Source organism: Curtobacterium sp. MCLR17_043, from assembly GCF_003224215.1.
Classification (GTDB): Bacteria; Actinomycetota; Actinomycetes; order Actinomycetales; family Microbacteriaceae; genus Curtobacterium; species Curtobacterium flaccumfaciens.
Genome location: NZ_QKLH01000006.1, coordinates 57209 through 167890 on the forward strand (window position 1 = coordinate 57209; position 110682 = coordinate 167890).

Here is a 110682-nt window from a genome sequence, read left to right on the forward strand (position 1 = left end):
CGTTCGTCGCAGCCCCCGCGCAGGCCGCCGAGCCCGCGCCGCCCAGCACCTCGTCGTCCGTCGGCGGCAGCGTCAACGTCAACCTCGACCCGGTCGCGATCGTCAACGCGATCAAGGACGCGGTCAACGACCAGAGCGACCGCGGCGGTGCCGTCCAGGCGGCGCTCGACGTCGGCTACTGGAACGCCGGCAACCCCGACCGCCTCACCGTCGCGGTGGTCAACAAGAACCAGGACATCACCGTCGAGGGCGACGTCGCGGACGCCCAGTCGATCGACATCAAGGGTGGCAACTACGTCATCTACTGGTTCAAGGGCCCCGGCAAGGTCACCAACAACGGTGACGGCGGCTGGCTGAACTGGGGTGTGTTCGGCAACATCGAGCGCATCGACAACGTCATCCACGTCAACGGCGGCTGACTCTAAGTCCACGACAGCGCCCCCTGGGACCTCGGTCTCAGGGGGCGTCGTCGTGCGGCCGCGCCGCTTCGATCGCCGGCGGCCGGTTGCGAGCGGCCAGCCGGAGGTCCCGCCGGGACCGGATCCAGCCCCGGACGAAGGCGACCGACACCAGCGCCGTCCGGTTCGGCGCGTTCCAGGACTTCATCAGCCGGCCGAGGTGCCAGGCAACGGCCTGTCGGCTGTAGGCGGTCTCCTTGGCGATGGCGTCGTTCGACAGACCACGGGCGGCGAGCGCCAGCATCCGTTCCTCGGTCTCGTCCAGGCCGGGCGCCGATGCCACCAGGTCGATGTCGTCGGTGCCGAGCGCTGTCGTCGCGTCCGCCGACGCCCCTCCGCGGTGCTGCGCCCAGGCCTCCGCCCAGCACGAGCCGAGTTCGTGCGCCACGAGTGATGCCCGGCTCATCGCGAGCATCGTCCGGCCGGCGTGGTCGATCGTCGTCGCGTGCTCGCGGGTGGCCGTGTGCATGACGAGGGCGAAGACACGGATCGCGGGCAGGGCGCCGCGGAGCACGACCGAGACGTCGACCTGCGGGTCGTCGGCGCTGGCGGCTGCGACCTCGCGGAGCCGCACCAGGCACTCCGGGTCGAGCGGCTCCCCACGCTCGACCGCGCGCAGTGCCGCGGGGAGCACGAGCGGGACGATCTGCTCGTACCGACGCCGGAGCCAGTCGTGCCCGTCGGGTCGGATGCCGTGCAACGGTGGCGCGAGCAGCAGCTCCGTGAACTCCGGGCACCGCTCGTCGAGCGCCAGCCCCAGCCGCTCCCCGGGGAGCAGCACTGCCGTCCGTCGTGCGTCGTCGCGCTCGGTCGTCATCGTGCGTCGAACGTATCCGGACAACAGGTGTCGTGTCCGCTGCGTTCACGTGGTGTTCGTTCTTACCCGGGCCACAGCGCCCTGCCTCGGCCCCCGTAGCCCCGCTGCCGAGCATGAGCGCCATGACGGAGACGAACCAGCCCCTCGACATCGACATCGTCGTCCCCTGCTACAACGAGCAGGACACGCTCGCCGCCCACGTGCGACGGCTCCACACCTTCTGCCGGACGTCGTTGCACCACTCGTGGCGCATCACGATCGCGGACAACGCCTCGACCGACGACACCGCCCGGATCGCCGACGACCTCGCCGCGATGCTCCCCGGCGTGCACGCGGTGCACCTGCCCGAGAAGGGCCGGGGCCGCGCGCTCAAGGAGGTCTGGGCAGCATCGCCGGCGGCCGTGCTCGTCTACGTGGACGAGGACCTGTCCACCGACCTCGCCGCGCTCGAACCCCTCGTGGCGCCCCTGCTGTCGGGGCACTCGGACCTGGCGATCGGCACCCGGCTCGCCGGTTCGTCGCGCGTGGTGCGCGGCAGCAAGCGGGAGTTCATCTCGCGCTCGTACAACCTGCTGCTCCGGACGACGATGGGGGTGTCGTTCTCGGACGCGCAGTGCGGGTTCAAGGCGGTCACGAAGGCCGCCGCCGACCACCTGCTGCCGTTGTGCGAGGACGATGCGTGGTTCTTCGACACCGAGCTGCTCGTGCTGGCCGAGCACGCGGGACTCCGCATCCACGAGGTCCCCGTGGACTGGGTCGACGACGTCAACTCCTCGGTGCACATCGCGTCGACCGCGACCGAGGACCTGAAGGGCATGTGGCGGGTGTCGAGGAACATCGCCACCGGGCGTGTGCCGATCAGCACGGTCTACGCGGCGATCGGTCGGCAGCCGTTCACCCCACCGAGCGTGGGGTTCCTGGGGCAGGTCCTGCGGTTCGGGGCGATCGGGGTGCTCTCGACCCTGGCGTTCGCTGTCCTGTACGCCCTGTTCCGGCCGGCGATCGGTGCCCAGACCGCGGACTTCCTCGCGCTGCTGGTCACGGCGATCGGCAACACCGCACTGAACCGGCGGTTCACGTTCGGGGTGCGGGGCCGCGCGGGAGCCGGTCGGCACCACGTGCAGGGTCTGGTCGTGTTCGGCATCGCCTGGGCCATCACGTCGGGGTCGCTCGTGGTGTTGCACGCGTCGGTGCCGGGAGCCTCGCACGGTGCGGAGATCGCGGTGCTGACGGCAGCCAACCTGGTTGCGACCGGCGTGCGGTTCGTGTTGTTCAAGGCGTGGGTGTTCCGTGGTCGCCGACGCCCGGAGCTCATCCGCCCCGGCACCACCCCGGCGGCCGACGCCAGCACGGCGGTCACCGAATCGATCGCGGCCCCCGAGCGCACCGGCGACCGCGCTGCCTGACACCGTGCCGGGTTACCCACCCGGTGCAGGGTTGCACGGCGCCCGCGGCACGCCGCACCGTGCGGCGTCGGCCATCCCGTGCGAGGTGGCACGCTCCGTGCGGCGCTACGAACTCGCACCGAGCGTGCAACCTCGCACCAGCCGAACAGACCCGCACGGTGCGACACCATCACACCCCACGCCACCCGTGTTGCACGGTCGGTATACCAAGCCGTAGCATCGCCCTACCGCACCACCACCCCACAGGGCCCGACTGCCACCATCGGTCTGCCCGCGGCGAGCGCTCCATCGATGCAGCCCGCGCCGTCCGCTGCCGGCAACGCCCCACTGGACCCGCACGTGAACCCCACCTCTTTCGGTCTCTACGACCCTGCCCGCGAATCGAGCGATTGCGGCGTCGGTTTCATCACCCGTCTCGACGGGACGCCGAGCCACGACGTCATCCGCAAGGGCGACGAAGCGCTGTGCTCCATCCCGCACCGCGGCGGCAAGTCCGCCGAGGGTGTCGGTGACGGCGCAGGCGTCAGCATCGACCTGTCGGTGGAGTTCTTCAGCGCCATCACCGGCGAGCAGCTGCGCGCCGGGCACTTCGGCGTCGCGAACTGCTTCGTGCCGAGCAGCGACGGAGCGGACGGCGCCGACGAGCGCGCCCGCGCCGAGCAGACCGTCACGGACGCCATCACTGCCGAGGGCTTCGAGCTGCTGCTGGTCCGTGACGTCCCGGTGGACCACTCCGTCGCGCGCCCCGAGGCCGAGCAGTACCAGCTGCCGATCGTGCAGTGGGTCTTCCGTGCTCCGTCCGACTGGGACCGCACCGAGGTCGACGCCGCCGCGAACCGCGCCCTGCTCGCCATCGAGGCGGTCTCCTACGCCCAGGCAGCCGCCGAGCGCGCCGAGCACGCCGCCCTGTACCCGCTGTCGCTCAGCGCCCGGACCCAGATCCTGAAGGGCCGGCTGAACTCCGGCGAGGTGATCGGGTACTTCACCGACCTGCGCGACCCCCGGCACTCGGTGCGGACGCTGTACTTCCACACCCGGTTCTCGACGAACACCGAGCCGCACCCGACGATGGCGCAGCCGTTCCGCCTGATGGCGCACAACGGTGAGCTGAACACCGACCGCAAGAACCGGCTGTCGGACGAGGCGCTCGCGCGGGCCCGCACCCGGAGCATCGTGCGTCCGCCCGGGCAGTCGGACTCGAGCCGACTCGACCAGACACTGCAGAGCCGCGTGTTCGACGACGGGCTCGAGATCGTCGAGGCCGTGGTCTCGCTCATGCCGCCGGCGTGGGAGAACGACCGTACCCTGACTCCGGACGTCCGGGACATGCTCGAGTACTTCTCGCTGTACGAGGAGAAGAACGACGGTCCCGCCGCCGTGATCTTCAGCGACGGCGACGTCGTCGGCGCCCGCCTGGACCGCCTGGGCCTGCGCCCGCTGCGCACCGTCGAGACGGCCGAGTACCTGATGGTGTCGTCCGAGGCCGGCCAGGTCGAGTTCGACGCCGACGAGGTCGTGCACCGCGGCCGCATCGAGGCCGGCGGCATGCTCGTCGTCGACCACCGCACCGGCACCCGCATGCGCACGGGCGAGGTGCTGCACATGCTCGCGGCCCGCCGTGACTACGGCACCCTGCTCGACGCCGCCCGCGTGAACCTGGACGACGTGCCCGCTCCGGACTACGAGCGCACGACGTCCACCCTGGGCTACGACGGTGACCTGTCGCTCGCGGGTCGGTACGTGGCGTACTCGCTGAACCAGGAGAGCTTCCGGTTCATGCTCGACCCGATGCTGCAGAACGGGTCGGAGCGCATCTCGGCGATGGGCTACGGCAACGCGATCAACGCCCTGAGCGACACCGAGGGCGGCATGGCGAAGTACTTCTCGCAGCGCTTCGCCCAGGTGACGAACCCGCCGCTCGACTCGATCCGCGAGGCCGACGGGATGTCGATGCGCGTGGCACTCGGCGCGAAGCCGGACGGCACGGGCACCACGGGGCGTCAGCTCGTCGTGCAGTCGCCGATCCTCGGGCACCTCGACATGGTGCGGCTGCGCGAGCAGGACATCGTGCCGCTCGAGCGTTTCGACATGCTCTACGTGCCGGTGCCCGCCGACGAGCAGGCCAACGCCGACGCGATGCGCGGCGCGCTGGACGCGCTGTGCGACGCGATCGAGGCGTTCGCGGCGCGCGGTGGCGGGATCGCGGTCGTGACCGACCGCGAGGTGTCGTCGACCCATGCGCCCCTCCCCGTGATCCTGGCCGTGGCCGCCGTCAACCAGCGGCTCATCGAGACCGGTCTGCGCCTGCGGGTGTCCGTCGTCGCGGAGAGCGGTCAGCTGCCATCGTCACACCACGTCGCGACCGCGCTGGGCTTCGGTGCCGCCGCTGTGTACAGCTTGAGCGCTCGGCTGCGTGCGGAGGAGAAGTACCCCGCCGCACCCGCACCCGCCGGTGAGCTGACCGCGACCGACCTGGCGCTCAAGCAGTTCCGCAAGGCCGCCGAGAAGGCCCTGGCGAAGACCATGGGCCGCGTCGGCCTGTGCACCGCAGAGAGCTACATCGGCGGCGAGTTCTTCGAGCCGAACTACCTCGACACCGGCGACGACGTGCTGGCGCGGATCTTCCCGCACATGCAGGCCCCGGTCGGCGGCGTCGGCTTCGCGCGCATCGCCCAGGCGGCGACGGACTGGCACGAGCGTGCCCGCTCGGTGGCGTCCGAGGGCCAGGTCCCGCTGCTCGGCCTGTTCAAGGAACGCTCCGACGGCGCCGGCCACTCGTTCGGCGTCGCGAGCGTCCGCGGGTTCGGCGGCATGACCGAGGAGCGTCCGGCCTTCGAACGCTCCGGCGACTCGGACGCGCTGCGCCTGCTCACGCTCGGCCAGCTCGACGACTCGTTCGGCATCACCGACGCCGCGTACCGGAACACCGGGTACGACCGGCTGAGCGACGCCGAGATCGACGCGCACCGCATCACGCCGGGCTACGTCACGTTCCTGCAGACGACCCACGACGAGCGATCCCGCCGCCCCGCTGCGCTCCGCGACGTGCTGGCGCTGCCCGCGGACGTCACCGGCATCGACACGGCCGAGGACTTCGCGCGCGAGCTCGGCCGCTTCTCGACGAGCGGCAACGCCAGCGTCACCGTGCGCGGGCTCTCCGGCTCGCGTCCGTCGGACGACCAGGACCTGCCGGGAGGCACGGAGCGGTTCCGCCTGGAGCTCACGTCGACGGGGACCACGGGTGCACTGCGCCACGCGGCCCTGGCGGACGGCCTCGCGCTGCTCCACCCCGGACAGATCGACGTCGACGCCGTCGACGACACGGGGGTGACGCTCCGCGCCACCGGTGCGGCCGTCGCCCTGCTCGCGCTGCTGCAGAGCGCCCCGGCGAGCGTCGAGCTCGACGAGGTGCAGCCGGCCCACGAGATCACCCGGACCCTGGCGTCCGGTGCGATGAGCCACGGCGCGCTCGTCGCCACCGCCCACGAGGCCGTCGCGCACGGCACGAACATGGTCGGCGGCATGTCGAACAGCGGTGAGGGCGGCGAGCACCACTCCCGCTACGGCACCATCCGCGGCTCCCGCATCAAGCAGTTCGCCTCGGGCCGGTTCGGCATCTGGGCCGGCTACCTCGCCGACCCCATGCTCGAGGAGCTCGAGATCAAGATCGGCCAGGGCGCGAAGCCCGGCGAGGGTGGCCAGCTGCCCGCACCCAAGGTCACGGTGGACATCGCCGCGGCCCGCGGTGGCACGCCCGGTGTCGAGCTGATCTCGCCGCCGCCGCACCACGACACGTACTCGATCGAGGACCTCGCGCAGCTCATCCACGACTGCAAGGCCGCCCGCGTCCGGGTGATCGTGAAGCTCGTCTCGTCCGAGGGCATCGGCACCATCGCGGTCGGCGTCGCGAAGGCCGGCGCCGACGTGATCAACGTCGCCGGCAACACCGGTGGCACCGGCGCCGCGGCCGTCACCAGCCTGAAGTACGCCGGCCGCTCCGCGGAGATCGGCGTCGCCGAGGTGCACCAGGCCCTGGTCGCGAACGGCCTGCGCCAGAAGGTCACGCTCCGCTGTTCGGGTGCGCACCAGACCGGCAGCGACGTCGTCACGAGCGCCCTGCTCGGCGGCGACAGCTTCGAGTTCGGCACGACCGCGCTCATGATGCTCGGCTGCGTGATGGCGAAGAACTGCAACGTGAAGTGCCCGGCGGGCCTGACCACGAACGCCGAAGCGTTCGAGGGCGACCCCCGCGCGCTCGCGCAGTACCTGCTCAACATCGCCCACGACGTGCGGCAGATCCTGGCCCGTCTCGGCCTGCGCTCCCTGCGCGAGGCCCGCGGCCGGACCGACCTGCTGCAGCTCCTGGACCACCCGGCGAGCGTCGGCCGGCTCGACGCCCGTGCCCTGCTCGCCCAGGTGCCCGAGAAGGTCGTCGCGGACCCGGAGTACCTGGAGAAGGACTTCCACACCGACGACGCCCTGCTCGAGCGCGTCCGCACCGCCCTGGTCGACCACGCGCAGGAGCACGTGCTCGTGCACGGCGTGCTGCTCGGCAACGCCGACAAGTCGGTCGGTGGCCAGCTCGGCATCGACCTCGAGCGTCTGCTCAACCACGAGCTCCGCGCCGAGGACGTGCAGGGCCTGCCCGCCGTGACGACGGACGACCGCGGACGCCGCCGGCTGGTGGACGGCGCGGTCACGATCCGCACGCAGGGCTCGGCCGGGCAGTCCTACGGCGTCTTCAACAACGACGGCGTCGTGCTCGAGCACACCGGCACCGCGAACGACGGCGTCGGCAAGAGCCAGAGCGGCGGACGGATCATCGTCCGCGCCCCCGGTGGCGGCAGCGCCGCACAGGGCGGCAACGTGCTGGTCGGCAACTTCGCGCTGTTCGGGGCCACCGGCGGGCGCACCTTCGTCGAGGGCGAGGCCGGCGACCGGTTCGCCGTCCGCAACTCCGGCGCGACCGCCGTGGTCGAGGGCCTCGGCGACTTCGGCTGCGAGTACATGACCGGCGGCGCCGTGTTCAACCTCGGCGCGTTCGGCAAGGGCCTCGGCAACGGCATGTCCGGCGGGTTCCTGTACCAGTACGACCCCTCCGGCCAGGTCGCCGAGCGTGCCAGCACGGACTCGCTCCTGGTGTTCCCGGTCACCGACACCGAGCGCGGTGCGTTCCACGAGGCCGCCGCCCGCCTGCTGCTCGAGTGGCACCTCGAGGCGACCGGTTCGGCACTGGCCGAGCGGCTGCTCGCCGAGTGGGACACCGCCCGCGCACACGTGTACGTCGGCATGCCCCGTGCCCTGCTGCTCACGCAGGACGCCGGCGAGATCCTCGCGGCGGCGACCCGGCCCGAGCTCCTCGACGAGCTCGCGACCTCGATCGCCACCGACAAGCTCCGCGCGTTCAAGCTCGACTACCGCGACCAGCGCACGGTGCTCGACGGCCGTGCCCCGGCGCTCGGCGACCAGGGCGAGGACATGTTCTCGCTGCTGTCGTCGTACACGGTGCTCGGGGTCGCCCAGGACGTCGCCCTCGAGCGCGTCCCGGGCGCGTTCGGGGCCGCCGACCCGCGGGTCGCCGAGGCCGTCAAGAACCTCGTGCTCACCGAGGACTTCTCCGTCAAGCAGCGCGTCGTGAAGTACCTGCGCGGCACGCTCGACCGGTTCGCCGACGACCAGCTCGCGACGCTCATCGCGATCAAGCGGCTCGACGACTACAAGCGCGCGCTCACGCAGCGGAACAACCGCAGCATGGACGCGCCGGGCACCACGGGGTGGATCATGCACCAGAACGCCAAGAACGACGGCCGCGTCCGCGAAGCCCGCTTCGACGAGCTGCTCGCCACCGCGGCGCTCGAGGACATCGCCCGCCGTGCACCGCAGGCGCCGACCGAGGCGGTGACCGCGTGAGCCTGCTCCCCCCGACCGGGTCGCTGATCCCCGTCGACGCACCGTTCTCGGCCGCCCAGGAGTCCTGGCTCGCCGGGTTCATCGCGGGCATCGCCGCCGCCGGCAAGAAGGTCGCGGCCAGCGCGCCCACGACGACGATCGACGTGCTCTTCGGCACCCAGACCGGCAACGCCGAGTTCCTGGCCGACGAGCTCGTCGCCGGCGCGAAGGCCCGCGGACTCGGCGGTCGTGCCAGTGCGCTCGACGCCGTCGCCCCAGAGCAGCTCGCCGAGATGTCGCACGTGCTCGTCGTCACCTCGACCTACGGCGAGGGCGAGATGCCCGACAACGCCGGGCTGTTCTGGGACGCGATCCAGGCGAGCACCGTGCCGCGGCTCGAGGGGCTGCAGTACGCCGTCCTGGGCCTCGGCGACACGAGCTACGACGAGTTCTGCCAGGCCGGCAAGCTCCTCGACACCCGGTTCGAGCAGCTCGGCGCGACCCGGATCCACGACCGCGTCGACTGCGACGTCGACTTCGAGGACCCGGCCGCGCTGTGGACCGCGGCGGTCCTCGACCGCCTCGCCGCCGAGGCCGGCGCGACGGCCGCACCCGGCGCGACCACGGGCGGTGGTGCCGGCGACGGTGCCGCCGCGACCGGCGGGGCGAGCGCGAGCCGTGCCTCCCGGCCGGGGTCGCAGTGGAACAAGCGCAACCCGTACCCGTCACGCCTGGTCGAGAACCGGCTGCTCTCCTCGCCGCGCAGCGCGAAGGAGATCAGGCACTACGAGTTCGACCTCGGTGACTCGGGCATCGAGTACGCGGCCGGCGACGCCCTGGCGGTCGTGCCCGTGAACGACGAGGTCTTCGTGGCGGACCTGCTCGAGCAGGTCGGCGCGAACGGCGGCGAGGCGTTCGACGGCCGGCCCATCACCGAGGTCCTGCGGACCGACCGTGAGATCCGGACGCCCTCGAAGGACCTCATCGCCGACCTGGTGCAGCGCGCGCCGTCGAGCGAACTCGCGGCCGTCGTGGCGCACGGCGACAAGCACGAGCTCGACCGCTGGTTGTGGGGACGCGACGTCCTCGACCTGCTCCGCGACGCCGGCCCGGCCGCTCCGGGACTCGACGAGCTGCTGCCGAACCTGCGGCCGCTGCAGGCGCGGCAGTACTCGATCTCGTCGAGCCCACTGGCGCACCCGGACCGCATCCACCTGACCATCGCGTCGGTGCGCTACGGCGACCCGCACCGGATGTACGCCGGTGTCGCGTCGACGTTCCTGGCCGACCGGGTCGACCCGGACGGCACCGTCGACGTCTACCTGCAGCCGAACGCGTCGTTCGGGGTACCGGCGGACGAGTCGGCGCCGATGATCATGATCGGACCGGGCACGGGTGTCGCGCCGTTCCGCGGGTTCCTGCACGAGCGCGCGGTGTCCGGGGCCACCGGGCGCAACTGGCTGTTCTTCGGCGACCAGCACCGGGACACCGACTTCGTGTACCGGGACGAGCTCACCGAGCTGCAGGAACAGGGCGTGCTCGACCGCCTCGACCTGGCGTTCTCGCGCGACCAGGCCGAGAAGGTCTACGTGCAGACGCGGATGCTCGAGCGGTCGGCGGAGCTGTTCGCCTGGCTCGAGGACGGCGGCCACGTGTACGTGTGCGGGGACGCCTCACGCATGGCGAAGGACGTCGAGGCCGCGCTGCTCCAGGTCATCCGGACCGGCCGCGCGCGCGGCGAGGACGACGCGCAGGCGTACCTGGCCGACATGCGCCGCGCGAAGCGGTACGTGCGCGACGTCTACTGAGCCGCGTGCAGATCTGATGAGTCCGCCCCGGCCACGGAACCCGAATCCGATGGCCGGGGCGGTCCCGGAGGAGCGCCGGTCGATGGGGGCGGACCGGCGGGCCCTGCAGCGTGACGCACGCATCACCGACGCGTGGCGTCGGTGACCCGAGCAGGGAGTCCCCTGATCCGGGACTCACGTCCCTCGCTCGTCTCGGTCACCGGTGGTTGGTCGGCACCGGACTCGCTGTGCGTCACGGGCTGTTCGGGTTCCCCTCCTGCCGCGGACACTGCCAGCACCGGCGCCCTAGCGGGCCGGCGCGGGGGGACGACAGCGAACCGCGGTACGGAAACCGTACGAGGTGTGGAGTTCGGGCGGAACCCGTTGACCCGGATCAGCCCGCTGTGCTACCGCGCCGGGATCAGCGCGCGGTGCTCCCGCTCGGTGTCCCCGAGGCGTCGTCCGCGTCGCCGGGTGCCACCGCCCGCGACCACGCAGAGTCGGCCGCCGTGCTGGTGTCCGCCGGCTCCGGCGTCAGCACGAGCCCGGACCCCGAGGTGGCCGAGGCGTAGAGGTCCTCGAGCCAGCTGCGGTTGATCGACGGCACCCGGCTGCCGGTGAACTTGAAGTGCAGGCTCACGTTGGGGTGCAGCCAGATCGTGCTGCGACCGTTGCCGTGGACGACGTCGTCCTTCCACGAGAACGCGAAGCGGTGGTCACGCCGGAGCATGTTGACGATGACGATCTGCAGGTGCGTGAGCGCGCGGTCGTCGATCCGCAGGTCGAGCGGTCGGCCGTCGTAGATGAGCTGCCCCATGGCTCCTTCTACTCCTGCGCTCCGGTGTGCGCGAGACCGGACGCCCAGTCCGTGATGGTGCCGTCGAACCAGACCGCGTCGACGTTGCGCTCCCAGGCGTGCTCGGCCGGCTCGCTGACCGCCAGGGTCACGGTGCCGGGGTGGGCATCAGCGAACTCCTGACTGGCCGAGAACGGCACCGTGGTGTCGCCGGTGGAGTGGATGAGCAGAGTCGGTGGCAGCGGCCGGGGTGCGCGCAACCAGGACAGCGCGCGCACGTCGACCGGCGACCGCAGCCCCACCGTCCGGCAGAGGACCGGCGTCGCCATCGCCCCGAGGGCAGCACGCACCACGAAACCCGGCAGTCCCGCGCGGCGGGCCTGGGACCGGACGGTGACGGCCCAGTCCAGTGCCGGGGCGACGAGCACGATCCCGGCCAGGCGGTCGCGGTGCGCCGAGCGGGCGAGGAGCTCGTGCGTGATCGTCGCGCCCATCGACCACCCCACGATGACGAGCCGTTCGGCGCCGTTCGCGACGGCGTGGTCGAGCGCCACTTCGACGTCCGCCCACTCGCGGGCTCCGAGGTGTGAGGCCCGGCCCTCCCACGGCGCCTCGCCGTCGCCGCGGAACGACGGGACGATCGAGGTCCAGCCGAGTTCGAGCGCCGCGGGGACGGTCCGGAGCGCGGTGACCCGGGTCGTCCGGATCCCGTGGACGTGGACAGCCCAGGTGCGAGCGGCCACGGGGTCGGGGCGCCCAGCGCCGCCGGGCCCCGGCCGCACCACCCACGCGGGCGCCGGCCCCACCGGCGTCGGCAGCGACACCTCGGACCAGTCGACCTCCATCGCCGCCGGGTCCGGGTGCACGTGCCCGCTCCACCGCACCCGCGACGACACGGCGCCGGTCGTCCGCACCACGGCCCGGCGCACGAACCCGGCGGCTTCGTCGACCTCGAGCACCGGCCCGACGGTGGTGTGCCCCGGGCCGTCGTGCCACAGCCCGTACTCCCCCGGCCGCACGGTGTCGTCGGTGATCGGCAGCCGGACGGAGTCCGCGTCGGACTCGAGCACGGGCGTCCACCGGTCGCCACCGGGCAGCACGATCCTGCCGACGACCTTCCGCAGGACGACCAGGACGACCAGCCCGATCAGACCCACCGCCGCCAGCACCACGAGCGCTCCGAGCACCCACCACACGATCGTCACGCCGTCATCCTCCGAGGCTCCGGGTCAGGGTCCGTTCCGCCGACCGCACCTGCGCGAGTTCGGCGTCGTCGAGGGTCCGGCCCTGCACCTCGGCGTCGCGGATCGCGATGACCAGGTCGTAGGTCCGGGCCTGCGGGTCCCCCGGCCGCTCGACCGCCCGCACCGCGTGCCGACGGGCGATGCGCCGCAGGCGCCGGTGGTGCCCGCGGTGTCGCAGGTCACGGCCCCACCGCCGGAACGTCAGCGAGGCCATCGCCACGACGATGAGCACGATGCCGAGGTAGAACGGCGGGTCGAAGGCCAGGCGCAGGCCGTCCCGCACCCCGGCCGGGAAGAGCCCGAAGTGGTCGGCGGTGAGCGAGGCGACCTCGTCGACGCTCGCCACGACGACCAGGGCGAGCCCGACGCGGAACACCACGAGCGCCACCGGGTTCTGCAGCACGCCGCGGCGCAGGGTCGTCGCGGCGATCAGCCCCACGCCCACCATGTACACCGTCCCGTAGAGCCACATCGGGGTCTGCTCGATCTCGCGCACGATGAAGTGGAAGTCGGTCCCGCCGCGCTCCTCGACCAGCAGGAACGGCACCGTGAACGCCACGACCACGACGAGCAGCGCCACCGGCCTGGCGAGCACCGGGCGCTCCGGCAGGTCGTCGGTGCTCGCGCGCAGCATCAGCCAGAACGCAACGGTCGCGCAGACGTTCTGCACCAGGTTGATGAGGTTCGAACCGCCCAGGGCTCCGTCGAGCACCGGCTGCGGCACGACGCTGCCGAGGGTCAGGAGCCCGAGCGCCCCGACGCCGGTGGCGCCCCAGGCCGCCCGACCACGGGGGTTCCGCAGCACGTACGGCGTGCGGGCGAGGAAGATCAGCGCCGCGAACCAGAAGGCCGCGGCGTGCAGGACGGCCATCAGCCGTAGGCCCGCTCGTCCGCGCCCGTGGCCCCGGCGAGCAGGACCGTCGCGAGCTCGTAGGCGAACCGTTCGGCGAAGTGCTCGTCGTCGTCGGAGATGCTCACGAGCCCGGAGTCGGCGTCCAGCGCGCGACGGCAGACGTGGCCCCCGGCGGCGAACTCGGCGACGGACGACGCGGTCGGTGTGCCGACGTCGCCGTGCACCAGGTGCCCGAGCTCGTGCAGCACGCAGTGCATGCGGTAGAGCGGCGGCGCGTCGGCCGGTACGAGCACCAGGTTCTCGTGCTCGAACTGCGACACGAGCGCGGTGAGCGGACCCCAGCTCGGGCCGTCGACGTCGACGACGCGCGTGGGCTTGCCGACCATCCGACCGACGCAGGTCACCACGTCGGACAGCTGTGGCGCACGGGGCAGGGTGGCGACGAGGGCACGGACGGCACCGGACGCACCCAGCTGCTCCGCCATCGCCCCTCCGATCTCCGCGGCAAGACTACCGGCAGGTCCCCCTTGTGGACGAGACCGGCCGGACGTAACCTACAACCAAATGGTTGTACGAATCGAACTGTCCGACGCCGAGGTCGACCGGGTGTTCCACGCACTGGCCGACGCGACCCGTCGCGACATCGTCCGGCGCACGCTCGTCGGGTCGTCGTCCGTGAGCGAGCTCGCGGACGCCTACTCGATGTCGTTCGCCGCCGTCCAGAAGCACATCGCCGTCCTCGAAGGAGCCGGACTCGTGAGCAAGGAGGCCCGCGGCCGCACCCGCATCGTGCGCGCCGAGCCGGAGCAGCTCGACCGGGTCCGTGCCCTCCTCGACGCCTACGGCCGCCTCTGGCACACCCGGATGGACCGCCTCGGCGACGTGCTCGACGGCGACGCGTCCGGACACCCAGCACCAGACGACACCCGACGACACCAGGAGCGATGATGCCCACCACGTCCGTCCACACCGATCCCGACACCCTCTCGATGACCCTCGTCGCCGAGTTCCCCGTCCCCGTCGAACGTCTCTGGGCCGCCTTCGCCGACCCGCGCCAGCTCGAGCGGTTCTGGGGACCGCCCGGGTTCCCCGCGACCTTCACGACGTTCGACCTGCGCCCCGGCGGCCGGGCCGACTACCGGATGACGTCTCCGCAGGGCGAGCGGTTCCACGCCGTGTGGCAGGTCACCGAGGTCGACGAGCACCGTCGCATCGTCTTCCGCGACCTGTTCACCGACCCGGAGGGCACGGTCGACGAGTCGCTCCCCACCAGCGAGACCGTGCTGTCGTTCGGGCCGGCGGACGACGGCTCGCGGGTCACCGTGGTGTCCTCGTTCGCCTCCGCCGCCGACCTCGACGCGATGCTCCAGATGGGCATGCTCGAGGGCTACCAGCAGGCGTTCGGCCAGCTCGACCGGGTGCTCGCCGACCTGCGCGAGTGGGCCCTCGGTGCGGGCACCGAGACCGAGGTCCTCGACGACACCCACGTCCGGATCACCCGGGCGTTCGCGGCGCCGCGGCACCTGCTCTGGCGCGCGCACACCGAGCCCGACCTGGTGCGCCGGTGGCTGCTCGGCCCCGACGGGTGGGAGATGACGGTGTACGAGAACGACCTGACCCCGGGCGGCGCGTTCCGGCAGGCCTGGGCGCCGACGGGTGACACCGAGGGCGAACCCTTCGGGTTCGAGGGCGAGAACCTCGTCGTCGAACCCGAACGCCGGATGGTGTCGACCGAGCGCATGACCGGGGCGCCCTTCCCACCGAACACGAACGACCTGCAGTTCGACGAGGACGACGGCGTCACGCTCATGACGCTGCTCATCACCTACCCGGACCGGGAACAGCGGGACATGATCCTCGCGACCGGCATGACGGAGGGCATGGAGGCCAGCTACCAGCGGCTGGAACGCGAGGTCCTGTCCGCAGCGTGACCAGCAGACGGACGGGAGGCCCGTGGCGACGCCGCCACGGGCCTCCCGTCCGTCCCGAGCAAGCGACAGATCCCGGCGCACGATCCGGGTCCGGTCCCCGAGAGCGACAGATCCCCGCGGATGTTCCGCGGGGATCTGTCGCTTTCGCGAGGGGCTGGTGGGCGCAGGCCGGCTACTCCGGCTGCGCCGACGCTTCGTAGTGCCGCGCGCCGCCGCGCACGCCGGCGAACCGGAACGGCGCGGTCGTGACGCGCGGACGCTCGACGTCCTCGCTGGTGGCGGCACCCGCGGCGTGCAGCGCGCGGTACGCGTCGACCGTCAGCGGGACCCGTGCCTCGAGCAGCGACCGCACACGACCCGCACGACGGTGCTCGCGGTAGTCGGGCCGGACGGTACCGGTGATGAGCTCACCGACGCTGCCCGAGCCGTAGCTGAACAGGCCGAGCCGCTCCCCCGCCAGGTCGTCGTCCAGGTCGAGCAGCGCTGCGAGCCCGATCCAGAGCGACGCCGTGTAGGTGTTGCCGGTCTGCCGGTTGTAGGTGAACCCGATCGCCAGGTCGGCCTCGTCGAACGGTGCGCCGACGTGCTGCGTGAGCTTGCGGTGCGCCTTGATCGCCATCTTGGTGAAGGGCTGGTGGTGCACGAACCGGGCGATGTCGTCGTACGCGGGGCCGCCCTGTTCCGCCAGGTCGTCCCAGGCACCGACGAACGCGTTGACGTACGCGCTCACCGAGAGCCGACCGTCGACCAGTGCGGTGGAGCGGTCGTTCGGGCGCCAGAAGTCGTCGACGTCCGCCGTGTAGACGCCCGCCGCCGGCTCGATCTCGATCAGGTCGGGGTCGGCGGACACCAGGATCGCGGCGGCACCGGCACCCTGCGTCGGCTCGGCAGGGGTGTCGACGTCGTACCGGGCGACGTCGGCGGCGATGACGAGCACCCGCTCGTGCGGGGCGCGCGCGACGATGCCGAGGGCGAGCTGCACCGCGGCCATCCCGCCGTAGCAGGCCTGCTTCAGCTCGACCACGCGGACGGCCTTCGGCAGCCCGAGCAGGCCGTGCACGTACACGCCGGCGGCCTTCGACTGGTCGACGCCGGACTCGGTGGCGAACAGCACCGTGCGGATGCCCTCGACGCCGTGCCGGTCGATGAGCTCCTTCGCGGCGGCGGCGCCCATCGTGACGATGTCCTCGTCGGGCGCGGGCACGCTGAAGGCGTCCTGCCCGATGCCGACGTGGTACTTCGCCGGGTCGACGCCGAGCCGCTCGGCCAGGTCGTCGAGCTCGAGCACGTGGTGCCCGGTCGCGATCGCGATGTCGTGGATACCGACGCCGGTCATGCGGCACCCCCTGCGGGCTTCGTGCCGCGGCGTTCCATGGCGACGTGGGCGGCCATCAGCTCCCCCGGGTTGGTCTGTGCGGCGAGGAGCGAGAGCTCCCCGCACAGGACGGTCGCGGCGCACAGGGCGGCGAGGCGGCGGGCGTTCCCGCCCGGCTCGCGGTCCTCGCGGCAACCGAGGCGCACCAGAGCGTCCTCGACGACGGGCAGGTCCCCGCCCTTGCCGTTGCCGACCGTGCCGACGATCAGGTGCGGCAGCGAGGTCGCGAAGTACAGGTCGCCGTCGCGGTCCTCGGCGCTCGTGATGCCCTGCGAGCCCTCGACGATGTTGGCGGCGTCCTGCCCGGTGGCCAGGTAGAAGCCGAGCAGCATGTTCGCGTAGTGCGCGTTCGCCGAGCGGATGGCCCCGGCGATCGTCGACCCGATCAGGTTCTTCGCGATGTTCAGCTCGACGATGCGCGCGGTGCTCGACCGCAGGCGCTTCTCGACGACCTCGCCGGGGATCACGATCTCGGCGATGGTGTTGCGGCCGCGGCCACGGATGCCGTTCACCGCGGTGGCCTTCTTGTCGGTGCAGAAGTTGCCCGAGACCGAGACGTACCGCAGGCCCGGCTGCCAGTCCAGGATCGCCGGCAGCAGCTTGTCCGCCGCCTGCGTGACCATGTTGTGGCCGGAGGCGTCGCCGGTGGTGAACGCGAAGCGCAGGAACAGCAGGTCCCCGACGATCTCCGGGTGCACCTCGATGAGCTTGGCGAACCGGCTCTGTCCGGACACGATCGCGGCGAGCTCGTCCTGGCGCGCGAGGATCTGCCCCGCGGCGACGTGGGCTGCTGCGGCGCTGTCGGCACGGACCACGACGGAGCGGGTCATGCGCTCGTCGACGACGGTCGCGACGATGCCGTCCTCGACCATGCGCGAGATGCGTGCGCCGCGGCCGACGGACGGCCAGAGCGGCGACTCGTAGGTGGCGAGGGGGACCTCGTGCTCCCCCTGCACGGCGTTGCCGCTGACGCGGATCGGGCCGACCCACTTGGTGGGGATCGGTGTGAGCAGGTCACTCATCGAGGGCTCCTTCTGGTGCTCGCACCGCGACGCTGAGGTGTCTGATGTCGTGCGCCTCCCAGGCGCGGTGGATGCCGGCGGGGTCGGTGTCCGCCGGGACGAGCGCGATGCCGCAGTCGCCGCCGCCGGCACCGGACGGCTTCGCCGCCCCGCCCGCCGCCTCGACGACGTCGCACAGGGTCGCGAGACGCTCGGTCTCGATCTTCGACCCGACCGAGTCGCCGAGACGCTGCAGCAGCCCACGGGCGCGTCGGAGGGCACCGAGCGTGCGCTCGGCGTCGCCGGTCTGGAGGCCCGTGGTCAGGTCGTCGACGGCGCTGCGGCTCTCGTCGAGGAACGCCTGGTACCCGCCGTTGCGGTGTCGACGCACCACGTCGACGAGCTTCGTGGTGGACGCGGGCGAGCCGGTCCAGCCGACGAGCAGCTGCAGGTTCTCGGGAGCGGGCAGCCGCTGGACGTCGAAGCCGTCCCACGCGTCGGCGTCCGTCAGGATCGCGGACACGGCGTGGTCGCCGAGCATCGCGGCGAGGCGCTCGCGGTCCGGTGCGCTGTAGCGCAGCCAGCCGCCGAACGTGCTCGCGGCGAGGTCGCCACCGGAGGCCCGGGGGTTCACCCGGATGGTGGCGAGCAGGGCGACCTGGAAGCGCTGGCGCTGCGTCAGGCCGATGCCGTAGAAGCGGTCGAGGGCACCGACGGTGGCGACGGTGACCGCGGCCGAGGACCCGAGTCCGAACTTCCGGCCGCTGGCGTCGTCGAGCTGGCTCTCGATGCGCAGGTCGTGGAACCGCGGGGCGACGCCGTGCTCGGCGCGGAGCTTCTCGACCAGGTCGATCGTGGCCATCACGTAGTCGTAGGGGTGGTGCTCACGGTCGAGCGCCAGGCCGTCCTCGGCACGGGTCCACGTGAGCGGCAGGTGCCCGTACTCCTCGGAGTGCACGCTGCCCGCGCCGTGGCCCTCGCGCACCTTCGCCGTGATGGCGCGGTCGAGGGCGATCAGGACGGACGGCTGGCCCGGTTCGACGACGGCGTACTCGCCGGCGACGAACAGCTTGCCGTGTGCACGGAACTCGATCACTGCGCGGACTCCTTCTGGTCGGGATTGCTCCCGGTCTCTTCGGAGCGGAGCACCCGCGCGGCAGGTCCGGTGCCGGACTCGATGACGTCCCCCAGGGACGCGAGCGCCCCGGCGACGGCCGACCGGTCCTGCGGCTTCGTGAGCACGACGACGTTCGGGCCCGCGTCGGCCGTGGCGTAGGCCTCGGTCCCGCCGGCACGCAACTCGGCGACGGCGTCGAACACGGCGACGCTGCGGGCGTTGAGGTAGCGGATCGGCGGGAACGCGCCCTCGATCGTCGCGTGCATGCGGAGCGCGTTGCTCTCGGTGATCTCGCCGATGCGGGTGAAGTCGCCGGCGGCACAGGCCGTGAGCATGTCGCCGACGGTCTCGGTCGTCGAGGTCACCCAGGCCGGGTAGAAGGGCGACGTCGCGATGGTGCGCCGCATGGCCTCGCGCGACCCGATCGGCTTCGGGCCGGCGTCGATCGTGACCACGACCATGGCCATCGGCGGGGCCGGGATCGGCTCGGCGAAGGAGCCCTGGTCATCACCGGCGTGCCAGACGGCGACACCGCCGGGGATCGAGCGCGTGGCCGAACCGGAACCGCGACGGGCCAGACGGGACAGGTCGCGCGGCGACAGGTCGAGGCCGTAGGCCGCGGCGGCCGCGGTCGCCAGGGCGGCGAAGCCGGACGCGCTCGAGGCCAGCCCGGCGCCGGTCGGGACGGTGTTCTCGGACACCACCGACGCCCGCTCGGACGACCCCGCGAGCTCGCGCACCAGGTCGAGGAACTGCTGCACGCGCACCAGCGCACCGTCGTCGACGACGTGACCGTTCAGCGTGAACCGGTCACGCGCCTCCCGTCCGCCGTCCACCGTGACGGTGGTCGTCGTCGGGAAGACGTCGAGCCCCATCGAGACGCTGCCCGTGGCGGGCAGCGCGAGCTGCGCGTCCGCCTTCCCCCAGTACTTGACGAGGGCGATGTTGGGGTGCGCGACGGCGGTGGCTGTCAGCAAGCGCGGGCTCCGATCGTGGTGGTCCAGGTGGCTGCGGCCCCTGCGCCGCGGAGTGCGGCCGCGATGCGGTCCGCGTGGTCGTCGTCCGCGGCGAGCGCGAGGACGCACCCGCCCCGCCCGCCGCCGGTGAGCTTCGCGCCGAGGGCGTCCGCAGCACGTGCGGCGTCGACGAGCCGGTCCAGGTCGTCACTCGACACGTCGAGTGTGCTGAGCAGGTCGTGCGCGGCGTCCATGGTGGCACCCAGAGCCTGGGCATCGCCGTCCTCGAGTGTCCCCCGTGCCCGACGGGCGAGCGCACCGATCCGGTCGATCACGGTGCCGACACCGACTGGGTCCTGGTCGTGGCGGGCGCGGACGGCCGAGACGGCCTCGCGGGTGTGCCCGGGGACGCCGGTGTCCGCGACGACGAAGGTGAACCGGGCGCCGAGCGTGACGGGTTCGATCTGGCCGCCCTCGAACCAGACCGGCGCGGACGCGACGACGCCCCGGGCGTCGAGGCCGGACGGTCGGCCGTGGGCGACGCGTTCGCACTCCTGGATGAGCTCGTGGTGGGTCTCGACGTCGAGGGTCTCGCCCAGGGCGTCGGCGACGGCGGCGGTCACGGCGGCGGCGACCGCGGCGCTCGAGCCCATGCCGCGGGCGGTCGGGACCTCGCTGTCGACCCGGACGTGGAAGTGGCGGTCGGTGACCCCGAAGTGGCGCAGGGTCGCGGTGACGGCGGTGACGGTCGGCATCACGGCCGCGGGTGCGAGGTCGAGGGGGCCGGTGTGCACGGTCGACTGCAGGCTGTGACCGGGCTGCTCGGCGTCGGCGGCGACCGGGGTGACCGTCGCCACGACCCGTGCGTCGAGCACCGGCAGGACGAGAGCGGGTGCGCCGTAGACCACGGCGTGCTCACCGATCAGGATCGTCTTGCCGTGGGACGACGCCGATCCGTTGCCGGGGGTCGTGGTGTTGTCGAGGTCGCTGCTGCTCATCTTGGGTCACGTCAGCCTAACCGTCCGGGTCGTCGGCGTGTTCGTCGTGCGCTGCGGGCGGACCTGGGACGCCGTTCCGGGAGCGCGGCGCACCATCGGGGTCCGCCCACGACGAGGAGCCTCGATGCCGCACGCCTTCCGACCGGACCGGCCGCGCCCGGTCCGACTCGACGTGCTCGCCCGAGCGCTCGGTGTCGACGGTCCCGGTGCCGGCGCGGTCCCGGTGGCCGGCCTGGCGCTCGCCACCGACGAGCTCCGGCCGGGGATGCTGTTCGCCGCGCTCCCCGGCCGCGTCGCACACGGCGCGCAGTACGCCGAGGTGGCGCGCGACGCCGGTGCCGCCGCGGTGCTGACGGACCCCGACGGGCAGGCCGCGGCGCGACGGAGCGGGCTGCCGGTCGTCGTGGTGCCGGAGGTCCGTGCACGCCTGGGCGCCGTCGCACGGCTCCTCGCCGGCACGGAGTCGCTGCCGTTCCCGCTGTTCGGGGTGACCGGCACGAACGGCAAGACCTCGACGGTGCACCTGCTCGACGCCCTGATGCGTCGGCTCGGGTGGCGGTCGGCGATCAGCAGCACGGTGGAGCGCCGTGTCGACGACGAGTCGCTGCCGAGTGCGCTGACGACACCGGAGGCCCCGGAACTGCACGCGTTCCTGGCACGCGCCGCCGAACGCGGGGTCGACGGCGCCGCCCTCGAGGTGAGTGCGCAGGGCCTCTCCCGCCACCGCACCGACGGCGTCGTGTTCGACGTGGCGGGGTTCACCAACCTGTCGCACGACCACCTCGACGACTACGCGGACATGGACGAGTACCTGGCGGCCAAGGCCCTGCTGTTCACGCCGGCTCGGTCGCGCGCCGGCGCGGTGTCGCTCGATTCCCCTGCCGGTCGCCGGATCGTCGAGCGGGCGACGGTCCCGGTCACGACGATCTCGACCGAACCCGCGGCCGGGGCCGACTGGACCGTCCTGGTGCGGGAGCAGCGGCCCGACGGAACCCGGTCGACCCTGACCGCACCGGACGGCACGACGTTCGACCTGGACCTCCCGCTGCTCGGCGTGCACATGGCGGCGAACGCGGGGCTGGCGGTGGCGATGCTCGCGACCGCCGGGGTGCCCGTCGCAGCACTGCTCGACGCGACCGAGGGCCGTCTCGACGTCGTCGTCCCCGGGCGGATGGCGGACGCATCGGCGGCGACCGGCCCTCGCGTCTTCGTGGACTTCGCGCACACCCCGGACGCGTTCGCGAAGAGCCTGCAGGCGGTGCGGGCGTTCGCACCGGGCCGGGTCGGGATCGTCCTCGGCGCGGACGGCGACCGGGACCCGAGCAAGCGGTCGGCGATGGGCGCGGTGGCGGCCGAGGCGGCCGATGTCGTCATCGTGGCCGACCACCACCCGCGGTTCGAGGACCCGGCCCCGATCCGGGCGGCGATCCTCGACGGTGCGCGGGCGAGCGGGCACGAGGCGCTGGTCGTCGAGGAGCCGGACCCGGCGCGGGCGATCCGCCGGGCGATCGCCGAGGTCGGTGACGACGGGGTCGTGTACTGGGCCGGCCCGGGCCTGACCGACTACCGGGACGTCCGCGGGGTGCACGTGCCCTACTCGTCGTTCCGGGATGCCCAGGCCGCACTCGCCGAGGCGGGGCACCTGCCCGGCGCCCGCTGTGAGCTCGCCTGCGAACCGTCGATGTAGGTTGCACACAACTTGGTTGCGTGACAGTGTGGACGCATGCCCGTGACCGACGAGATGGTGTGCTTCTCCCTCTACGCGGCGTCCCGCGCCACCACGCAGGCGTACCGCACGATGCTCGAACCCTGGGGTCTGACGTACCCGCAGTACCTGGTGCTCGTCACCCTGTGGGTCGAGGGCGACCAGACCGTCTCCAGCCTCGGGGAACACCTGCAGCTCGACTCCGGCACCCTCTCGCCACTGCTCCGCCGCATGGAGCAGAGCGACCTGGTCCGCCGCGAGCGCCGCAGCACCGACGAGCGCGTCGTCACGGTGACCGTCGGTGACCGAGGCCGCGAACTGCGGTCCGAGCTGAGCGGCATCCCCGCGCGCATCGCCGCCGGGATGGGCCTGGCCGACGAACGTGCCGCCGCCGAGCTCATCGCGACGCTGCACCGGCTGACCGAGACGATGCACGCGGCGGCCGACCCCGAGCACGACCCCGCTGGCGCTGACGCCAGCGCCGTTTCGCGCTGAGCGACACCGCACGCCCACGTGCGCGCGTGAACTGTCGCTGAGCGCGAGAGCACGCCACACACCCCCGAACTTCACGATCCGCCCCACAAGGAAGGAACCCCATGGAAACCCTCTACACCGCCGAGGCCCTGGCCACCGGCGAAGGCCGCAACGGCCACGTCGCCACGAGCGACGGCACGGTCGAGTTCGACCTCGCCATCCCGAAGGAGATGGGTGGCTCCGGCAACGGCGCCAACCCCGAACAGCTCTTCGCCGCCGGCTACGCCGCCTGCTTCCACTCCGCACTGCAGGGCGTCGCCCGCAGCCAGAAGGTGAAGATCACCGACTCGTCCGTCGGCGGTCGCGTGTCGATCGGCCCGAACGGCAACGGTGGCTACCAGCTCGCCGTCATGCTCGAGGTCGTCATCCCCGGCCTGAAGCACGACCAGGCCCAGGCCCTCGCCGACGCGGCCCACCAGGTCTGCCCGTACTCGAACGCGACCCGCGGCAACATCGACGTCACCATCGTCGTCTCGGAGGACTGACCCATGAGCACCACCACCCCCTCCACCATGCGCGCCGTCGTCCACGAGACCTTCGCCGAGCCCGCCGACGTCCTCGAGGTGCAGGAGCGCCCCGTCCCGACGCCCGGCGCCGGCGAGGTCCTCGTCCGCACGGTCCTCTCCCCCATCCACAACCACGACCTGTGGACCGTCCGCGGCACCTACGGCTTCAAGCCGGAGCTGCCCGCCGCCTCGGGCACCGAGGCACTCGGCGTCGTCGAGGCACTCGGCGAGGGCGTCACGAACCTGCAGGTCGGCCAGCGCGTCGCCGGCGGTGCCTTCGGCGTCTGGGCCGAGTACTACACCGCCAGCGCCGCCGGGCTCGTCCCGGTGCCGGACGCGATGACCGACGAGGCCGCCGCCCAGCTCGTCTCGATGCCGTTCAGCGCCATCAGCCTGCTGCACTCGCTCGACCTGCACGAGGGCGACTGGATCATCCAGAACGCCGCCAACGGTGCGGTCGGACGCATGGTCGCCCAGCTCGGCGCCGCCCGTGGCATCAACGTGATCGGACTCGTCCGTCGCGCCGCCGGTGTCGACGAGCTCCGCGAGCAGGGCATCGAGCGCATCGTCGCCACCGACGCCGACGACTGGCAGGACCAGGTCGCCGCGATCACCGGTGGCGCCCCGATCATCGCGGGTGTCGAGTCGGTCGGTGGCAAGGCCGCCGGCGACATCGCCTCCGTGCTGGGCGAGAACGCCACCCTCGTCGTCTTCGGCGCGATGGCGTCGCCGACGCTCGAGATCCCGTCGGGCAAGGTCATCTTCGGCCAGCTCACCGTGAAGGGCTTCTGGGGCTCCGTCGTCAGCAAGACGATGCCGGCCGAGACGAAGGGGCAGCTCTTCGGTGAGCTCATCACCCGCGTGCTCGACGGCTCGCTGACGCTCCCCGTCGCCGAGACCTTCGCCTTCGAGCAGGTCCGCGACGCCGTGCGCGCCAGCGACACCGCCGGCCGCGTCGGCAAGGTGCTCCTGCGCCCGTAGCGCGACCACAGAACGGACGGGAGGCCCGGTGCCAGCTGGCACCGGGCCTCCCGTCCGTCCGCTGGTCCGTCACATGGCCTCCTTGATGCCCCGACGCACCAGCCACGCGTTCACGGGGTAGGAGCAGACGAAGCCGGCCACCATCGCCAGCTGCATCGCCACCCAGAACTCCGGCGAGAAGACGCTCGCGCGCCCGCCGACGAGTGCCGGGAACACGACCAGCTGCCACACCGCCATCAGGCCGTACATGCCCACCTGCCACGCGATGATCGACAGTGTGTCGGCCTTGAGCGCGGCGACGAGCCCGGCCCGGACGCCGAGGCCCCGCATCGGCGCGATGGCGAAGTACTGGAACGCGATGCCGAGCACGAACGCGATGACGAAGTCGACGATCCACCCGGCGACCATCCGGTCCTGGTAGAGCGACCCCAGGCCGACGACCACCCCGAGCGCCGGGAACGCCGCGAGCCCGAACTCGCCGATCAGGTCACCGAGGGCGCAGCCGGCCCCGCAGTGGCTCGTGTCGATCGCGGTGCCCGCCCACCGTCCGTGGCCGGGCGCCGAGGCCCGCCCCCGACGCAGGTAGAAGACGAGCCACACGACACTGCCGAACAGCATCGTGAGCGGCCACACGAAGGCCATGACGCGCATGTGCGGCGGCCGACGCACCACGTCGACCGCCACGAACACGGCGCAGCCCACGGCGACCACGAGCAGCGCGGAGCACACCACGTCCAGAGCGGCCGGGAAGTCCTGCAGCACCAGTTCCGTCACGCCTCCATGCAACCAACCGGGCGACGACGGTGGATCCAGTGAGCAGAAGACGTCGGGTGCCCTGGGGCGACCCGACGTCTTCTGCTCACTCGGTGCAGCGTGGTGCGGACTAGCGGCGCGACGCCTTCTCCGGGACGGTGAAGATGTTGCCGGTGGTGACGCCCTCTTCGACCTCTTCGAGGGTGCGACCGCGGCTCTCCGGCACGAACTTCCAGATGAAGAGCAGCGCCAGCAGCCCGACGACCCCGAACCCGAAGAAGGTCCCGGTGATGCCGGTCGCGGCGACGATCGTCGGGAAGTACAGCCCGAGGAACGCGTTCGCGATCCAGAGGCAGAACACCGAGATGCCCATGCCGAGCGCACGGATCTGCGTCGGGAAGATCTCGGACAGCACGACCCACACCGCGATGTTGAGGAAGGTCTGCATCGAGCCGACGAACGCGACGACCAGGAACAGGATGACCCACGGGCGGGCCGGGTTGCCCTCGGGCAGCGCCACCGACGCGATGCCGATGAGGAAGTGGCAGATCGTCGTCAGCGTGAACCCGAGGATCAGCGTCGTGCGGCGGTTGATCTTCTCCATGTTGTACAGCGCGATGACGCCACCGACCACGGCGATCACGCCGGGGGCGATGTTCGCGATGAGGGCTGCCGACGCCTGGAACCCGGACTCGATGAGCACGGTCTGGCCGTAGTACATGATCGAGTTGATGCCGGTGAGCTGCTGCGCGACGCCGAGCCCGGCACCGATGAGCACGATGCGGATGAGCCACTTGTTCCCGCGCAGCGTGTGCCAGCCGCTGACGCGCTCGACCTTCGCTTCGAGGTCGTTGCTTCGCTTGATGTCGTCGAGCTCGGCACGGGCCCGATCGGTGGTCCGGACCTGCTCGAGGACGGACAGGGCCTCGTCGTAGCGGTCCTTCGACGCGAGCCACCGCGGTGACTCCGGCACCCGGAGCATCCCGACGAACAGCGCGATCGCGGGGAGCGCACAGACGGCCAGCATGACGCGCCAGACGCCGTTGCCCTCACCCCAGATGTTGCCGATGAAGGCGTTGACCACGAAGGCGGCGAGCTGACCGATCACGATCATGAGCTCGTTTCGGCCGGACAGCGACCCGCGGATCTCGTACGGCGCGAGTTCGGCGAGGAACACCGGAACCACCGTGGATGCGCCACCCACCGCGAGGCCGAGGAGCACACGACCGACGACGATGACCTCGAACGTCGGCGCGAACACGCAGATCAGCGTGCCGACGAAGAACGTGACGGCGAGCAGGATGATGGTCTTGCGGCGACCCCAGCCGTCGGCGATGCGGCCGCCGAGCATGGCGCCGATCGCGGCACCGAAGAGCAGCGAGCTGGTGACGACACCCTCGGTGAAGTTCGTGAGGCCGAGCTCCGCCTTCATCGGGTTCAGGGCACCGTTGATGACACCGGTGTCGTACCCGAAGAGCAACCCGCCGAACGTGGCGACGAGGGCCAGCACACCGAGTCGTCGGCGGTGCGGCCCGGTCCCCAACGGGGGCAGTGCGACAGTCGGGGCTGTCGGTTTGATGTCGACCATTCGGTGACTCCTTCGTCGGTGATCGCGCGTCAGTGCGTGGACCGATCGTAACCCGAATCCATGTCCTGTCAATTGAACATTCTGTCGTCAGGTCGTTTGGATCGGTCCACAGAAGGCCTGATGAGGACGGGAGCGGTCCAATCCGCGGATCGGGCTCAGCGCTCGTCGTCGACGGGGCCGTCGCCCAGGACGTCCCCCAACGAAGCCATGTCGGCACCGTGGTCGGTGTAGCGGCGCACGGTCCGTCGGGCGGCGGCACTCGCGGCGCCGGACAGGGCGGGGTTGCGTCGGGCGGCGTCGGCGACGCGTCCGGCGTGCCCCGCGGTGGACAACAGCACGTTGGCCAGGGCTCGGGCGTCGCCGCGCTCGGGGACCCCGGTCACGGTCCAGGCCGTGCGGACCTGGGCGTCGGGGGTGACGCCACGGCGGGTGCCCATCCGGTGCCAGTCCGACAGCACGCCCTCGGTGCGCGAGGCGGCGCGGTCTGCCTCTCCCGCGCGACGGCGTGCGGCGTCACGGGCGTCGGACTCGGTGTCCGAGCCCTCGACCGTGTCGTACCGGTCTGTGAGCCCATCGGCCCGGCGCCTGACGCTGTCGGCACGTTCACGCGCTGCGACGTCGTCACCACCGGCCGCTGCGATGCGGGCGGCGTGCGCGGCGGCAGCCGCGGCGAGGATCTCCGAACGCTCCATGCCCTCGACCGTAGCCGCTCCGACCGACACCATCTCGCCCCCTCGGCGGCTGGACTGCGTCCCGGGACACAGTCCGCCGGCGACGACGACCGTGTGTTCGCCATCGCGTTACCCTCGACCTGAGGGGGCATCATGAAACGGACCGGCGGAATCGCCATCGTGCTGGCGGCCGGCGTGGTGCTGTCCGGCTGCTCGCTGCTGCGGGGACCGGACGGTGCTCTGCCCGCTCCCGCCTCCCCACCCGCGTCGAGCCCGACCGCGAGCGAGACCCCGACCGCGACCCCGGACGGCGAGTCGGCATCGGACCTGATCGAGGCCTCGGCGAACCCGCGCACACCGACCCCGGTGCCGACGGAGGCCGCCGCACCCGCACCGACGCTGACACCGATCCCCGCCGGGACCGTCCTGGCGCAGGGGGACGTGGCCTCGCCGAAGGGCAGCGTGCACTTCCACTTCCGGGTGGTCGCGGATGGCGACGACACCTTCACCGCGCAGTACTCCGGGATCACCTCGACGCTGCCGGTGCCGATCGGCGTCGCGTTGTTCGACCTGCCCCGTGCGGTGGGCGACGGGCTGACCTACCCCGGTGTCGGTGACCGGACCCTCGGCGGCCCGACCAGCACGGGGGCCGCGGTCGACGTCCCGTTGGACGGATCCGGGGTCGACCCGTCACACCTCGGCACCCTCGTGACCTACTCCGCTGCGGCCGCCGGGCAGGACGTCCCCGTCGAGATCTCCGCCGGCAAGGTCCTCGCGGTGTCCACCGTGCGGTGGTCCGTCCCCGCGCGGCAGACGAACGTGCACCCGAAGGACGCCGGACGGCGGGCGAACGCGATCGGGACCGTCACCGCGACCACGGCCGCCGGCGCGCCGAGGTCCTACGGCGTCGCCCCGGACGACCTGATCGGGGACGTCGCGGCGCGGTTCGGCATCACCGTCCGCGACCTGGTCTGGCTCAACGAGGGCGTCCAGGTGTTCGGCGAGGACCAGCACCTGTACGAGGGCACGTCCCTCAACCTCGACCCGCTCGCCCGCTGAGCGGGCGGCCCGGCGCCGAGCCCCGCGGCGTCGCAGCGGGCCCTCGCGAAAGCGACACTTCTCCGCGGAAGATCGGCGCGCATCTGTCGCTTTCGCAGGCCTGACGGCGGCCCGTCGGGCGCAACTGTCGCTTTGGCAGTGCCCGACACGACGGACGGGAGGCCCGTGGCGGATCCGCCACGGGCCTCCCGTCCGTCAGGTGAGGGCGTGCGTTACTTCCGCAGCTCCAGGTACTTCGCGATGAGCGCCTTGGTCGACGGGTCCTGCGCGTCGAGCGCGGCCTGGTCGCCCTCCACGGCCGGCGTGACCTGCAGCGCCAGCTGCTTGCCGAGCTCCACACCCCACTGGTCGAACGAGTCGATGCCCCAGATCGTGCCCTCGGTGAACACGATGTGCTCGTACAGGGCGATGAGCTGGCCGAGGACGCTCGGGGTGAGCTCCGGCGCGATGATCGACGTGGTCGGCTTGTTGCCGGGGAACGTGCGCGCCGCGACGATGCCTTCGTCGGTGGTGCCCTCGGCGCGGACCTCGTCGGCGCTCTTGCCGAACGCGAGCGCCTTGGTCTGCGCGAAGAAGTTCGCCAGGAACAGCGTGTGCACGTCGGTGCCGGGCGCGACGCCCTTGCCGTCGCCGGTCTCGTCCTTGAGCGGACGGGCCGGGTTGGCGACCGTGATGAAGTCGGCCGGGATCAGGCGGGTGCCCTGGTGGATGAGCTGGTAGAACGCGTGCTGGCCGTTCGTGCCGGGCTCACCCCAGAAGACCTCGCCGGTCTCGGTGGTGACGGGCGAGCCGTCCCAGCGGACGCGCTTGCCGTTCGACTCCATCGTGAGCTGCTGCAGGTACGCGGCGAAGCGGTGCAGGTACTGCGTGTACGGCAGGACCGCGTGGCTCTGCGCGCCGAGGAAGTTCGTGTACCAGACGTTGAGCAGGCCCATCAGGACGGGGACGTTCTGCTCGAGCGGCGTGGTGCGGACGTGCTCGTCGATCGCGTGGAAGCCGGCGAGGAACTGCTCCCAGTTCTCCTTGCCGATCGCGATGACGACGCTCGTGCCGATGGCCGAGTCGACCGAGTAGCGGCCGCCCACCCAGTCCCAGAAGCCGAAGGCGTTCTCGGGGTCGATGCCGAAGGCCTCGACCTTGTCGAGCGCGGTGGAGACGGCGACGAAGTGCTTGGCGACGGCGTTCTTCTTCTCGTCGTCGGCGGCGTCGGTCAGGCCGAGCTTCTCCCACAGCCACTGGCGGGCGAGGCGCGCGTTCGTCAGGGTCTCGAGCGTGCCGAAGGTCTTCGACGCGACGATGAAGAGCGTGGTCTCGGGGTCCAGGTCCGCGGTCTTCTCGTAGATGTCCGCCGGGTCGATGTTCGACACGAAGCGGGCCTCGAGGCCGGGCTGGACGGAGGGCTTGAGTGCCTCGTAGACCATGACCGGGCCGAGGTCGGAGCCACCGATGCCGATGTTGACGACGGTCTCGATGCGCTTGCCGGTGACACCGGTCCAGGCGCCGCTGCGGACCTGCTCGGCGAAGCCGTAGACCTTGTCGAGCGTGGCGTGCACGTCGGCGTCGACGTCCTGGCCGTCGACGGTCAGGGGCGCCGCCGGCACGAGGCCCTCGGTCGCCTTCGGGCGGCGGAGCGCGGTGTGCAGCACGGCGCGGTCCTCGGTGACGTTGATGTGCTCACCGGCGAGCATGGCCTGGAAGCGTTCGGCGACGCCGGTGTCCTTCGCGACCTGCAGCAGCGCGGCGAGGATCTCGTCGGTCACCAGGCCCTTGGAGAGGTCGACGGTCAGGTCGGCCGCCTGGAAGGTGTACTGCTCGGCACGACCGGGGTCGCTGTCGAACCACCCTCGCAGGTCCGGGGTGAAGCCGGCAGCGATGCTGTCGAGCTTCTTCCAGCCTTCGGTCGATGTGGGGTCGACGGGAGCGGATTCGGTCACGGGGTCCTCCTGGATCACCTTCTGGACGTACAGCCCGCGGGTCACGCAGCGCTGCGTCGCGGACCGTCTTCGAGCGTAGTGCGCTCCGGCAGGTGGTGCGCACAGTCGGCCGGGAGGCGCGGCCCGCGTTCGCTGCGCGCGTCACGCCTCCCGGCCGGACGCGTTCACGGCTGCGGTCGGCCTGCCGGGTTCAGGGCTGCGGTCGGCTTGGCGGGTTCACGGGTGTGGTCGGGTTCACGGCTGCGCCGCGAAGCGACGCAGCCGCAGGCTGTTCGTCACGACGAAGACCGACGAGAACGCCATCGCCGCACCCGCGAGCACCGGGTTCAGCAGCCCCGCCATCGCGAGCGGGATCGCCGCGACGTTGTACGCGAACGCCCAGAACAGGTTGCCCTTGATGACGCCGAGCGTCGCGCGCGACAGCCGGATGGCGTCGGCCACCACGGTGAGCCGGCCGCTCACCACCGTGATGTCGCTCGCCGCGATGGCTGCATCGGTGCCGGCCCCCATGGCGATTCCGAGGTCGGCTGCGGCCAGCGCGGCGGCGTCGTTCACGCCGTCGCCGACCATCGCGACGCTCCGCCCCTCGGCCTGCAGCCGGCGGACGGTCTCGAGCTTCGACGCGGGGGTCGCGCGGGCGTGCACCTCGTCGATGCCGACGCTCGCGGCGACCGCACGTGCGGCACCGTCGTTGTCGCCGGTGAGCAGCACCGGGTGCAGGCCGAGCGCCCGGAAGCGGGCGATCGCGTCGGCGGCCTCGGGCTTCACGGTGTCGCCGACGACGACCACGCCGAGGGCCGTGCCGTTCCGGGCGACGACGACCGCGGTGCCCCCGTCGGCCTCGGCGCGGTCGACGGCGTCGGCGAGCACCGGGGGCAGTGTGATCGACCACGAGTCGGCGAGCCAGCGGCTCGTGCCGACCAGCACGACGTCGCCGTGCACGACGGCCTGCACGCCGGCGCCGGCGGTCGCGGTGAACTGCTCGGCCGCGGGCAGGTCGGCGCCCCCGGCACAGGCCGCAGTGGTCACGGCGCGGGCGACGGGGTGTTCGGAGCCGTCCTCGACCGCTGCGGCGAGGCGCAGGACGACGTCCTCGGTCTCGTCGACGGCGGTGACCGACCGCAGCGTCATCGCCCCTGTGGTGACGGTGCCGGTCTTGTCGAGCACGACGGTGTCGACACCGCGGGTGCGCTCGAGCACCTGCGGACCGCCGATCAGGATGCCGAGCTGCGAGCCTCGGCCGGTGCCGACGAGCAGCGCGGTGGGCGTGGCGAGCCCGAGCGCGCACGGGCAGGCGATGATCAGGGTGGCGACGGCCGCGGTGAAGGCCGCGGTGACCGAGCCGCCGAACACGAGCCAGCCGACGAAGGCCAGCACGGCGAGCGCGATGACGATCGGCACGAAGACCCCGGACACGCGGTCGGCCAGGCGCTGCACCTCGGCCTTGCCGGTCTGGGCGTCCTCGACCAGGCGACCCATGCGGGCGAGCTCGGTGTCGGCGCCGACGCGCGTGATCGAGACGACGAGCCGGCCACCGACGTTGACCGTGGCGCCGGTGACCCGGTCGCCCGGGCCGACCTCGACCGGCACGGACTCACCGGTGAGCATGCTGAGGTCGACAGCCGAGGAGCCGTCCTGCACCAGGCCGTCGCTCGGGATCCGCTCGCCGGGTCGCACCACGACGACGTCGCCCACGACCAGGGACGAGGCCGGCAGGCGGTGTTCGGCACCGTCGCGCAGGACGGTGGCGTCCTTCGCACCGAGTTCGAGCAGCGCCCGGAGTGCGGCACCGGACTGCGTCTTCGCGCGGGCCTCCATGTACCGGCCGGCGAGGATGAACACGGTCACGGCCGTCGCGACCTCGAGGTACAGGTCGGTGGCCTCGGGGTCCGTGGCGAACCACGAGAACGTCATGTGCATGCCGGTCGTGCCGGCGTCGCCGAAGAACAGGGCGTACAGCGACCACCCGAAGGCGGCGAGGATGCCGACGCTCACCAGGGTGTCCATGGTGGCGGCACCGTGCCGGGCGTTGACCCACGCGGCGCGGTGGAACGGGAGCGCACCCCAGACCGCGACGGGCGCGGCGAGCGTCAGCGCGAGCCACTGCCAGTTCGGGAACTGCAGGGCCGGCACCATCGAGAGCACCACGACGGGCACCGCGAGCACGGCGGACACGACCAGGCGTCGGCGCAGCGGGCCGGTCGGGTCGGCATCGGCCGCGGGTCCGGCGTCAGCGGCGGCGGGCGGTGCCGGCACCGTGGCGCCGTAGCCGGCCGACTCCACCGCGGCGATCAGCGCCTGAGGGTCGGCGCTGCCGTCCGCGGCGACCTGCACCTGTGCCTTCTCGGTGGCGTAGTTGACGGTGGCGGTGACCCCGGGCAGCTTGCCGAGTTTCCGCTCGATGCGGTTCGCGCACGAGGCGCAGGTCATCCCGGTGATGTCGAGTTCGACGGTGCGGTCGGTCACGAGCGCACGACCTCGTACCCCGCTTCGGCGACGGCGGTGCGGAGGGCGTCCGGGTCGACGGGTGCCGTCGAGCTGACGGTGACCTCGGACGATCCGCCGGGGACGAGTCGGACGTCGACGCCCGACACCCCGTCGACCTCGGTGAGTTCCTCGGTGACGCTCATCACGCAGTGGTCGCAGGTCATGCCCTCGACGAGCAGCGTTTCGGTGGTCATGGTGTCTCCTTCTCGGTGGTGGGTCGTCAGGGTCAGGAGCGGACGAGCCGGGCGATCGCCTGGCTGGCCTCGCGCACCTTCTCGTCGGCGGCGTCCCCGCCCTCGGCGACGGCCTCGGCGACGCAGTGCGCCAGGTGGTCCTCGAGCAGCGACAGCGCGACGCGTTCGAGCGCCCGGTTCGCTGCCGAGATCTGGGTGAGGACGTCGATGCAGTACGTCTCGTCCTCGACCATCCGCGCGATCCCGCGCACCTGCCCCTCGGCGCGACGGAGTCGCTTGAGCAGGTCGTCCTTGTCGCCGATGTACCCGACGTGTTCGTGCATGTCCGCCTCCACCGTTCTCAATACGATACCCCCCTAGGGTATTCCTTTCCTTGTCCGGTGCAACTGATGGCATGATCGGCGCATGGACCCCTCGACGACGAACGGATTCCGCCGGCTGCGGTTCTCCGACGGCGAGGGTTCCGACTACTCCGAGATCTTCACGGCCGAGTACGGCGGCTCGGACTTCGCCTCCGAGACCTTCGCCACCGACGACACCCGGTACGAGTACACGGTCGTGGGCGACGACGACCTGTCGCTGCGCACCATGCGGGCCGAGGGCGGCCGACGCGGTGGGGTCATCGGCGTGCGGGACGACCACGTGGTGTTCTGGCTCACCAAGGGCCGGCTCGAGATGCACTTCGCCGACCGCACCCGCGTCGTCGAGCCGGGCAGCCCGTACATCGCGTCGGCGTCCGAGGCCTACCGGTTCGAGTCCGACGGCACCGTCTACAACGGCGTGCACGTGTCCGACCGGTTCCTGCGGAGCGTCGGCCGCGACCTCGGCTACCGCCTGCCCGACGGCCCACTGTTGTTCGACCAGCAGGACGAGGTCGTCGCCAGACGCGAACCGCTGCGGCACCTGATCCGTGAACTCGGGCCTGCCCTGGTCGACGAGCGCGTGCTCGGGCCGATGCGGACCGCCCTGAACCGCCGGCTGGCCGTCGTCATCCTCGACACGTTCCCCATCCGCAACCGGGGTGACGACGTGCCCGTGGCGAACCGGCTCCGCGACGCGATCCGCTTCATCGAGCTGCACGCCGCAGAACGCCCCTCCGTCCCCACCATCGCCGCCGCCTGCGGACTGAGCCAGCGCGGGCTGCAGGACGTCTTCGCCCGGACACTCGACACCACCCCGCACCGCTTCCTGCGCGACCACCGCCTGGACCGTGTGCGCGAGGAGCTGCTCCGCGCGGACCGGGGTGGCCCGGTCGCCCCGGCGGACTGTCCGCTCGTGTCCTCCGGCATCGCCGCGATCGCCCGCCGCTGGGGCTTCACCAACCCGGGCCGGTTCGCCGAGACCTACCGCGACCGGTTCGGTGAGGACCCGGCCGTGACGAAGCGCGCGTCGCTGGCTGCGCAGCCGGAGGCCGGCAAGGCGTCGTGGCGTGTCCGTCGTGCGGTGTCGTACATCGAACAGCACCTCGACGACCCGCTCACGCTCGACGACATCGCGGCCGCTGCAGGGGTGCTCCCCCGACGGCTGCAGCAGCTCTTCCGCGAGGAGCGCGGCGATTCCCCCATGGCCTGTGTCCGTGCCATGCGGGCCGCTGCCGAGCGCAACGGCGCGGCCGGAAACGGCTGAACGGCCGGACGGAACACCCCGGGGGGTACACCCACATCCCCGTTTTTCCGGGGATCCCTGGACATCACCCGAATCCGAGAAGTCGTGTGTGACGAATCTCTTCCACAGCCCGTCTCATCCGTGAACAGCAACCGCTGGGAACGCCCGGCGGGTCAACGGAAGGAACGAACATGGCTGACACCATCACCCCCACCCCGGCCACCACGGCGACCCGTGCCACCTCGCACGCCGGCACCAGCGGCGTCACCGGCAAGACCGTCATCGACGACACCGTGGTGTCGAAGGTCGCCGGCATCGCCGCCCGCGAGGTCAACGGCGTGCACTCCCTCGGCAACGGCGCAGCCCGTGCCATCGGCGCCCTCCGCGACGCCATCGGCCAGCGCGACTTCGGTCAGGGCGTCAAGGTCGAGGTCGGCGAGAAGCAGGTCGCCGCGGACATCGTGATCGTCGCCGAGTACCCGGTGTCGCTCCAGCAGGTCGCCGACGGCGTCCGTGCCGGTGTCGCCCGTGCCCTCGAGCAGATCGTCGGTATGGAGGTCGCCGAGGTCAACGTGACCGTCCAGGACGTCTACATCCCGGGCGACGACGACGACAACGAGGACGAGAAGAAGGAAGCCCGAGTCGCATGAGCAACACGCTGATCGGCGCCCTCATCGGCGCAGTCCTCGCCGTCGTGGCCCTGCAGTTCGGGTTCTGGGGCTTCGTGCTCGTCATCGTCTTCGGTGCGATCGGGGCCCTCGTGGCCGCACTCGCCACCGGGCGCATCGACCGCGGCGCCCTCACCGACGTGCTGACCGGACGCCGGAGCTCCCGGTGAACGCCGGCCCGGACGTCCCGGGCCGCGTCGAGATCACCGCACGCGCGCTCACCTCGCTGGCGCGGGCCGTCGCAGCCGAAGGGCTCGGCGCCCCCGCCAAGCGGGTGCGCGTCGGCCTCGGCGACGCGTCGGGAGCACTGTCGCTCGACATCACCGGGCCGATCGCCGCGAGCGACGACATCGTCTCCGGGTCGATCCGGATCGCGGACCAGGTCAAGGGCCGCGTGAGCGACCTGACCGGGCGTCGCGTCGGCCGTGCCCACATCGAACTCACCGGGATCGTGCGTGAGCACGAGTCCCGTGCCCGCTAGGAGGCCATCATGAGCAACGGTTCCGTCGAACGACGCATCCGTCGTCGGAGCGTGCACCGCTCCCGCTCCACAGCAGTGGCGGTGGCACTCGTGGTGCTCGCCCTGGTGGCCGCCTGGATCGGCACCGAGGCGGTGCTCAGCGCCATCGGACGCCCGCCGCTGGTCGCCGACCCCCAGACCGTGGTCGACACGGCGCTCCGCCCGGACGCCGCGTTCGTCACCGTCGTCGAGGTCATCGCGGGTGTGCTCGTCGTCCTCGGCGTCGTGCTGGTCGTCCTGGCGCTCAAGCCCGGCCGCCAGCACCGATCGGTCGTCGAGCACGAGCGTGGTGCGGTCGTCATCGACGCCCGAATCGTCGCCTCCACCGCGGCGAACGCCGCCGGCATGGCGGCCGGTGTCCCCGAGGGGAACGCCTCCGCCACCGCCCGTGGCCGTTCCACCGAGGTCCGCATCGTCCCCGTCACCGGTGTCCCGGTCGACGAGGCGAGCGTCCGCGCCGCCGTCGTGGAGCGCCTGAGCGGTCTCGACGAGCGCTTCGGCCGACGCGTCCGCGTCCGGGTCGAGGAGAAGGGAACCCTCGCATGACCAAGAGCAACCGGACCCTCAACCGGATCATCCTGTTCGTCCTCGGCCTCGTCGCCGTGGTCGTCGGGATCGCGATGGGCGCGGGTGTGCTGCCCGCCGTCCAGGACGCCGTCAAGCCGTACGTCGACCTCCCCCGCAGCCTCGACGTCCCCGCGTCCGCACTGTGGATCGTCGCCGGGGCCGCGGCCCTCGTGATCGTCCTGTCGCTCGTGTGGGTGTTCACCCGCGGTGGTGGCGGCACGTCCGTCGCCGTCCGGGAGCACTCGGGCGACGACGCGGTCACCGTCAACGTCGCACTCGTCCGGGACGTCCTCGAACACGAACTCGCGGGTGTCCGCGACGTGGTCGGCTCCCGGGTCGACACCTACCTCGTCCGCCGGCAGCGCGCCGCCCGGATCCGTGTCGCGGTCCGCCGCGGCGGGGACGCCGTCAGCGTGCTCGACGCCGTCGACCGAGCCGTCGCGGTCCTCGACCGCACCCTCGGCCGTCCGGTCCCGGTGCTCGTGCACCTGACCGGCGGTACCCGCTCCGCGCTCGCGAAGTCGACCCGCGTCCACTGACACCCGTCAGCCGGACGCACCCCGGGCCTCCCGGCCCACCACCACACCACCGGGCGCACGCCCACCCACGAAAGGACCCGTCATGGGACTCGACGACAAGATCAAGAACGCCGCTCAGGACCTCGCCGGCAAGGCGAAGGAAGCCGTCGGCAACCTGACCAACGACGACTCGAAGGTCGCCGAAGGCAAGAAGGACCAGGCCGCTGCGAGCGCGAAGCAGACCGGCGAGGACGTCAAGGACGTCTTCAAGAAGTAGGTCGCACGACCGCATCGGGGCACCCGTCGAACGGGTGCCCCGATGCGTCCCCGCGCAGATCCCGAACGAGGAGGAACCATGCAGCACGACCCCCATGCGAACACGCAGGTCACCGAGGTGGCCCTGCCCGCAGCACTGACGGAGCCGCTGCCCGACGACGCGAGCACCGCGACGATCGTCGCGCGCACCGCGGCGGAGACCGCGCTCGGCGTGCCCGGCGTGCACCACCTCGGCGGGATCGCCGCCCGTGCCGCCGACCAGCTGCGGAAGCAGCTCGGCCGTTCGGCGGGCACCACCGGCGTGCAGGTCGACGAACAGGACGGCGTGCTCACCGTGCAGGTCGCCGTCGTCGTCAGCTACCCGCACCCGGTGCTGGACGTCGCCGCCGAGGTCCGCCAGCAGGTCACCGCAGCGACGCGGCAGCTGTCCGACCTCCGCACCTCGGTCGACGTGCGCGTCCTCGACGTGCACGGTCCGTTCGACGACGAGCAGTCCCCGCTCGGCCGCGCCGCCGAGCAGGCGACCGATGCCGTCAAGCAGGCGGCGGAGTCGACGGGCGAGGCCGTCAAGCAGGCTGCCGAGACCACCGCGGACGCCACCAAGCGCGCCGCGACGGCCACGGCGGACGTGACGAAGCAGGCCGCCGACGCCACGGCCGACGCGGCGAAGCAGGCAGCGTCCGCCACCGCGGACGCCGCCAAGCGAGCAGCCGATGCCACGGCCGACGTCACCAAGCAGGCAGCCGATGCCACCGCCGACACGACGAAGCGTGCCGTCGACGCCGCCGCCGAGACGGGCGAGCGCGTGCGTGACTCCGCCTCGGAGTCCCTGGCCCGGGCATCGGAGCAGGCCGCCGATGCGGCATCGTCGGCGAAGGACGCCGCCGAGCAGGCCCGCGACGTCGTCGTCGACGCGGCCGGGACGACCCGCGACCGGGCCGCCGACGCTGCCGATGCGGCGGCCGACGCTGCCGACGACGCAGCCGTCGCCGCCGATGCGGCAGCGGACGCCGCCGCGGCTCCCCGTCACCGGGACCAGCCGTGACCACCGCCTGGTCCGGAGGGCGCCGGTCCCGCGACCGGCGTCCCCGACCCCGCGGTGTCTGGATCGCCGGCGGCATCGGGGTCTTCCTGGTGCTCGCCATCGCGGTCGGCGGTTTCCTGCCCCTGGTCGGGTTCCTCGGCGGGGTCACCGCCACCACCGCCGGCCTCGTGCCGTTCCCGTTCCTCCGCGTCACCCTGATCGCCCTGCTCGGTGCGGTCGTGGTGCTCGCCCTGCTCCTGCTCGCCCTGACCCGCCGGCACACCGCCACCGCGACGACCGCCGTGGTGCTCGCCGTCCTGGTGAGCCTGGCCGTCACCCTGGTCCCCGTCGTCCTGGTCGCCGTCGGCTCCGCCGACCGCGCCGGCGACGTCTGGCCGATCGTCACCGAGCTCTGGAACCGCTTCACCGGCTGACGTCGGGCACACGGCCACGGCCTGGAGGCCCACCCCACCCGATCCGTTCGGCCCAAGCGGGTGGTCCTCGGGCCCACTGCCCGTCCGCTAGCCTCGCGACGTGAAGCGTCTCTCCCCCGGCCAGCGCTGGGTCATCGGTCTCGGCGCGTTCGCGCTCGTCTGTCTCGTCGTCGGCGTCATCGGGCTGGTCGTCGGTCTGACGAACCGGTACGGGTGCCTCTCCGACACCGACCTCTGGCCGCAGACCCGGTGCTCCGGCGACGACTCCGGGATCTTCTGGGGCAGCACTCTCGCCATCATCGGCCTGCTGCACCTCGGGGTCACCGGCCTGGCCGGTGCACTCGTCTGGACCTCGACCCCGTCGATCGCGCCGCGTCCCGTCAAGCGTCCGACCCCGCGCGCCGGTGAGACGCACCGGGTCTTCTCGTACGGCACGCTCCAGCAGCCCCTCGTGCAGGAGTCGCTGTTCGGCGACCACGTCCCGACCACGCCGGACTCCCTGCCCGGCTGGCGGCTCGAGTGGGTGACGATCACCGACCCGGAGGTCATCCGGACGAGCGGCTCCGACCGGCACCCGATCCTGCGCCGCGGCGCAAAGGACGACATCGTCGAGGGTGTTGCCCTGACGCTCGGGTACGAGTGGCAGCTCCGCGCGGTCGACGGCTACGAGGTCGCCGACTACCAGCGCATCCGGGTCACGCTGGCCTCGGGCTGGACGGCCTGGGTCTACGTGGCGGCCGACGAGGCCTGAGCCGCGGCGCGCAGCCGTTCGAGCCCCTCGTCGATCGACACCGACGGGGTCCACCGCAGGTCGCGCCGGGTCCGCCGCTGGTCGAACCAGTGCGCCGTCGAGAGCTGTTCGGCCAGGAACCGGGTCATCGGCGGCTCGTCCTCGCCCGGTCGGACCCGCCAGACGGCCTCGACCACGGAGCCCGCGGCCCGCGCCACCGCGGCCGGCACGTGCCACTGCGGCGGTCGGACACCCGACGCCGTGCAGATGCCGGCGAGCAGGTCGGCGACCGGGCGGGGCTCGCCGTTCGTGACGACGTAGGCGTTGCCGTGGACGCCGTCGTCCTCGACGTGTTCGAGCGCCGCGACCATGGCCGTCGCGGCGTTGTCGACGTAGAGCGTGTCGATGAGCGCGGCACCGGAGTCGAGCAGCGGGAGCCGTCCGGCCCGAGCACGCTCGACGATCCGTCCGACGAGCTGCGTGTCGCCCGGACCCCACACCAGGTGCGGCCGGACCGCCACGACGGCGAAGTCCGGGGCGTCGGCGTCGAGTGCCAGGAGCTCCGCCGCGGCCTTGGTGCGGGCGTAGTCGCCACGGGCACGGGACGGTTCGGCCGGACCGGCATCGGCCCCGACGAGCGACGACCCGGTGTGCGCGACCGACGGTGACGACACGAAGACGAAGCGCCCGACCCCGGCGGTACGGGCGGCCTGCAGCAGTGAGCGCGTGCCCTCGATGTTGATCCGGGCGAAGTCGGCGGGGTCCCCGGCGAGCGACACCTTGGCGGCCAGGTGCACGACGGCCTCGATCCCGTCGACCGCGCGGGCGATCGCGGCGTCGTCGGTCATCGTGCCGGCGACGTCCTGCACGCCCGACACCCCGGAGGGACGGCGCTGGAAGGTCCGGACCTCGTGCCCGGCGTCCCGCACGGCTGCGGCGGTGGCCTGCCCGAGGAATCCGCTGGCCCCGGTGACCAGGACCTTCACGGGCGGACCATCCGTCCGCCGGACAGCACCGAGGCGGCCCAACGGGACAGCCGGGTGCGGTCGACCTTGGAGTTGTGCCGGATGTCGGTCGGCAGCACGGGCACGACGAGCACCGCGGCGAGGGGCACCCCGGCGGCGGCACGGACCGCCGCGGCGAGCTGCGGCGACGCCAGACCCGGCCGTCGCACGGCGGGGTCGGTCTCGACGACGGCCACCACCTGCTGCGTGCCGACCGGACCGATGCCCGCGACGCCGGCGCGTCCGACACCGTCGACGCCCTCGATCCGCTGCTCCGGCCCGACCGGCGTGACGACCCGGTCCGGGGTGGTGAGCACGTGCTGCAGCCGGCCCTCGACCCAGATCCGTCCCGCGGCGTCCAGGTGTCCGACGTCCCCGGTGCGGTGCCCGCGCGGGTCGTCGACGCCGAGGCGCGAGACCCGGTCGGTGCGCCAGAGCCGGTCGTAGTGGTCGCGCACGTGGGGTGCCGCGACGACGATCTCCCCGGTGACCCCGGGCTCGTCCGTCAGGGCTCCGGTCGAGTGACCGGAACCGTCGAGCGGTGCGATGCGGACGCGGACGTTCGCTGCCGGTACCCCGACGCAGATCCCCTCGTCGTCGGACCGGCCGGCGGCACGGACCCCGTCGAGGTCGACGTCCGTCATGAGCAGTCCCTCGGTCATGCCGTAGGGGGTGTGGGCGCTGGCGTTCGGCATCAGCCCGGTCGCCGCGGTCAGCAGCGCAGCCGAGACGGGAGCCCCGGCCGACAGGAACAGCCGCACGCCCCGCAGAGCCGCACGATCGGCATCGGTGAGCTCCGACGCGGTCGCGACGACGTTCGTCAGCGCCGCCGGCGACAGGAACACCACGGTGGCGTCGGCCGCGGCGACCGACGCCGCGACCGCCTTCGCCGTCAGGGTGCGTGGCGCGGTGACGTCCATGTCGGGCGCGACCGACCGTGCACCGAGAGCTGGACCGAGCAGCGCGAACGGCGCGAACCCGGCGACGAGCCCGGTACCGACCCCGACGTCGTACTGGGTGGCCAGGGCGTCCCGGACGGCGCTGAGCTGCCCGTGCGTGTACACGACGCCCTTCGCCGGCCCGGTCGATCCCGAGGTGAAGAGCACGGCAGCAGGTGCGTCCGGCGACGGAGCCACCGGCAGCGCGGTGCCGTGGGCGAGACGGCGGGCACCGCGTCGGGCGACGTCGACGAGCGTGTGCTCCACCCGCAGCGCCTTGCGTGCGGGCGCGGGCAGCGAGAGCGTCGCGATGCGTCGCCCCGGCCAGCCGAGGGCACGCGCGGCACCGAGCCCGGGCAGCGCGCCGATGATCCAGTCCGGTCGGGCTCCACGGACGGCCCGGGTCAGGCCGCCGAGTCCGAGTCCGGCGTCCGCGACGACGACGACCGCCCCGATCCGCACGCAGGCGTACAGGACGGCGGTCAGGTCGGCACCGGGGGTCACCAGGAGCGAGACACGGTCGCCGCTGCGGACGCCCAGGTCGTCGAGTCCCGCGGCGATCTCGTCGACCCGTCGGGCGAGCAGTCGCCACGTGATCGTGCGGGGGCCACCGGCGGCGGCCATCTCGACCAGCGCGGGTTCGTCACTGTCACGCAGTTCGTCGAGCCGTGACCAGAGCGGCGGGGTCGCCGGTGCGGGCTGGCCCGGGTCCACGACGTCGGACTGGAGGCCCGTGGGGGCCTGCGCAGGACGGCCACCGTCCGGCAGGCGGTCACCGAGCCAGTCGAACACCGCGCCCGCCACATCGGCGTCATCGGGCAGCAGGTGCCCGGCGCCCTCGAACCGGTGGACGTCCGCGTGCGGCACGCGCTCGGTCAGGTCGTCCAGGTAGCGCTCGAGGAACACCGGGTCGCGCGGACCCCAGAGCAGGAGCACCGGCACGTCGAGCGCGGCGACCCCGGCAGCGATGCGGTCGAGTTCGGGGGTGCTCCGGTGCCGGGCGTCGACGGGGATGTCCGCGACGAAGCCGCCGATGCCACCGCGACGGGCGGCACCGCGGTAGGGCGCCCGGTAGCCGTCGGCTGTGGCACGGTCGAGCTTCGGGTGCGCGATGGCCAGGGTGGTCTCGAGGAACGCCGGGGTCACGACCGTCGCGCGGCCGAGCATCCCCGGGCCGAGGGCGAGCCGCAGCGGTGCCGGGATCGGGGCGTCGTCGGGCTGGTGCACGGCGGTGTTGCACGTCATCGCGGCGGCCAGGACGTCCGGGTGGTCGACCGCCCAACCGAGCGACACCACCCCGCCCCAGTCGTGGCCGAGGGTGACGACCGGTCCGGTCAGCCCGAGTTCGTCGGTCAGGGCACCGAGGTCCGCGACGCGCTGCGCCAGTCCCCGCTCGACGCCGGTGCGCTCCGAGAAGCCCATGTCGAGCTGGTCGACGGCGACCACACGCCAGGCCGGGCCGCCGGCCTGCGCGAACTCGAGCGAGGTGCGGAGCACCGACCGCCACAGGTACGACCAGGTCGGGTTACCGTGCACGCAGAGGATCGTGCCGACCGGTTCCACGCCGAGCGCGGCCAGGGACCCGGCCGTGTCGAGGAGGTGCCAGGTGCGCGCGGCGCGATCTGTGCCTCTCCCCACCGGCACGGCCGGCCCGCCGCTGGCGCGTCGCTCCGGAACCGGCGGCGTGGGCCCAGTCCGCTCTCCGGACCACGCGGGGACCGTGACCAGACGCGACCAGGCCGGGTCGAGGCCGGGCAGGGAGGGCGGCTGCGTCGCCGGAGCCGTGCTCGCGGCGACGCGGGGCAGCCGGGACCTCACCAGTGGAGTTCCATCATCGCCGTGTTGATGCCGGAACCGACGCCACCCAGGAACACGCGGTCACCGCGACGGATGCCGCCGGAAGCGACCTCGTCGGCCAGGGTGATCGGGATCGACGCGGGGCCGACGTTGCCGAAGCGCTGGTAGGTGGTGGGGACCTTGTCGCGCGGGATGCCGATCGCCTCGACGAAGGCGTTGGTGTGCACGTCGGAGACCTGGTGCAGCACGTAGCGGTCCATGTCGGCCCAGTCGAAGTGGGCGCGGGCCTCGGTCCAGGCGGCGACGACGAGCTCCATGCCGCCCTTGAGCAGCATCTTCGCGTCCGTGAACATGCCGTCGACGCTGCCGACGCACAGGTCGTACCACTGGGTCGCCGCGCGGGTGACGCCGCCGACGATCCGGTGTCCTTCGGGGTGCAGGTCCGCCGGGCCGAGCACGGCCGCCGCGGCACCGGACCCGAGGGTCAGGCTGGCGAACTCGCTCATGAAGTCCTTTCGGTTCCGGCCGCCCTGGTTCAGGCGGTCGATGGTGTTGAGCTGCACCTGGTCGGCGTCCTCGCCGTCGACGACGAGCGCGTACTTGATCTGCCCGGAGTCGATCATGCCCGCGGCGACGCTCATGGCGTTGACGAACCCCAGGCAGGCGTTCGCGATGTCGAAGTTGATGGCGGACGACGGCAGCCCGAGGCCGTGGTGCAGGCGGACTGCCACCGACGGCTCGAGGTGCGGACGCGTCACCGAGGTGTTGATGAGCAGCCCGATCTCGTCCGGACGGACCCCGGCTTCGGCCATGGCACGGCGGCCCGCGTCGATCGCGGCGTCCTGGAAGGTCTGGCCCTCGCCCCAGTTGCGACGCTCGATGACCCCGGCGACGCGCTCGAGCAGCCCCATCGGCAGACGGAGTCGACGGAGGACCCCACGGAGCTTGGCCTCGATGTCGGCCGAGGTCGTCACACGTTCCGCCGTGGTGGTCGCCACGGAGAGCAGTGAGACGTTCCGGTGCTTCGCCGTGGCGTTGCCGGGCTGCTCCGGTTCACTGCTCGATGCCTGGTCGACCGGCCGTTCCGTCATGATCGTCACCGACACATACTTCCGCATCTGGCCTGTGTGCGCGATCCGGATGCGCTGGACGGCTCCGGATCAGACGTCCTTCGGCAGCTTCCGCACCTTCGCACGCCGCTTCCGACGCTCCGGGATCATCGACCGCATCTCCTCGAGCTTGCCGAAGCAGAGCAGTCGGTCGCCCGGCTCGAGGGCGACGCCACTGCGCGGGTTCGGGATGACGTTCGAGCCGCGGTGCAGCGTGAGGACCGTGATGTCGCGGTCCCAGAGCCCGGACTCCTTGATCGTCTTGCCGACCAGGTCGGCGTTGGTGTGCACGAGGAGCTCGGCGACGCCGTAGCCGGTCGAGACGGACAGCCGCTGGCGGACGTCGATCTCGGGGAACGCGACCTGGTTCGCGATGAAGTCGACGATCGCACCGGCGATGTCGAGGCCGGTGGCTCGCTCGACGCCCTCGAGGCCCGGCGAGGAGTTGACCTCCATCACGAGCGGCCCGTCGTTGCCCTCGAGCATGTCGACGCCGGCGACCTTGAGGCCCATGATCTGCGCCGAGCGCACGGCCACCGCCTCGTACTCGGGCGAGAGCGTGACCTTCTCGACGGTGCCGCCGCGGTGCACGTTGGAACGGAACTCGTCACCCGACGCGGTCCGGCGCATCGCCGCCACGACCCGGTCACCGACGACGAGGGCCCGGATGTCACGACCGCGGCTCTCGGCGATGAACCGCTGGATCAGGACGTTCTGCTTGGTGGAGTGCAGGGTCTCGACGATCGACTCGGCCACCTTCGCCTCGGGTGCCAGGATCACGCCGATGCCCTGCGTGCCCTCGAGGAGCTTGATGACGACGGGCGCGCCGCCGACCCGTTCGATCGCGCCGCGCACGTCGTTGCGGCCGGCCACGAAGGTCGTCGCCGGCATGCCGATGTCGTGCCGCGACAGGATCTGGTTCGCCCGGAGCTTGTCGCGCGAGTTCGTGATGCCGTTCGCCGTGTTCGGCGTGTACACGTCCATCTGCTCGAACTGGCGCACGACGGCGGTGCCGTAGTAGGTGATCGAGTTGCCGATGCGCGGCAGCACCGCGTCGTAGTCGCTCAGCAGCTTGCCGCGGTAGAGCAGGTCCGGATCGTCGCCGGACAGGTCGATCGCGAAGCGCAGGGTGTTGAGCACCTTGACCTCGTGACCGCGGTCGAGTGCCGCTGCGCGGAGGCGCTGGGTCGAGTACGCCTGGGGCGCGCGCGACAGGATGGAGAGTTTCATCGAGGGGTTCTCCGCTGGGTCGGATCGACGGCGACGCTCCATCAAAGCATGCGGACGTGGCCACGGAGCATGCGACAGGATGGGCACATGGCCCGAGCTCCGAAGTCCTCCGACAGCGGGCTCGTCGTCGCCGGGTGGCGGGAGTGGGCGGGACTGCCGGACCTCGGCGTGCCGTGGATCAAGGTGAAGCTGGACACCGGCGCCCGGAGCTCCGCGTTGCACGCCTTCGACCTCGAGGAGCTGCCTGGCGAGCGGGTCCGCTTCTCGCTGCACCCCTGGCAGGACACCGATGCCGACGCCTCCACCATCGAGTGCGACGTGCACGACCGGCGCATCGTCCGCAGCTCGACCGGGCACACCCAGGAGCGCATCGTCGTCCGCACGCGGATCGCGTTGGCCGGGCAGGTCGTCGAGTCCGAGGTCACCCTGAGCAACCGGGACCAGATGGGGTTCCGGATGCTCGTCGGTCGCGAGGCACTCCGGCAGGGCTTCCTCGTCGATCCTGCACGGTCCTTCATGGCCGGGCGCGCTCCGAAGGAGATCCGGCGCCGCAACCGCGGTCGCGCCTGAGCGCTCCTGGTCACCTGGCACGGGCCGTTGCGGTGACCGGTCGACGGCCTGGAGGCGCGGTGCGGGGCCGCCACCGGCCTCCCGTCCGCCTGGACGCGCGTCCCGGGCGCTGGTCGGCTCAGCGACCCAGGTGGCGGCCGAGGAAGGCGAGTTGCTGGGGCGCCAGGCGGCGCCAGTACCCGTGCGTGTGGGCGCCGGGTGCGAAGCCTCCGGCCGGAGGCGTGGCGAAGCCGTCGACGTAGGTGTGCACCGCCGGCGCGAACCCGTCACCGTTGCCGCAGTCGACGCGGACGGCGACACCGTCCAGGGCGCGCTGACGCCCGAGGACGGTGTTCGCGCGGAAGTCGGCCGCGTCGTCGAAGGCGCCGCGAGCGGTGTCGGCGGCCGACTTCCAGAGCGCGGGGCTGATGGCCGAGACCGCCCGGACGCGCGAGGCACCGAGGACCCCTGCGAGCCGGAGGGCGCCGAAGCCACCCATCGAGTAGCCGGTCAGGGCGAGGCGGTCCGTGTCGAAGCCGCGGCGGGCGATCAGGGGCAGGAACTCGTCGACGACCATCCCGGCGGGGTCGTCCCCGTCGGCTCGTGGGTGCCAGTAGCGGTTGCCGCCGTCGATCGAGGCGATCGCGAACGGGGCTCCGCCCTCGGCGACGTGCGCTGCGAGGAACCGGTCGTAGCCCAGGCTCCGCCCGAAGAACGAGGTGTGGTCGTCGCCGTAGCCGTGCAGGGCGACCGCCACCGGCAAGGGGGTGTCGGACGCCGGGGCCGCGATCGTCCACCCGACGGTGCGGCCCTTCCGCGCCGCGGACACGAAGGTGCCGGAGGTCGTGGGGACGGGCTCGACGTCGGGGACCGTGCCGTCGGTGCCGTCCAGACCGAGGACCCGGTACAGGGTCGAGCGCCCGGGCAGCAGGCCGAGGTTGATCCCCTCGGCCACGGCTCCCGCGGCGACGACGCCCGTGCCACCGATCAGCAGGGAACGGCGGGTGATCGTGGCAGCGCGCGATCGGGTCATGTGGTGGGCGCCGTTCCGTCTGGGGTGTGTTCCCGGATGAGGGACGCGGCGACGGACCGTGCCGTCGTCGTGTCGAGCGCGGGGTCGCGCAACCGCATCGCAAGGGAACCGGAGACGATGAGGAGCAGCTGGTCGGCGAGCGCCTCGGCACGGGGACCGACCACCGGCACCGCCTGTGTCACGAGCCGCCGGCGCAACGTGGTGGTCTCGAGGTCCAGGACCTGTCGGACCTCGGCGGGGGCGTCGGCGTACTCGGCGGCGGTGCCGAGGAAGGCGCACCAACGGGAGCCCGTGGGCGTCGAGCGGTAGTCGTCGAGGGCGTCGAACACCGCCAGGAGTCGGCCCAGGTCGTCCCGTTTTGCGGCGACCGCACGGTCCCAGGTGGCGATCCAGTCCTCGTGGCGACGGGTGAGGGCCGCAGCGACGAGCGACTCCTTGCTCGCGTAGCCGCGGTACAGCGTGGCCGTCGAGACCCCGGCCCGTTCGAGGACGGCGTCGATCGGGGTGGCGGCGATGCCCTGTGAGAAGAAGAGCTCCTCGGCGGCGTCGAGCAGCCGTTGCTCGGTCCCTGGGCGCATCACCATGAGAGCACCCTAGGCTCTGAAAAGTGAAACGATCGTTTTCGTTACGACATCGTCTGCTCCTGGTGAGCGGACTCGGCCTCATCGCCGCCACCTACGGCCTGGTGCGCCTGGCGTACGGGCTGTTCCTGCCCGACGTGCAGCGGGACCTGGGGCTCCGGGCAGATGCCGCCGGGTGGGTCTCGTCGGGTGCCTCTGCGCTCTACTGCGTCGGTGCGGTGGCCGGTTTCCTGCTCGCCGCACGGATGCCCCGGGTCCTCGTCGCGGTCGCGACCCTGGTGGCCGGGGTCGGTGCGATCGCCATGGCGACGGCCGGCGGCTCGCTGGCGTTCGGCGTCAGCGCCGTGCTCGCGTCGGCAGGTGCCGGACTCGCGTCGCCCGCCCTCGTGCGGATCGTCGCCGAGCAGGTGCCGTCGGCGCTGCTCGGTCGAGCGCAGGCGATCGTGAACGCCGGCACCGGCCCCGGGCTCGTGGGCGCCGGGGCGCTCGCCCTCGTGCTGCTGCCCGACTGGCGGACGACCTGGGCAGTGTCCGGGGTGTTCGCCCTGGCCGTCGGTGCCCTGCTGCTCGTGGTGTCCCGCGGCGGGACTGCTGCGTCCCGGTCACCGCTGCCCGGCACCCCGTGGTTCGCGGCGCACCGAGGGGTGCTCGTGCTGGCGCTGCTGTTCGGGGCGGGGTCCGCCGTCGTCTGGACCTACGGACGTTCGGCGCTGGTGGAGGCCGGTGCGTCGGTCGTCGTCTCGGTGTCGGCCTGGATCGCGCTCGGGATCGGCGGAGCGGCCGTCGTGGTCACCGTGCGTTGGACGAACGGACTGCGCGCCCGGACGCTCTGGGCGGTCACGGCGGGGTCGGTCGCCGTCGCCGTCGTGGTGCTGGGGGCAGCGCCGCAGTCGACGGTGGCGGCGCTGCTGGCGTGTGCCGTGTTCGGCTGGGGCTACACGGCGGCGACCGGGGCGCTGATTGCGTGGACGACCGAGATCGATGCCGAGCGGTCGTCGGCGGGCACGTCGATGCTGTTCGTCGCACTCGTGCTCGGGCAGGCAGTCGGCGCTGCGGGTGCCGGAGCGCTCGTCGGTGCGATCGGGTTCGTCGCGACGTTCGTGGTCGGGGCGGTCGTGACCGCGGCGAGCGCCGTCCCCGCGGTGGTCCGCCGGCCGGGTGGGGTCCGTGCCGTCAGAGCAGCGGGCGGAGCTCGATCTTCCGGTTGCACGCCTGCGACGCCTGGTGCGCCACCCGGGCAGCCGTCTCGGCGTCCGGGAGGTCCATGACCCAGAACCCGGCGACGTACTCGTCGGTGCTCGTCGCGGGCCCGGTCGTGGCGGGCCCGGTCGTGGCGGGCCCGGTCGTCGTGTCGGCCGTCGTGTCGGTCGCGCCCTCGCGGGCGTCGACCACGGTGGCGTCAGCGGGTGCGGAGACCCCGGCGGCGAACACGATCGCGTCGCCCATCCGTTCGTTGAAGGCGTCGACCGCGGCGGCTTCGGCGTCGGTCGCGGAGTACGTGTTGCCGACGGCGGCAGCCTGGCCGTCGTCGATGACGTTGACGAGGAACTGCATGGCGTCTCCCCTGCTCGTTGGCGGGAGGCTACTCCTGGTCGAGCGCACCCAGTAGCGTTTCCTGCATGGGGACGACGGCGGAGTGGTCGCGACTGCCGGTGGGGCGGCACGAGTACCGGCAGGACACGGTGCTCGCAGTTGTGCTGGCCGGTGGGCTCGCGGTCACGACGTTCCTGTACGGGTCGGCCGGTACGTACGGTGACGACCAGGCCGCCTGGTGGGTCTCCGCGCTGATGATCGTCGCGAACGCGGCCCCGATCGCGTTCCGCCGACGGTTCCCGATGTCGGTGGCACTGGTGTCGGCTGTGGCGTTCGCCGCGACGCAGCTGCTCCAGGTGCCCGAGGTCTTCCTCGTCAACTTCACGCTCTTCATCGCGCTCTACACGGTGGGCGCCTGGTGCTCCGACCGGGTGCGAGCCGAAGCAGTGCGCTGGGTCGTCATCGGCGGTATGTTCGCGTGGCTGTTCGTCGCGATCTCGTTCGGGTGGGCGTCGCCGAACGCTCTGCCGAACGACACGGACTCCCCCGTGGCGCCCTACGTCGCGATCTCGCTGCTCAACATCGTCATCAACGTGATCTACTTCGGCGCCGCCTGGTACGCCGGCAACCGGGCCTGGACCTCCGCGGTCGCACGACACGAGCTCGCGGAACGCACCGCTGAACTCGCCGCCGAACGGGAGCGGTCCGCGGCGCAGGCCGTCACGATCGAGCGGGTGCGGATCGCCCGCGAGCTGCACGACGTGGTCGCCCACCACGTCTCGCTGATGGGCGTGCAGGCGGGTGCTGCACGGCGCGTGATCGACCGCGACCCCGCGCAGGCCACCGCCTCGCTCGGGGTCGTCGAGGAGAGCGCCCGCACCGCGGTGGAGGAACTCCGGCGGATGCTCGGCACCCTGCGCTCCGACGACGACGCGGACGGCCTCGGGACACCGCACGGCGACGGCCCGAGCACCGAGGGCATCACGCGGATCGCCGAACTGGCCGAGTCCGCCCGGGTGGCGGGCCACCCCGCCGAGTACGTCGTCGTGGGTGACGAGCGACCGGTGCCGCCGACGGTGGCCGCGGTGGCGTACCGGATCGTGCAGGAAGCGGTGACGAACATCCTCAAGCACGCCGGCCCGACCGCCCGCGCCGACGTCCGGCTGCGGTACCTGGACGACGGCGTCGAGGTGGAGGTCACGGACGACGGGCTCGGTGCCCGTGCTGCCCGGAGCACCTCCGGCAGCGGGCTCGGACACGTCGGGATGCGGGAACGCGTCGCCGCCGTGGACGGACGGATCGAGATCGGGCCACGAGCCCGGGGAGGCTACCTGGTGCGGGCATGGCTGCCGACGACCTGACCATCGTGCTGGCCGACGACCAGGAACTCGTCCGCGCCGGGTTCCGCGTGATCCTGGAGTCCGAGCCCGGGTTCCGGGTCGTGGGCGAAGCCGCGGACGGCGCCGGGGCGGTCGAGGCCGTGCAGCAGCTCCGTCCGGACGTGGTCTGCCTCGACGTGCAGATGCCGGGCGTCGACGGGCTCGAGGCCGCGCGACGGATCGCGGCGCTGCCGGACCCGCCGGCGGTGCTCATCCTCACGACGTTCGACAGCGACGACGCGCTGTTCCAGGCGCTCGAGGCGGGAGCGAGCGGGTTCCTGTTGAAGAACGCCTCCCCCGAGCGGCTGATCGACGCGGTCCGGACCGTCGCCGCCGGGGACGCTCTGCTCGCGCCGGACGTCACGCGGCGGGTGATCAGCCGGGCGACGGCGTCGGCTGCGGTGCAGCCCTCGGCGACCAGCACCGCGACGACTGCGACGGGCGACGACGCACTCGCCGCCGCCGGGCTGACCGAGCGGGAGACCGAGGTGCTGCGGCTCCTCGCCCGGGGCCTGAGCAACGCGGAGATCGCCGGCGAGCTCTACGTCGGGGACGCCACCGTGAAGACCCACGTGTCGAACGTGCTCCAGAAACTCGCACTGCGCGACCGCATCCAGGCCGTCGTCTGGGCGTTCGAGCACGGCGTCGCCGGCTGACCGAGCCGGGCCGAACCCGCACGAACCGAACAAGCCCGCACGGTGCCGAGTTCGCAGACATGGCCGCACCGTGCGCCTTCGTTCAACCCGTGCAGCGTTGACCGCACCGTGCCGCGCCACCACAACGCACCGTGCAACCAAACCCGCACCAGCCCAACAAGCCCGCACCGTGCCCACCACCGCACCCCACGCCCGCACCGTGCGCCTTCGTTCAACCCGTGCAGCGTTGACGGCACCGTGCGCCGCCAGAACGACGCACCGAGCAACCAAACCCGCACGAGCCGAACAAGCCCGTACCGTGCCGACCCGCACCAAGCGCGCACCGTGCCGACCCGGCGCCCCCGGCCCACCGGACCGACGCGCGGTCCTCCCCCACGCGGTGGAGCCGACCACCCACCCAAGTCCCGCCTGGCGGCGGAGGCGGGGCGTGCCTCCCGGCCAATAGCGTCGGACGCAGCGACGACCAGCGTCGCGACGAAGGGGAACGACATGCTCACCATCGAAGGGGTGACCAAGCACTTCGGCGACCGCCGGGTGCTCGACGACGTGGGGTTCACGGTCGGCAGCGGCCGCCTCACCGGCTTCGTCGGCGGCAACGGTGCCGGCAAGACCACCACCATGCGCATCATGCTCGGCGTGCTCCAGGCCGACGCCGGCTCGGTCTCGATCGACGGCACCGCGGTCCGCCCCGCCGACCGCCGCCGCTTCGGCTACATGCCCGAGGAACGCGGCCTGTACCCGAAGATGCCGGTGGCCGAGCAGATCACCTACCTGGCCCGGCTGCACGGCGTCGACAAGCGCGCCGCGACGACCCGCACCGGCAAGCTGCTGGAACGCCTCGAACTCACCGCACACGCCGGCGACCCCGTCGAGAAGCTCTCGCTCGGCAACCAGCAGCGCGTGCAGATCGCGGCGGCGCTGGCACACGACCCCGAGGTGCTCGTGCTCGACGAGCCGTTCTCGGGCCTCGACCCGATGGCCGTCGACACGGTGCTCGGCGTCCTGCGCGAGGCCGCGGCCCGGGGCGTCCCGGTGTTGTTCTCGAGCCACCAGCTCGACGTGGTCGAGCGGCTCTGCGACGACGTCGTCGTCATCGCCGGTGGCACGATCCGCGCCGCCGGTCCGCAGGAGGAACTCCGCAAGCAGGCCGGTCCGGCCGCCTGGGAGCTGCTGGTCGACGGGGACGTCGCCTGGCTCCGCGACGAGCCTGGTGTGGCCGTCCGGGAGTTCGACGGCGGGTACGCGGTCTTCGAGGCCGACGCCGCCACCGCCCAGCGCGTCCTGCAGCGTGCCGTCCAGCACGGCACCGTCGGGTCGTTTTCGCCGCGGGTGCCGCGGCTCAGCGAGGTCTTCCGGGAGGTCGTCCGATGAACAACTCCTTCGTGCAGGCCGTGCGGCTCGTCTCCGCACGTGAGATCCAGGCACGCATCCGCAGCAAGGCCTTCGTGGTCTCGGCGCTCATCCTGATCGGCATGGTCGTCGCGTCGATCGTCGTCGGCGGGATCGTGAGCAAGGCCACCGCCGACGACACCACCCCGGTCGCGGTCGTCGACGGCGTCTCGCTGCCGACCACCAGTGGGCTCGACGTCACGGAGTCGGCATCGGTCGACGACGCCGAACGGCTCATGACCAAGGGCGACGTCGACGCGGCGATCGTGCCGTCGGACGACCCGCTCGGCTACAAGGTCGTCGGACTCGACGAGGCCCCGTCCGAGGTCGTCTCGGCGTTGAGCGTCACCCCGCGCATCGAGTTGCTCGACCCGGACGCGTTGCCGGGTGGCCTGGTCTACCTCATCGCCATCGCGTTCGGCGTCGTGTACTTCGCGTCGGCGGTGACGTTCGGCCAGTCGATCGCGCAGAGCGTCGTCGAGGAGAAGTCGACGCGGGTGGTCGAGATCCTGATGTCCGCGATCCCGGCCAGGGCGCTGCTCGCCGGCAAGGTCCTCGGCAACAGCATCATGGCCTTCGCCCAGATCGTCGCGGTGGCCGTCGCCGCCATCGTCACGTTGGCGGTGACCGGCCAGGACAACATGTTCGCGATGCTCGGCCCGAGCATCCTGTGGTTCATCGGCTTCTTCGCGATCGGGTTCGTGCTCCTGGCGTCGCTGTTCGCCGCGGCGGCCGTGCTGGTGTCCCGCCAGGAGGACGTCGGCAGCGTTACCACGCCGGTGATGATGCTCGTGATGATCCCGTACTTCCTGATCATCGTCGCGTACGACAACCCGACGATCCTCGGCATCATGTCGTACGTGCCGTTCAGCGCCCCGATCGGCATGCCCATGCGGATCTTCCTGGGGACCGCCGAGTGGTGGGAGCCGATCCTGTCGCTCGTCATCGTCGCCGCCTCGGTGGTCGCGGTCGTGGTCATCGGTGCCCGCGTCTACGAGAACGCGCTGCTCCGCACCGGCAGTCGCGTGAAGCTGTCGGAGGCGCTGCGCGGCTGACGCCGGTAGGTACGGCAGGTACGGCAGGTACGGCCAGGAGGCCCGCCCAGCGTGAGCAGATCAGCTCACGTCGGGCGGGCCTCCCGTCGTCAGTCCGTGCGCACCGAGAAGACGTCGCCCGGCTGGCAGCCGAGCACCTCGCACAGTCGGGTGAGGGTGGAGAACCGGATCGCGCGAGCCCGGTTGTTCTTGAGCACCGAGAGGTTGACGACGGTCACGCCGACGCGGTCGGCGAGCTCGGTCAGGGTCATCCCCCGCTCGGCCAGCAGGTCGTCGAGGTGGCAGACGACCGCGTGGCCGTCCTCCTGTTCCGGGGGCATCAGACCAGCCCGGCCTGGTCCCGCACCATCCGCTGCGAGGCAGTGAGCGCGAACCGGAAGCAGACGACGACGAGCAGGCCGAGGTACACGGGCAGGAACTGGTGGTCGACCACCGGCGTGGGCAGGTACCCGTCCCATCCGAGCCCGGACACGACCCAGTTCCACCCCATCCGGCGGACGAACGACGGCAGGAACCCGGCGGCCAGCACCGCGCCGCCGAGCCAGTCGAGGATCCGGGTGGTCGAGCGGTCGAAGAGCCCGCCGCGCGAGATCTTCCAGGCCACCGCCGCCACCAGGGCGATGAGGGCGCTGACGAGCAGGACCTCCAGCGCGTCGCCGACGCGGATGTACCCGATCGCACTACCCGGCACGTCGGCGATCGGCGCCCGGAGCACGAGCTGGTCGGACGTCACCGTCGCACCGCCCGGAGGCTGCGGGACGGCACTGGTCTCGCGGATCCGGACCGGCACCGCCACCGTGCCCGAGGCGATCGAGTGGACGAGCAGGTCGACGTACCGCCACACGACGATCGCGATGCCGATCGCACACGAGACGACGTAGGCCAGGTAGGAGTTCCGCCCGCGGGGCGGTTCGTAGACGGGCGTGGTCATGACTGCTTCCCCTGTCGATCATCGATACCATCGAATTTCGATGCAACGATAAACGATAGGTCCGGTGCCGGCAACCCCTACAGCAGCCCGAAGGCCGCCTGCATGCCCAGGCTCGTCCCCGCCACCAGGACCCAGAGCGCGATGCCGAGCAGCATCGGCCGGAACCCGGCACGGCGGAGCGCGGCGAAGTCCGTCGAGCAGCCGATCGCGGCGAGCGCCACCGTGATGAGGAACGAGGCGGCCGTCGCGAACCCCGGCGCCACGGACGCGGGCAGGACCCCGACCGTCCGGAGCAGCACCACCACGAGGAACCCGATCAGGAACCACGGCACCAGCCGGAACACACGGAACCCGCGACCCGGCCCCGAGGCGGGGGTGAGCTGCTCGCGGGAGGCGCGGCGGGCCTCCAGTCCGGCCAGCCCGATGACGATCGGGATGATCATCAGGGTGCGCACCAGCTTCACGACGACCGCGGTGTCGGTCGCTTGGCGGCCGTAGACCGTCGCCGTGGCGACGACGGACGACGTGTCGTTCACGGCGGTGCCCGCGAAGACGCCGAAGGCGTGCTGGCTGAGGCCCAGGGCGTGCCCGAGCAGCGGGAAGGCGAAGACGGCCGCGATGTTGCAGAGGAAGATCGTCGACATCGCGTAGGCGACGTCCGCACTGACCGCGCCGATGACGGGCGTGACGGCCGCGATCGCGGACGCACCGCAGATGCCGGTCCCGACGCCGATCAGCGTGCGGAGTGCGCCCGAGACCCGGAGCAGCCGGCCGATCCCCCACGCGGCCACCAGGCAGACGACGAGCGTCGCGAGCATCACCGGCAGGGTCTCACCGCCGATGCGCAGGACCTCGCCGATGGACAGCTGCGCGCCGAGCAGGACCACGGCGAACTGCAGGACCCGGCTGGACGAAAACTTCACGCCGGGAGCCAGCGCGGCGAGTGTGCCACCGGTGCGGCGCCGGACGAGCCACCCCACGACGGCACCGATCAGGACGGCGGGGACGGGGCCGCCGACGACCGGGACAACCCGGCCGACGAGGGTGGCGACGATGCCGATCGCCACGGCGAGGGCGACACCGGGTACGGCGGCACGGACGGACTGCATGGGAACAGCATGTCGCGCCCGCGGACGATCGGTGGCCGCGACGGGCAGGATGGCACGGTGGAGTACTCGGGGGAACGGTGGGTGCAACGGCTGCGCGACGGGGAGATGCCGAAGCGGTGGCCGTTCTTGCTCGGCTTGGCGATCGTGACCGTGGCCGGTGGCACCGGGGTCGTGTTCTCGATCACGCACCTCGACGCCCTCCTGCACTCGGAGGCACGCCGTCCGTTCGCCGTGCCGCTGTTCTCCGTGATCCTGCTCGTGCTCGGCCCCGTCGCAGCCGTCCTCTCGCGGATGCGCGGCCGGAGTGACCGACGGATCCTCGCGAGCATCCGTCGGCACGGTACGACGCCGCGCTTCCACCTGCCGGTCGTGCGGAGGGGCGAGTACACCCTCGACGACTTCCCCGAGCCGAGACCCGAGATGTGGACGGTCGACGCCGCTGGGCTGCACGCGTGGTCGCCGGAGCGGGAGACTCCGGTGTTCGACCTGGCGTGGAGTGCAGTCCACTCGCTCGAACTCGCCTCGGCAGAGGTCCGCGGGCAGCGGGTGGACACCGGCATCTGGATCATCACCGAGGACGTCGGGCGCTTCACCGTGCAGCCGCGGCCAGCGATCGGACGGCCCTTCGGTGCCAGCGCGACGAAGATCCACATCGTGATGCAGGTGCTCCGGTCGCTGCGCCGGGAACTCGGGTCCCAGCCGGACGCCGGGCATCCTGGTCGGACACGGACCGAGCGATGACCCCGGCGGACGAGCCGTGGGTGCAGCGGCTGCGCGACGGGGAGATGCCGAAGCGGGGGCCGGTGCTGCTCGCGGCGGTCGTCACCACGGCAGTGGGGGTCGCCGCGCTCGTCGCCGAGTTCGCGTTCCCGGACTTCCTGCGGGGCATCGACAGTGCCCGGACGCAGGGGTCGTTCGTGCTGTGGCCGATCGTGGTCGCGGGGTTCGGGGTGCTGCTGGCCGTGTCGACGCTGTCCGCCGGGCGAGGCGACCGCCGGACGCTCGCGCGAATCGGAGCGGGGCGGGCACCCCGGTTCCACCTGCCCGTGCTGACGTCCGGCCTGCGCACCTCCGACGACTTCCCGAAGCCCCGCCCCGAGGTCTGGACCGTCGACGAGTTCGGTCTGCACGCGTGGGCACCGTCACGGGACGCGCCGGTGTTCGACCTGCCGTGGGCGCGCATCCGACGGTTCTCCGTCGCGACGAGGGAGTCCCGCGGCCAGGATGCCGACTACGGTGTCTGGATCACCACGACCGACGGTGACGACGTGGTCGTGCAGCCGCGGTCTGCCCTCGGACGTGGGTTCGAAGCCAGACCGGACAAGCTCGACACCCTCGTACGTGTCCTCCGCACCCTGCAGCGGGAGCTCGGCCCGGACTCGGTGCCAACCGACCGTCACTGAGCGGGCGGGGTGTCCCCCGTCATCTCGACGCGGCCGGTCTCGTCGTTCCAGGTGAAGGTGGCCGTGGTGCGGCCGGAGGGCGCTGCGTTCGGCTCGCCAGCCTGGGCGAACCGGTAGGTCACCGCGACGGCCGAGTCGCTCTGTCGTTCGACGGTCGGCTCGAAGGCGTACTGCTGGGCAGTGGCCGTGCCGAGGTACCGGCCTTCGTGGAACAGCAGGATCGCGTACGGGGATCCTGCCGTGCCGAACTCGGGCGCGACCACGGACCAGGACAGCGGCGCGCAGGCGTCGTAGCCGGAGTAGTCGGCGTTCGCGGCGTCCCACTTCGCATCCTCGAGGCCGGCGGGCAGCGGCAGGGCCGCGATGCCATCGGCCGCAGCCGCGGCACCGCTCGACGGGCCACACGTCGGGGTGGGCGTCGGCGTCGGCGTCGGGGTCGACGCGCTCGCGGCGTCGGAGGGCGGGGCAGTGACGGTCTCGGTCACGGCGGGCGTCGCTGCACCGCCGTCCGCTCCGTCCGCGCTGGAACACCCCGTCAGCAGCACGGCCAGGGTCGCAGTGGTCAGGATCAGGGCGGCTCTCGTCAGGCGCATGCCTCCACGCTGCCTGCCCCGCCGAGCGGTCGCCCGCATCGTTACCGGGCCGTGTCCCTCCCCGGCGCTCCGAAAGTACGCCTGTTCAAGCGCCGCGAGCCCGGCTCCCGCCCGCGTCCTGCGACACTGCTCCCATGCGGGGGATGCACCAGGACACGATCGAGGTCGCGGACGACCGGATCGACGGACCACACGGCCCGGTCCCCGTCCGGCGGTACCGACCGCTGGACCGGAGCGCCGGCACGGGCCCTCCGACCCTGGTCTGGGTGCACGGCGGCGGGTTCTTCCGGGGCGACCTCGACCTGCCGGAGTCCGACGCCGTCGCACGGGAGCTCGCCGAGCGCGGGCTGCCGGTCGTGACCGTCGACTACCGCCTCGGACCGCTGCCCGGACTGCCGTGGCTCGGCCGGGGTGGACCACGTGGGCGACGACGGGCACCCCACGCGCGGGACGAGATCGTCGCCGTCCTCCACCACCTGCACCACGAGGCACCGTCCGGGCTGCTGCTCGGCGGGGCGAGCGCCGGTGCGTGCTTGGCGGCATCCGCGGTCGCGACCGCCCCGCCGCTGGTCGGCCTCGTGCTGACCTACGGGTTCTTCCACGCCCGGCTCCCCCGTGACCGGGCGCTGCAGCGACTCGTCCGAGGGCACCGGCGGCTCACGCACGCGCCGCTGCTGCTCGACCTGAGCAACCGGGCCTACGCGGGCGGCCGCCCCACTGCGGTCTACCCGGAGTCCGACGACCTCGGCGGGTTCCCCCGCACCCTGTTGATCGACGCCGAGCGGGACGTGATGCGCGCCTCGAGCGAGCCCTTCGCGGACGAGCTCGAGGCCGCGGGCATCGAGGTCGAACGACACGTCCTGCCGGACAGCCGTCACGCGTTCCTCAACCGACCCGGCACGCGGGACTTCGACGACACGATCGATCGCATCGAGGACTGGGCCGACCGGACCCCCATCCGCTGAACGCTCATCCGGCTGCGAACGGCGGACATCCGGGGACGGCACGCCCGCGGCGGACGTACTCTGGAAACGGAAGCAACGGCGGTTCCGAATCCCCTTCGCCACGCTCCCTGCCGTGGCGTCTCACCACCGTGACGAAGAGTTCCATCGTGACCGAACACCTCATCGAGTACGTCGCCCGCGACCGCACGGGCATCACCGCCGTCGTGACACCGACCGGTGTCATCGACGTGGACACCGTGATCCAGCACATCCGCGCCGGCCACGCGGGCTACTACGTGGCTGCCGACTCGTGGAAGCGCACGCCGGTCCGGAGCATGTCCTTCATCGGCGGGACCTACCTGTTCGCGAACTGGGACGGGTCCAAGCGGAACATGCTGCACGACCTGGCGTTCCGTTCGCCGACGCGCTCGATCGAGACGCCCCACGAGCCGGAGTCGCGGTTCTCGCGGTTCCTCGACGCACTGTTCGGCAGGCGCACCCCGCAGCTCTGACTCACGGGCATCTGCCCGTGCGGACGTAGCTGGGCAGGCGGCCGATCCCGCTGCGAAACGGCTACGACCATGCCGGCACGGACACGCTGAGCCGCCTGCAATCACAGCCCCCTCGTTGCACGACGGACGCGACTCTACGGCGTCAACGCCCGTCGGATCGGGTTGCTCACGTTGCCCGCCGCGTCGACGGCCCAAGCGAGCACGGTGTAGCGCTGCCCGGTACGCAGCGCCGGAAGTGTGGCTGAACCAGCCGCCGCTGTACCGATGGCCGAGCCGGACAGGACGGTCGCACCGGTGCCGTCACCCTCGACGAGTCGCACGACAGTGGACACAGCGTCGGACGACTTTGACCGCCCCCAGCTGACGGTGCGTTTCCTCCGCTCCGGTGATCGTCACGCCAGCGGGGCCACGCGGGGCAGTGACGTCAGCACGGTGGCGGAAGAGCAGTTCTCCTCGGATCGGGTCCGGGTACGGGTCCCCTGGGCAGTCAACGGTGAAGACGACTCGCGCTCGGTCGACCATCCCTCGGTCCTTGAACTTCAGGCCGGAGATCGTCTCCGTCCCCGTCGTCCCGAAGCAGTCCCGGTACGCGCGCGAGATGTTCAGGCTCGGGACGTCCGTTTCGTTGCCACCGACCGCGAACGTCCCGTCCCGCAGAGCCTGCCCCCTCGGCATGGCGAGCTCGAGTCGGTTCACGCTGGCACCGTTGACGTAGGTCGCTGTGGCGCCGAACGCCACCGAGGAGTCCCCGTTTCGCTGCCCCCAAAGCGAGAAGGGCCCGTCAGCATCGGTCCTCGTCTTGCCGAGCGCGACCCAGTTGCGTCCCTTGACCGTCAGTCGCGTGATGCCGAGGGGAGCGTCCCCAGACAGGTCTGCCGTGGCCGTCGAAGAACCCGTGGGCACCGTCAGCGCCGCCGTCCGGGGACCACCGTGCTTCGGCGAGAACCCGATCCGGACAGAGCAGGTCGATCCCGCAGGCAGGACGGTCGCGCTGCATGCGTCATCAGCCAGCGCCCAGTCCCCGGCCTGCGGTCCGCCGAGGGCAACGCGCCCGAGCGTCACGGGTGCGGAACTGGCGTTGTGCACTGCCTCGGTGACCCAGACCCGCGTCCCGTTGACCGGAGTCTGCGGCCAGTGCAGGTGTGTGCCGGCGAACCGGACGTCCGCTTCGTCCTGCCCGAAGCGGATCTGCCCGAACGTCGCGTCGGAAGGCAGGTCTCCGCGCAGGCGGAACACCGCATCGAACCGGGCCATCGTGCCGGCATCGTTGAACGCGATGTCGCGGACCTCGAGCTCGCCGGTCTTCCCGAGCGGAAACGTGCCGACAGCGAGGTCCTCACCGTCATTCCGTTCGATGTCGAAGTCCTCCAGGTTGAGCGAGGTGCCGTCTTGGTGCGGGAACGTCACACCGACGGTCGTCTTCGTCGCGGAGCGCAGGGTGATGTCGCCGTCACCCCAGCGTTGCGGCACGATCCGCTCTGGCGGCGTCGTGTTCGCGAGTACCCCGATCACGACAGGCTGCGGATCAGCGGCGGCGGATTGAGCGACCATGACCGATCCGAAGACGGCGAGGATGACGCCTGCGGCGATATGTGTGGTGTGTGCCGTCCGTGGCATGGCGCTCCTTGCAGCGAATGAGGGAATGCCACTCCGATCCTGCCGTACGGAGCGACCGCTGTCCGCGCGTCCGTGTCCCGCAGTGGGACGCTGCGTGGCCGGGTGCGGTGTGCCTGCGACCGGCCACGTCGGTCAGCGGACCGACTTGATGGGCAGGATCACCAGGGCGCCGAGGATGACGGCGACGCCGGCACCCCAGAGCATGAGCGTGTAGTTCTGGCCGCCACCGATGCCGAGGAGGAACAGACCGACGGCGGGGGCGAGTGACTGCGGCAGGGCGTTCGCGATGTTGATGACGCCGAGGTCCTTGCCGGGGCGCTCCGGGTCGGGCAGCACGTCGACGACCAGGGCGGTGTCGATGGCGGCGTAGATGCCGAAGGCGAAACCGAGGACGATCTCGGCGAAGTAGAACCCGCCGACACTGTCGACGTGGGCCAGGATCACCAGGCCGACGGCGGTCATGGCCGTCGAACCCCAGACGAAGACCTTGCGACGCTGGATCCGGTCGGACACCCAGCCGGAGACGGCCGCACTGACGAGCAGGGCGATCGTGTACAGCAGCACGCCGAACGCGACGGCCCCGACCGCTTCGCCCTGCGGGAGCCCGATGCGGTCCTGCATGTAGAGGAGTCGGTACGTCGTGAACATGAACGTGCCGAAGGTGATGAGGAAACGGCCCCACCAGGCGAGCCCGAAGTCGCGGTGCTTGATCGGGTTCGTCCAGAACGAGTTGATCAGGTTGATCCAGCTGAAGGGCTTGACCGGCGTCGTCGGCAGGTCGTCGCGGGCGACGAACGAGTAGACGAGGACCGCGATGATCGCCAGGACGCCCGGTGCGATGAACAGGACCGGCAGGTTGCCGACCAGGTACACGGCCAGGTAGAGCCCGGCCAGGATCGCGATGTTCTGCGCCAGGGCGATGACGCTCGACGCCTTGCCGCGCTGGAACTCCGGCACGTTGTCGGCGAAGCTCGCCGTCAGCGTGGACAGGACGGCGTTGGCGGAGACCTGCGCCAGCACCCAGGCCAGGGTGAGCTGGAGCACGTCGGGCGAGAACGCGAGCCAGGCGAGGGAACCGACGAAGACGACGACACCGCCGACCATCCAGGGGCGTCGACGGCCCCACCGCGTGCGGGTGCGGTCGGAGAGCGCGCCGAACAGGGGGTTGGCGAACAGGGCGCCGAGCGCGCCGAACGGCAGGACCGAGCCGACGACGGTCTCGGGGCTCGTCGGGTTCAGCTCCGTCGCCTTGATCGACATGCTCACGAAGACGGGGGTGAGCAGGGCGACGAACAGGCCGAACTGGGCGAAGCTGAGGCCCCAGAGGTACCCCCGACCCACCCGGACGGTGCTGACGGACTGCGTGATGCCCTCGACCGAGAACGCCCGGGACGCAGCGGCGTCCGTGGCGGTGGCTCCGGCGGCTGCGGTGACCGCTGGGGACGCGGTCCCGGCGATGCCCCGCGTGGGTTCTTCCTTCGACGTCGGTGTCGACATGACTCCTCCTTGAGTCACAGGGGGCTTCGGTGCCCACTGAATCCCTAGTGCTGCTAGGTGATCGGGACTGTAGCACCGGAAACCTCCTGCCGGAAGGTTTTGTCGCGCATGTTTCGTCGGGTGCCGACGGAGGGGTGCGGACGCAGAACGACACCGCCGCTGTCGAGGACAACGACGGTGTCGTTCTGCATCGACCCGCAGGCCGGACGGAGCGCCTACTGCTCGCCGTCCTCTTCCGGGTTGAAGTGCGAGTCGTCACCCGCGTGACCGGCGGCGAGGCCGTCGGGGTTGTTGGGGATGGTGTTGTCGTCGCCGAGGCCGCCCGGCTTCTCGGTGCCCTCCGGGTCGTTCGCCGGGGTGCCGTGGGTGTTGTCGCTGTCGGTCATGATCTGCTCCAGTGGAGTGGTCGATCCGGAGGCGCTGCCCCCGGTGTTGCTGAGGACTCGGACAGTACGTGCCGCCCCTCGGAACGAGCCGTCCGGCACAGGTGACACGGACCGGCGCACTCGCTAGATTGTTCAACAACCCGCGAGGACAGGGAGCACCCGTGACGACGATCGACCTGAACAGCGACCTGGGCGAGGGCTTCGGCGCCTGGGCCATGGGGGACGATGCCGCGATGCTCGACGTCGTCTCGAGCGCCAACGTCGCCTGCGGGTTCCACGCCGGCGACCCGACGATCATGCTCACCACCGCCCGCGCCGCCGCCGAACGTGGTGTGGCGGTCGGCGCCCACGTGGCCTACCGCGACCTGATCGGGTTCGGCCGCCGACCCGTGCACGTCACGCCCGACGAGCTGTACGCCGACGTCGTGCACCAGCTCGGAGCGATGGCCGCCACGGCCCACGTCGCCGGCGCGGCCGTCACCTACGTCAAGCCCCACGGCGCCCTGTACAACACCGCCTGCGCCGACCCGGTGCAGGCCGAGGCGGTCGTCCGTGCCGTGGCCGACGCCGACCCGTCCCTCGCGGTGCTCGCGCTGCCCGGGTCGGAGCTGCTGCTGGCGGCCGAGCGGCACGGGCTCCGCACGGTGAGCGAGTCGTTCGCCGACCGCGCCTACGAACCCGACGGCTCGCTGGTGTCACGGAAACAGCCGGGGTCGGTGCTGCACGACCCGGACGAGGTCGCAGCCCGGGTGCTCCGCATGGTCACCGACGGCGTCGCGACCGCCGTCGACGGGTCCGAGATCGCCGTGCGTGCCGACTCGGTCTGCGTGCACGGAGACTCCCCCGACGCGGTCGCGATGGCCCGATCCGTCCGAGCGCTGCTGACCGAGCACGGCGTGACGATCGCGCCCTTCGCACCGTCCCCGCCGCTCGCGCCGTGACGGGTCCCGAGGTCCGCTCCGTTGGCGGCACCGCACTCCTCGCCACGTTCGAGTCGCTCGCCGACGTCGTCGCCTTCCGCGCCGGGCTCGCACACGCCACCCTGCCGGGGCTGACCGAGGTCGTCTCCGGCGCCCGGACTCTGCTGCTCCGGTTCGACCCGACGACGACGGACGCCGGGCGGCTCCGCTCCGAGCTCGCCCAGGTCACCCCGGTCAGCGCCACACTCGAAGCGCACGACGCCGACCCGCTCGTCATCCCCGTCACCTACGACGGCGAGGACCTCGACACCGTCACCGAGCTGACCGGCATGCGGCGGGACGAGCTCGTGGCGTGGCACACCGGGCAGCTCTGGACGAGCGCGTTCTGCGGCTTCGCACCCGGCTTCAGCTACCTCACCGGCAGTGCTCGACCGCTCGACCTGCCCCGCCGCAGCACCGCCCGGACGGCCGTCCCGAGCGGGGCCGTCGCGGTGGCCGGCGAGTTCAGCGCCGTCTACCCGAGGACCTCCCCCGGCGGCTGGCAGCTCATCGGCCGCACCGAGGTGCCGATGTGGTCCCTCGACCGCACGCCTCCGGCACTCGCCCCCGCCGGCACGCTCGTCCGGTTCGTCGTGGCGGGTGCGGCATGACCGCGCTGACCGTCGTGCAGGTCGGCTACGGCGCGACCACGCAGGACCTCGGGCGCCCGGGGTTCAGCGACATGGGTCTCGGCGCGGCCGGAGCCGCCGACCGCGGCTCCGCGGCGCTCGCCAACCGGCTGGTCGGCAACCGTCCCGACGCGGCCGTCCTGGAGGTCCTGCTCGGCTCCGTCACGCTGCGCGCCGACGCGTACGTGGTCGCGGCCACCACCGGCGCGGCCTGCCCCGTCGAGGTCGAGCGGGCGGACGGGTCGGTCCGGGGTGCGGCCTCGCACGAGGTGCTGCTCCTGGCCCCGGGCGACACGCTCCGGATCGGCACCGCGACCGTGGGCCTGCGTGCCTACGTCGCGGTCCTCGGGGGCTTCGCGGTCGACCCGGTGCTCGGCAGTCGCTCGTGGGACTCCCTCGCGCGCCTCGGACCGCCGCCGCTGTCGGCCGGTGACGTCCTGCCCGTCGGTGACGCGCGGGTGTCGTGGCCGATCGTCGACGCGGTGCCGCAGCCCGAGCCGCGGTGGCCCGACGAGCCGGTCGTGCTCGACGTGGTGCCCGGACCGCGCGACGACTGGTTCACCCCGGAGTGGCGCACGACCCTGACCGGCCAGGACTTCTCCGTCAGTGCGGACAGCGACCGCGTGGGGGTCCGCACCACGGCCGAGACGCCGCTCGCCCGCTCCGTGGCACGCGAACTGCCGAGCGAGGGCGTCGAGACCGGGTCACTGCAGGTGCCGCCCGAGGGCTTCCCCGTGCTGTTCCTCGCCGACCACCCGGTGACCGGCGGCTACCCGGTCGTCGCCGTCCTGACACCGTCGTCGATCGACCTCGCTGCGCAGCTCCGTCCGGGCGATCCGCTCCGGTTCCGCATCGTCGGCTGACCGCCCCGGAACAAGCGCAGGGGGTCAGGGGTTGGCTTGGACACCGCTGACGAAAGGTTCCCCATGTCGATGACCGTCCTGCTCGAGGTCCAGTTCCAGAGCGACGCCCCCGAAGACGCACTCCAGGGTGCGATCCGCGAGACGCTCGAACAGACCGCGTCGTTCCACGGCCTGGAGTCGCTCGAGGTCCTGGTCGACGACGAGGACCCGGCACGCATGGTCGTCGTCGAGTCGTGGACGACCCCCGAGGACCACGACACCTACGTGGCCTGGCGCGCGACACCCGAGGGCGCTCCGGCGATGGCACCGTTCCTCGCCGCGACTCCGGTCACCCGCACCTTCGCGCGGACCCTCCCGCTCGACTGAGCGGGCGCCGACACCGAAGCTGACGCCGACGCCGACGCCGGTGCCGCGGTACGACGACGGCGCGATCGCTCAGATCGTGTCGTCGTCGGTGTCGAGCGGCACCGGTCGGTCGTCGTCGGGGAGCAGTTCGTCGTCCGCGTCGTCGACCACCGGCAGGTCGTCGGGGTCGAGCACGGTCGGCTGCGGTTCGTAGTCGGTCTCCTGCGCCTCGCGGAAGTCGTCGAGGTTCTCGTCGTCCTTCGGATCGCTCATGGCCCCGAAGCTACTCCGGATCCTCGACGTGTCCGCAGACGATCAGCGCTCCCGACGAACGATCAGCGGGCGGCGTGCTCCCGGGCCTCCATGGCGTCCCAGGCGAAGCTCGCCAGCCAGTGGGTGGAGTAGTACTCCTCGCCGACGCTCGCCGCGAGCCCCGAGGCCAGCAGCCGGTCGGCCGCGTCGTCGAGCAGGTCGGCGACGCCGGTGCCGGAGGCGTCCGGACCGCCGGCGCGGAGTGCGTCCGCGATGCGCCGGGCCGACCCCGCCCGCGACAGGTCGAGCCCGAACAGGTGCACCTGCTGCGGGTCGTTCTCGTCACGGACCACCGTCGACCGCAGGATCGCGTCACCCGGCTGCACCGCGGCGAAGAAGCCGTGGGCCCACGTCGCGAACTCCGCGGCGGGCAGCACCGCACGCATCAGGTCGGCTTCGGCGAAGCCCGCGGACAGGAAGTCGTGCCCGCTCCGCTCCCAGGCGAACGGCCACCCGGCGTCCGCGCCGAACCAGTCCCGTGCAGCCCCCTCGACCGCTGCCGCCAGGGCCGGACGGTCGAGCGACCGGGCGGCCTCGAGCACGAGCAGCAGTCCGAACGCCGAGTTCGAGTGCACGCCGTGCCGGACCGGGTGCGCGGCGCCGTCGATCCACCGGACGACCAGGTCTTCGAGGACGTCGACGACGGGTGCGAACCCCGGTGCCAGTGCCCGGACGGCGGGCGCCTCGGATGCCGACACCTCGGCGGCGAGCCGCGCGAGCCACGCCCAGCCGTAGGGGCGCTCGTAGTGCGGCGTCTCGCGCAGGTAAGCGGCCTCGGTCGCCAGGTGATCCGTCGTGAGGTGCGCCTGCAGGATCGCGGTGAGCCGGGCCTCCAGGTCGGTGGGCAGGCCGTGCGCGACCAGGCGCGCCGCGAGCCAGTGCATGTGCACCGACGAGTGCCAGTCGTACGACGTGGCGAAGGCGGGGTGGAGCTCGACGGGCAGGGCCCGGTCGTCCGGCCCGGACGTCGCGTGGTGCGCGGCGTACGGGTACTCGCGGGTCGTGTTGTCCGCGGCGACGGCCGCGAAGCGGTCGGCCCACGCGGCCCGGGTCAGGTCGATCGGGGCGGCATCAGAATGCGACAAGGTACATGACTCCCATGTTGACGACGAGCAGGATGGCGGCGGTGGGGATCTGCGCCTTGATCGGGCCGTACTTGTCCCGCATCTCGAGCAACGCGGCCGGCACGAGGTTGAAGTTCGCGGCCATCGGGGTGACGAGCGTGCCGCAGAAGCCGGCGAGCATGCCGATCGCGAAGATCGCGGCGGGGTTGCCGTCGAAGCCCTGCACCAGGACGGGCCAGCCGATCGCGGCCGTCATGATCGGGAAGGCGGCGAAGGCGTTGCCCATGATGATGGTGAACAGGGCCATGCCCAGGCAGTAGATGACCACGGCGGCGAGCAGCGAGCCGTCGGGCAGGACCGACTTGATGATCGTGCCGACGGCGTCACCGACCCCCGCCTGCGTGAAGACGATGCCGAGCGTCGAGAGCATCTGCGGCAGCAGCGCCGCCCAGCCGATCGCCTGCAGCAGGCGACCGCCCTCGCGGATCGGGGTGGCGATCTTCGGCGGGCGCAGGACGAACACCGCCACGACCACGGCGAGCACCGAACCGATGCCCAGGCCGGTCAGGGTCGCGCTGCCCTCGGCGAGGAGCGGTTCGCCGCCGAACGAGACGAGCGGGCCGAGCGTCGCGACCAGCACGGCGACCACCGGCACCACGAGGGCCGGGATGAAGAGCCGGTTGCCGTACTTCGTCGCGAACGCGGCGCGCTCGTCCGGGCTGGTGGTGGCGAGCACACTCGTGCTGCCGCTGCCGGCGTCCGTGATCTCCTGCGTCACGCCGGTGGGCTCGGCGGGGCCGGTCTCGGCACCCGTGCCGGCGCCGGGGATGCTCGCGACCCGGGTGCGGCTCGTCGTGCCGGTGAAGCCGAGCCCGGCGAGCGCGACCATCACGAGGACGGCGATCCCGAGTGTCCAGGCCGGCACGGTGCCGGCGGCGACGAAGGTGCCGTAGAAGAACGACAGGCCGAGGATGCCCCAGAACGCCGCGTTGCCCAGGCGCTTCGCGTGCGCGGTGTCGGTGACGATCAGGACGGCGACGGCGATGAAGAACGCGCCGATGAGCCAGTAGAGCCATTCGCTGGTGATCACGCTGCTGCCCCCAGGGTCGGGGCGTCGGCACGGGCGTCCGCCGCCATCTTGTCGAGTCGGCGGTCGAACAGCAGCAGGCGTCCGCCGTGCACGATGAGTGCCGCGATGCCCGTGGGGATCGCCCACAGGGCCAGGTCGATCGGTTCGAGCGACAGCCCGTAGGTCGAGTCGACGAACGTCGTGATGAGCAGGATCGAGCCGACGGCGACGAAGACGTCCTCGCCGAAGAACACGCCGACGGTGTCCGATGACGCCGAGTAGCCCTTGATCTTCTCGCGCATGCGGTCGTCGATCCGCCCGTACTTCTTGGTCGCCGCACCCTCGGCCATCGGGTAGACCAGCGGGCGCACGGTCTGCGCCGGGCCACCGATGCTGGTCAGGCCGACCGCCGCGGTGACCTGCCGGATCACCAGGTAGCCGGCGAGCAGACGACCCGTCGTGAGCTTGTCGAGCTTCGCGATGAGGCGCTTCGCCTGGTCCTGCAGGCCGTAGCGCTCGATCAGACCGATGACGGGCAGGACGAGCGCGAAGGTCGTGACGGACCGGCTCGAGGCGAACCCGTTGCCGAACGCGTCGAGGATGCCGACGGGACCGATCCCGCCGATGGCCGCGGTCACGATGCCCGCGACCGTGACGACGAGGAGCGCATTGATGCGCAATGCGAAGCCGACGATGACGACGGCGACGCCGATGAGGACGAACATGCGGGACAGTCTGGACCGCATTGTTCAACAATCGCAAGAGCCGGTTCTGCTCTGTAACACGCCCTTCACAAACGCCACCCGTGCCAGGATCGGTGCCATGACCCGAACCGTCGGCGGCGCTGACTCCACGGCCACGCGGTTGCGCACCATGATCGCGTCGGGTGGGTTCTCCCCCGGGGCGCAGCTGTCCGAGGAGCGGTTGAGCGACCAGCTCGGGGTCTCGCGGAACACCCTGCGCGAGGCCTTCCGGCTGCTCGCCCGCGACCGCCTGGTCGAGCACGTGTTCAACCGCGGGGTGTTCGTCCGCCGGCTCTCCGCCGCCGACGTCACCGATCTCTACGCGGCTCGGCGGGTGCTCGAAGAGGCAGCCGTCCGTGCCTGCACCCCCGACGCACCGGCACTCGCCGAGGCCGCCGCAGCGGTCGCCGACGCCCGGGCAGCAGCGTCCGCGGGCGACTGGGGTGCGGTCGGCACGGCCGACATCCGGTTCCACGCCGAGCTCGTGCGCGCGGTGCCGAGCGAGCGGATCCACGCCCTGATGGACGGCCTGCTCGCCGAGATGCGGCTCGCCTTCCTGACCACCGCCGACCCGGCCTCGTTCCACGCCGACTTCGTCGAACGCAACGACGCGATCGTGTCCGCGTTGCGCGGTGGCGACCAGGACGCCGCCTCGGCGCTGCTCGCCGACTACCTCGACGACGCGGAGCGGACGCTGCGGGTCGCCGCCGGCGCAGCCGGCTGAGGGACGGCCAGGAGGCCCGGTGCGGCTCCGTCCCGCACGTTCCGTCCGGCGGCGCTAGCGCTGGTACCGGCCGAGTCCGAGCTTCTTGTCACGCAGCGAGACCGCGAGCGTGACGCTGCCGAGAACGATCCAGACGGCGGCCAGGACCGCGCGCCAGACGGCGGGATCGAGGATCGCGAGGACCGCCCAGACGACCCCGAGCGCGAGCCACGCCACACCGACCGAGATGCTCGGCCGTCCGAAGGCGGCACGGTACACCCGGTTCTCGTTGCTCATGCGCCGAGCGTACGCCCGGCTCGTCGGCGGGCAACCCTCGAGGACCAATGGATCAGGACTTCCCGCCGAGCAGGGCTGTGACCGCGTCGACCACGACCTGGCGACGCCGCGGCGGCGTCACGGCCTGCACCAGCGGCTCGTACTCCGGAGCGGTCGCGCTCCAGAACGCAGCGGTGTGCAGGACGAGCCCGAGGAGCACCGCCGGACGGAACGCCCGCGGCAGGACCCCGGCGCGCTGCGCGTGCTCGACCTCGGCCACCGCGTCTGCGTAGCTGGTCGCGACGGACTCGAGCGGGACGTCGGCGCGCTCGAGCCGGTGCCAGGTCGCGAGCCGCTGGGCCCAGGGGCGACGGGCGTAGGAGTCGTGCACCCGGCCGGCCCAGGCGGCGAGGTCGGCGGTGTCGAGTGGAGCCTGGGCGAACGTCTCGGTCACGGTGTCCGCGACGAGGGCGTCGAACAGCCCCTCCTTGCTGCCGAAGTAGTGGAAGACCTGCGCCTTGTTGCTCGACGCCGCGGCACCGATCCGTTCGACCCTGCCGGCGGCCAGTCCGACCGCGGCGAACTCGTCCCGCGCGGCGAGCAGGAGCCGGGCGCGCATCGCGTCAGCGGCTGGGGGCGTGAATCGGGCCATGGCGACCACCGTACCGATCACGCGGCCCGCAGAGCTGGAGTGCACCGCAGCAGCTTCAGGCCCGCTGTCTCCGCACAGCGCTCAAGAGGACCAGCGCGAGCGTCAACAGGACGCCGCCGACCACGGCCCCCTGGACGAGGTCAGCGAAGCCGCGCTGCGGATCGCCACCCCTGACGAGGATCGCGACGACCAACGCCGCCGTCACCGCGAGCACGATCGACCGGGCTCGCAGGCTTCCGTCGGAGCGACTCACGGCGGCGTGGATCGCCACGAACGGGACCGGGAAGAGCGCGCCGAAGGCAGCCGAGCCGTCGAAGAAGAGGAGTCCGACGAGCAGCCCTGCCCCGAGGCCGGTCGACAGCACCACCCAGTCCGACGCGGAGATCCTGGCCCGCACGGTGCCTCCGCGATGACGCCGACCGAGCAAGATCGACAGGGCGCAGACGGCGCCACCGACGAGCAGGAACACCCCCGGATCCCACGACGCCTCGTTCGGAGCGCTCAGCATCGAGGCCCCGAGCGCCATGCTGGCGAACAGGATCACCCGGACCCCACTCCGCCTCACGCGCCCAACCTCCCGCCGCTGATGTTCCACATTCCGACGGTACCCCCAAGCGCCCGTGCGGGCCCGCAGGGGCGTGGACGAGTTCGACGCATCGTATGACGTTGCACATTTCACCGGACAGCGGCAGATTGGTGCCTGACCGTCGAAGGGCGCCGATCGGGAGGGAAACCCAATGACGTCGTTCACCGTCTCCACGAGCAAGATCGCAATTGTTGGCCTGTTGGCAACCGGGTTGTGCGCGCCGACGTTCGCCGCTCCGCCAGCTCACGCTGCCACGGGAGCACCTGCGGCTTCGGTCACCTCGATCGTCGAGGACCTCGATCTCCAGGCCGCCGACGTCGAACGCGGGCTTGCGCTGATCGAGAGCGTTCCGGAAGCCGTCCTCCTCCAGGGCCAGACCGCGTACGAGGAATGGACAGCTGGCAACCCGCTGGTCCAGCGAGCGACTCGTGCGAGCATCCTCGAGTGCACGGGAGCGATCGCGCTCGTGATCGCCTCAACGGCATTCCCCGTCGCGAAGATCTTGAAGATCAAACGTTTGATCAACTCGCTCGGCGGCGTCACGAAGGCAGTCCGGATCATGTGGGGCGCGTCCTTCAGCTGGGAGAAGATCCGGGCCCTCGGCGGGGCTGCGGCTGCGCTGGGGGCTGAGCTCCTCGGCATCGCGGCAGTGAAGCGAGGGTGCTTCCGATGAGGCGTCGGGCGCCGGCCTTCATCGTCCTCTTCGGGATCGTGTCGACGGTCGGCGCCTGGCTCTCGCTCGATCTGCTCTACGCGTGTTTGGCCGCGCTCGCGACGATCACGTACGCCGCCTTCGCTCCGAGCATCGTCGGGAGTACCCCGATCCCCCCGGGGTGCGCACCAGACCCGGCAAAGGTGCGGAGTTGGCGTGAGACGCATCCGGACTCGACGGTGAGCGAAGCGATCGATGCCGTCACCAAGCGTGAGCGCATCGACTCGGAGGCCCGTGGAGACAACAGCTCCGGGCGACCCGCCCGGCACCGCTGACTCCGACCACGCTGACCGCCCACGCAGGACCGGCGACGGTTCCATGCGCGCACCAGTCGGATCCCCGCGCGAGCACCACGACGACGCACGATTCCACCGCAGATGGGCAACTTTGCGTCCCCCGAACTTCCCTAGGCTCGAGACGATCCGGTAACGCGCACCACTCGTCCGCAGATCCGCGGCCGACCCCGATGACGGGAGGTTCGACATGTCCCAGTTCGCCCAGAAGATCTCGCAGGACGCCATCGTCGGAGAGCCCGAGGTCGTCGAGGACCACCTGTCCGTGCGCGAGATCGCCGCCCACCCCGCCTGGCTCCGGCTCAAGCGTTCAGTCATCGCCCTGCAGGCCCTGCAGACGCGGGACGGCTCCGTCCCCGAACCGTCCGACCACGCCGCTGCCGCCGGTCACGTCGCGGTGATCGTGCCGGCCATCGCCGAGCTGGCGCCCCACTTCCCGCACGATGCCGCGTTCCTGCAGGTGCTGCAGCACGACTTCGCTCGCTGGCAGCAGCAGGGCTTCGGGGTCCCCGACTTCCTCGACTCCCTCACCGCGTTCCAGCCGCAGCAGCACCGCGTAGACGGACTCGGCCACCTCGTCGTGTTCCCGATGGTCACCCAGAACGGCAGCACCTCGCGGTTCGTCGAGGCCGTCCTGGTCGAGGTCATCTGGCCGGAGTTCATCGCCGAGCTCGAGGCCGGCGACCACGGCAACGCGTTGTTCGTCGCGCTGCGCTTCGTCGACTTCACCCCGGGGTACGACACGAACTCGGCGGTGCTGTTCCCCGAGACCGTCGCGATGCGCTCGATCCCCGCCTTCACGTGGGGCGCGATCTTCCAGGACCGCGAGGCCGCCCGCTACCGCCGGGTCGTCCGTGCCGCCGCCGACGTCACCAAGCTCGAGCTGCCGGCCGAGGCCGCTGCGATGCTCGACGACCAGCAGCTGACCGAGCGGGTCTTCGTGATGTGGGACATCATCCACGACCGCTCGCACATGCGCGGGGACCTGCCCTTCGACCCGTTCATGATCAAGCAGCGGATGCCGTTCTTCCTCTACTCGCTCGAGGAGCTCCGCTGCGACCTGACCGCGTTCCGCGAGTCCGTGCGTCTGGATCGCGAGCTGTCCGCCGGACCGGACACGGGCCTCCAGGACGCGCAGCGCGCCATCCGCGACCACGCGCGCCTGGTGCAGTACGCGGTCGTCTTCGACCGCATCTTCCGCTTCGCGATCACCGGCAGCCGCGTCCGCAACTACGACGGACTGGGCGGCCAGCTGCTGTTCGCCTGGATGCACCAGCACGGCGTCCTGCACTGGACGGACACGCAGCTGACGATCGACTGGCCCGAGGTGCCGGACGTGATCATCGCCCTGAGCGACGAGATCAACGAGCTCTACCGGCGCTCGATCGACCGGCCGAAGTCGGCGCACTGGCTCGCCGCGTACGAGATGCTGACCCGCACGCTCACGCCGCACCCGGCGTCGAAGTGGGCGCGTGGCCTGCCCGACGAGACGCTCGCCGGACCGCCGCGCGGCTACACCGATGCGGTGCTCGACGACGAGTTCCCGCTGTCGATGTTCTACGAGGCGCTCGACAAGAAGATGGCGACCGTCATCGCGTCCACGGCCGGCATCACCGGCACCACGGACGCCGAGCTCGTCGGCGAGGCCGCCGCGTGACCGACGGCTCGGTGGCCGGTCGCCTGGTGCTGATCACCGGTGCGACCAGTGCCAGCGGCGCAGCCGTCGCGCGCGCACTCACCGCCGCCGGTGCGGCCGTCGTCGCGGTCGGCACCAGACCCGACGCCCTGGAGGCCCTGCGCGCGTCCGTCCCGGGCGTCACGACGCGGACGTGCGACCTGTCGGACCTCGGTGCGGTCACCGCGTTGGCCGACGACGTCCACGCGGACGCCGGCCGCGTCGACGGACTGGTCCACCTGGTCGGCGGGTGGCGCGGCGGTGGCAGCATCGTCGGCCAGTCCGACGCGGACTGGGACTTCTTCGACCGCGCCTTCCGGACCCTGCGGAACACGACCCGGGTCTTCCACGACGACCTGGTGGCGTCCCCTGCCGGACGGTTCGCGTTCGTGTCGTCCACCGCGGTCGACTCCCCCACCGCCGGCGCCGCGAACTACGCGTCGGCGAAGGCCGCGTCCGACGCCTGGGTCCGGGCCGTGGCGCAGGGGTTCCGGAAGGTGGCGCCGGAGACCGCCGCGGCCACCGTGTTCGTCGTCGGCGCGTTGTCCGGCCTCGAAGCGCAGCTCGGCGCCGAGGTCGTCCGGCTCTGGGACACCCCATCGGCCGACGTCAACGGTGCCCGCATCCCGCTCACGGCGCCTGATCCCTCGAACCTAGGATGAACGAGTGACCCTCCGACTGCACGACCTGGACCTGCGGGGCTTCGCCTCGGACAACTACGCCGGCGTCCACCCCGAGATCCTCGCCGCCATCGCCGCGGCCAACGAAGGCCACCAGATCGCCTACGGCGAGGACGTCTACACGGCACGTCTCAACGAGGTGATCCGCGAGCACTTCGGGTCGCAGGCCGAGGCGTTCCCGGTGTTCAACGGCACCGGCGCGAACGTCGTCGGGCTGCAGTCGATGCTGCCGCGGTGGGGAGCGGTCGTGTGCACCGCGACCGCGCACATCCACACCGACGAAGCCGGTGCGCCCGAGCGCGTCGCCGGCATCAAGCTCCTGCCGGTCGAGGCACCCGACGGCAAGCTGACGCCCGAGCTCATCGACCGCGAGGCCTGGGGCTGGGGCGACGAGCACCGTGCCCAGCCGCTCGTCGTGTCAATCACCCAGACCACCGAGCTCGGCACCGCCTACACGGTGGACGAGGTCCGGACGATCGCCGACCACGTCCACTCGCTCGGCATGAAGCTGCACATGGACGGCGCCCGCATCTCCAACGCCGCCGCGTCCCTCGGGGTGCCCCTGCGCGACTTCACCACCGACGCCGGTGTCGACGTGCTGAGCTTCGGCGGGACGAAGAACGGCATGCTCTACGGCGAGGCGATCGTCGTGCTGAACCCCTCGGCGTCCGAGGGGTTGCACTACCTGCGCAAGATGAACATGCAGCTCTCGTCGAAGATGCGGTTCGTCTCCGCGCAGCTCATCGCCCTGCTCAGCGACGACCTGTACCTGCGCTCCGCCGGGCACGCCAACGCCATGGCCGCCCGACTGCGCGGTGCTTTGGAGGCCGGTATCGCCGACGGCAGCATCCGGGGCGTCGGCTTCAGCCAGCAGACCCAGGCGAACGGCGTCTTCGCGACCCTGCCCGCCGGGGTGGCCGACCGGCTGCGGAAGCACTTCCGGTTCTACGACTGGGACGCCAGCCGCAACGAGGTGCGGTGGATGTGCGCGTACGACACCTCGGAGCAGGACATCGACGACTTCGTCGCGGCGCTGACGCGGGAGCTCGACGCCGCCTGAGCCGGCACCGTCCGGTCCGGCGCGCACCGGTCGGGCGCGCGCCGAGTCGGCACCGGCGGTCGGTTCACCCGAACGGGATGACCCGCACCACGATCGCCACCACGAGCATCGCCATCGCGACCACGGCCGCCCGCCACAGCACCTTCCGGTGGTGGTCGCCGAGGTTCACGTTGGCCAGCGACACCAGCAGCAGGATCGCGGGGACGAGCGGGCTCTGCATGTGCACCGGCTGCCCGACGACCGAGGCCCGCGCCATCTCGGCCGGGGTGATCCCGTACGCCGCGGCACTCTCGGACAGCACCGGCAGGATGCCGAAGTAGAACGCGTCGTTGCTCATGAAGAACGTCAGCGGCATGCTCAGCACACCGGTGATGCCCGCCAGGTACGGGCCCATCGAGTCGGGGATCACCGCGACGAGCCAGTCGGCCATCGCCGCGACCATCCCGGTGCCGTCGAGCACCCCGATCAGCACCCCGGCGGCGAACACCATCGACACGACACCGACGATGCTGGGGGCGTGCGCGACGATCTGCGCGGTCTGCTGCTTGAGCTGCGGGAAGTTCACGAGCAGGGCGATCGCCGTGCCGATCATGAACACGAAGTGCAGCGGCAGCAGGCCCAGCACGAGCGCCACCATCACCGCGACGGTCAGCGCCAGGTTGAACCAGATCCGCTTCGGCCGCAGGGTCGGACGGTTCGGGTCGAGCATCGTCTCGGCCATGGTGCCGGTCCCCGTGCTCTCGTCCCCCGACCCGACGCCGTCCACGCCCTCGCCGTCCGCACGCCGACCGTCGGCCTTCCCGCCGCGCAGTCCGAGCGCGACCGTGGGGCTCGTGAACATCCCGCCGCCGGTCCCACCCACCGCCGCGAGCACCCGTGAACCGGCCCGGGCGTTCGCCCGTTCCGGCACCCGCGCACCCCGCGAGGCCTCGGTGAACTCGATCAGCCCGAGGCGCTTCCGCTCCCGCAGGCCCATCGTCCACGCGAACGTGAAGCACAGCAGCAGCCCGACCACGAGCGACGGCACGAGGGGCACGAAGATGTCCGTCGGGTCGATCTTCAGCGCGGCGGCGGCACGGGCGGTGGGCCCGCCCCACGGCACGATGTTGAGCGTGCCGTTCGTCAGACCCGCCACACACGTCATCACGACCGGGCTCATGCCGAGCTTCAGGTAGATCGGCAGCATCGCCGCCGTGACCACGATGAACGTCGTCGAGCCGTCCCCGTCGAGCGAGACCGCACCGGCCAGCAGAGCAGTGCCGAGCACGATCTTCGCCGGGTCGTTGCCGGTCACCCGCAGGATGAACCGGACGAGCGGGTCGAACAGGCCGACGTCGATCATCAGCCCGAAGTACATGATCGCGAACATCAGGAGCGCGGCCGTCGGTGCCAGCGTGCCGATCGCCTCGGTCACCATGTCGCCGAGTCCCAGACCCGCCCCCGCGAACAGTCCGAACACGGTCGGCACGATGACCAGCGCGAGCATGGGCGACATGCGCTTGGTCATGATCAGGACCATGAAGGTCAGGACCATCGCGTACCCGAGGATGACGAGCATCAGGACTCCTTCGTCCGTGTCTGGCAGTCCGGGCACGCTACGACCCGGCCTGGAGGCGCGGCGCGCTTCTGCACATTGGCGCACCATCGCGCGTTGACCGCCTTCTGCGCATTGTGCGCAGGCAGGTCGGCTCGCGCTCCGTACGCTGGGGTCGTGACCGACGACCGTTCACGGCGCCCCAGGCTCCGCTTCGCCACCGAGGTGCTCGTGCTGCAGCTCGCCGTGGTCATCGCCGTCGTCGCCCTGACCAGCGCCGTGTTCGTCCGGATCGAGGTCACCCGGCTCGAGCGCGCTGCCGAGGGGACCGCACTCGCGATCGCACAGAGCGTCGCCGCGCAGTCCGACGTCCGGGCCGCGGTCGCCCGGCTCAGCGTCGACGGCACCGACCTCGACCCCGCGGCCCTCGCCGACGGGCCCGTCCAGCGGGCGGCACTCGCAGCCCAGCGCAGGACCGGGGCACTCTTCGTCGTGGTCACCGACGACCGGGGCATCCGGCTGGCCCACCCCGACAGCGACCGGATCGGCGAGATGGTGAGCACCTCCCCCGACGCCGCACTCGCCGGCCGCGAGACCGTGTCCTGGGCACGCGGCACGCTCGGTGAGTCAGCGCGGGCGAAGGTACCCGTCTCCGCGCCCGCAGCCGGCGGGGCGGAGACGAGCCGGGCCTCCCGGCAGTCCGCCGTCGGCGAGGTGAGCGTCGGGTTCAACCGGGCACGCGTCTACGACACCCTGGTCGAGGACAGCATGCCGGTGATCGGTGCCGGGCTGGCGGCGGTCCTGCTCGCGGTGATCGCCTCGGTGCTGATCCGGCGGCGACTGGTGCGGCTGACGCTCGGGCTGCAGCCGGAGGAGCTCGTGACGCTCGTGCAGAACCAGCAGGCCGTGCTCGGCGGTGTCGGTGAGGGCGTCATCGCGATCGGGCCGTCGGGGGTCGTCACCGTCTGCAACCCCGAAGCCGTGCGACTGCTCGGACTGGCCGACCCGGTGGGTCGTCCGGTGGCATCGCTCGACCTGCCCGCGCCGCTCGGGTCGATGCTGGACGTGACCACCGCGGCTCCGGCGAGCGCCACGATCGTCGCCGGGCACCGGGTGCTGCTCGTCGACGTCCGCACGGTGTTCCGCGACGGACGCGACCTGGGCCGGGTCGCCGTCCTGCGCGACCGCACCGACGTCGAGGCCCTGACCCGACGGCTCGACGCCGTCGGGGCGATGAGCACGGCGCTCCGCGCGCAGCGCCACGAGTTCGCGAACCGGCTGCACGCGATCTCGGGGCTGCTCGACATCGGCGAGACCGCCCGGGCGCGCGCGTACCTGGCGGACGTGCAGGAGCGGGGGCCGCTGCGCTACCCGGTGCAGCACGCCGACCGGTTGACCGAGCCGTACCTGCAGGCGTTCCTCGGGGCGAAGGGGGTCGAGGCCGCCGAGCGTGGGGTGCTGCTGCGGATCGGGGCGGAGACGCTCGTGCAGGGGGCGATCACCGACCCGGGCGACGTGACCACCGTGCTCGGCAACCTGGTCGACAACGCGGTGTCGGCGGCCCTGGACGGGGACGAGCAGTCGAGGGACGGCGGATCCCCGTGGGTGGAGGTCGAGGTGCTCGACGACGGCACGACGCTGCACCTGTCGGTGATGGACTCCGGGCCGGGGGTGCCAGCCGATGCCGCGGACTCGCTGTTCGTGCGCGGTCCGGCGCCTGTTCCTGCGTCGGAGGACGTCTCGCAGGTGCACGGGCTCGGGATCGGGCTGCCGTTGTCGCGGGAGATCGCCCGGCGACACGGTGGTGACGTGTGGCTCGCCTCCCTCGGCTGTGACGACCACGGCGCGGTGTTCTGCGCCCGACTGGAAGGAGTGGTGTCGTGAGTTCCGTCTTCACCGTGCTGGTGGTCGACGACGACTTCCACGTCGCCGACCTGCACCGACGGCAGGTCGACGAGGTGCCGGGGTTCCGGGCGCTCGAACCCGTCGGGACCCTCGCGGCCACCCGCTCCGCGCTGTCGGGCGGGACCGTGGACCTGGTGCTCGTCGACGTGTACCTGCCCGACGGCAGCGGGCTCGAGCTGCTGCGGTCGATCGACACCGATGCCTTCGTGCTGAGTGCCGCCTCGGACTCCGGCACCGTTCGCCGGGCGATGCGGAGCGGGGCACTCGCCTACCTGATCAAGCCCTTCGCAGCCGGGGTGCTGGCCGAGCGGCTGCATGCGTACGCGCGGTCGCGGAACGTGCTCGACGAGCGGTCGACCCTCGATCAAGAAGCCGTCGAGCGGGCGTTCCGGATCCTGCACGCCGGGGACAGCGGTGGGGCGTCGCCGTCCCGGGCGGCCACGGCGGCGCTGGTGCTCGAGCAGCTCGTCGCCGGGGAGGAACGATCCGCCGCCGAGGTGGCCGCGGCGATCGGGGTCTCGCGGGCGACGGCGCAGCGGTACCTGGCGCAGCTCACGGCGGACGGGACGGTGGCGATGCAGTTGCGGTACGGGGCTGCGGGGCGGCCGGAGCACCGGTACGTGCGGCGGTGACGGGCCCTGCTGCCCTTGCGTATTTCACCGGATACCGGCAGGTTTGGTCTGACGCGCTCCGATCCCAGCCACACACGCGAGCGCCGTGACCGAACCAGAAGGAGATCACGTGATCGCGATCGAGATGGCAGCCGCCGTCCTGACCATCGTCTTCGTCGTCCTGCCGGCGCGGGGCACCATCGGCAGGAACGGGCTCGTCGGCATCCGTACCCGGGCGACCATGCGCAGCGACGAGAGCTGGATCATCGGCCACCGAGCAGCGATCGTCCCGACGAGCATCGCCGGCGGCGCGACGGTTGCAGTGAGCCTGGTCTACATCGCGCTCGGACGCGCCGACGACATCCCCGCGTTCGTCGCGTGCGCCGCGATCCTCGTCGGCGGAGCCTTCTGGGGTGTGGTGGCCGCAGGACGCGCGACCAGGTGACGGCGGACGCGGGGGCCCGGGCGTGGTTCAGCGCTGACGCCGTCGAGCTGCTCGAGATGGTCGGCCCGTACCTCCAGGTCGTCGCGGTGCCGCACACCCACGCTGACGCCTCGCCCTTCCGGCCGCCTCAGGAGGGGCGCGCGCCCTAGCCCTGTCCCTGGTCCGTGAGGCGCCATCCGGACGCCGTCTTCGTGAAGCAGAAGCTCCACGTGCGCGTCCCGTTCATCGACTCCGATTCCTCCGACGCTCGACTCGTCACCGTTGTGTCGACGCAGGACTCCGTCGTGTGGCCAGGGTTGAACGGCACCGATTCCGCCTTGTCCGCGACGGCGTACTTCCGCAGCGTCGGGTTCCGGCACCACGCCCACGTGCTGTCGAGCGTCAACGCCTTCGTCACGTCACACCGCTGCGCCTTCGCCGCAGCCAGGTACACCTTCGTCACCTCGACGGCGGTTGCGGACGACGGCGGCAGGCGGGGCGAACTGCACCCGGTCACCAGCGCGAGCCCCGACGCCAACACAGCGGTCACGAGGAGCGAACGCTGCACGAGCAGGAGCCGTCCGTGCGGTCTGCTCGTACGCACCAAGTCCACCCCTCACGGTGCCGCGGACGGTCCGCTGGTCTCGCCCAGCAAAGCGCACCACCGCGATCAGAGCCATGAGCACCCCCACAGCCAGGTCCGCCACTGACGGACTGGAGGCGCGGGGCGGGGCCGCACCGGGCCTCCAGTCCGTCAGGTGGTCACGCGACGATCTGCACCTGCGTGGGCACGTCGGTGACGGCGAACGGGGCGGACGTGCCACGCACGTCGACGCGGTAGTCGCCGCGGAAGCCGCGGACCTGAACCCGACCGCGGTCGTCGGTGCGCAGCACCGTCGGGCCGAGCCACCACTCCTCCTTGACCAGGCGGCGGAGCGCGTCGTAGGACGGCTTCGGGGTGCCGTCGGCGCGGACGAGTCCGATCGGGGCGCCGAGCCAGGCGCCGGCGTCGGTGATGCCCCAGTAGGTGATCGCCTCGACGGAAGGGTGCCCCACGAGGCTCCGGTAGTGCCGCTCGACGTCGTGGGCCTGGCGCGCCTCGCCCTCGGGCGTCGACGGCCACGAAGCGACCTGGTGGTCGTTGAGGTCGACGATGTGCGCAGGCATGAGGTCACCGGAGACGAGCGAGGTCTCGGTCAGGTGCAGCGGCAGGCCGTAGTGGGCGAACCGGTCGACCATCGCGAGCATCGTGTCCTCGCCCCAGTAGCCCTGATGCATGTGGGTCTGCAGTCCGATGGCGTCGATCTGCACACCGGCCTCGAGCACGCCCTCGATCAGGCACTCGTACGCGCTCGACAGGTCGAAGTCGTTGAGCAGCAGGGTGGCGTGTGGATTGGCGGCGCGGGCCTCCTCGAAAGCCATCCGGATCATCGGGATGCGACCCTTGGCCCGAGCGAGCGGGGTGATCGCGTTGTCGCCGTTGTCGAACACCGGCATGATGACGACCTCGTTGATGGCGTCCCAGGTGTCGATCGTGCCCGCGAAAGCGGAAACCTCGCGGCGGATGCGCTCCCGCTGCAGCTGGTCGACCTCGTCCAGCGGGAGCCCCAGCAGCCAATCGGGCTGCACGGTGTGCCAGACGAGCGGGTGACCCTTGAGGGCGATGCCCCGGTCGCGGAACCACTGCGCCGTCGTCAGGAGTCTGGCGGTGTCCGGGGCTCCGCGCTCGGGCTCGAAGCGGCCCCAGTAGAACGGGAGCGTCGCGGTGTTGAAGACGTCGGTGTAGAGGTCGGCGAGGTGCTCGGTGCCTGCCGCGTCGTGCGCTTCGCCGTTGGCCAGTTCGATGAAGTCGAAGCCGATGTTGCCGAAGGCGAAGGCATGGCAGGTCTGCTCGACGGTGACGTCGGCATCGTGGATGGGATTGCCCGCGGCATCGACGACCGTCAGGGTCGTCTCGCCGAAGCGGTGCTCTGGTGCGTGCGTCATCGCGCGTCCTTCGACATCGTCGTCCGGGATTTGTTGTGCGCGCAAACATAGCAGCGGGGGGCTTCGAGGGCACGTAAAGAGGATCCCGACTACCGAAGCATGCGCCGGACCGCCCCTCGCATCGTGCTGCGGGTCCCTGCGATGAAACTGCCGTCGATCCCCCGGCAGGCGCCCTGCCGCAACACCCCTGATCAGCTGGTCGAGCCGCTCCCCGTCATCTCTCCGTAATCGCCGTCGGCACATTGCGACTCAGCGTCGATGCTGTAGCCACCCACTGTGGAAGCGAGGAAGTCGATCGTCTCGATCGGACCACCGCGGCCCCGGACCCCGAGATCAGGATCGTCGCCGCCGCTCCGATACCGCTCGGTCGTGATTCCAAGGCTCTTCCACAACGCCTCGACTTTCCGGAGATCGTCCCTCGGGTCGGCCGCGCCCTCGCGCTGCTTCACGTACACCCAAGTGACTCCACCACTGTCGTCCGCACGCCCCGAACCGTCAGATCCGGGGCACAGGCCGACTCGCGGGCCACTGATGATCTTCCAGGGGCCGCCGTCCACGGCACGAGCCGTTTCATCGACGAGATCCACCGCGGTGCGCTTGGCTGCATCGGGCTTCACGGTGTGGTTAGTCGAGGGACTTTCCATCGGTTCTCCTCCTGCGCATGCTGTCAGCAGAGACATCGTCACGATCGCGGCCACCGCCGCAGCCGACCACCGCGCCGCGGGTCGTCTCCGCGCCGCGCTCCTTGCACGGTGATCGTCGGGCAGTCCGCCGAGTTCCCGGTGCCGGGCAGCGGGCCCGTGAGCATGGAGCAGGCCGCGGTGCTCATGATGCAGCGGGTCCTCGCGGCGGAGTCGCCGGACGAGCGTGTCCACGCGCTCGTGCTCGGGCCGGTGCGGACCCGGTTCGTCGACGGCGAGCCGGATTGGGTCGCGGCGTCCGAGGTCGGTGCCGCAGCCGTCGCACTGTCCCTGGCGACGGGGATCGGCAGCCACTCCGTCTCGCTCGCCTCGTCGGCGGAGGCCCGAGCGGCGACGGAGGCGTTCCGGGCCGCGGCCTGACCACTGTCCGAGTGCCGCTGTTGCACAGAAGGAGCAGGCGGACCGTCCGACCCGACGGCCCGCCTGCTCCGGTCTCGCTATGCGACGACGACCACCCGGACGTCCCACGGCCCGAGCTCGAGCACGACATCCGCGTCGAGTGCCGTGCCCTCGAACAGGTCCTCCGCGGCGACCGGCACCGCGTACGTGCTCGGTTCCCACGACCAGTTGTGGATCACGTGCACCGTCTCGCCACGACCGTTGACAGAGCTCGCGACTGATTGTGTGTCGGCCTGCGGCTGCCAGCTCGGCGACCCGCTGCCCTGCGCGACCGCCCACTCCGTGATCGCCGCGGCGAGCGCCGGATCCGGGACGGTCCCGACGTAGGTGACCCGACCGGCTCCGTGCGACCGGGTGGTCACCGCCGCGAACCGACCGTGGTGCGGGTGGTCGTACCCGACGAGCACATCGGCGTCGTCGACGAGCAGGCCGTCCGCCCACCGGGTGGCCGTCGCCCCGGCCGGCACGGTGAACCCGTGCTCAGCGGCAGCGGCTCCGGCCGACACCGGGATGCGTCGGCCGAGGTTGCTGAACTCGTCGTAGTGCACGCCCGCGGGCACGTCGAGGAACGCGGGCTTCCGTTCGAGCCGCGCACGGGCCTCTTCGTCCTCGTACCCGGTGCGGATGCCGACGACGAGGTGTCCACCCGCCTCGGCGTAGGCGGCGAGCCACTGCAGCTGGGCGTCGCTCGCGATGGTGAACGCGGCAGCGACGAGCACCGGACGCTCCGCGGCGAAGGACGCCGGCTCACCGTCGAAGACCTGCGACGGGTGCACGGTGTTCGCCTGCAGTCCGGCATCGAAGACGCCTCGGGCGTAGGCGTCGTAGATCGTCTGCCACGAGCGCCGGTCGGGCTCCATGCCGTCGCCGAGCGCCGGGTGCTCGTTCAGCGCCCACTTCGACTCGTTCGAGAACAGCAGGGCGACGTCGGCGTGCGGGCGGAGGCCGGCGACCCGGTCCCCGGCGTGGGCGAACTCGGCGCCGATGCGGGCGATCTCCTCGTAGGTGCGACCGGGCTGCTGCGAGTGCGGCAGGACGCCGCCCCAGTACGTCTCGACGCCGTAGTGCAGCGTGTGCCAGTGCCAGTACTCGATCATCGACGCGCCTCGAGACACGAGGGCCCATGCGGCCTGGCGCCACTGCCCTTCGTAGGCCGGTTCGTTCATCCACGAGAACCCGATGGCTTGCGCGTTGGTCTCGGTGACCAGGAACGGTGCCTGCTTCGACCCGTACATGCGGTCGCCCGAGGCGAAGATCGACCAGGCACCGGACGAGGTCCAGAACTGTGCGGGCTCCTCGGCGCTCGGCAGTTCGAGGGCGTCCTGCATCCGGTAGTACGGGTTGCCGGCGGTGACGTCGAGCGTCCGGGTGAGCACCTCGTCCTCGACGGTCGGCCGCTCGTAGGCGATGCACGTGGTCACGAACTGGTCCGGACGCGAGTACTCCCGCACGACCGATGCCTGCCAGGCGATGAAGTCCGTCGTGATCGAGGCCTGGAACCGGCGCCAGGCAAGGTCGTACTGCGGCTGCGCGTTGCCGTCCGGCGTCCACAGGTCCGCCCAGGTGGACAGCCGGTGGGACCAGTAGGTCAGGCCCCACTCCTCGTTCAGCCGCTCGACGCTGCCGTAGGTGTGGCGCAGGTGGTCGACGAAACGTTGGAACACCTCGGGGTTCGCGATGAGCTCGTTGCCCGGCTCGTTGTCGACCTGGTAGCCGATCACGGCGGGGTGCTCGGCGTAGCGGGCGACGATCTTCCGGATGACCCGCTCGGCGTGGAACAGGAACGCCGGGTGGGCGTAGTCGATCTCCTGCCGGGCACCCCATCCCATCGCCTCGCCGTCGGTGCGGCGGCGGACGTTGATCTCCGGCACGATGCGGGCGAGCCACATCGGCACGGCGTACGTGGGGGTACCGAGGATCACCCGGATGCCGTGTTCGTGGGCGGCGTCGAGCACCGGTGCGAGCCACTCCAGGTCGAAGCGGCCGTTCTCCGGCTCCCAGGTGCTCCAGACGGACTCACCGACGCGGATGACCGAGAAGCCGGCCTCCTGCATCAGGCGCATGTCCTCGTCGAGCCGAGGGGTCGGCTGGTACTCGTGGTAGTAGGCGGCGCCGAAGAGGACGCGGTCGTGCTGCATGGTGCTGGGTGCTCCGTTCGAGAAGGATCGGTGGTGGGTGCGGGTGTCGGTCATCCCTTGACCGCCCCCGCGGTCAGCCCGTCGAGCAGCTGCTTGCGGAGGAGCAGGAACACGAGGATCGTCGGCACGCTCGCCAGCACGGCCCCGGCGAGCACCAGGTCGTACGACCGGTTCTCCGACGCGAAGATCGCGTTGAGGCCGAGGGGCAACGTGTACTGGCTCGAGTCGGACAGCAGGACCAACGGCCACTGGAAGGAGTTGTAGCTCTGCAGGAAGCTCCACACCGCCAGGGCGCCGAGCGACGGTCGGAGCAGCGGGAGCACGACCCGGCGGAACGTGCCGAACTCGGAGTTGCCGTCGATGCGGGCCGCCTCGATGAGTTCGTCGGGGATCGCCTGCACGATGAACTGCTGCATCATGAAGATGCCGAACGCCGGCGCCACCCACGGGACGACGAGCGAGAACCAGGGGTTCGTCAGCCCGGACTTCACCACCAGGATGAAGAGCGGCACGAGGATCACCGCGAACGGCACCGAGAGCGACGAGAACATCACGGCGAACAGGATCCGCTTGCCCCGGAACCGGAACTTCGCGAAGCCGTACCCGGCCATCGCGCAGACGAACACGGACACGACGGTCGCGATCAGGGCCGTGCCGACACTGATGCCGAACCAGGCCCAGAACGGCTGGGTGGCGAGCAGGTTCGTGTAGTTCTCCCCCGTCGCCGGGCTCGGGATGAGCGTGGGCGGTGTCGCGAAGATGTCGCCACGCTGCTTGAACGAGCCGGAAAGCGCCCAGAGCAGCGGGAACACGAAGACCAGCAGCAACGCCACGAGTGTGGCGTAGAGCAGGCCGCGGCGAGCGATCCAGCCCCTGGTGCGGGGCGGCCCGGACCGGGGCGCCCGGCTTCCGGCGGTCGTGACGGCCCGGGTGTCCGGGCGGTCGGTGGTGGCGGTCATGCGTCCCTCCCGATGGCGAGTGCGCGGTTGAGGATCTGGCTGACGCCGAACACGACGACGAACAGCACGACACCGGCGGCTGCCGCGTACCCGAACTGCTGCCGTTCGAAGGCGGCGCGGTAGATGAACATGGCGACGGAGAGCGTTGCTTCGCCCGGGCCGCCCTTGGTGAGCAGGTAGGGCTCGTCGAACAGCTGCGCGGCACTGATGAAGCTCGTCACCACAACGAACGCCGTGACCGGTCGGATCGCCGGGAGCATCACGTTGGTGAACTTCCGGAAGGTGCCTGCCCCGTCGAGCGACGCGGCCTCGTACTGCTCGGGCGACACGTTCTGCAGTGCTGCCAGGAAGAAGATCGTCAGGTACCCGACCGTGCGCCACAGGAGCACGAAGCCGATGGCGACCTTCGCGAGGGTCGGGTCGCCGAGCCAGTCGGTGTTCGGCAGTCCGAACAACGCCTTGAGCGTGGCGTTGAGCAGCCCGTAGTTCGTGTCGAACACCAGGCTGTAGATGAGCGCGATGACGATCGGCGACAGCACCATCGGGATGAAGAACGTCACCCGGAACAGGTCTCGGGCGCGGAGTCCCTTGGCGTTGAGCGCCTGCGCGACCAGGAGCGAGCACGGCACGATGACGAACACGGCGATGAGTGTGTAGATCAACGAGTTGACCAGGGCTGTGCCGAAGCTGGTGTCCCGGAACAGGTTCGCGTAGTTGGACAGGCCGATCCAGTTCGGCGTGCCGAGGCCGACCCACTCGGTGAGTGACAGGTACACGGCGGCGAGCACCGGCACGATCATGAACAGGCCGTACAGCACGTAGAACGGCGCGATGAAGAGGTACGGCGCGCTGCCACCGTTCGTGTTCAGGCGGCGGCGACGGCGATCGGGTGGATCGGTGGTGGTCGTGGTGGCGGACACCGGGATTCCGGTGGCGGTTGATGTGGACAACGTCGTCCTCCTCAGGCGCGGGTCTGGCCGCGGAAGTCGGCCGCAGCGGCGTCGAGCGCCTGCTTCGGGGAGATCTGGCCCTTGTAGGCCTTGATGAGGTAGCCGCTCAGGACGGTCTGCAGGATCGAGGCATCGGCGCTCTGGTGCTGCGAGGGCACGTCGTCGACGACCGACTTGTAGACGCCGAACAGCTGCTGCCCGCCGAAGTACGGGTCGCTCAGCGCCGCGAGCCGCGGGTCGTCGTAGACCGAGCGGAGCGTCGGCAGGTAACCGAGGTCCTGATAGCGCTTCACCTGCTGGTCCGGGTCGAGGTACGCGGCGAGCACCAGGTCGATCCCGGCCTTCGTGAGCGGCTTGTCGCGGAGCACCGAGAACCCGGTGCCGCCGCCGACGCTCGTCGTGCTGCCACCACCCGCGAACCGGGGCAGGTTCCGCACCTTCCACTTGCCCTTCTGCTCGGGCACGTTCGGCTTGATGCCGTAGCTGGCGTACCAGGAGGGCATGTCGACGGCCAGGATCGTGCCCCCCTTCAGCCCGGACTGCAGGCTCGGTCCGTACATGTCGGCGACCGTCGCGATGGCACCGGACTGCACACCGTCGACCAGGAACTGCAGGGTGCGTTCGGCCTCCGGCGTCTGGATGGCGATGCCGCCGTCCTCGTCGTACAGGTCGCCGCCCCGCTGGAGTAGCAGGATCTGGTAGCTCTGCAGCGTGCCGCCCGGATCGGTGACCGCCACGGCGTGCAGCGAGACGCCCTTGCTCTTGTTGAGCTTCGCGCCGACGTCCATGTACTCCTCCCACGTCGTCAGGTCGTCGGGGATGCCGAGGGCCTCGAACTGGTCGGCTCGGTGGTAGTAGACGCACAACGGGGTGTCCGAATCGAGCGCGTAGAGGTGCCCGTCCTTCGAGAACGGCGTGAGTCGTGCAGCGATCAGGTCGTCCTTGCGCGACGCCACCGACGGCGAGAGGTCGCTCAGCAGTTCGGCAGCGATGTCCCCGCGGAGCATCCGGCAGAACGCCCCGATCTCGAGCCCGGCGACGTCCGGCGTCCCCGTGCCGGCGACGGCCTGCGCGATGAGCTTGGTCGGGATGTCCGCCGCCGCGATCGTGGTGATGTCGAGCGCGAAGTCGAAGTCCGACTTCCGGTCGGCGACCGGCAACGCCTCGGTGAAGAACTTCTCGTAGCCGGGGTCGTGGGTCCAGAAGGACAGGTCGGCGCGTCCGGAACGGACGGCGGCAGTCGACTGCGGGGAGCAGCCGGCGAGCAGCGCGCCGAGGGCGATGCTGCCGCCAGCGGCGGCGCCCCACCGGAGCAGGTCGCGTCGGCTCGGTCCACGGCCTGGAGGCACGGGTGGCGCAGGTGGGGAAAGTCGCTTGGGTACTGGGGTCACGGAGGTCTCCTGACGTCGTCGTCGAGGTGCGTGCGGAAGTGGCGGTGAGCGCGCGTGAGCGCTCACTCACGGGACGGACGCGGGCCGCGCCTCCCGTCCGGGGGTTCAGTCGGCGGGGCGGAGGTGACGCCGCTCAGCGGACGGCGGCGCGCTGGTGGCGCGCGTGATCAGCTGGCCGGGCAGCATCCGGTGGCGCTCGGCGGGCGGGTGGCCGTCGAGGGTGCGGAAGAGGCGGTGCATCGCGAGGCGGGTGGCCTCGTCGAAGTCCTGACGGATGGTCGTGAGCGGCGTCGGCAGGTACGCCGAGATCGGCATGTCGTCGAAGCCGACGATGCTGACGTCACCCGGCACGGACAACCCGTGCTGCTGGATGGCGGCCATCGCGCCGATCGCCATCTGGTCGTTCGCGACGAAGACCGCCGTCAGGTCCGGACGGCCTAGCAACGAGCGCATGGCCTCGTAGCCGCTCTGCGGCGACCAGTCCCCCTCGACCGGCGCGTGCTCGGCGACGCCGGCGTCCTGCAGCGCCGCCCGCCACCCCGCCAGCCGGCGCGAACTCGAGGTCCAGTCCGCCGGACCCGCGATGTGCCACACGGTCTCGTGCCCGAGGGCCAGCAGGTGATCGGTGGCCGCGAACGCAGCGCCGCTCTCGTCCAGACCGACCGCCAGGGTGTTCTCTCGGTCGGCGACGTCCGGCGGCCCGAGCGTCAGCACCGTCACGCCCTGGGGCAGGCGGAGCTGGTCCATCTGGTTCTCGACCGGCTCGGAGAAGACGATCGCCTCGACGTCCTGGCCGACGAGCGAGTCGACCGCCGGCTGGAGCTCGGATGCGGTCGCGGCGACGGTCCGGACGATGGCCAGGCTGTACCCGTTCGTGCGGCACGCCTGCTCGACGCCGGTGAGCATGGCGGTCGGGCCGTACAGGTTCGTGCCGATGGTGATGAGACCGATCCGGCGGGAGCGCTGCGACTTGAGGGAGCGGGCGGCTGCGTTCGGGCGGAAGCCCAGTTCGTCGATCGCCTTGAGGACCCGGGCGCGGACCGCCTCGGTGACGTGCGGTTCGTCGTTCACCACGCGGGAGACGGTCTTCTGGGAGACGCCAGCCAGCGTCGCGACGTCGGTCATGGAGGCCGGTCGGAGGCGATGAACCGATGCGTTGCCGCTCATCGTCAGCTCCTTCGCTGCTCCGTGGGACCGGCCAGGACCGGATGTGGGAGCAAGACAACCACGGGATTGTCTACGTAGTCAAGAGCGATTCCGCGGTGGTGATCGCAGCTGCAAGGTTGTGGCTCGTATTGATGTGCAGCATTCTGGATCGGTTGGCCGTGCCGAGGCGCGAACCGAGAGGAAGAACATGGAGAAGATCCGGGTCGCATGCCACGCGGGCGGAGACAGGCGGTGAGGGCGTCAGGCACCTGGCCCTCCGTGCGCAGAGCTGCCGCCGCCGCCTTGATGGTCGCCACCACCGGCGCCTCGCTGCTGGCGGTCGACAACCTGCTCGGCTTCATCGGAACGCATCTGATCGCAGCAGGGCCAGTGTTGATGGTCGCTGCGATCTCGGTGTCAGCAGGAGTCATGGCCGCTGCCGGTGCTGCGCTCGCTCGCGGCGCCGTGCACCTCGTCTTCGCGGCCGCCACCGTCGTCTTCGTGACCGCCCTCTCCCCCGCGACCAGCAGTCACCTGTGGCTCTCCATCGCGGTCGTCCTGCAGGCACTCGTCCCGTTGACCTTCGCTGCCGGCGGGCTGCTGGTCCTTCGCGGTCCACAGAACTTCGCCGCCGTGCGGGTCCTCGCGGTGATGCTCGTGGGGTTCGCCGCCGCTTGGATCGTCACCGCGTTCATCCCGGTGGCGCTCGTGGCGTTCCTCCTCGCGCAGGCCGGCACGCTGGTCGTCGGGGCTGCCCTCAGCCTGCAGCCGGTTCTTCGCCGCGCCCGGAGTCTTGTGCGTGCGCTGTGGGCGAGTGCGGAGGTCCGCTGAGGAGCCACGCTGCACGTCGCTGGGCGATGTGCGTTCGACGCGGTGCGGATACGATCGTGCGCGCATCCTGATCCAGCGAGGGCAACGGGTGTTCGAGGGGGAGAACGTCGTGGTGCGTCAGCAGGGGAACGTGGGTCCCGGATCGTCCGCCAGACGCACGCTTGCGGTCGGTCTGGCGATCGCGGTGTCGGCAGCAGCCCTGGTCGGCATCCGTGCAACGGCAGGATCAGCGGACACCGCAGCCTCGGCGGTGACGGTCACGAAGGTCACCGCGACGACGACCGTCACCTCGACCGGCACCGGCGTTCGCACCACGCTCAAGGTCAAGAACACCGCCTCGGTGCGGAAGCCGGCCTCCTCCGCCTGGCTGTACCTGTCCGCCGGCACGAAGAAGTACACGCTCGGCCGGGTCGCGGTGAAAGCACTCGCCGCTGGGTCGAGCACCTCGGTCACCGCAGTTCGCGGGACACCTTCCCGTGCCGAAGCCGGCAAGTACTCCGTCCTCGCCTGCGTGGGTGCGTACTCCGCGAAGCAGTGCCGCACGTCGTCTGCGACCGTCACCACCAAGCCCACGAAGCGCGCGCGTCCGGAGACGGGCGTGATGCTCGACGTCGCTCGCGCCTACTACCCCGTGGCGCTGATCAAGCGGTACATCGACCTCCTCGCCGACAATGGCGGCCGCTTCCTGCACCTGCACCTCACCGATGACCAGAACGTCGGGATCGAGAGCACGGTGCTCGGCCAGACCCTCGCCAACGCTGATCTCGACGACGGCGTGTACACGAGCCGCGTGACCCATCGCCCGTTCCTGAGCGCCGCGCAGGCACGCTCGATCGCCGCCTACGGGGCGAAGCGAGGCGTCGCGATCGTGCCGGAGATCGACACTCCCGGACACATGGCCGCCGCCTTCGCCCTGCTCGAGGCGCAGTACGGCAAGACATGGGTCGACCGCATCCGTTCGGGCGAGAACGAACTCGACACGTCGGCGCCGGAGAGTCTCGCCCTGGCGAAGAAGCTGTACGCAGAGGTGCAGCGGACCTTCCCCACCAGCCGAACCGTGCACATCGGCGGGGACGAATGGGGCGACGACGTCTCCGCCGCCCAACGCGTCGCCTGGATGAACGCGATGGCGGCGACGGTCGGCGACCGCGAGGTCTGGGCGTGGAACGACGGGATCGATCGGGTCGCGGTCGGGCGACTGGATCCGCGCATCCACGTCACCTACTGGAGCTTCGACGGCGACACCGAGGACGCAGCCGAGCGGCGCGAACGGCGAGCACGGCGGGCGAGTGCGGTCGACCTGCAGCAGGCCGGGATCGACCTGCTCAACTACAACTCGTACTACCTCTACGAGGTGCCGACCGACCTCGAACCGGCGGACAGCGAGTACACCGTCGCCGACCTCCGCGAGAACTGGTCACTCCGGGCGTGGGACGGCGACTCCGGTTCGCTGCTCGCGGCTCCGATGTCGGGCGCCGCCGTCGCGATCTGGGGTGAGGACCTCGAGGACCCGCCATCTGACGCGCTCCTGCGGTGGAGCGCGCCGCACGTGACGGCGATGCTCGAGACCGCAGCCTCCTGACGGACGCGTGTCGGGCCTCCAGGCCGATCGCTGGAACCGCCGGACCGACGCCTGCCTACCCGAGCGGCTCCACGCCGTAGCTGGTGACCACCGCACGCAACTCGTCCAGGTAGGCCTGCGCCTGCACGGTGAGGGGAACCGACGCGTGCGCGATCCAGCCGATCTCGATGCGCTCGTCGACGTCGAGCGGGATGGCGACGATCTCGGGGTCGAGGTCGTCGCTGATGAGCCCGGTCGAGATCGTGTACCCGCCGAGGCCGATCATGAGGTTGAAGATCGTCGCTCGGTCCGACACCCGGATCTCCCGCTTGCTCGACATCGTCGACAGGATCTCCTCGGCCAGGTAGAAGGAGTTGTTCGCACCCTGGTCGAACGTGAGCCGAGGCAGGTCGGCGAGGTCCTCGAGGGTCGCACGGTCTCGGGACGCGAGCGGGTTCCGCTTCGCCACGAAGATGTGGGGCTGCGCGACGAACAGCGGTGTGAACACGACGCCGGCGTCGCGCAGCAGCTTGCCGAGCACCTGCTTGTTGAAGTCGTTGCGGTAGAGGATGCCCACCTCACTGCGCAGGGTGCGGACGTCCTCGATGATGTCCCAGGTGCGTGTCTCACGCAGCGAGAACTCGTACTCGTCCGCAGCCGCTGCTTCGACCATCCGGACGAAGGCCTCCACCGCGAACGAGTAGTGCTGGGCGGACACCCCGAGCAGCCGACGCGACCGCTGTCCGCCGACGTAGCGCTGCTCGAGCAGGGAGACCTGCTCGACGACCTGCCGGGCGTACCCGAGGAACTCGACGCCGTCGACGGTGAGCACGACTCCTCGGGCCGATCGGGTGAAGAGCGGGCGCCCGATCCGCGTCTCCAGGTCCTTCATCGCCGCGGACATCGTCGGCTGCGACACGTAGAGCAGGTCGGCCGCTGCGCTGATCGAGCCCTCCGTCGCGACCTCGATGAAGTACCGGAGCTGCTGCAGGGTGATGTCGTTCGAGACCCGGGCCATAGGCCGAGGCTATACCGGTGCATAGGGTCTCGGTATTACCTGATGGCTCGCCATTCCCGTCATGATCGAGGCACCCCTTCCCCAGCGCCCGCGGGCGCTCGACGAACAGATTGCCGACCATGGCGAACGACCTCACCTTCAGCATCACCCGGACCCGGTTCGACGAGGACTACTCCCCCGCCGACAGCTCCAGGCTGACCACGAACTTCGCCAACCTGGCGCGCGGCGAGCGCCGTCAGCCGAACCTCCGCGCTGCGCTGACGATGATCGACGGGCGCGCGAACGAGCTGGCCGCGGCACACAACCGCTACCGTCTGCAGCTCGACATCGTCTCGGTGGCGCTGGAGTTCTCCGACGGTGGTTCGGACGCCGAGTTCCCGCTGCTCGAGATGCTCGACGTCACGATCGTCGACGAGCACACCGGCGAGCGCCACCAGGGGATCCTCGGCAACAACTTCTCGTCGTACCTGCGCGACTACGACTTCTCGGTGCTGCTGCCGTCGTCGCCGTCACTGCCGTCCGACTTCGGCCAGCTGCACGGGGCGCTCTTCCAGCGCTTCCTGGAGTCAGACGTGTTCGGGTCGCAGTTCGGTGCCGAGCCCGTCGTCTGCATCAGTGTCTCGACGAGCCAGACCTACCGCCGGAACGGGTACGTCCACCCGGTGCTCGGCGCCGAGTACGAGCACGAGCACTCCTCGCTCACCGACGACTACTTCGGCCGGATGGGCATGCGGGTCCGGTGCTTCCAGCCCGCCGGGGCGGCTGCCCCGCTCGCGTTCTACACGCGCGGCGACCTGACCGGCGACTACACGGACCTCCAGCTCATCGGCACGATCGCCACCATGGAGACGTTCCAGAAGATCTACCGGCCGGAGGTCTACGCCGCGAACACCCCGGCAGGGAGCACCTACCGCCCCACCCTCGACCACACCGACTTCACGCCCACCCCGGTGACCTACGACCGTGAGGAACGCAGCCGCCTCGGGATCACGCAGGGCCGGTGGACCGAGGAGCACCTGGTGCGGCCGCACCACGCACTCCTCGCCCGGTTGGCTGATCCCGCCCTCGCGCGCTGACTTCCTCTGCCCTTCGACTGACTGGACCGTCACCCCCATGCGTTCTCTCCTCCCCACCTCGATCGTCGGCAGCCTGCCGAAACCGTCCTGGCTCGCCGAGCCCGAACGGCTCTGGTCCCCCTGGGAGCTGCAAGGAGCAGCACTGACCGAGGGCAAGCAGGACGCACTCCGCTCCGCCGTCCACGAGCAGGAGCGACGCGGCATCGACATCGTCAGCGACGGCGAGCAGACCCGCCAGCACTTCGTCACGACGTTCATCGAGCACCTCGACGGCGTCGACCTCGAGCGCAAGGAGACCGTCCGGATCCGTGACCGGTACGACGCGGCCGTCCCGACCGTGGTCGGTGCCGTGAGCCGCCGGGCGCCGGTCTTCGTGGACGACGCTCGCTTCCTGCGCGCCCAGACCGACCGGCCGATCAAGTGGGCGCTGCCCGGCCCGATGACGATGATCGACACCCTCTCGGATCAGTACTACAAGAGCCGCGAGAAGCTGGCGTGGGAGTTCGCGACGATCCTCAACCAGGAAGCCCGGGAGCTCCAGGACGCCGGCGTCGACATCATCCAGTTCGACGAGCCCGCCTTCACCGTCTTCCACGACGAGGTGCAGGACTGGGGTGTGGCCGCACTCGAACGCGCCACCGAGGGCCTGCACGCTGAGACCGCCGTGCACATCTGTTACGGCTACGGCATCGAAGCGAACAACAAGTGGAAGGAGACGCTCGGGGCCGAGTGGCGGCAGTACGAGCAGTCCTTCCCGCTCCTGCAGCAGTCGTCGATCGACATCGTCTCGCTGGAGTGCATCCACTCGCACGTTCCGCTCGAGCTCGTCGAGCTGATCCGCGGGAAGAAGGTCATGCTCGGGGCGATCGACGTCGCGACCGAGACCGTGGAGACCCCGGAGGAGGTCGCGGAGGTCCTGCGTCGGGCGCTCGAGTTCGTCGATGCCGACAAGCTCATCCCCAGCTCCAACTGCGGGATGGCTCCCCTGGCGCGGGGTGCGGCGCTGGACAAGCTCGGCGCACTGTCGGCTGGTGCGGACATCGTGCGGGCCGAGCTCGTCGGCACGGCGGTCCCGTCGGCCCACTGATCACCGCGAGACACCACGGCGGCTCTCTTCCGGAAGGAGGAGAGCCGCCGTTCGTGTTGCGTCCGCCGCGTGGGCGGCTTTCGATCCGATCTGGAGGCGCGGCTGCGCTCCGGCTGGCAGGTCACGCCGGCAGTGGCGTCACCTTCCACCGCCCCTCGCGGGGGAAAGCAACCAGTACGGGACAAACGCCCACACGGGCGCCGCCGCGAGAAGCCACCAAGCCGTCGGACTCAACGTCGAAGACGCCAATCCCACGATGATCAGCCAGCTCATCGCGAGAGCCGCAACGAACCCTGCGGTGACCGCACACGAGATGCGACCTCTGCGCCGGTCTCGAGCAAAAGCGGAGCCGACCGCCCCCACGAGGAACAGCGCCTGTACCGCCGCGAGCAGGATCGCGGTTCCCAACGGAGTTCCGTACCCGCTCGGGCTGCCATCCGGGCCGAACGTCGTCGCGATCCGGTCGGGCAACCGATCCCACCAGATGCTGGTGACCGCGACCTCGACCACGACGGGGAACGCAGCAGCGACGGCTGCGAACACGGCACGCGGATTCGTGCTGCGGACAGGGTGCTGATCCGACCGAAAGTTCCCCTCACCGCTGGCCAACGTCGTCACTTCTGGGCTCGATCGACCGTTCGCGGTGCCGAGCGACGAACCACGTTGCCGGCCCGATGATCGGAGCGAACAGGACGACGAGAGTCCATCCGAGCAAACGACGGCCAGAGGTCGACCGAGATCGGATTAGCGAGATGAACGCTGCGAGTGCGAGGAACAGCGCGAAGAGGGATACGGCCATCAGCACGCCGTCGAGCGCTGTTGGAACAAGTGGATTCATCATCTGCTCCTCCTGCCAAGACGCCATTCCGCTCACTCCCAGCGGTTGTATGTGATCGCGCCGTTGCCCTTGGCGCTGAGGCGCTGGATCGAGGAGTAGGTGCTCCACGCAACCGTGCCCCATGGAGTCGGCACACCGCGCTTCACGACGACCTTGCACTTCGCAGTGGCCTGTCCGCCGCTGATGTAACCGCTGCTCTTGGAGGTCCTCACTTCAGTGAACGGCTGGACGTTCCTGACGACGGTGCACGAGTAACCGAGCATCTTCCTCGCTGTAGTACCGCTGTACTGGTACGACATCGACACCTTCGTCTCGGTGAGACGGATTCCAGCGAAGGCGAACCATTGCTTCCCCCAGGACGACCGGGATGCGGCCCTGGTCCCCACCCCGACGCCGTTTCCTGCCTGTCCAGCGCCCGACGGTTGCGTTTCTCCCCATTCAAAGTCCCCGTTCGTCCGAACAGTCTCCGGCCCGAGCACCCTCTCATCGGCGGCTGCGGTGGCCGCGGACGCAATGCTCGGATCCAAGAAGTACGAAGCGAGCTCATGGCGCTGATCAGCGCTGAGGCGGTCGAAGGCCGTGATGTCGGACGGGGCTCCGGAAGCGACGAGGTCAGCGCGGACAGCCGACAACACCTCGGACGGCGTTCGCGGTTCAACAGCGTTGCTGCCGGCGGGCGGCGTGACCGTGGCGTTTGCCGGAACGGCGACGATGACGGAACCGGCGACGACGGCGCAGGCTGCGCCGATCGAGACGACGCATCCGTAGGACGACTGCTTCATGGAAATTCCCCTCGTTCTCCGGCATCAAAGCCGGCTCTCGCGTCGGCGGCGTTGCCGACAACGAGCAGTCAACTCAGTGATACATCAAATCTGCAACTTCAGAGATGTTCCGGCGTGTCGTTGACGCGCAGAGGGCGATCGGCCGATTGAGTGGCGTGGCAACGCGGCCCCAGACTCCGACGATCGGGTCCACAGCGCCAGCCTGCAGGAGGGCGTCTGCGAAGCGTCAGACTCGAGGGCGTTGACTACGTTCATGATCACCAAGGGCGTCATCCACCAGGTCGAGAGTGCGACTGTCCGGGATCGCAACGGCGTATCAGTCGGCAAGGTCGTGCAGGTGTTCCCCTCCGACGAGGACGGCAGTGCGGCCTACGTCTGTGTCGCGACGGGACTGCTCGGGCGACACCAGGCGCTCGTCCCCGCCGACGACGCCACGTTCGACGGCACGGACGTGCACGTCGGGTACACGAAGGACGCGATCAAGGACGCGCCGTCCCTCGGAGCCGGACGTACCCTGTCCCCCGCCGAGGCGAACGCCGTCCGCAAACACTTCGGGCTGTCCCGCGCCGGCGCTGCAACCGGGGACATGGGTGACCCCCACGAGAACCTCGATCAGGCCGGGACAGGTCTTGCGGGCGCGGACGACACCGAAGGCGCAGGGACGACCCCGCCGGCCTGAACGCCACTGGGGTGAACGGCGCCGAGACCACGGCTATCGCCCACACCCAGCCAGGCAGTGGCCGGTCCTCTGGCTGGTGCGTGCTCTGTCGTTGATGCGCGTTGGTCTGAGCGTGGCCTAGGCGGGTTTCTCGGAGGAGCACGCCCGTCTTCATCCGACGGGCTCCGCGGCCGTCGCACACGCGCAGCACCGCGAAAACGGCTGCTGCGAACGCCCACGGGGCGGCAGCGCGGTCACGTGTCATGGGAAGTCACCCTCTGACACACATCGACACAACCCTTCTCGCGGGCGTTCGGCGATGCCACAGTCTCGCGATGGCGCACATCTGGTCGGGCTGTCCGCCCACACCGGACGAATCGACACCACACGGCGCCACACCACGCGACAGGTAGCAACCCAGAGCACGAAGGAGTCCTCGTGACCATCAGCAACCAGACCGCCGACAGCACGATCGACGAGGGCGCCGACGACGAGCTCCTCGCCCGTTTCCGTCCGATCTTCGACCGCATCGCTGCCGGCGCCTCCGAGCGCGAACGCGACCACCGCCTCCCGTTCGAGGAGATCCGCGAACTCGCCGCCGCAGGATTCGGCGCCGTCCGCGTCCCCGTCGCCCACGGCGGAGCCGGGGCGACCCTGCCCCAGCTGTTCCGCCTGCTGACCGAACTCGCCGCCGCGGACAGCAACATCCCCCAGGCGCTCCGCGGCCACTTCGCAATCGTGGAGGACCGGCTGGTCGCCCGCACCGGGGAACGCGAGGGATGGTTGGACCGCTTCGGCCGCGGTGAGATCGCCGGCAACTCGTGGACCGAGGTCGGGTCAGTGCAGGTCGGCGATGTGATCACGAAGGTGACCCCGCAGCCGGACGGGACGTTCCGGATCACCGGGCAGAAGTACTACTCGACGGGCAGCATCTTCGCCGATTGGATCGACACCTACGCCGAGCGCACGGACACCGGCGAGCGGGTCATCGCGATCGTCGACGCGCACCAGCCCGGGGTCACGCACACCGACGACTGGGACGGGTTCGGGCAGCGCACCACCGGCTCCGGTACCAGCACCTTCGACGACGCCGTCGTGCAGGCCGACGCGGTGATCCCCTTCAACGAGCGGTTCAAGTACCAGACGGCGTTCTACCAGGGCGTGCTGTTGAGCGTCCTCGCCGGGTCCGTCCTCGCAGCCGAGCGGGAGATCGCGCGCGAGGTCCGGAACCGCACCCGCGTCTTCTCGCACGGCAACGCCGACACGTTCGCAGCCGACCCGCAGATCCTCCAGGTCGTCGGCGAGGTGTCGGCGGCCGGGTTCGCCGCCACCGCCATCGTCGACCGGGCCGCCGCGGCCCTGCAGGGTGCGTACGAGGGAGCCGGGCTCGACACAGCCGAGGACGAGCGCCGCAACGACCGCGCCGAACTCGCGACCGCACAGGCGCAGGTGGCGCTGACCACCCTGGCGACGACGGCGACCTCGCATCTGTTCGACGCGCTCGCGGCGTCCGGGGTGAGCACGACGAAGAACCTCGACCGGCACTGGCGGAACGCTCGCACCGCGGGCAGCCACAACCCGTGGGTGTTCAAGGCGCGGATCATCGGTGACCACGCCGTCAACGGTGCCGAACCGCCCCGCGTCTGGGCGATCGGTGCGACCCGGACCTCGTGACGCCTGTCGAAGCCGAGACGGCTTCCGCGTGACCGCTGCTGCGATGTGCCGGCCCCGCCGCCCGGCCGCCGTGCGCGTACAGTCCCTGGCAACGCACGGCTGGCCAACCATCGGGGAACGCGATGCGACTGATCACAGGGACGACGCTGGCCGTTGCGCTGGCAGCAGGTGCGCTGATCGGCCTCGCGCAACCAGCGACTGCGGCCGGATCCGGAACGATCACCGTGCAGCTCGCAACGCCGGACGGCACCGCGATCCGGCTGGCGGACGTCGAACTCGCAGCGATCGGCACCGACGTCGTCGTCGGGAACGCCACCACCGACGATGACGGCACCGCGACGTTCACCGGCATCCCCGCACCGGACACCGTCACGGTGACGACGCGGCAGCTCCCGCCGCACGGAACGGAGACCTACGCACCCGGACTCCGCTCGGGCATCGCCGTCCGCGGCGGCTCGACAGTCGCGGTCACCGTGCCGCTCGTGATCGGCGCCACCGTGCAGGGCGGTGTGGTCGGCCCGACGGGACCCGGCACCGGTCGCCTGATGTACGCCTGGAACGAGGACACCTCGCAGGTGTTCCGGACGACCTCGGACAGGGCGGGCCAGTACCAGTTCGTCGGGTTGAGCACCGGGAAGTACCGCATCGAGGCCTACGCCAGCGGAACGGCGTCGCCCGCCGTCTGGAAGACTCGGGTGTACCAGCAGCGAGGAACGCTCCCGGCTTCCCGAGTCACCTTGTCACGGCACTACGCACACAGCGACTACGACCTGGTCGTCTACGCGGCCTCGGCGTCCCGCAGCCCGTCGGCGCAGCTGAGCGGCGCGACCGTCACGGTGACGAACGCGACGACCGGTGCGTCGTTCTCGACCCGGTTCTCGACGCTCCTCGACAGCGAGCAGACGGCGCAGTTCCAGATCCCCTCCGGGCAGTACGTGGTGGAACTCCGGACCGCGGCGACGACCGCAACGACCGCGCAGGTGCTGTGGCTCGGACGTCCGGGTGGCGTGTACCGGTACGTGACCGACCGGGCGCAGGCTGTCCCGGTGACGGTCGTGTTCGGCGACCACAACTTCTGGGGCGGCGCCCTCGGGTGATCCGGACCCAGCACCATCCCCAGCACAGGGCTGGCCGGACGCGGTTGGCTGCGTCACTGCACGCGGTCACGTGAGCAGCAACGGACAGGAGGCGCGGTGCCAGCTGGCACCGCGCCTCCTGTCCGGCACACGGTCGCGGACACGCGACGGTGGCGTCGCCACCTTCTACATGTCGTCGATGAGACGGAGCGTGTAGCCGTCGGGCACCGTCTGGTGTTCGACGTAGTGCATGAACACCGGCGCAGCCTGGTCGGCCGTGAACAGCTCGGCAGGATGCCGAGGCTCGTGCGCTGCCTGAACGTCGATGGTCTCCGTGAGCGGTTCGGTGAGGTCGTGGTCACGGCCGACGATGTAGAAGCGGTACTCCCCGTCGTCCTCGCGACGGCGCAGCTCCACGCTCATCTTCTCGGCGGTGCCACCGGCCTGCAGGTAGGAGCCGCCGTACTGCTCCTCAGTCTTGTCGGGGTTGAACATCCAGTCGGCGTCGTCGGGACACCACCAGAGCCTCCACGCGAAGTGCTCGTCGTTGTCGAGGAGTCCCAGCATGCGGCGAACCTGGTCAAGCATCGGCCGGAAGGTGTCCCGCAGGATGCTGCTGATGCTGCTGTTGGTCTCTTGGATGATCATGCGCTACTTCACTCGTTGGTAGTTGACCGAGGTGATCTTGATGCGTTCCCCGTTCAGTTTGGCGTACGCGGGATGGTCGTACGACACTGCCTGGTCGAACGCTTTCTGAGCTTTGTCCGCTGACGTACCGCTCTTGACTTCGATGCCCTCCCACGTCCCGTCGGGCTTCTTCACCAAGCCGTCGTAGATCCGCTCCTTCGTAGCACCTTCCATGCTCGCTCGCACCTGCTGCGTCGTCGTGACCTCGACCCCGGTTTCGTCCTCGTACTGCTTGATGCCCCTTGCCTCCTTCTGCGCAGAGTCGGCGCGGGCTTTGTTGTTGTCCTTCGACTGGTACTGCCCCTTGTTGTTCCGCCCGGGGTGTCCCTCGTTCGGTCCGTACGGATCCTTCTCCGCCTGCTCGACGTGATCGGTACGGTTCGGACTCACCCCGTCGTCGGTCATCGCGTGCACGCCGAGCTGGCTTGCGCCGGCCGCAGCAGCGGTTGCACCTGCGGCCATCACCGCCGCTCCGGAGATGTTCAACGGGACTCCGCCGATCGCTCCGATCCCGGTGAGGTCGAGTGCGACACCGCCGGCTTCCATGGCGGATCCCCCGGCCATCGCCGCGATACCGCCGAGGAGCTCGAGCATCTCATCCGGGTGGTTGACCATGGCGTTGCCCATCGAAGCGAACAGATTTCCGGCGACCGCGGCAGCATCTTCAACGTGCGGCCACGCCACTTCTGCTTCCGCGCCGAGGACTGCCCCGCCGATACCAACGGCGGTCTTGGCGGTGCTCCACGCGTCCTCGAACCAGTTGCTGTGCTCCCCGCCGCTACTCGACGACACGTCCGCAGCGGTGTGCACGGGATGGGCGTCCACGGTAGAGGGGCAGATGCCCTCGACCTGTGCCGCGGTGCTGGCGAGGGTCGTCGTGACGTTGTCGTTGTGCGCCTGCACCTTGATGCGCAGTCCGAGTTCTTCGGCGACGAGGTCAGGCACCTGCTGCCAGTTCGTGACAACGGTGCCGACGGCGCCGAGCAAGTCCCCGCTCGCCGCCTGCTTGGCAGCGGCAGTCGCAACCTGGCCAGGCGCGGACGAGTGGAACTGCTCGATCTGTCGGACAAGCCGGTCGTGGTCATCCTTCAGATCGTCGATGCTGTTCGCCGCACGGGATGCGACCTGCAAGAACTCGTCCGCTGCAGCCTGCAACTGCTGCGCTTTCTGCACGGCTGGGTCCATCAGCGGCGTCAGCGCCGGCTGCAGTGCATCGGAGGTGAACACCGCCGGGAGTCCCGCCCAGGACCGTGACGCGTTCGTCGCTGCGCCGAGGACACCGTCCGCAGCGGTCGAGAACAGACGCGCGGCAGAACGAAGTGCGTCAGCATCATCCGGCACGTCGGTGACGTCAGCAGCAGTCAACGCTCCGGCGAGGACGCTCACTCGCTCATGCTCCGTGCGCTGCCGGCAAGCTCCGCATCCGTCGCAGTAAGGGCCGACGATGCGGCCGTCAGTGCGCCTCCGAGACTGGTCATCCTGAGGCCGATGTCGTCGAATCCGCCGCGAAAGCGAGCGGCCAGCTGTTCCACCGCCGCTGCGAGCGGGGCCGACGACACCGCTCCGACCGCCGCCGCGAGGGCTGCGTCCGCCTGCGCTGCATGCTCGTCACTGCTCGCGCCGTGCACGTGCAGCTCACGAACGAGCGACGCGAGCCCGCCCTCGTCGAGCTTCAGTTCCCCAGCCATGAGACCCCCATTCCCCGGGACATCGTGTTGCAGAGGCAACCGTACGATCGCGCAACCGCTCAGCGCGACATGTCTGAGAGCAACAACAGCTCGTCGCGCATCGGACCGAGTCAGGCTTCACCGTCTTTCACGACGAGGTGCAGGATGGCACCGCTGGCGCGCGGGGCGGCCCTGCAGAAGCTCGGCGCGTTGTCCGCTGGCACCGCGATCGTCCGCAGCGGACTCGCCGAGGTGAGCAGCCAGCTGGTGCGCTGACCACCTGGCGGACGCGCGCCGTCGCGTCCGCGGGATGCGCGCCTCCAGACCGGCCTGGAGGCGCGGCTCGGCTCCGGCAGACAGGTCGCCTCGGCAGGTGGTCGCCCGTCGCGGACCTCCGCCGCAGAGGGCCAGGCGTGAGGCGGTGACTACGCGCATGATCACCAACAGCAAGATCCACGATGTCGAGAACGCCACCGTTCGCGATCGCGACGGCGCGTCGGTCGGCAAGGTCGCGCAGGTGTTCCCGTCCGACGAGGACGGCAGTGCTGCGTTCGTCAGTGTGGCTACGGGACTCCTCGGGGGACACACCGCGCTCGTCCCGGTCGAGGACGCCACCTTCGACGGCACGAACCTGCACGTCGGGTACGCGAAGAGCGCGATTAAGGACGCGCCCTCCCCCGGAGCCGGGAACACCTTGTCCGTCACCGAGGCGAACGCCGTCCGCAAGCACTTCGGGCTGTCACCCGCGGGCAAGGCGACCGGTGACATGGGCGACCCGCACGAGAACCTCGACCAGGCCGGCACCGGCCCGACGGGCGCAGACGACACCGAGGGCGCGGGCACGACCCCGCCGGCCTGAGCGGCTCGGGCCGGCACCTCGGCCCTCAGTCCCAGGGGCCGTCCGCGGTCCCGAGGTGCTCCTCACCGAGCGGGGTGATCGGCAGGGCAGCGAGACTCGCGATCCCCACCTGCAGGAGTGCCGCTCGCGAGGTCCCGACGCGCCCGATCGCCCCCATCCCCTCGATGACCGCGCAGAAGTAGGTGCCGAGCGCATCGGCGTCGGCATCGGCCTCGCCGGCCGCCTGCGCATCCACGATGCAGGCCGTGTAGCCCGGCGTGAGAGAGCCGAGCATCGATCTGAGGACAGGACATACGCGCTTCATGCGTGACAGGCGGGTCGAGTAGCCCCCCACCCCCGGGCTCAGGCTCATCTCTGGCGCCGTGATGCAAGCTCGGGCCTTGACTGTTCAGTCATCTTCACGGGATCGGCGCGTCACTCTCGTCTGACGATTGCTCGCGATCGTAGGGTTGGCACGGAGCCTCACAGTGCGTGTAGGTGAGGCGGCAGCGGGACGGGCAAATGGAACTGAGCTTCAACGGGAAGACGCTACGGCGTCAGCTGTTGGAGCCGAAAGCCGCCGAATGGCCCTCAGGCGAAGCTCTGGAGGTGACGCAGGCGTTGATCGCAGACCTCCTCGCGGCCTCTACGCTGTTGGATGTGCCAGTTGGCGTACCGGATCTGAGCCAGGTGGAGCCGGGCAACTTCGAGTTGTCGGCCGGCTTAGGTGTCGTCCTTCGGTGTTCCGTGAGTCATGTCCGGCTGCCTCTGACAGCCGACGGCCTCCCGGACTGGCCGCATGTACATCGTTTGAAGATCCAGAGCCGGGAGGTCCGTTCACATGACCGATAACACAGTCCTTGACGTTGACCCCCGTTGGGCGTCCGCGCCCGGTGTGACGATCCGGCGCTCGCTCGCGGCGCGAGGTCTGGACGCCGAGGATCTTGCGGACAAACTTGGAGTGAGCGATCCGGATGCGCGACGCCTACTCACTGGGGAGACATCAATCACCGCCGACGTGGCCGCCCTCTTGGCAGAACTTCTCGGTTCAACTGCCGCGTTTTGGCAGACCCGCGAGGCTCAGTACCGCGAGTCGCTGCATCTCCTGGACGCGGACGACCTGGCGAGTCGTGCACCGCTGAAGGACATGGTGAAGCAGGGCTGGTTGCCGGAAGCTTCCTCCTGGAAAGACACGGCGACGTCTGTGCTGAGTTTCTTCGATGTCGAAGACTCCGCGGAGTGGGAACGCAAATGGGGGTCGCGTCTCCGCGAGACGGACTTCCGCGGATCTCCGACCTACGAATCCCAGGACGTATCTGTCGCCGCCTGGCTCCGTCAAGCTGAACTCTCAACGCGAAACATCCGCACCGAGACCTGGTCCCCGGCCGAACTTCGGAAGGCGGCCTCCGAGCTTCGTGGTCTCAGCCGAGTCGGGAACCCGGAAGTGTTCCTCCCGCGCGCCCAGCGCCTGCTCGCCGAGGCGGGGGTAGCGCTCGTGCTTATCAAGGCGACGGCGGGGAACAGGTTGAGTGGCGCCGCTTTGCGACTCGAGGACGGACGGCGAGCGATCGCACTGACTGGGCGGCACCTCGCAGAGGATCACCTCTGGTTCACGCTCTTCCATGAGATTGGGCACCTGCTCCTCCACGGCGCGCGCGACGATTTCCTCGACTCACTCGACGCGGATGACATCGGCGACTCGGCCGTTGAAGACCAAGCCAATGACTGGGCGCGAGCGGCCCTCATTCCCACGGGCATCGATTCCCTCGGCAACGGTCGTGCTCAAGGGCCGACTCGACGCGAGATTCTTGGGTTTGCTTCCGACATAGGAATCGCCCCCGGCATAGTCGTGGGACAGCTGCATCACGCCGGCAAGCTGCAGCCGAATCAGCATCGACCACTCATCCGCCATTACCGATGGGTTGGCACTAGCCTTGGAATCTGATGTACCGATCCATAGACTTTTGCCAGTTGCAAACCGCGTCTTCAAGAACGTCTGGCGTAATTTGTGTTTCGGCCGCCAGCAGCGTCAACGCATTCTGTAGCTCACGCGCGGCGCCCGCCGTCGGGTCATTGTTCACCAGTTGGCGAGCGCCGGTCAGCGGGCCGGTCGCTCCGACCAGGTAGGTATGCGGCGGCCGAACATCGGCCAGCGACAGCTTTCCAAGCATAGTGAGGTAGTCGAAGCGAGCGATACGCCCAAACTGCCGAACTGCGCTCAGCGACCTGTACATCGCATCGAAAGTGTCTTCCGGCGTCGCGGCGGACAACGATGCGAACCGTTGTGCGTGGTCGCCGCCGGCCGCTAGAACCCATTGAACGTAACTCTCGAAAGCGGCCCCGGTTCCTTGCTCCGACCAGGCGGCAAGGCTCCCGTACTTGTGGTGGTTACCGAAACCATGCCTCCCGGGAGCTACACGGTAGTCGGCCTGGTGCTCGTCCAACCAGAAGCGAAACGATGTCGGGTCGCCCGCGGTGCGCTGCCAGGTCCACCACTGCAACTCGGATGATCCGAACGCGCTGTAAGTGTCTCGGATGTACCGCCAGCCGGCGATCCGGTGCCGACCGAAGTGGACGTAGAGGTACACCATCCACACCGCCTCATCGAGGTCGCCCGCTCTGTGGTGGAGCACTGCCGCCTTAAGCGGGTGGAAGGCGGGCGAGAGTGGGTTAGTCGCCTCGGGATCGAGGTCGCGAGTCTGCAGGGTGGTGGTGAAGTTGACTCGCTGCTCCGAGTCGATGATCTGCTCGATGAGTGTCTCGCGTCGTTGCGGATCCACAATTCCCGGCAGTGATCCGTGCGTCCGTTCGTACGCGGAGAACGCCGCATCGAGTTCGGCTGCACGTCGTATGTAGTTATTGCGCACCGGGAGTCCTTTCAAGTTCGATCTGTTTGTCGGTGAAGTACACCTCGTAGAACGTACCGGCGAGCCGCGCCCGAGCGTCCCGCATTGCCGCCGCGTCACGTTTCCTCCATGCCGCGAAACCGGCAAGAACCGTGACCAGTTCCTCCCAGTACTTGTCGAGATGCGACACGTCCGGTACTGGCCGACCCTGACGCAGTGCCGCTTCGGCGGCGAGGAAGGTCCGGATGCTGGGCCACGGATCTCCCGGCGGCATGGCCGGCATCGCCCGACCGGCCATGAGCCCTTCTTCCAGGTATGCACGCGCCTCCTCAAGGTCGGTGTCGACCTCGTAGAGGTGCAGGCTCCCGACCATGTGCGTATACGTCCCCAGACTGCAGTCGAGGCTGCGGGCGATGATCTCGGCGATCATGGTGAACGCGAATACGTCATGCGGGAGCCCCTTCATGATGTCGTTCGAGCGCATGAACACCACTGTGTGCAGTTCATTGTCGCGAGCCAAGAATTGGAGAGTGCACGTGCATGGCACGTCAGATTGACTACCACGGAGATCCTCGACTTTCAGGATCGGGGCGACCGCCTGCCTCGTCGTCGGATTCTCGCGAAGCGCAGCGATGAGTGTTTCGATTTGCGCGTCCATCGCATCGCCGAACAGCCGCGGCCCGTACGCACCGCTGAAGTCTTTGACGAGCTTGCTATACCCCGGGATGTAGTACTCGATGTGGGCGGGGTCCGCGGACCCGGCGAGATACCAGGAGAGCTCTCCCAGTGCGCTGAAGAGGCGACCACGTGTGGCGCTGCGGCTCACGCGAGCGCGCGGCGCCGTCAGTTCGAGCATCACTGAGCGGACTTCTCGGGTAGATCCTCGCCGCGCGACGACGACCTCACCGGTGTCGATCACCGAAGGCAACGCCGTCGCCAGCAGGTCATCGAGACTTGACTCTGTCCAGAACTGCGCCACTGACCCACCCAAATCCTTAGTTGCGCCGCGACAGACATCTCAGGCGGCAATCCGACCCTAGATGCTCACGACACATCTGCGAGAGAGGTTCTGGTATCGGTTTCGCCACATCGGGTCGCCCAGCCGGCCTGCTATCAATGACGCGGTCGGCATACCAAGGCTCCGGCGCAAGGTTAGTCACCTTCTTCGCACCCAGAGGCTGAGGAGAAGTGCCTCCGCTTGTTGGCATGCGTCCAAGGAAGGCCACCGCAGTCGGTAGCCGAGAGTGCTCCCTACAATTCTCGCCTCAACACCTCGGACCTACCGTTTCCCCGAGGCAGTACAGCTAGAGCTGCTGCTGGTCGTCGGTCAACCACCTCGGAGTGCTCGTCATCGGGGCGTACCCAGCTCTCCCGGACTTGCCCACGCAACTCAGGATCGCCAATCTGACATGCGAAGGCAGCACGGAGACACGACTCTCCGACGTCCTCGACAGCACGGTGTTCCACGGAGGGGCCGACCGCCGCCCTCGACTTTGAGCGGGATGCTGGCAGCTCGCAATCACGCAAGAATAACCGTCACACGCCGATCGGGGTGCCCTCGGACAGCGGTCAGGTCCTAAGGTGGAACAAGAAGGCGTCAGCGTCAGCGTCAGCGTCAGCGTCAGCGTCAGCGTCAGGGGCTGGCGTTAGGCTGCCATCGCGGTCGGCACGCTGTCGGCTGATGCACGTTAGTTGGAGGAGATCTCATGGGCGCTGCGGAGATGCGTACCCGCTCGCCGCTGCCGCTGCATCGAGAACTCAGCACCCTTCTCGATTTTCTCCCGGTGCTGTACCCCAGCGGAGACGTCTGGTTGCGTCGCGTCCTCGAGGAGGTTGCAGCTGGTCGCGCGGATGCAACCGTCGTGTACGACGACGCCAGGGTCGTCGGCGTTTTTCTCGGCTCCCCGAAGCCGGATGGTCGATACAAGATTCGGACGCTTTTCGTCGATGAGACTCACCGCCGTCTCGGAATCGGCGACGAGTTGCTGCGCCGTGCCCAAAGGGCCGCGGCTGCTGCGGGCGCGAGTGAGATATATGTAACAGCAGCGACCACGATCCGGCCGCAGTTCGAACCGTTCGTCGCCGGAAACGAATTTGTGAGATTGGCGACGATGCCCGATCGGTACGGTCCCGGGCGCCACGAGGACGTGTACATCGCCGCTGTCCACCGCGCGTAGATCACCTGCGTCACGAGAAGTTGGCCAGGTCGTGGCTTACCGAGAGATGTGGCCCTTGCCATAGCGCCACTCGTCTAGCTTTCGGTAGACGCGGCGAACCACGCCAAATAACTTGCCCAGCCTGGGGACGTGCCTGAGAGCCGTTGCTGCCCATCCGAGCAAGGCTGTGCCGCTGATGGCGAGCAGCGGTGCGACAAGTTTCGCCTGAATGAAGGCGATCACGTGGGCGGTGGCGGGTTGCAAGGGAAGCTGAAAAACGGTGCCGAGGAGCAGGGTGAGGACGAGGATCGCGCCGAACGCGGTCCACCACGGGTGAGCTCGTCGACCCATGACGTAGTCGATGTAGACCCGGAGTGGTGCGCCGTTTTGGCTTCGCCAGTACGAGACAACCAGCTGCCTGGCGTTGTACTCGCTCTTCCGGTCGAGGTAGCGGTGCCAATGCGTGGTCTCCAGCACACGCGCGTACCGCAGGGCCGGGTACACCGTCCTGCCATGGAGCCACGCGGGTGTCATGACGAACAGGTAGGTGGTCGCCATTGGCAGCGTGCGTGACCGGAGTTCGTCCCCGTGTTCCAAGAAGGCGGCACTTCGCTGGTCATTGACTCTGAAGTCCAGGATCGCGCCCGAATGGCGGGCGGTGCGCGGTTGCCAGTGCCAGATGCGTCCGGGGTTGGTCACTCGGAATCGAACCCGGAGGTACCCGAGCTGATTAGCGGCGAGAGGTTCGTTGAATTCCAACTTCCAGACCGTCAGGTCGGCTCCAGTGAGGCGCTCGTCCGGCTTCAGACCGCCTCGCAATGAGATTGCGCGCATGCTTTTGCCGTCAACCGTGATGGTGTCCCCTGCGACGTCGACGGGCGAGTCGAAGATCAGCTCACTGGACTTCTGTTCCTTCACATACGGCGACAGATCCGCGTAGGCGTCAGCTGCGACCGGCAGCGAGAGCCCGACGCTGTGGAGCGACTCGGAGCCAGCCTCGATTCGAAGACCGACGTCGAGGTAGAAGGCGCGGCGTCGCGGAGGAAGGGTGGCGAGACACCATAGATTGATGTGGCACTCTTGGATCGTGTATCGCGCGGGGTTATGCCCCTGGTCTTGCAAAATAGCGAAGTACGACATGGATCGACGCCCTCCACTCCCAGGTCCCTCATGCACAGTAACGCATCAGCAAGCAACATCGGCACTGAGTCCGGCGCCGATTGCCGTTCTGACCCCGAAGCCACCGCTCCCGAGGCGCGCGCGCTTCTGCTTGCCGTGCAACCGCAATTCGCCGCCATGCTGATGGCCGGGACGAAGCCGATCGAGCTGCGCAAGCGCTTCCCGTCCCAGCCCCGCGGGACGGTCGTTTTCGTCTACGCCTCGACGCCGGTCAAATCCGTGGTCGGCACGATGTTTCTCGACCAGGTTGAGTCATGTGCTATTGACCGGGTCTGGCGTGAGCTTATTCCGTTGATCGGCGCCCCCGAGCAGTACATCCGCGACTATGCGGCAGACCGTGAGGAGATGACGTTGCTGCACCTTCGCTCCCCGAGACCATTCGCTGCGGCGATCCCGCTTCGCGACCTTCGGACGCACGTTGGAGTCGAGCCGCCGCAAAGTTTCCGCTACCTGAATCCAACGGCGCAAGCCGTGATGCACCGTCTCGCAGGACCCTGATCTCGGCGAACGCTGGTCCCCGACGAGCCGGGAGGAAAATGCACACGGCGACAACGACCATCACCACCGGGACTAGCAAGTGCAGCGCCATACTGCCATCCCTATCGATCGGTCGCCTCACTCTGAACACAGGCGCGGTGGGAGCTGCGGCAGATTTGGTCGACTAGTCCGTTCTGGCCGCGAGCGCGACGCGTGGGTTGGGACTGCTGCAGGTTTAGTTGACTCCTGACAGGTAGGGGCATGGGCTCCTGTTGGAAGGACGTGCGCCATGGTGAGGGCGTATTCGGAAGAGTTCCGCCGTGACGTAATCGCGATCACCCGGAAGGGTGAAGCGTCGGTGCGGCAGGTCGCGAGGGACTTCGGGGTATCCGAGTCTTGCCTGGCCCGCTGGCCGCGGCTCGCGGACCGCGACCACAGCATCAGCGTGGCCGCGGCGCCGCCGGCCAAAGCGGGCGAGCCGGCGGAGCTGCGGGACGCGCAGAACCGGACCCGGCTCCTTGAGCAGGAGAACGAGATCCTCCGCCGGGCAGCGGCGTACTTCGCTCAGTCGCAACTCCCGAAATGATTCACCCGCTGGTCCTCGATCTCGCCGCAGACCGGATCTCGGTCGCGGTGGCTTGCCGGGTGCCGGGGTTCTCGAAGCAGGCGTTCTACGCTGGCGGGGTGACCCGGCCTTCCAACGGGACTGGGACGACGCGCACCTCACCAACGCCGCGATCGACGCGCATTGAGACGACCCGACGTTCGGGTACCGGTTCCTCGCAGACGACCTCGCCGCCGGCGCCAACTTGGTCTCGGCAAGTCGACCCCGATCGAGT

115 protein-coding genes (1 of these 115 running past the window's edge) are annotated in these 110682 nt (G+C 70.7%); 58 read left to right on the forward strand and 57 right to left on the reverse strand.

The window, feature by feature from the left end; translation table 11 throughout:
• Window positions 1-419: the 3' portion of a hypothetical protein gene (locus DEJ03_RS07460; protein ID WP_245165815.1), read on the forward strand. Its footprint begins 88 nt before the window's first position; only the last 419 of its 507 coding nucleotides appear in the window; the start codon falls outside the window, past its left edge; its stop codon occupies window positions 417-419.
• 37 nt (window positions 420-456) lie between these two features.
• On the opposite strand, the gene DEJ03_RS07465 is transcribed toward DEJ03_RS07460, so the two are convergent.
• Window positions 457-1275, reverse strand: coding sequence for a helix-turn-helix transcriptional regulator (locus DEJ03_RS07465; protein ID WP_110864106.1), 819 nt, complete (start codon window positions 1273-1275; stop codon window positions 457-459).
• A 113-nt stretch (window positions 1276-1388) separates the two neighbouring features.
• On the opposite strand from DEJ03_RS07465, the gene DEJ03_RS07470 reads away from it, so the two are divergent.
• The 3 genes from DEJ03_RS07470 to DEJ03_RS07480 all read left to right on the forward strand — a co-directional run bounded on the left by DEJ03_RS07470 (window position 1389) and on the right by DEJ03_RS07480 (window position 10378).
• The gene (locus DEJ03_RS07470; protein ID WP_110864107.1) at window positions 1389-2681 is read left to right on the forward strand and encodes a bifunctional glycosyltransferase family 2/GtrA family protein; all 1293 of its coding nucleotides are present in this window, start codon (window positions 1389-1391) and stop codon (window positions 2679-2681) included.
• 339 nt (window positions 2682-3020) lie between these two features.
• The gene (locus DEJ03_RS07475) at window positions 3021-8591 is read left to right on the forward strand and encodes a glutamate synthase-related protein (RefSeq protein ID WP_110864108.1); all 5571 of its coding nucleotides are present in this window, start codon (window positions 3021-3023) and stop codon (window positions 8589-8591) included.
• Window positions 8588-10378 (forward strand): sulfite reductase subunit alpha, encoded by a 1791-nt coding sequence (locus tag DEJ03_RS07480; protein ID WP_110864109.1) that lies wholly within the window; start codon window positions 8588-8590, stop codon window positions 10376-10378. Before DEJ03_RS07475 ends, DEJ03_RS07480 begins: the two co-directional genes overlap by 4 nt.
• 400 nt (window positions 10379-10778) lie before the next feature.
• Here the strand turns inward: DEJ03_RS07480 and DEJ03_RS07485 are convergent, their stop codons facing one another.
• Genes DEJ03_RS07485 through DEJ03_RS07500 form a run of 4 tightly spaced genes read right to left on the reverse strand, consistent with a single transcriptional unit; the run spans window position 10779 to window position 13735 of the window.
• The gene (locus tag DEJ03_RS07485) at window positions 10779-11174 is read right to left on the reverse strand and encodes an ATP-dependent DNA ligase (protein ID WP_071247046.1); all 396 of its coding nucleotides are present in this window, start codon (window positions 11172-11174) and stop codon (window positions 10779-10781) included.
• Window positions 11175-11182: 8 nt separating this feature from the next.
• On the reverse strand, window positions 11183-12358 hold the full coding sequence (locus DEJ03_RS07490; RefSeq protein ID WP_110864110.1) for a S9 family peptidase: 1176 nt from the start codon (window positions 12356-12358) through the stop codon (window positions 11183-11185).
• Between the two features lie 4 nt (window positions 12359-12362).
• Window positions 12363-13268, reverse strand: coding sequence for a hypothetical protein (locus DEJ03_RS07495; protein ID WP_110864111.1), 906 nt, complete (start codon window positions 13266-13268; stop codon window positions 12363-12365).
• Window positions 13268-13735 (reverse strand): hypothetical protein, encoded by a 468-nt coding sequence (locus DEJ03_RS07500; RefSeq protein WP_110864112.1) that lies wholly within the window; start codon window positions 13733-13735, stop codon window positions 13268-13270. Before DEJ03_RS07500 ends, DEJ03_RS07495 begins: the two co-directional genes overlap by 1 nt.
• Window positions 13736-13814: 79 nt before the next feature.
• Here DEJ03_RS07500 and DEJ03_RS07505 point away from each other — a divergent pair, with 79 nt between their 5' ends.
• Together DEJ03_RS07505 and DEJ03_RS07510 are read left to right on the forward strand one after the other, a co-directional pair.
• On the forward strand, window positions 13815-14198 hold the full coding sequence (locus DEJ03_RS07505; RefSeq protein ID WP_110864113.1) for a helix-turn-helix transcriptional regulator: 384 nt from the start codon (window positions 13815-13817) through the stop codon (window positions 14196-14198).
• Entirely contained in the window at window positions 14198-15181 is a 984-nt protein-coding gene (locus DEJ03_RS07510) for an SRPBCC family protein (RefSeq protein ID WP_110864114.1), read from the forward strand. Before DEJ03_RS07505 ends, DEJ03_RS07510 begins: the two co-directional genes overlap by 1 nt.
• A gap of 172 nt (window positions 15182-15353) precedes the next feature.
• Here the strand turns inward: DEJ03_RS07510 and DEJ03_RS07515 are convergent, their stop codons facing one another.
• The 5 genes from DEJ03_RS07515 to mvk are packed head-to-tail and all read right to left on the reverse strand — an operon-like array spanning window position 15354 to window position 20628.
• Entirely contained in the window at window positions 15354-16517 is a 1164-nt protein-coding gene (locus DEJ03_RS07515) for a hydroxymethylglutaryl-CoA synthase (protein ID WP_110864115.1), read from the reverse strand.
• Entirely contained in the window at window positions 16514-17578 is a 1065-nt protein-coding gene (locus DEJ03_RS07520) for a hydroxymethylglutaryl-CoA reductase (protein WP_071406099.1), read from the reverse strand. Before DEJ03_RS07520 ends, DEJ03_RS07515 begins: the two co-directional genes overlap by 4 nt.
• On the reverse strand, window positions 17571-18653 hold the full coding sequence (locus DEJ03_RS07525) for a phosphomevalonate kinase (RefSeq protein ID WP_110864116.1): 1083 nt from the start codon (window positions 18651-18653) through the stop codon (window positions 17571-17573). The genes DEJ03_RS07520 and DEJ03_RS07525 overlap by 8 nt, the downstream gene beginning before the upstream one ends.
• Window positions 18650-19651 (reverse strand): diphosphomevalonate decarboxylase, encoded by a 1002-nt coding sequence (gene mvaD, locus DEJ03_RS07530; RefSeq protein WP_110864117.1) that lies wholly within the window; start codon window positions 19649-19651, stop codon window positions 18650-18652. Before mvaD ends, DEJ03_RS07525 begins: the two co-directional genes overlap by 4 nt.
• Window positions 19645-20628 carry a mevalonate kinase gene (gene mvk, locus DEJ03_RS07535; RefSeq protein WP_110864118.1) on the reverse strand — a complete coding sequence of 328 codons (984 nt, stop codon included), beginning with the start codon at window positions 20626-20628 and terminating at the stop codon, window positions 19645-19647. Before mvk ends, mvaD begins: the two co-directional genes overlap by 7 nt.
• A 124-nt stretch (window positions 20629-20752) precedes the next feature.
• Here mvk and DEJ03_RS07540 point away from each other — a divergent pair, with 124 nt between their 5' ends.
• From DEJ03_RS07540 to DEJ03_RS07555, 4 genes are all read left to right on the forward strand, one after another.
• On the forward strand, window positions 20753-22315 hold the full coding sequence (locus DEJ03_RS07540; RefSeq protein WP_110864119.1) for a Mur ligase family protein: 1563 nt from the start codon (window positions 20753-20755) through the stop codon (window positions 22313-22315).
• 36 nt (window positions 22316-22351) lie between these two features.
• Entirely contained in the window at window positions 22352-22828 is a 477-nt protein-coding gene (locus DEJ03_RS07545) for a MarR family winged helix-turn-helix transcriptional regulator (RefSeq protein WP_181422638.1), read from the forward strand.
• A gap of 101 nt (window positions 22829-22929) precedes the next feature.
• Window positions 22930-23352 (forward strand): organic hydroperoxide resistance protein, encoded by a 423-nt coding sequence (locus tag DEJ03_RS07550; RefSeq protein ID WP_110864120.1) that lies wholly within the window; start codon window positions 22930-22932, stop codon window positions 23350-23352.
• Between the two features lie 27 nt (window positions 23353-23379).
• Complete coding sequence (locus DEJ03_RS07555) at window positions 23380-24354, forward strand: zinc-binding dehydrogenase (protein WP_110864227.1); 975 nt, start codon at window positions 23380-23382, stop codon at window positions 24352-24354.
• Window positions 24355-24423: 69 nt separating this feature from the next.
• Here DEJ03_RS07555 and DEJ03_RS07560 read toward each other — a convergent pair whose 3' ends face one another.
• The 3 genes from DEJ03_RS07560 to DEJ03_RS07570 all read right to left on the reverse strand — a co-directional run bounded on the left by DEJ03_RS07560 (window position 24424) and on the right by DEJ03_RS07570 (window position 27387).
• Complete coding sequence (locus tag DEJ03_RS07560) at window positions 24424-25128, reverse strand: DUF4396 domain-containing protein (RefSeq protein WP_220034120.1); 705 nt, start codon at window positions 25126-25128, stop codon at window positions 24424-24426.
• Between the two features lie 109 nt (window positions 25129-25237).
• On the reverse strand, window positions 25238-26695 hold the full coding sequence (locus tag DEJ03_RS07565) for a sugar porter family MFS transporter (RefSeq protein WP_110864121.1): 1458 nt from the start codon (window positions 26693-26695) through the stop codon (window positions 25238-25240).
• 155 nt (window positions 26696-26850) lie between these two features.
• Window positions 26851-27387, reverse strand: coding sequence for a hypothetical protein (locus DEJ03_RS07570; RefSeq protein WP_071405966.1), 537 nt, complete (start codon window positions 27385-27387; stop codon window positions 26851-26853).
• A 132-nt stretch (window positions 27388-27519) separates the two neighbouring features.
• Here DEJ03_RS07570 and DEJ03_RS07575 point away from each other — a divergent pair, with 132 nt between their 5' ends.
• Window positions 27520-28425, forward strand: a complete 906-nt coding sequence (locus tag DEJ03_RS07575) for a LysM domain-containing protein (protein WP_258370667.1) — start codon at window positions 27520-27522, stop codon at window positions 28423-28425.
• 212 nt (window positions 28426-28637) lie between these two features.
• On the opposite strand, the gene pgi is transcribed toward DEJ03_RS07575, so the two are convergent.
• The 4 genes from pgi to DEJ03_RS07595 all read right to left on the reverse strand — a co-directional run bounded on the left by pgi (window position 28638) and on the right by DEJ03_RS07595 (window position 33363).
• Entirely contained in the window at window positions 28638-30359 is a 1722-nt protein-coding gene (gene pgi, locus DEJ03_RS07580; RefSeq protein ID WP_110864230.1) for a glucose-6-phosphate isomerase, read from the reverse strand.
• 234 nt (window positions 30360-30593) lie between these two features.
• Window positions 30594-32825 (reverse strand): cation-translocating P-type ATPase, encoded by a 2232-nt coding sequence (locus tag DEJ03_RS07585; RefSeq protein ID WP_110864122.1) that lies wholly within the window; start codon window positions 32823-32825, stop codon window positions 30594-30596.
• The gene (locus tag DEJ03_RS07590; protein WP_110864123.1) at window positions 32822-33040 is read right to left on the reverse strand and encodes a heavy-metal-associated domain-containing protein; all 219 of its coding nucleotides are present in this window, start codon (window positions 33038-33040) and stop codon (window positions 32822-32824) included. Before DEJ03_RS07590 ends, DEJ03_RS07585 begins: the two co-directional genes overlap by 4 nt.
• 32 nt (window positions 33041-33072) lie before the next feature.
• Entirely contained in the window at window positions 33073-33363 is a 291-nt protein-coding gene (locus DEJ03_RS07595) for a metal-sensitive transcriptional regulator (RefSeq protein WP_027466001.1), read from the reverse strand.
• An 82-nt stretch (window positions 33364-33445) separates the two neighbouring features.
• Here DEJ03_RS07595 and DEJ03_RS07600 point away from each other — a divergent pair, with 82 nt between their 5' ends.
• The 10 genes from DEJ03_RS07600 to DEJ03_RS18220 all read left to right on the forward strand — a co-directional run bounded on the left by DEJ03_RS07600 (window position 33446) and on the right by DEJ03_RS18220 (window position 39403).
• Window positions 33446-34666: an AraC family transcriptional regulator gene (locus DEJ03_RS07600; protein WP_110864124.1), complete on the forward strand. Its 1221-nt coding sequence runs from the start codon at window positions 33446-33448 to the stop codon at window positions 34664-34666.
• Window positions 34667-34836: 170 nt separating this feature from the next.
• On the forward strand, window positions 34837-35295 hold the full coding sequence (locus DEJ03_RS07605; protein ID WP_110864125.1) for an Asp23/Gls24 family envelope stress response protein: 459 nt from the start codon (window positions 34837-34839) through the stop codon (window positions 35293-35295).
• Entirely contained in the window at window positions 35292-35483 is a 192-nt protein-coding gene (locus DEJ03_RS07610; RefSeq protein WP_017885412.1) for a DUF2273 domain-containing protein, read from the forward strand. The genes DEJ03_RS07605 and DEJ03_RS07610 overlap by 4 nt, the downstream gene beginning before the upstream one ends.
• Entirely contained in the window at window positions 35480-35794 is a 315-nt protein-coding gene (locus DEJ03_RS07615) for a hypothetical protein (protein WP_110864126.1), read from the forward strand. Before DEJ03_RS07610 ends, DEJ03_RS07615 begins: the two co-directional genes overlap by 4 nt.
• A gap of 9 nt (window positions 35795-35803) precedes the next feature.
• Complete coding sequence (locus tag DEJ03_RS07620; RefSeq protein ID WP_110864127.1) at window positions 35804-36379, forward strand: DUF6286 domain-containing protein; 576 nt, start codon at window positions 35804-35806, stop codon at window positions 36377-36379.
• On the forward strand, window positions 36376-36939 hold the full coding sequence (locus tag DEJ03_RS07625) for a hypothetical protein (RefSeq protein ID WP_110864128.1): 564 nt from the start codon (window positions 36376-36378) through the stop codon (window positions 36937-36939). The genes DEJ03_RS07620 and DEJ03_RS07625 overlap by 4 nt, the downstream gene beginning before the upstream one ends.
• Window positions 36940-37021: 82 nt before the next feature.
• On the forward strand, window positions 37022-37195 hold the full coding sequence (locus DEJ03_RS07630) for a CsbD family protein (RefSeq protein ID WP_071246087.1): 174 nt from the start codon (window positions 37022-37024) through the stop codon (window positions 37193-37195).
• A 78-nt stretch (window positions 37196-37273) separates the two neighbouring features.
• Window positions 37274-38239 (forward strand): Asp23/Gls24 family envelope stress response protein, encoded by a 966-nt coding sequence (locus DEJ03_RS07635; protein ID WP_181422639.1) that lies wholly within the window; start codon window positions 37274-37276, stop codon window positions 38237-38239.
• Window positions 38236-38652 carry an MFS transporter permease gene (locus DEJ03_RS07640; protein WP_110864130.1) on the forward strand — a complete coding sequence of 139 codons (417 nt, stop codon included), beginning with the start codon at window positions 38236-38238 and terminating at the stop codon, window positions 38650-38652. Before DEJ03_RS07635 ends, DEJ03_RS07640 begins: the two co-directional genes overlap by 4 nt.
• Window positions 38653-38752: 100 nt before the next feature.
• Complete coding sequence (locus tag DEJ03_RS18220) at window positions 38753-39403, forward strand: gamma-glutamylcyclotransferase family protein (protein WP_258370668.1); 651 nt, start codon at window positions 38753-38755, stop codon at window positions 39401-39403.
• Here DEJ03_RS18220 and DEJ03_RS07650 read toward each other — a convergent pair.
• From DEJ03_RS07650 to DEJ03_RS07665, 4 genes are all read right to left on the reverse strand, one after another.
• Entirely contained in the window at window positions 39379-40368 is a 990-nt protein-coding gene (locus tag DEJ03_RS07650) for an NAD(P)-dependent oxidoreductase (RefSeq protein WP_110864131.1), read from the reverse strand. The genes DEJ03_RS18220 and DEJ03_RS07650 overlap by 25 nt on opposite strands.
• Window positions 40365-43130: an alpha/beta fold hydrolase gene (locus DEJ03_RS07655; RefSeq protein WP_110864232.1), complete on the reverse strand. Its 2766-nt coding sequence runs from the start codon at window positions 43128-43130 to the stop codon at window positions 40365-40367. Before DEJ03_RS07655 ends, DEJ03_RS07650 begins: the two co-directional genes overlap by 4 nt.
• An 8-nt stretch (window positions 43131-43138) precedes the next feature.
• The gene (locus DEJ03_RS07660) at window positions 43139-44212 is read right to left on the reverse strand and encodes a 3-oxoacyl-ACP synthase III (protein ID WP_042537701.1); all 1074 of its coding nucleotides are present in this window, start codon (window positions 44210-44212) and stop codon (window positions 43139-43141) included.
• Between the two features lie 69 nt (window positions 44213-44281).
• Window positions 44282-45460, reverse strand: coding sequence for a RimK family alpha-L-glutamate ligase (locus tag DEJ03_RS07665; protein WP_110864233.1), 1179 nt, complete (start codon window positions 45458-45460; stop codon window positions 44282-44284).
• 87 nt (window positions 45461-45547) lie between these two features.
• Between DEJ03_RS07665 and DEJ03_RS07670 the strand changes: the two genes are divergently transcribed.
• Window positions 45548-46030, forward strand: a complete 483-nt coding sequence (locus tag DEJ03_RS07670) for a RimK/LysX family protein (RefSeq protein WP_027465989.1) — start codon at window positions 45548-45550, stop codon at window positions 46028-46030.
• A 118-nt stretch (window positions 46031-46148) separates the two neighbouring features.
• Here the strand turns inward: DEJ03_RS07670 and DEJ03_RS07675 are convergent, their stop codons facing one another.
• Both DEJ03_RS07675 and DEJ03_RS07680 read right to left on the reverse strand, forming a co-directional pair.
• Window positions 46149-47042 (reverse strand): alpha/beta hydrolase family protein, encoded by an 894-nt coding sequence (locus DEJ03_RS07675; RefSeq protein WP_110864132.1) that lies wholly within the window; start codon window positions 47040-47042, stop codon window positions 46149-46151.
• On the reverse strand, window positions 47039-47626 hold the full coding sequence (locus DEJ03_RS07680; RefSeq protein ID WP_110864133.1) for a TetR/AcrR family transcriptional regulator: 588 nt from the start codon (window positions 47624-47626) through the stop codon (window positions 47039-47041). Before DEJ03_RS07680 ends, DEJ03_RS07675 begins: the two co-directional genes overlap by 4 nt.
• 62 nt (window positions 47627-47688) lie before the next feature.
• Between DEJ03_RS07680 and DEJ03_RS07685 the strand changes: the two genes are divergently transcribed.
• Window positions 47689-48891 carry an MFS transporter gene (locus tag DEJ03_RS07685; RefSeq protein WP_220034121.1) on the forward strand — a complete coding sequence of 401 codons (1203 nt, stop codon included), beginning with the start codon at window positions 47689-47691 and terminating at the stop codon, window positions 48889-48891.
• Here the strand turns inward: DEJ03_RS07685 and DEJ03_RS07690 are convergent.
• The gene (locus tag DEJ03_RS07690; protein ID WP_110864135.1) at window positions 48797-49177 is read right to left on the reverse strand and encodes a YciI family protein; all 381 of its coding nucleotides are present in this window, start codon (window positions 49175-49177) and stop codon (window positions 48797-48799) included. The two genes, DEJ03_RS07685 and DEJ03_RS07690, sit on opposite strands and share 95 nt — an antisense overlap.
• Before the next feature lie 65 nt (window positions 49178-49242).
• Here DEJ03_RS07690 and DEJ03_RS07695 point away from each other — a divergent pair, with 65 nt between their 5' ends.
• The 4 genes from DEJ03_RS07695 (at window position 49243) to DEJ03_RS07710 (ending at window position 53635) form a co-directional block, all read left to right on the forward strand.
• A complete protein-coding gene (locus DEJ03_RS07695) occupies window positions 49243-50517 on the forward strand; it encodes a sensor histidine kinase (protein WP_110864136.1) in 1275 nt (424 codons plus the stop codon).
• Complete coding sequence (locus DEJ03_RS07700; protein ID WP_110864137.1) at window positions 50499-51191, forward strand: response regulator transcription factor; 693 nt, start codon at window positions 50499-50501, stop codon at window positions 51189-51191. The genes DEJ03_RS07695 and DEJ03_RS07700 overlap by 19 nt, the downstream gene beginning before the upstream one ends.
• Before the next feature lie 489 nt (window positions 51192-51680).
• Window positions 51681-52562 carry an ABC transporter ATP-binding protein gene (locus tag DEJ03_RS07705; protein ID WP_110864138.1) on the forward strand — a complete coding sequence of 294 codons (882 nt, stop codon included), beginning with the start codon at window positions 51681-51683 and terminating at the stop codon, window positions 52560-52562.
• Window positions 52559-53635 carry an ABC transporter permease gene (locus DEJ03_RS07710; protein ID WP_110864139.1) on the forward strand — a complete coding sequence of 359 codons (1077 nt, stop codon included), beginning with the start codon at window positions 52559-52561 and terminating at the stop codon, window positions 53633-53635. The genes DEJ03_RS07705 and DEJ03_RS07710 overlap by 4 nt, the downstream gene beginning before the upstream one ends.
• Before the next feature lie 89 nt (window positions 53636-53724).
• On the opposite strand, the gene DEJ03_RS07715 is transcribed toward DEJ03_RS07710, so the two are convergent.
• From DEJ03_RS07715 to DEJ03_RS07725, 3 genes are all read right to left on the reverse strand, one after another.
• Window positions 53725-53955, reverse strand: a complete 231-nt coding sequence (locus tag DEJ03_RS07715) for a helix-turn-helix transcriptional regulator (protein ID WP_071245067.1) — start codon at window positions 53953-53955, stop codon at window positions 53725-53727.
• Window positions 53955-54566, reverse strand: coding sequence for a hypothetical protein (locus DEJ03_RS07720; RefSeq protein ID WP_110864140.1), 612 nt, complete (start codon window positions 54564-54566; stop codon window positions 53955-53957). Before DEJ03_RS07720 ends, DEJ03_RS07715 begins: the two co-directional genes overlap by 1 nt.
• A 77-nt stretch (window positions 54567-54643) precedes the next feature.
• Window positions 54644-55675: a YeiH family protein gene (locus tag DEJ03_RS07725; RefSeq protein ID WP_110864141.1), complete on the reverse strand. Its 1032-nt coding sequence runs from the start codon at window positions 55673-55675 to the stop codon at window positions 54644-54646.
• Window positions 55676-55684: 9 nt separating this feature from the next.
• Between DEJ03_RS07725 and DEJ03_RS07730 the strand changes: the two genes are divergently transcribed.
• Both DEJ03_RS07730 and DEJ03_RS07735 read left to right on the forward strand, forming a co-directional pair.
• Window positions 55685-56416 (forward strand): hypothetical protein, encoded by a 732-nt coding sequence (locus DEJ03_RS07730; RefSeq protein WP_110864142.1) that lies wholly within the window; start codon window positions 55685-55687, stop codon window positions 56414-56416.
• Window positions 56413-57078 carry a hypothetical protein gene (locus DEJ03_RS07735; RefSeq protein ID WP_110864143.1) on the forward strand — a complete coding sequence of 222 codons (666 nt, stop codon included), beginning with the start codon at window positions 56413-56415 and terminating at the stop codon, window positions 57076-57078. Before DEJ03_RS07730 ends, DEJ03_RS07735 begins: the two co-directional genes overlap by 4 nt.
• Here the strand turns inward: DEJ03_RS07735 and DEJ03_RS07740 are convergent.
• A complete protein-coding gene (locus tag DEJ03_RS07740) occupies window positions 57072-57671 on the reverse strand; it encodes an LppP/LprE family lipoprotein (RefSeq protein ID WP_181422640.1) in 600 nt (199 codons plus the stop codon). The genes DEJ03_RS07735 and DEJ03_RS07740 overlap by 7 nt on opposite strands.
• A gap of 143 nt (window positions 57672-57814) precedes the next feature.
• Here DEJ03_RS07740 and DEJ03_RS07745 point away from each other — a divergent pair, with 143 nt between their 5' ends.
• On the forward strand, window positions 57815-58636 hold the full coding sequence (locus DEJ03_RS07745; protein ID WP_181422641.1) for an alpha/beta hydrolase: 822 nt from the start codon (window positions 57815-57817) through the stop codon (window positions 58634-58636).
• Between the two features lie 146 nt (window positions 58637-58782).
• Window positions 58783-59127 (forward strand): hypothetical protein, encoded by a 345-nt coding sequence (locus tag DEJ03_RS07750; RefSeq protein ID WP_110864146.1) that lies wholly within the window; start codon window positions 58783-58785, stop codon window positions 59125-59127.
• Window positions 59128-59427: 300 nt separating this feature from the next.
• Here the strand turns inward: DEJ03_RS07750 and DEJ03_RS07760 are convergent, their stop codons facing one another.
• The 3 genes from DEJ03_RS07760 to DEJ03_RS17890 form a co-directional block, all read right to left on the reverse strand.
• Entirely contained in the window at window positions 59428-60744 is a 1317-nt protein-coding gene (locus DEJ03_RS07760; protein WP_146237672.1) for a hypothetical protein, read from the reverse strand.
• A 132-nt stretch (window positions 60745-60876) separates the two neighbouring features.
• The gene (locus DEJ03_RS07765) at window positions 60877-62241 is read right to left on the reverse strand and encodes an MFS transporter (RefSeq protein WP_110864149.1); all 1365 of its coding nucleotides are present in this window, start codon (window positions 62239-62241) and stop codon (window positions 60877-60879) included.
• Between the two features lie 215 nt (window positions 62242-62456).
• Window positions 62457-62627 carry a hypothetical protein gene (locus tag DEJ03_RS17890; protein ID WP_181422642.1) on the reverse strand — a complete coding sequence of 57 codons (171 nt, stop codon included), beginning with the start codon at window positions 62625-62627 and terminating at the stop codon, window positions 62457-62459.
• Window positions 62628-62788: 161 nt separating this feature from the next.
• Here DEJ03_RS17890 and DEJ03_RS07770 point away from each other — a divergent pair, with 161 nt between their 5' ends.
• The 4 genes from DEJ03_RS07770 to DEJ03_RS07785 all read left to right on the forward strand — a co-directional run bounded on the left by DEJ03_RS07770 (window position 62789) and on the right by DEJ03_RS07785 (window position 65444).
• Window positions 62789-63568, forward strand: a complete 780-nt coding sequence (locus DEJ03_RS07770) for a LamB/YcsF family protein (protein ID WP_110864150.1) — start codon at window positions 62789-62791, stop codon at window positions 63566-63568.
• Window positions 63565-64197 carry an allophanate hydrolase subunit 1 gene (locus DEJ03_RS07775; RefSeq protein ID WP_110864151.1) on the forward strand — a complete coding sequence of 211 codons (633 nt, stop codon included), beginning with the start codon at window positions 63565-63567 and terminating at the stop codon, window positions 64195-64197. The genes DEJ03_RS07770 and DEJ03_RS07775 overlap by 4 nt, the downstream gene beginning before the upstream one ends.
• A complete protein-coding gene (locus DEJ03_RS07780) occupies window positions 64194-65078 on the forward strand; it encodes a biotin-dependent carboxyltransferase family protein (RefSeq protein ID WP_110864152.1) in 885 nt (294 codons plus the stop codon). Before DEJ03_RS07775 ends, DEJ03_RS07780 begins: the two co-directional genes overlap by 4 nt.
• Window positions 65079-65141: 63 nt before the next feature.
• The gene (locus DEJ03_RS07785; RefSeq protein WP_071405925.1) at window positions 65142-65444 is read left to right on the forward strand and encodes a putative quinol monooxygenase; all 303 of its coding nucleotides are present in this window, start codon (window positions 65142-65144) and stop codon (window positions 65442-65444) included.
• A 69-nt stretch (window positions 65445-65513) separates the two neighbouring features.
• On the opposite strand, the gene DEJ03_RS07790 is transcribed toward DEJ03_RS07785, so the two are convergent.
• The 4 genes from DEJ03_RS07790 to DEJ03_RS07805 all read right to left on the reverse strand — a co-directional run bounded on the left by DEJ03_RS07790 (window position 65514) and on the right by DEJ03_RS07805 (window position 68593).
• On the reverse strand, window positions 65514-65696 hold the full coding sequence (locus tag DEJ03_RS07790; RefSeq protein WP_110864153.1) for a hypothetical protein: 183 nt from the start codon (window positions 65694-65696) through the stop codon (window positions 65514-65516).
• A 62-nt stretch (window positions 65697-65758) separates the two neighbouring features.
• Window positions 65759-66820: a DUF2891 domain-containing protein gene (locus DEJ03_RS07795; protein ID WP_258370669.1), complete on the reverse strand. Its 1062-nt coding sequence runs from the start codon at window positions 66818-66820 to the stop codon at window positions 65759-65761.
• On the reverse strand, window positions 66807-67889 hold the full coding sequence (locus DEJ03_RS07800) for a DUF979 domain-containing protein (protein WP_110864154.1): 1083 nt from the start codon (window positions 67887-67889) through the stop codon (window positions 66807-66809). Before DEJ03_RS07800 ends, DEJ03_RS07795 begins: the two co-directional genes overlap by 14 nt.
• A complete protein-coding gene (locus DEJ03_RS07805; RefSeq protein ID WP_027465970.1) occupies window positions 67886-68593 on the reverse strand; it encodes a DUF969 domain-containing protein in 708 nt (235 codons plus the stop codon). The genes DEJ03_RS07800 and DEJ03_RS07805 overlap by 4 nt, the downstream gene beginning before the upstream one ends.
• 97 nt (window positions 68594-68690) lie before the next feature.
• Here DEJ03_RS07805 and DEJ03_RS07810 point away from each other — a divergent pair, with 97 nt between their 5' ends.
• Window positions 68691-69335 (forward strand): GntR family transcriptional regulator, encoded by a 645-nt coding sequence (locus tag DEJ03_RS07810; RefSeq protein ID WP_110864155.1) that lies wholly within the window; start codon window positions 68691-68693, stop codon window positions 69333-69335.
• Window positions 69336-69389: 54 nt separating this feature from the next.
• Here the strand turns inward: DEJ03_RS07810 and DEJ03_RS07815 are convergent, their stop codons facing one another.
• The 3 genes from DEJ03_RS07815 to DEJ03_RS07825 are packed head-to-tail and all read right to left on the reverse strand — an operon-like array spanning window position 69390 to window position 70807.
• Complete coding sequence (locus DEJ03_RS07815) at window positions 69390-69611, reverse strand: hypothetical protein (RefSeq protein ID WP_110864156.1); 222 nt, start codon at window positions 69609-69611, stop codon at window positions 69390-69392.
• Window positions 69612-69663: 52 nt separating this feature from the next.
• Entirely contained in the window at window positions 69664-70242 is a 579-nt protein-coding gene (locus DEJ03_RS07820) for a TetR family transcriptional regulator (protein WP_110864157.1), read from the reverse strand.
• Between the two features lie 55 nt (window positions 70243-70297).
• Complete coding sequence (locus DEJ03_RS07825; protein ID WP_146237673.1) at window positions 70298-70807, reverse strand: hypothetical protein; 510 nt, start codon at window positions 70805-70807, stop codon at window positions 70298-70300.
• Window positions 70808-70979: 172 nt separating this feature from the next.
• Between DEJ03_RS07825 and DEJ03_RS07830 the strand changes: the two genes are divergently transcribed.
• The 5 genes from DEJ03_RS07830 to DEJ03_RS07850 all read left to right on the forward strand — a co-directional run bounded on the left by DEJ03_RS07830 (window position 70980) and on the right by DEJ03_RS07850 (window position 75248).
• Window positions 70980-71501 carry a hypothetical protein gene (locus DEJ03_RS07830; protein ID WP_110864159.1) on the forward strand — a complete coding sequence of 174 codons (522 nt, stop codon included), beginning with the start codon at window positions 70980-70982 and terminating at the stop codon, window positions 71499-71501.
• Window positions 71498-71815, forward strand: coding sequence for a hypothetical protein (locus DEJ03_RS07835; RefSeq protein ID WP_110864160.1), 318 nt, complete (start codon window positions 71498-71500; stop codon window positions 71813-71815). Before DEJ03_RS07830 ends, DEJ03_RS07835 begins: the two co-directional genes overlap by 4 nt.
• Window positions 71816-72023: 208 nt before the next feature.
• Window positions 72024-73490 carry a DUF6421 family protein gene (locus DEJ03_RS07840; protein ID WP_110864161.1) on the forward strand — a complete coding sequence of 489 codons (1467 nt, stop codon included), beginning with the start codon at window positions 72024-72026 and terminating at the stop codon, window positions 73488-73490.
• A complete protein-coding gene (locus tag DEJ03_RS07845) occupies window positions 73487-74170 on the forward strand; it encodes an SDR family NAD(P)-dependent oxidoreductase (RefSeq protein ID WP_110864162.1) in 684 nt (227 codons plus the stop codon). The genes DEJ03_RS07840 and DEJ03_RS07845 overlap by 4 nt, the downstream gene beginning before the upstream one ends.
• Before the next feature lie 4 nt (window positions 74171-74174).
• Window positions 74175-75248 (forward strand): low specificity L-threonine aldolase, encoded by a 1074-nt coding sequence (locus DEJ03_RS07850; RefSeq protein WP_110864163.1) that lies wholly within the window; start codon window positions 74175-74177, stop codon window positions 75246-75248.
• A gap of 64 nt (window positions 75249-75312) precedes the next feature.
• On the opposite strand, the gene DEJ03_RS07855 is transcribed toward DEJ03_RS07850, so the two are convergent.
• A complete protein-coding gene (locus DEJ03_RS07855; protein ID WP_110864164.1) occupies window positions 75313-76806 on the reverse strand; it encodes a CitMHS family transporter in 1494 nt (497 codons plus the stop codon).
• A gap of 153 nt (window positions 76807-76959) precedes the next feature.
• Here DEJ03_RS07855 and DEJ03_RS07860 point away from each other — a divergent pair, with 153 nt between their 5' ends.
• From DEJ03_RS07860 to DEJ03_RS17685, 4 genes are all read left to right on the forward strand, one after another.
• The gene (locus tag DEJ03_RS07860; RefSeq protein WP_110864165.1) at window positions 76960-78666 is read left to right on the forward strand and encodes a sensor histidine kinase; all 1707 of its coding nucleotides are present in this window, start codon (window positions 76960-76962) and stop codon (window positions 78664-78666) included.
• Window positions 78663-79319: a response regulator gene (locus DEJ03_RS07865; RefSeq protein WP_110864166.1), complete on the forward strand. Its 657-nt coding sequence runs from the start codon at window positions 78663-78665 to the stop codon at window positions 79317-79319. Before DEJ03_RS07860 ends, DEJ03_RS07865 begins: the two co-directional genes overlap by 4 nt.
• A gap of 109 nt (window positions 79320-79428) precedes the next feature.
• Window positions 79429-79743 (forward strand): SdpI family protein, encoded by a 315-nt coding sequence (locus tag DEJ03_RS07870; RefSeq protein WP_110864167.1) that lies wholly within the window; start codon window positions 79429-79431, stop codon window positions 79741-79743.
• Window positions 79744-79952: 209 nt separating this feature from the next.
• Window positions 79953-80432, forward strand: coding sequence for a hypothetical protein (locus DEJ03_RS17685; protein WP_146237674.1), 480 nt, complete (start codon window positions 79953-79955; stop codon window positions 80430-80432).
• 52 nt (window positions 80433-80484) lie between these two features.
• On the opposite strand, the gene DEJ03_RS07880 is transcribed toward DEJ03_RS17685, so the two are convergent.
• The gene (locus DEJ03_RS07880) at window positions 80485-81708 is read right to left on the reverse strand and encodes an endo-1,4-beta-xylanase (RefSeq protein ID WP_110864169.1); all 1224 of its coding nucleotides are present in this window, start codon (window positions 81706-81708) and stop codon (window positions 80485-80487) included.
• Window positions 81709-81899: 191 nt separating this feature from the next.
• Entirely contained in the window at window positions 81900-82406 is a 507-nt protein-coding gene (locus DEJ03_RS17690) for a hypothetical protein (protein ID WP_146237675.1), read from the reverse strand.
• Window positions 82407-82460: 54 nt separating this feature from the next.
• On the opposite strand from DEJ03_RS17690, the gene DEJ03_RS07890 reads away from it, so the two are divergent.
• Window positions 82461-82769 carry a hypothetical protein gene (locus DEJ03_RS07890; protein ID WP_110864170.1) on the forward strand — a complete coding sequence of 103 codons (309 nt, stop codon included), beginning with the start codon at window positions 82461-82463 and terminating at the stop codon, window positions 82767-82769.
• Between the two features lie 77 nt (window positions 82770-82846).
• On the opposite strand, the gene DEJ03_RS07895 is transcribed toward DEJ03_RS07890, so the two are convergent.
• The 5 genes from DEJ03_RS07895 to DEJ03_RS07915 all read right to left on the reverse strand — a co-directional run bounded on the left by DEJ03_RS07895 (window position 82847) and on the right by DEJ03_RS07915 (window position 89413).
• Window positions 82847-84946: a beta-galactosidase gene (locus DEJ03_RS07895; RefSeq protein ID WP_110864235.1), complete on the reverse strand. Its 2100-nt coding sequence runs from the start codon at window positions 84944-84946 to the stop codon at window positions 82847-82849.
• Window positions 84947-84996: 50 nt separating this feature from the next.
• The gene (locus DEJ03_RS18320) at window positions 84997-85905 is read right to left on the reverse strand and encodes a carbohydrate ABC transporter permease (RefSeq protein ID WP_110864171.1); all 909 of its coding nucleotides are present in this window, start codon (window positions 85903-85905) and stop codon (window positions 84997-84999) included.
• Window positions 85902-86855, reverse strand: coding sequence for a carbohydrate ABC transporter permease (locus DEJ03_RS07905; protein ID WP_220034122.1), 954 nt, complete (start codon window positions 86853-86855; stop codon window positions 85902-85904). The genes DEJ03_RS18320 and DEJ03_RS07905 overlap by 4 nt, the downstream gene beginning before the upstream one ends.
• Window positions 86856-86866: 11 nt before the next feature.
• Window positions 86867-88204, reverse strand: coding sequence for an ABC transporter substrate-binding protein (locus DEJ03_RS07910; RefSeq protein ID WP_110864172.1), 1338 nt, complete (start codon window positions 88202-88204; stop codon window positions 86867-86869).
• A gap of 147 nt (window positions 88205-88351) precedes the next feature.
• Window positions 88352-89413 carry a LacI family DNA-binding transcriptional regulator gene (locus DEJ03_RS07915; protein ID WP_220034123.1) on the reverse strand — a complete coding sequence of 354 codons (1062 nt, stop codon included), beginning with the start codon at window positions 89411-89413 and terminating at the stop codon, window positions 88352-88354.
• Window positions 89414-89671: 258 nt separating this feature from the next.
• On the opposite strand from DEJ03_RS07915, the gene DEJ03_RS17895 reads away from it, so the two are divergent.
• On the forward strand, window positions 89672-90223 hold the full coding sequence (locus DEJ03_RS17895) for a hypothetical protein (protein ID WP_181422643.1): 552 nt from the start codon (window positions 89672-89674) through the stop codon (window positions 90221-90223).
• Between the two features lie 130 nt (window positions 90224-90353).
• Complete coding sequence (locus DEJ03_RS07925) at window positions 90354-91805, forward strand: family 20 glycosylhydrolase (protein WP_181422644.1); 1452 nt, start codon at window positions 90354-90356, stop codon at window positions 91803-91805.
• A 55-nt stretch (window positions 91806-91860) separates the two neighbouring features.
• Here the strand turns inward: DEJ03_RS07925 and DEJ03_RS07930 are convergent, their stop codons facing one another.
• Complete coding sequence (locus DEJ03_RS07930) at window positions 91861-92802, reverse strand: LysR family transcriptional regulator (RefSeq protein WP_110864176.1); 942 nt, start codon at window positions 92800-92802, stop codon at window positions 91861-91863.
• A 119-nt stretch (window positions 92803-92921) separates the two neighbouring features.
• Between DEJ03_RS07930 and DEJ03_RS07935 the strand changes: the two genes are divergently transcribed.
• Together DEJ03_RS07935 and DEJ03_RS07940 are read left to right on the forward strand one after the other, a co-directional pair.
• Window positions 92922-93878 (forward strand): putative oxygenase MesX, encoded by a 957-nt coding sequence (locus tag DEJ03_RS07935; RefSeq protein ID WP_110864177.1) that lies wholly within the window; start codon window positions 92922-92924, stop codon window positions 93876-93878.
• Between the two features lie 37 nt (window positions 93879-93915).
• On the forward strand, window positions 93916-94965 hold the full coding sequence (locus DEJ03_RS07940; protein WP_110864178.1) for a methionine synthase: 1050 nt from the start codon (window positions 93916-93918) through the stop codon (window positions 94963-94965).
• 138 nt (window positions 94966-95103) lie between these two features.
• On the opposite strand, the gene DEJ03_RS07945 is transcribed toward DEJ03_RS07940, so the two are convergent.
• From DEJ03_RS07945 to DEJ03_RS17695, 3 genes are read right to left on the reverse strand one after another with little or no spacing between them, the layout of a single operon-like run.
• Entirely contained in the window at window positions 95104-95508 is a 405-nt protein-coding gene (locus DEJ03_RS07945; protein ID WP_181422645.1) for a DUF1648 domain-containing protein, read from the reverse strand.
• Window positions 95509-95560: 52 nt separating this feature from the next.
• Complete coding sequence (locus DEJ03_RS18370) at window positions 95561-95926, reverse strand: PLD nuclease N-terminal domain-containing protein (protein ID WP_110864180.1); 366 nt, start codon at window positions 95924-95926, stop codon at window positions 95561-95563.
• On the reverse strand, window positions 95836-96585 hold the full coding sequence (locus DEJ03_RS17695; protein WP_146237677.1) for a hypothetical protein: 750 nt from the start codon (window positions 96583-96585) through the stop codon (window positions 95836-95838). Before DEJ03_RS17695 ends, DEJ03_RS18370 begins: the two co-directional genes overlap by 91 nt.
• A gap of 253 nt (window positions 96586-96838) precedes the next feature.
• On the opposite strand from DEJ03_RS17695, the gene DEJ03_RS07955 reads away from it, so the two are divergent.
• The 3 genes from DEJ03_RS07955 (at window position 96839) to DEJ03_RS07965 (ending at window position 100014) form a co-directional block, all read left to right on the forward strand.
• Window positions 96839-97264 carry a hypothetical protein gene (locus tag DEJ03_RS07955; protein ID WP_110864181.1) on the forward strand — a complete coding sequence of 142 codons (426 nt, stop codon included), beginning with the start codon at window positions 96839-96841 and terminating at the stop codon, window positions 97262-97264.
• A gap of 417 nt (window positions 97265-97681) precedes the next feature.
• Window positions 97682-98917, forward strand: coding sequence for an acyl-CoA dehydrogenase family protein (locus DEJ03_RS07960; protein ID WP_110864182.1), 1236 nt, complete (start codon window positions 97682-97684; stop codon window positions 98915-98917).
• Between the two features lie 224 nt (window positions 98918-99141).
• On the forward strand, window positions 99142-100014 hold the full coding sequence (locus tag DEJ03_RS07965; protein WP_110864183.1) for a carboxypeptidase-like regulatory domain-containing protein: 873 nt from the start codon (window positions 99142-99144) through the stop codon (window positions 100012-100014).
• Between the two features lie 165 nt (window positions 100015-100179).
• Here the strand turns inward: DEJ03_RS07965 and DEJ03_RS07970 are convergent, their stop codons facing one another.
• The 3 genes from DEJ03_RS07970 to DEJ03_RS07980 are packed head-to-tail and all read right to left on the reverse strand — an operon-like array spanning window position 100180 to window position 102368.
• The gene (locus DEJ03_RS07970; protein WP_110864184.1) at window positions 100180-100641 is read right to left on the reverse strand and encodes a hypothetical protein; all 462 of its coding nucleotides are present in this window, start codon (window positions 100639-100641) and stop codon (window positions 100180-100182) included.
• A 3-nt stretch (window positions 100642-100644) separates the two neighbouring features.
• Window positions 100645-102066 carry a hypothetical protein gene (locus DEJ03_RS07975; RefSeq protein ID WP_110864185.1) on the reverse strand — a complete coding sequence of 474 codons (1422 nt, stop codon included), beginning with the start codon at window positions 102064-102066 and terminating at the stop codon, window positions 100645-100647.
• A complete protein-coding gene (locus DEJ03_RS07980) occupies window positions 102063-102368 on the reverse strand; it encodes a hypothetical protein (RefSeq protein WP_110864186.1) in 306 nt (101 codons plus the stop codon). Before DEJ03_RS07980 ends, DEJ03_RS07975 begins: the two co-directional genes overlap by 4 nt.
• 412 nt (window positions 102369-102780) lie before the next feature.
• On the opposite strand from DEJ03_RS07980, the gene DEJ03_RS07985 reads away from it, so the two are divergent.
• Window positions 102781-103206: a PRC-barrel domain-containing protein gene (locus DEJ03_RS07985; protein WP_110864187.1), complete on the forward strand. Its 426-nt coding sequence runs from the start codon at window positions 102781-102783 to the stop codon at window positions 103204-103206.
• A 25-nt stretch (window positions 103207-103231) separates the two neighbouring features.
• Here the strand turns inward: DEJ03_RS07985 and DEJ03_RS07990 are convergent, their stop codons facing one another.
• A complete protein-coding gene (locus DEJ03_RS07990; RefSeq protein ID WP_110864188.1) occupies window positions 103232-103480 on the reverse strand; it encodes a hypothetical protein in 249 nt (82 codons plus the stop codon).
• A gap of 546 nt (window positions 103481-104026) precedes the next feature.
• Between DEJ03_RS07990 and DEJ03_RS07995 the strand changes: the two genes are divergently transcribed.
• On the forward strand, window positions 104027-105130 hold the full coding sequence (locus tag DEJ03_RS07995) for an ImmA/IrrE family metallo-endopeptidase (RefSeq protein WP_110864189.1): 1104 nt from the start codon (window positions 104027-104029) through the stop codon (window positions 105128-105130).
• On the opposite strand, the gene DEJ03_RS08000 is transcribed toward DEJ03_RS07995, so the two are convergent.
• Window positions 105114-106052, reverse strand: a complete 939-nt coding sequence (locus DEJ03_RS08000) for a hypothetical protein (protein ID WP_146237678.1) — start codon at window positions 106050-106052, stop codon at window positions 105114-105116. The two genes, DEJ03_RS07995 and DEJ03_RS08000, sit on opposite strands and share 17 nt — an antisense overlap.
• Complete coding sequence (locus DEJ03_RS08005; protein WP_110864191.1) at window positions 106042-107010, reverse strand: thymidylate synthase; 969 nt, start codon at window positions 107008-107010, stop codon at window positions 106042-106044. Before DEJ03_RS08005 ends, DEJ03_RS08000 begins: the two co-directional genes overlap by 11 nt.
• Before the next feature lie 727 nt (window positions 107011-107737).
• On the opposite strand from DEJ03_RS08005, the gene DEJ03_RS08010 reads away from it, so the two are divergent.
• Window positions 107738-108208 (forward strand): GNAT family N-acetyltransferase, encoded by a 471-nt coding sequence (locus tag DEJ03_RS08010; protein ID WP_110864192.1) that lies wholly within the window; start codon window positions 107738-107740, stop codon window positions 108206-108208.
• 36 nt (window positions 108209-108244) lie between these two features.
• Here the strand turns inward: DEJ03_RS08010 and DEJ03_RS08015 are convergent, their stop codons facing one another.
• Window positions 108245-109327: a hypothetical protein gene (locus DEJ03_RS08015; RefSeq protein WP_110864193.1), complete on the reverse strand. Its 1083-nt coding sequence runs from the start codon at window positions 109325-109327 to the stop codon at window positions 108245-108247.
• A 30-nt stretch (window positions 109328-109357) separates the two neighbouring features.
• On the opposite strand from DEJ03_RS08015, the gene DEJ03_RS08020 reads away from it, so the two are divergent.
• Both DEJ03_RS08020 and DEJ03_RS18375 read left to right on the forward strand, forming a co-directional pair.
• Window positions 109358-109864 (forward strand): hypothetical protein, encoded by a 507-nt coding sequence (locus DEJ03_RS08020; RefSeq protein ID WP_146237679.1) that lies wholly within the window; start codon window positions 109358-109360, stop codon window positions 109862-109864.
• A gap of 268 nt (window positions 109865-110132) precedes the next feature.
• Entirely contained in the window at window positions 110133-110429 is a 297-nt protein-coding gene (locus tag DEJ03_RS18375) for a transposase (RefSeq protein WP_110864195.1), read from the forward strand.
• Window positions 110430-110682 lie beyond the last annotated feature (253 nt).

Coding starts and splice junctions, on each gene's coding strand:
- DEJ03_RS07855 (WP_110864164.1), bottom strand. CDS start 76,806: ATGCTCGTCATCCTCGGGTACGCGATGGTCCTGACCTTCATGGTCCTG.
- DEJ03_RS07675 (WP_110864132.1), bottom strand. CDS start 47,042: ATGACCCGATCGCGCGCTGCCACGATCACCCGCCGTTCCCTGCTGATC.
- DEJ03_RS07810 (WP_110864155.1), top strand. CDS start 68,691: ATGACCCGAACCGTCGGCGGCGCTGACTCCACGGCCACGCGGTTGCGC.
- DEJ03_RS07665 (WP_110864233.1), bottom strand. CDS start 45,460: ATGAAACTCTCCATCCTGTCGCGCGCGCCCCAGGCGTACTCGACCCAG.
- DEJ03_RS07725 (WP_110864141.1), bottom strand. CDS start 55,675: ATGCAGTCCGTCCGTGCCGCCGTACCCGGTGTCGCCCTCGCCGTGGCG.
- DEJ03_RS07995 (WP_110864189.1), top strand. CDS start 104,027: ATGACCGATAACACAGTCCTTGACGTTGACCCCCGTTGGGCGTCCGCG.
- DEJ03_RS07785 (WP_071405925.1), top strand. CDS start 65,142: ATGTCGATGACCGTCCTGCTCGAGGTCCAGTTCCAGAGCGACGCCCCC.
- DEJ03_RS07935 (WP_110864177.1), top strand. CDS start 92,922: ATGGCGAACGACCTCACCTTCAGCATCACCCGGACCCGGTTCGACGAG.
- DEJ03_RS07940 (WP_110864178.1), top strand. CDS start 93,916: ATGCGTTCTCTCCTCCCCACCTCGATCGTCGGCAGCCTGCCGAAACCG.
- DEJ03_RS07485 (WP_071247046.1), bottom strand. CDS start 11,174: ATGGGGCAGCTCATCTACGACGGCCGACCGCTCGACCTGCGGATCGAC.
- DEJ03_RS07690 (WP_110864135.1), bottom strand. CDS start 49,177: ATGCAGTTCCTCGTCAACGTCATCGACGACGGCCAGGCTGCCGCCGTC.
- DEJ03_RS07715 (WP_071245067.1), bottom strand. CDS start 53,955: ATGCCCCCGGAACAGGAGGACGGCCACGCGGTCGTCTGCCACCTCGAC.
- DEJ03_RS18370 (WP_110864180.1), bottom strand. CDS start 95,926: ATGGGGCACGGTTGCGTGGAGCACCTACTCCTCGATCCAGCGCCTCAG.
- DEJ03_RS07625 (WP_110864128.1), top strand. CDS start 36,376: ATGACCAAGAGCAACCGGACCCTCAACCGGATCATCCTGTTCGTCCTC.
- DEJ03_RS07590 (WP_110864123.1), bottom strand. CDS start 33,040: ATGACCACCGAAACGCTGCTCGTCGAGGGCATGACCTGCGACCACTGC.
- DEJ03_RS07495 (WP_110864111.1), bottom strand. CDS start 13,268: ATGGCCGTCCTGCACGCCGCGGCCTTCTGGTTCGCGGCGCTGATCTTC.
- DEJ03_RS07695 (WP_110864136.1), top strand. CDS start 49,243: ATGGGGACGACGGCGGAGTGGTCGCGACTGCCGGTGGGGCGGCACGAG.
- DEJ03_RS07705 (WP_110864138.1), top strand. CDS start 51,681: ATGCTCACCATCGAAGGGGTGACCAAGCACTTCGGCGACCGCCGGGTG.
- DEJ03_RS07510 (WP_110864114.1), top strand. CDS start 14,198: ATGCCCACCACGTCCGTCCACACCGATCCCGACACCCTCTCGATGACC.
- DEJ03_RS07740 (WP_181422640.1), bottom strand. CDS start 57,671: ATGCGCCTGACGAGAGCCGCCCTGATCCTGACCACTGCGACCCTGGCC.
- DEJ03_RS07745 (WP_181422641.1), top strand. CDS start 57,815: ATGCACCAGGACACGATCGAGGTCGCGGACGACCGGATCGACGGACCA.
- DEJ03_RS08015 (WP_110864193.1), bottom strand. CDS start 109,327: ATGTCGTACTTCGCTATTTTGCAAGACCAGGGGCATAACCCCGCGCGA.
- DEJ03_RS07540 (WP_110864119.1), top strand. CDS start 20,753: ATGCCGCACGCCTTCCGACCGGACCGGCCGCGCCCGGTCCGACTCGAC.
- DEJ03_RS07805 (WP_027465970.1), bottom strand. CDS start 68,593: ATGTTCGTCCTCATCGGCGTCGCCGTCGTCATCGTCGGCTTCGCATTG.
- DEJ03_RS07505 (WP_110864113.1), top strand. CDS start 13,815: ATGGTTGTACGAATCGAACTGTCCGACGCCGAGGTCGACCGGGTGTTC.
- DEJ03_RS07635 (WP_181422639.1), top strand. CDS start 37,274: ATGCAGCACGACCCCCATGCGAACACGCAGGTCACCGAGGTGGCCCTG.
- DEJ03_RS07570 (WP_071405966.1), bottom strand. CDS start 27,387: ATGGAGCGTTCGGAGATCCTCGCCGCGGCTGCCGCCGCGCACGCCGCC.
- DEJ03_RS07575 (WP_258370667.1), top strand. CDS start 27,520: ATGAAACGGACCGGCGGAATCGCCATCGTGCTGGCGGCCGGCGTGGTG.
- DEJ03_RS07520 (WP_071406099.1), bottom strand. CDS start 17,578: ATGAGTGACCTGCTCACACCGATCCCCACCAAGTGGGTCGGCCCGATC.
- DEJ03_RS07930 (WP_110864176.1), bottom strand. CDS start 92,802: ATGGCCCGGGTCTCGAACGACATCACCCTGCAGCAGCTCCGGTACTTC.
- DEJ03_RS07660 (WP_042537701.1), bottom strand. CDS start 44,212: ATGACGGAACGGCCGGTCGACCAGGCATCGAGCAGTGAACCGGAGCAG.
- DEJ03_RS07465 (WP_110864106.1), bottom strand. CDS start 1,275: ATGACGACCGAGCGCGACGACGCACGACGGACGGCAGTGCTGCTCCCC.
- DEJ03_RS07780 (WP_110864152.1), top strand. CDS start 64,194: ATGACCGCGCTGACCGTCGTGCAGGTCGGCTACGGCGCGACCACGCAG.
- DEJ03_RS07555 (WP_110864227.1), top strand. CDS start 23,380: ATGCGCGCCGTCGTCCACGAGACCTTCGCCGAGCCCGCCGACGTCCTC.
- DEJ03_RS07680 (WP_110864133.1), bottom strand. CDS start 47,626: ATGGTGATGCGCCCAGGGACCGAGCAACGGCTGCTCGACGCCGCCGAG.
- DEJ03_RS07605 (WP_110864125.1), top strand. CDS start 34,837: ATGGCTGACACCATCACCCCCACCCCGGCCACCACGGCGACCCGTGCC.
- DEJ03_RS07840 (WP_110864161.1), top strand. CDS start 72,024: ATGTCCCAGTTCGCCCAGAAGATCTCGCAGGACGCCATCGTCGGAGAG.
- DEJ03_RS07985 (WP_110864187.1), top strand. CDS start 102,781: ATGATCACCAACAGCAAGATCCACGATGTCGAGAACGCCACCGTTCGC.
- DEJ03_RS07470 (WP_110864107.1), top strand. CDS start 1,389: ATGAGCGCCATGACGGAGACGAACCAGCCCCTCGACATCGACATCGTC.
- DEJ03_RS07815 (WP_110864156.1), bottom strand. CDS start 69,611: ATGAGCAACGAGAACCGGGTGTACCGTGCCGCCTTCGGACGGCCGAGC.
- DEJ03_RS07735 (WP_110864143.1), top strand. CDS start 56,413: ATGACCCCGGCGGACGAGCCGTGGGTGCAGCGGCTGCGCGACGGGGAG.
- DEJ03_RS07790 (WP_110864153.1), bottom strand. CDS start 65,696: ATGAGCGATCCGAAGGACGACGAGAACCTCGACGACTTCCGCGAGGCG.
- DEJ03_RS07970 (WP_110864184.1), bottom strand. CDS start 100,641: ATGATCATCCAAGAGACCAACAGCAGCATCAGCAGCATCCTGCGGGAC.
- DEJ03_RS07515 (WP_110864115.1), bottom strand. CDS start 16,517: ATGACCGGCGTCGGTATCCACGACATCGCGATCGCGACCGGGCACCAC.
- DEJ03_RS18375 (WP_110864195.1), top strand. CDS start 110,133: ATGGTGAGGGCGTATTCGGAAGAGTTCCGCCGTGACGTAATCGCGATC.
- DEJ03_RS07670 (WP_027465989.1), top strand. CDS start 45,548: ATGGCCCGAGCTCCGAAGTCCTCCGACAGCGGGCTCGTCGTCGCCGGG.
- DEJ03_RS07630 (WP_071246087.1), top strand. CDS start 37,022: ATGGGACTCGACGACAAGATCAAGAACGCCGCTCAGGACCTCGCCGGC.
- DEJ03_RS07980 (WP_110864186.1), bottom strand. CDS start 102,368: ATGGCTGGGGAACTGAAGCTCGACGAGGGCGGGCTCGCGTCGCTCGTT.
- mvk (WP_110864118.1), bottom strand. CDS start 20,628: ATGAGCAGCAGCGACCTCGACAACACCACGACCCCCGGCAACGGATCG.
- DEJ03_RS18320 (WP_110864171.1), bottom strand. CDS start 85,905: ATGACCGCCACCACCGACCGCCCGGACACCCGGGCCGTCACGACCGCC.
- DEJ03_RS07545 (WP_181422638.1), top strand. CDS start 22,352: ATGCCCGTGACCGACGAGATGGTGTGCTTCTCCCTCTACGCGGCGTCC.
- DEJ03_RS17695 (WP_146237677.1), bottom strand. CDS start 96,585: ATGAAGCAGTCGTCCTACGGATGCGTCGTCTCGATCGGCGCAGCCTGC.
- DEJ03_RS07710 (WP_110864139.1), top strand. CDS start 52,559: ATGAACAACTCCTTCGTGCAGGCCGTGCGGCTCGTCTCCGCACGTGAG.
- DEJ03_RS07915 (WP_220034123.1), bottom strand. CDS start 89,413: ATGAGCGGCAACGCATCGGTTCATCGCCTCCGACCGGCCTCCATGACC.
- DEJ03_RS07610 (WP_017885412.1), top strand. CDS start 35,292: ATGAGCAACACGCTGATCGGCGCCCTCATCGGCGCAGTCCTCGCCGTC.
- DEJ03_RS07765 (WP_110864149.1), bottom strand. CDS start 62,241: ATGTCGACACCGACGTCGAAGGAAGAACCCACGCGGGGCATCGCCGGG.
- DEJ03_RS17890 (WP_181422642.1), bottom strand. CDS start 62,627: ATGACCGACAGCGACAACACCCACGGCACCCCGGCGAACGACCCGGAG.
- DEJ03_RS07835 (WP_110864160.1), top strand. CDS start 71,498: ATGAGGCGTCGGGCGCCGGCCTTCATCGTCCTCTTCGGGATCGTGTCG.
- DEJ03_RS07955 (WP_110864181.1), top strand. CDS start 96,839: ATGATCACCAAGGGCGTCATCCACCAGGTCGAGAGTGCGACTGTCCGG.
- DEJ03_RS07730 (WP_110864142.1), top strand. CDS start 55,685: ATGTCGCGCCCGCGGACGATCGGTGGCCGCGACGGGCAGGATGGCACG.
- DEJ03_RS07880 (WP_110864169.1), bottom strand. CDS start 81,708: ATGACGCACGCACCAGAGCACCGCTTCGGCGAGACGACCCTGACGGTC.
- DEJ03_RS07820 (WP_110864157.1), bottom strand. CDS start 70,242: ATGGCCCGATTCACGCCCCCAGCCGCTGACGCGATGCGCGCCCGGCTC.
- DEJ03_RS07500 (WP_110864112.1), bottom strand. CDS start 13,735: ATGGCGGAGCAGCTGGGTGCGTCCGGTGCCGTCCGTGCCCTCGTCGCC.
- DEJ03_RS08020 (WP_146237679.1), top strand. CDS start 109,358: ATGCACAGTAACGCATCAGCAAGCAACATCGGCACTGAGTCCGGCGCC.
- DEJ03_RS07760 (WP_146237672.1), bottom strand. CDS start 60,744: ATGCCACGGACGGCACACACCACACATATCGCCGCAGGCGTCATCCTC.
- DEJ03_RS07990 (WP_110864188.1), bottom strand. CDS start 103,480: ATGCTCGGCTCTCTCACGCCGGGCTACACGGCCTGCATCGTGGATGCG.
- DEJ03_RS07550 (WP_110864120.1), top strand. CDS start 22,930: ATGGAAACCCTCTACACCGCCGAGGCCCTGGCCACCGGCGAAGGCCGC.
- DEJ03_RS07620 (WP_110864127.1), top strand. CDS start 35,804: ATGAGCAACGGTTCCGTCGAACGACGCATCCGTCGTCGGAGCGTGCAC.
- DEJ03_RS07600 (WP_110864124.1), top strand. CDS start 33,446: ATGGACCCCTCGACGACGAACGGATTCCGCCGGCTGCGGTTCTCCGAC.
- DEJ03_RS07830 (WP_110864159.1), top strand. CDS start 70,980: ATGACGTCGTTCACCGTCTCCACGAGCAAGATCGCAATTGTTGGCCTG.
- DEJ03_RS07565 (WP_110864121.1), bottom strand. CDS start 26,695: ATGGTCGACATCAAACCGACAGCCCCGACTGTCGCACTGCCCCCGTTG.
- DEJ03_RS07595 (WP_027466001.1), bottom strand. CDS start 33,363: ATGCACGAACACGTCGGGTACATCGGCGACAAGGACGACCTGCTCAAG.
- DEJ03_RS08010 (WP_110864192.1), top strand. CDS start 107,738: ATGGGCGCTGCGGAGATGCGTACCCGCTCGCCGCTGCCGCTGCATCGA.
- DEJ03_RS07895 (WP_110864235.1), bottom strand. CDS start 84,946: ATGCAGCACGACCGCGTCCTCTTCGGCGCCGCCTACTACCACGAGTAC.
- DEJ03_RS07720 (WP_110864140.1), bottom strand. CDS start 54,566: ATGACCACGCCCGTCTACGAACCGCCCCGCGGGCGGAACTCCTACCTG.
- DEJ03_RS07700 (WP_110864137.1), top strand. CDS start 50,499: ATGGCTGCCGACGACCTGACCATCGTGCTGGCCGACGACCAGGAACTC.